This window comes from Escherichia sp. R1, assembly GCF_003000935.1.
Classification (GTDB): Bacteria; Pseudomonadota; Gammaproteobacteria; order Enterobacterales; family Enterobacteriaceae; genus Escherichia; species Escherichia coli.
Genome location: NZ_PSRU01000007.1, coordinates 1 through 115343 on the forward strand (window position 1 = coordinate 1; position 115343 = coordinate 115343).

107 protein-coding genes and 11 pseudogenes (1 of these 118 running past the window's edge) are annotated in these 115343 nt (G+C 49.5%); 86 read left to right on the plus strand and 32 right to left on the minus strand.

Annotated features, from left to right (window positions below; genetic code table 11):
• Window positions 1-209: 209 nt before the first annotated feature.
• From C4F37_RS10100 to C4F37_RS10110, 3 genes are all read right to left on the minus strand, one after another.
• Window positions 210-1709, minus strand: coding sequence for a basic amino acid/polyamine antiporter (locus tag C4F37_RS10100; RefSeq protein ID WP_001331567.1), 1500 nt, complete (start codon window positions 1707-1709; stop codon window positions 210-212).
• A gap of 74 nt (window positions 1710-1783) precedes the next feature.
• Window positions 1784-4153, minus strand: a complete 2370-nt coding sequence (locus tag C4F37_RS10105; RefSeq protein WP_000671169.1) for an Orn/Lys/Arg decarboxylase N-terminal domain-containing protein — start codon at window positions 4151-4153, stop codon at window positions 1784-1786.
• Window positions 4154-4257: 104 nt separating this feature from the next.
• On the minus strand, window positions 4258-5727 hold the full coding sequence (locus C4F37_RS10110; RefSeq protein ID WP_001331566.1) for a basic amino acid/polyamine antiporter: 1470 nt from the start codon (window positions 5725-5727) through the stop codon (window positions 4258-4260).
• Window positions 5728-5979: 252 nt separating this feature from the next.
• Between C4F37_RS10110 and C4F37_RS10115 the strand changes: the two are divergent.
• The 6 genes and pseudogenes from C4F37_RS10115 (at window position 5980) to C4F37_RS10145 (ending at window position 11105) form a co-directional block, all read left to right on the plus strand.
• A pseudogene (locus tag C4F37_RS10115) lies at window positions 5980-6673 on the plus strand (IS1 family transposase).
• Window positions 6674-7290: 617 nt separating this feature from the next.
• Window positions 7291-7635, plus strand: a pseudogene (locus tag C4F37_RS10125) (alcohol dehydrogenase catalytic domain-containing protein); the annotation flags it as partial.
• A gap of 72 nt (window positions 7636-7707) precedes the next feature.
• A pseudogene (locus tag C4F37_RS10130) lies at window positions 7708-8853 on the plus strand (IS3 family transposase).
• A 20-nt stretch (window positions 8854-8873) separates the two neighbouring features.
• A pseudogene (locus C4F37_RS10135) lies at window positions 8874-9059 on the plus strand (transposase domain-containing protein); the annotation flags it as partial.
• Window positions 9060-9193: 134 nt separating this feature from the next.
• On the plus strand, window positions 9194-10522 hold the full coding sequence (locus C4F37_RS10140; RefSeq protein ID WP_000019624.1) for a nucleotide-binding domain-containing protein: 1329 nt from the start codon (window positions 9194-9196) through the stop codon (window positions 10520-10522).
• 7 nt (window positions 10523-10529) lie between these two features.
• Window positions 10530-11105, plus strand: a complete 576-nt coding sequence (locus C4F37_RS10145; protein ID WP_001774140.1) for an SLATT domain-containing protein — start codon at window positions 10530-10532, stop codon at window positions 11103-11105.
• A 552-nt stretch (window positions 11106-11657) separates the two neighbouring features.
• On the opposite strand, the gene qatD is transcribed toward C4F37_RS10145, so the two are convergent.
• From qatD to C4F37_RS10190, 7 genes and pseudogenes are all read right to left on the minus strand, one after another.
• Entirely contained in the window at window positions 11658-12383 is a 726-nt protein-coding gene (gene qatD / locus C4F37_RS10155) for a Qat anti-phage system TatD family nuclease QatD (RefSeq protein ID WP_000020778.1), read from the minus strand.
• The gene (qatC, locus tag C4F37_RS10160) at window positions 12380-13699 is read right to left on the minus strand and encodes a Qat anti-phage system QueC-like protein QatC (protein WP_000508958.1); all 1320 of its coding nucleotides are present in this window, start codon (window positions 13697-13699) and stop codon (window positions 12380-12382) included. The genes qatD and qatC overlap by 4 nt, the downstream gene beginning before the upstream one ends.
• Entirely contained in the window at window positions 13681-14433 is a 753-nt protein-coding gene (locus C4F37_RS10165; protein ID WP_000537317.1) for a hypothetical protein, read from the minus strand. The genes qatC and C4F37_RS10165 overlap by 19 nt, the downstream gene beginning before the upstream one ends.
• On the minus strand, window positions 14433-16217 hold the full coding sequence (locus C4F37_RS10170) for a KAP family P-loop NTPase fold protein (protein ID WP_000269403.1): 1785 nt from the start codon (window positions 16215-16217) through the stop codon (window positions 14433-14435). The genes C4F37_RS10165 and C4F37_RS10170 overlap by 1 nt, the downstream gene beginning before the upstream one ends.
• Window positions 16218-16348: 131 nt before the next feature.
• Window positions 16349-17587: a hypothetical protein gene (locus C4F37_RS10180; RefSeq protein ID WP_175282970.1), complete on the minus strand. Its 1239-nt coding sequence runs from the start codon at window positions 17585-17587 to the stop codon at window positions 16349-16351.
• 238 nt (window positions 17588-17825) lie between these two features.
• Window positions 17826-18302, minus strand: a pseudogene (locus C4F37_RS10185) (VasL domain-containing protein); the annotation flags it as partial.
• Window positions 18299-18646, minus strand: a pseudogene (locus C4F37_RS10190) (POTRA domain-containing protein); the annotation flags it as partial. The pseudogenes C4F37_RS10190 and C4F37_RS10185, both read right to left, overlap by 4 nt.
• 679 nt (window positions 18647-19325) lie before the next feature.
• On the opposite strand from C4F37_RS10190, the gene C4F37_RS10195 reads away from it, so the two are divergent.
• Window positions 19326-19517: a DUF4222 domain-containing protein gene (locus tag C4F37_RS10195; protein ID WP_001287878.1), complete on the plus strand. Its 192-nt coding sequence runs from the start codon at window positions 19326-19328 to the stop codon at window positions 19515-19517.
• Between the two features lie 52 nt (window positions 19518-19569).
• Here the strand turns inward: C4F37_RS10195 and C4F37_RS10200 are convergent, their stop codons facing one another.
• Together C4F37_RS10200 and C4F37_RS10205 are read right to left on the minus strand one after the other, a co-directional pair.
• A complete protein-coding gene (locus C4F37_RS10200; protein WP_000124176.1) occupies window positions 19570-19803 on the minus strand; it encodes a hypothetical protein in 234 nt (77 codons plus the stop codon).
• A gap of 95 nt (window positions 19804-19898) precedes the next feature.
• Window positions 19899-20398 (minus strand): annotated as a pseudogene (locus C4F37_RS10205) (DNA-binding protein); the annotation flags it as partial.
• Window positions 20399-20748: 350 nt separating this feature from the next.
• Here C4F37_RS10205 and grpA point away from each other — a divergent pair.
• From grpA to grpS, 21 genes are all read left to right on the plus strand, one after another.
• Window positions 20749-21867 carry a propanediol utilization system alcohol dehydrogenase GrpA gene (gene grpA / locus C4F37_RS10210; RefSeq protein WP_000135343.1) on the plus strand — a complete coding sequence of 373 codons (1119 nt, stop codon included), beginning with the start codon at window positions 20749-20751 and terminating at the stop codon, window positions 21865-21867.
• Window positions 21868-22006: 139 nt separating this feature from the next.
• The gene (grpB, locus tag C4F37_RS10215) at window positions 22007-22693 is read left to right on the plus strand and encodes a propanediol utilization system phosphotransacylase GrpB (RefSeq protein ID WP_001109982.1); all 687 of its coding nucleotides are present in this window, start codon (window positions 22007-22009) and stop codon (window positions 22691-22693) included.
• Between the two features lie 54 nt (window positions 22694-22747).
• Complete coding sequence (grpC, locus tag C4F37_RS10220) at window positions 22748-23506, plus strand: propanediol utilization system chaperone GrpC (RefSeq protein WP_001332070.1); 759 nt, start codon at window positions 22748-22750, stop codon at window positions 23504-23506.
• A complete protein-coding gene (gene grpD, locus C4F37_RS10225) occupies window positions 23490-24215 on the plus strand; it encodes a propanediol utilization system flavoprotein GrpD (protein ID WP_001329683.1) in 726 nt (241 codons plus the stop codon). The genes grpC and grpD overlap by 17 nt, the downstream gene beginning before the upstream one ends.
• Window positions 24216-24226: 11 nt before the next feature.
• Window positions 24227-24496: a propanediol utilization microcompartment vertex protein GrpE gene (gene grpE, locus C4F37_RS10230; RefSeq protein WP_000280292.1), complete on the plus strand. Its 270-nt coding sequence runs from the start codon at window positions 24227-24229 to the stop codon at window positions 24494-24496.
• 27 nt (window positions 24497-24523) lie between these two features.
• Window positions 24524-25021, plus strand: a complete 498-nt coding sequence (gene grpF / locus C4F37_RS10235; protein WP_001332069.1) for a propanediol utilization system heme-binding protein GrpF — start codon at window positions 24524-24526, stop codon at window positions 25019-25021.
• A 28-nt stretch (window positions 25022-25049) separates the two neighbouring features.
• A complete protein-coding gene (gene grpG / locus C4F37_RS10240; RefSeq protein WP_001362987.1) occupies window positions 25050-26246 on the plus strand; it encodes a propanediol utilization system propionate kinase GrpG in 1197 nt (398 codons plus the stop codon).
• 284 nt (window positions 26247-26530) lie between these two features.
• Entirely contained in the window at window positions 26531-26812 is a 282-nt protein-coding gene (gene grpH, locus C4F37_RS10245) for a propanediol utilization system shell hexameric protein GrpH (protein WP_001301171.1), read from the plus strand.
• Window positions 26813-26833: 21 nt separating this feature from the next.
• Window positions 26834-27619, plus strand: a complete 786-nt coding sequence (gene grpI / locus C4F37_RS10250) for a propanediol utilization microcompartment protein GrpI (RefSeq protein WP_001205499.1) — start codon at window positions 26834-26836, stop codon at window positions 27617-27619.
• 60 nt (window positions 27620-27679) lie between these two features.
• A complete protein-coding gene (gene grpJ / locus C4F37_RS10255; RefSeq protein WP_001773853.1) occupies window positions 27680-29197 on the plus strand; it encodes a propanediol utilization system aldehyde dehydrogenase GrpJ in 1518 nt (505 codons plus the stop codon).
• Between the two features lie 23 nt (window positions 29198-29220).
• The gene (gene grpK / locus C4F37_RS10260) at window positions 29221-29520 is read left to right on the plus strand and encodes a propanediol utilization system shell hexameric protein GrpK (protein ID WP_000746009.1); all 300 of its coding nucleotides are present in this window, start codon (window positions 29221-29223) and stop codon (window positions 29518-29520) included.
• Between the two features lie 10 nt (window positions 29521-29530).
• Window positions 29531-30106 (plus strand): propanediol utilization system protease GrpL, encoded by a 576-nt coding sequence (gene grpL, locus C4F37_RS10265; protein ID WP_000722279.1) that lies wholly within the window; start codon window positions 29531-29533, stop codon window positions 30104-30106.
• Window positions 30107-30154: 48 nt separating this feature from the next.
• Window positions 30155-32707, plus strand: coding sequence for a glycyl radical diol dehydratase GrpM (gene grpM, locus C4F37_RS10270; protein WP_000890295.1), 2553 nt, complete (start codon window positions 30155-30157; stop codon window positions 32705-32707).
• A 108-nt stretch (window positions 32708-32815) separates the two neighbouring features.
• The gene (gene grpN, locus C4F37_RS10275; protein WP_001044977.1) at window positions 32816-33733 is read left to right on the plus strand and encodes a glycyl radical diol dehydratase-activating enzyme GrpN; all 918 of its coding nucleotides are present in this window, start codon (window positions 32816-32818) and stop codon (window positions 33731-33733) included.
• 136 nt (window positions 33734-33869) lie between these two features.
• Complete coding sequence (gene grpO, locus C4F37_RS10280; RefSeq protein ID WP_001086421.1) at window positions 33870-34775, plus strand: propanediol utilization system permease GrpO; 906 nt, start codon at window positions 33870-33872, stop codon at window positions 34773-34775.
• A gap of 485 nt (window positions 34776-35260) precedes the next feature.
• Window positions 35261-35800, plus strand: coding sequence for a maturase (locus C4F37_RS10290; protein WP_001332064.1), 540 nt, complete (start codon window positions 35261-35263; stop codon window positions 35798-35800).
• A gap of 27 nt (window positions 35801-35827) precedes the next feature.
• Complete coding sequence (locus C4F37_RS10295) at window positions 35828-36349, plus strand: reverse transcriptase domain-containing protein (RefSeq protein ID WP_000237741.1); 522 nt, start codon at window positions 35828-35830, stop codon at window positions 36347-36349.
• A gap of 549 nt (window positions 36350-36898) precedes the next feature.
• Window positions 36899-38161, plus strand: coding sequence for a propanediol utilization sensor histidine kinase GrpP (gene grpP, locus C4F37_RS10305; RefSeq protein ID WP_001329690.1), 1263 nt, complete (start codon window positions 36899-36901; stop codon window positions 38159-38161).
• Window positions 38162-38177: 16 nt separating this feature from the next.
• Window positions 38178-39233: a propanediol utilization response regulator transcription factor GrpQ gene (gene grpQ / locus C4F37_RS10310; RefSeq protein WP_000494233.1), complete on the plus strand. Its 1056-nt coding sequence runs from the start codon at window positions 38178-38180 to the stop codon at window positions 39231-39233.
• Window positions 39234-39361: 128 nt separating this feature from the next.
• Window positions 39362-40513: a propanediol utilization system methionine adenosyltransferase GrpR gene (gene grpR / locus C4F37_RS10315; protein ID WP_001001003.1), complete on the plus strand. Its 1152-nt coding sequence runs from the start codon at window positions 39362-39364 to the stop codon at window positions 40511-40513.
• A gap of 44 nt (window positions 40514-40557) precedes the next feature.
• Complete coding sequence (gene grpS, locus C4F37_RS10320) at window positions 40558-41103, plus strand: propanediol utilization system shell hexameric protein GrpS (protein WP_000015571.1); 546 nt, start codon at window positions 40558-40560, stop codon at window positions 41101-41103.
• A 356-nt stretch (window positions 41104-41459) separates the two neighbouring features.
• On the opposite strand, the gene C4F37_RS27325 is transcribed toward grpS, so the two are convergent.
• The 3 genes and pseudogenes from C4F37_RS27325 to C4F37_RS10340 form a co-directional block, all read right to left on the minus strand.
• Window positions 41460-41804: a helix-turn-helix domain-containing protein gene (locus C4F37_RS27325; protein ID WP_001773854.1), complete on the minus strand. Its 345-nt coding sequence runs from the start codon at window positions 41802-41804 to the stop codon at window positions 41460-41462.
• A 250-nt stretch (window positions 41805-42054) separates the two neighbouring features.
• The gene (locus C4F37_RS27800; RefSeq protein ID WP_224156610.1) at window positions 42055-42447 is read right to left on the minus strand and encodes a TetR family transcriptional regulator; all 393 of its coding nucleotides are present in this window, start codon (window positions 42445-42447) and stop codon (window positions 42055-42057) included.
• Window positions 42448-42546: 99 nt separating this feature from the next.
• Window positions 42547-43692, minus strand: a pseudogene (locus C4F37_RS10340) (efflux RND transporter permease subunit); the annotation flags it as partial.
• A 102-nt stretch (window positions 43693-43794) separates the two neighbouring features.
• Here C4F37_RS10340 and C4F37_RS10345 point away from each other — a divergent pair.
• Window positions 43795-44061 (plus strand): annotated as a pseudogene (locus tag C4F37_RS10345) (transposase); the annotation flags it as partial.
• Here the strand turns inward: C4F37_RS10345 and C4F37_RS27805 are convergent.
• The 6 genes and pseudogenes from C4F37_RS27805 to C4F37_RS10370 all read right to left on the minus strand — a co-directional run.
• Window positions 44026-44109, minus strand: a pseudogene (locus C4F37_RS27805) (hypothetical protein); the annotation flags it as partial. The pseudogenes C4F37_RS10345 and C4F37_RS27805 overlap by 36 nt on opposite strands.
• Window positions 44110-44237: 128 nt before the next feature.
• A complete protein-coding gene (locus tag C4F37_RS28160) occupies window positions 44238-44363 on the minus strand; it encodes a hypothetical protein (protein ID WP_000831909.1) in 126 nt (41 codons plus the stop codon).
• Window positions 44360-44593 (minus strand): helix-turn-helix transcriptional regulator, encoded by a 234-nt coding sequence (locus tag C4F37_RS10355; protein WP_000958492.1) that lies wholly within the window; start codon window positions 44591-44593, stop codon window positions 44360-44362. Before C4F37_RS10355 ends, C4F37_RS28160 begins: the two co-directional genes overlap by 4 nt.
• A 68-nt stretch (window positions 44594-44661) precedes the next feature.
• The gene (locus C4F37_RS10360) at window positions 44662-45237 is read right to left on the minus strand and encodes a hypothetical protein (protein WP_000991593.1); all 576 of its coding nucleotides are present in this window, start codon (window positions 45235-45237) and stop codon (window positions 44662-44664) included.
• A 346-nt stretch (window positions 45238-45583) separates the two neighbouring features.
• Window positions 45584-46315 (minus strand): inovirus Gp2 family protein, encoded by a 732-nt coding sequence (locus C4F37_RS10365; RefSeq protein ID WP_001075472.1) that lies wholly within the window; start codon window positions 46313-46315, stop codon window positions 45584-45586.
• A gap of 1452 nt (window positions 46316-47767) precedes the next feature.
• Window positions 47768-48991 (minus strand): hypothetical protein, encoded by a 1224-nt coding sequence (locus C4F37_RS10370; protein ID WP_001773856.1) that lies wholly within the window; start codon window positions 48989-48991, stop codon window positions 47768-47770.
• 100 nt (window positions 48992-49091) lie between these two features.
• Here C4F37_RS10370 and C4F37_RS10380 point away from each other — a divergent pair, with 100 nt between their 5' ends.
• The 19 genes and pseudogenes from C4F37_RS10380 (at window position 49092) to lysS (ending at window position 66022) form a co-directional block, all read left to right on the plus strand.
• Entirely contained in the window at window positions 49092-49976 is an 885-nt protein-coding gene (locus tag C4F37_RS10380; RefSeq protein WP_001116801.1) for a GTPase family protein, read from the plus strand.
• A 202-nt stretch (window positions 49977-50178) separates the two neighbouring features.
• Complete coding sequence (locus C4F37_RS10385) at window positions 50179-50859, plus strand: helix-turn-helix transcriptional regulator (RefSeq protein WP_001282919.1); 681 nt, start codon at window positions 50179-50181, stop codon at window positions 50857-50859.
• A gap of 147 nt (window positions 50860-51006) precedes the next feature.
• On the plus strand, window positions 51007-51684 hold the full coding sequence (locus C4F37_RS10390) for a hypothetical protein (protein ID WP_001097301.1): 678 nt from the start codon (window positions 51007-51009) through the stop codon (window positions 51682-51684).
• A gap of 5 nt (window positions 51685-51689) precedes the next feature.
• Window positions 51690-51923, plus strand: coding sequence for a DUF905 family protein (locus C4F37_RS10395; RefSeq protein WP_001278283.1), 234 nt, complete (start codon window positions 51690-51692; stop codon window positions 51921-51923).
• An 89-nt stretch (window positions 51924-52012) separates the two neighbouring features.
• Window positions 52013-52831: a DUF932 domain-containing protein gene (locus tag C4F37_RS10400; protein WP_001773857.1), complete on the plus strand. Its 819-nt coding sequence runs from the start codon at window positions 52013-52015 to the stop codon at window positions 52829-52831.
• Between the two features lie 90 nt (window positions 52832-52921).
• Window positions 52922-53407 (plus strand): antirestriction protein, encoded by a 486-nt coding sequence (locus tag C4F37_RS10405; protein ID WP_000214398.1) that lies wholly within the window; start codon window positions 52922-52924, stop codon window positions 53405-53407.
• Between the two features lie 15 nt (window positions 53408-53422).
• A complete protein-coding gene (locus tag C4F37_RS10410) occupies window positions 53423-53899 on the plus strand; it encodes a JAB domain-containing protein (RefSeq protein ID WP_001186786.1) in 477 nt (158 codons plus the stop codon).
• A gap of 62 nt (window positions 53900-53961) precedes the next feature.
• Window positions 53962-54183 (plus strand): DUF987 domain-containing protein, encoded by a 222-nt coding sequence (locus C4F37_RS10415; RefSeq protein WP_000692311.1) that lies wholly within the window; start codon window positions 53962-53964, stop codon window positions 54181-54183.
• 162 nt (window positions 54184-54345) lie between these two features.
• Window positions 54346-54714: a type IV toxin-antitoxin system YeeU family antitoxin gene (locus C4F37_RS10420; RefSeq protein WP_001540478.1), complete on the plus strand. Its 369-nt coding sequence runs from the start codon at window positions 54346-54348 to the stop codon at window positions 54712-54714.
• 89 nt (window positions 54715-54803) lie between these two features.
• Window positions 54804-55178, plus strand: a complete 375-nt coding sequence (locus C4F37_RS10425; RefSeq protein WP_000854753.1) for a TA system toxin CbtA family protein — start codon at window positions 54804-54806, stop codon at window positions 55176-55178.
• Window positions 55175-55663: a DUF5983 family protein gene (locus tag C4F37_RS10430; RefSeq protein WP_000777545.1), complete on the plus strand. Its 489-nt coding sequence runs from the start codon at window positions 55175-55177 to the stop codon at window positions 55661-55663. The genes C4F37_RS10425 and C4F37_RS10430 overlap by 4 nt, the downstream gene beginning before the upstream one ends.
• 11 nt (window positions 55664-55674) lie before the next feature.
• A complete protein-coding gene (locus tag C4F37_RS10435; RefSeq protein ID WP_000839281.1) occupies window positions 55675-55872 on the plus strand; it encodes a DUF957 domain-containing protein in 198 nt (65 codons plus the stop codon).
• Window positions 55873-55968: 96 nt separating this feature from the next.
• Window positions 55969-56538, plus strand: a complete 570-nt coding sequence (locus C4F37_RS10440; protein WP_001560692.1) for a DUF4942 domain-containing protein — start codon at window positions 55969-55971, stop codon at window positions 56536-56538.
• Between the two features lie 329 nt (window positions 56539-56867).
• Window positions 56868-57027: pseudogene (locus C4F37_RS28255) on the plus strand (tyrosine-type recombinase/integrase); the annotation flags it as partial.
• A gap of 259 nt (window positions 57028-57286) precedes the next feature.
• Window positions 57287-58825 (plus strand): lysine decarboxylation/transport transcriptional activator CadC, encoded by a 1539-nt coding sequence (cadC, locus tag C4F37_RS10450; RefSeq protein WP_001187191.1) that lies wholly within the window; start codon window positions 57287-57289, stop codon window positions 58823-58825.
• 365 nt (window positions 58826-59190) lie between these two features.
• A complete protein-coding gene (gene cadB / locus C4F37_RS10460; RefSeq protein ID WP_000092909.1) occupies window positions 59191-60525 on the plus strand; it encodes a cadaverine/lysine antiporter in 1335 nt (444 codons plus the stop codon).
• Window positions 60526-60604: 79 nt separating this feature from the next.
• Window positions 60605-62752, plus strand: a complete 2148-nt coding sequence (cadA, locus tag C4F37_RS10465) for a lysine decarboxylase CadA (protein WP_001296667.1) — start codon at window positions 60605-60607, stop codon at window positions 62750-62752.
• 58 nt (window positions 62753-62810) lie between these two features.
• The gene (gene dtpC / locus C4F37_RS10470) at window positions 62811-64268 is read left to right on the plus strand and encodes a dipeptide/tripeptide permease DtpC (RefSeq protein WP_000856826.1); all 1458 of its coding nucleotides are present in this window, start codon (window positions 62811-62813) and stop codon (window positions 64266-64268) included.
• Window positions 64269-64504: 236 nt separating this feature from the next.
• Complete coding sequence (gene lysS, locus C4F37_RS10475; protein WP_000003806.1) at window positions 64505-66022, plus strand: lysine--tRNA ligase; 1518 nt, start codon at window positions 64505-64507, stop codon at window positions 66020-66022.
• Window positions 66023-66140: 118 nt separating this feature from the next.
• Here lysS and ghoT read toward each other — a convergent pair whose 3' ends face one another.
• From ghoT to yjdI, 4 genes are all read right to left on the minus strand, one after another.
• Entirely contained in the window at window positions 66141-66314 is a 174-nt protein-coding gene (gene ghoT / locus C4F37_RS10480; RefSeq protein ID WP_001173343.1) for a type V toxin-antitoxin system toxin GhoT, read from the minus strand.
• A gap of 27 nt (window positions 66315-66341) precedes the next feature.
• Complete coding sequence (ghoS, locus tag C4F37_RS10485) at window positions 66342-66638, minus strand: type V toxin-antitoxin system endoribonuclease antitoxin GhoS (protein WP_001312331.1); 297 nt, start codon at window positions 66636-66638, stop codon at window positions 66342-66344.
• A gap of 228 nt (window positions 66639-66866) precedes the next feature.
• Window positions 66867-67139: a GNAT family N-acetyltransferase gene (locus tag C4F37_RS10490; protein ID WP_000405647.1), complete on the minus strand. Its 273-nt coding sequence runs from the start codon at window positions 67137-67139 to the stop codon at window positions 66867-66869.
• Window positions 67140-67150: 11 nt separating this feature from the next.
• Window positions 67151-67381: a 4Fe-4S mono-cluster protein YjdI gene (gene yjdI / locus C4F37_RS10495; RefSeq protein ID WP_000373293.1), complete on the minus strand. Its 231-nt coding sequence runs from the start codon at window positions 67379-67381 to the stop codon at window positions 67151-67153.
• Window positions 67382-67561: 180 nt separating this feature from the next.
• Between yjdI and C4F37_RS10500 the strand changes: the two genes are divergently transcribed.
• The 5 genes from C4F37_RS10500 to C4F37_RS10525 all read left to right on the plus strand — a co-directional run bounded on the left by C4F37_RS10500 (window position 67562) and on the right by C4F37_RS10525 (window position 74317).
• Window positions 67562-69193, plus strand: coding sequence for a sensor histidine kinase (locus tag C4F37_RS10500; protein ID WP_001216482.1), 1632 nt, complete (start codon window positions 67562-67564; stop codon window positions 69191-69193).
• A complete protein-coding gene (gene dcuR, locus C4F37_RS10505) occupies window positions 69190-69909 on the plus strand; it encodes a two-component system response regulator DcuR (protein WP_001540474.1) in 720 nt (239 codons plus the stop codon). The genes C4F37_RS10500 and dcuR overlap by 4 nt, the downstream gene beginning before the upstream one ends.
• Window positions 69910-70479: 570 nt before the next feature.
• Entirely contained in the window at window positions 70480-71820 is a 1341-nt protein-coding gene (gene dcuB, locus C4F37_RS10515) for an anaerobic C4-dicarboxylate transporter DcuB (RefSeq protein ID WP_000899522.1), read from the plus strand.
• A gap of 77 nt (window positions 71821-71897) precedes the next feature.
• Window positions 71898-73544 (plus strand): class I fumarate hydratase, encoded by a 1647-nt coding sequence (gene fumB / locus C4F37_RS10520; RefSeq protein ID WP_000066699.1) that lies wholly within the window; start codon window positions 71898-71900, stop codon window positions 73542-73544.
• Between the two features lie 122 nt (window positions 73545-73666).
• Window positions 73667-74317 carry a DUF2238 domain-containing protein gene (locus C4F37_RS10525; protein WP_001774125.1) on the plus strand — a complete coding sequence of 217 codons (651 nt, stop codon included), beginning with the start codon at window positions 73667-73669 and terminating at the stop codon, window positions 74315-74317.
• Here the strand turns inward: C4F37_RS10525 and melA are convergent.
• Window positions 74314-75669, minus strand: coding sequence for an alpha-galactosidase (gene melA, locus C4F37_RS10530; RefSeq protein ID WP_000986620.1), 1356 nt, complete (start codon window positions 75667-75669; stop codon window positions 74314-74316). The genes C4F37_RS10525 and melA overlap by 4 nt on opposite strands.
• A gap of 258 nt (window positions 75670-75927) precedes the next feature.
• Here melA and melR point away from each other — a divergent pair, with 258 nt between their 5' ends.
• The 7 genes from melR (at window position 75928) to pmrB (ending at window position 85410) form a co-directional block, all read left to right on the plus strand.
• On the plus strand, window positions 75928-76860 hold the full coding sequence (gene melR, locus C4F37_RS10540) for a transcriptional regulator MelR (protein ID WP_255123145.1): 933 nt from the start codon (window positions 75928-75930) through the stop codon (window positions 76858-76860).
• Between the two features lie 198 nt (window positions 76861-77058).
• The gene (gene adiA, locus C4F37_RS10545) at window positions 77059-79326 is read left to right on the plus strand and encodes an arginine decarboxylase (RefSeq protein ID WP_021517732.1); all 2268 of its coding nucleotides are present in this window, start codon (window positions 77059-77061) and stop codon (window positions 79324-79326) included.
• Between the two features lie 335 nt (window positions 79327-79661).
• Window positions 79662-80423, plus strand: coding sequence for a DNA-binding transcriptional activator AdiY (gene adiY / locus C4F37_RS10550; RefSeq protein WP_001217059.1), 762 nt, complete (start codon window positions 79662-79664; stop codon window positions 80421-80423).
• 136 nt (window positions 80424-80559) lie between these two features.
• Entirely contained in the window at window positions 80560-81897 is a 1338-nt protein-coding gene (gene adiC / locus C4F37_RS10555; protein ID WP_000093154.1) for an arginine/agmatine antiporter, read from the plus strand.
• Window positions 81898-82000: 103 nt separating this feature from the next.
• Window positions 82001-83644: a phosphoethanolamine transferase EptA gene (gene eptA, locus C4F37_RS10560; protein WP_001296660.1), complete on the plus strand. Its 1644-nt coding sequence runs from the start codon at window positions 82001-82003 to the stop codon at window positions 83642-83644.
• Window positions 83641-84309, plus strand: coding sequence for a two-component system response regulator BasR (gene basR, locus C4F37_RS10565; protein ID WP_000697907.1), 669 nt, complete (start codon window positions 83641-83643; stop codon window positions 84307-84309). The genes eptA and basR overlap by 4 nt, the downstream gene beginning before the upstream one ends.
• A complete protein-coding gene (gene pmrB, locus C4F37_RS10570; protein ID WP_001052123.1) occupies window positions 84310-85410 on the plus strand; it encodes a two-component system sensor histidine kinase PmrB in 1101 nt (366 codons plus the stop codon).
• Here the strand turns inward: pmrB and pmrR are convergent.
• From pmrR to crfC, 4 genes are all read right to left on the minus strand, one after another.
• The gene (gene pmrR / locus C4F37_RS10575) at window positions 85386-85475 is read right to left on the minus strand and encodes an LpxT activity modulator PmrR (protein WP_000797657.1); all 90 of its coding nucleotides are present in this window, start codon (window positions 85473-85475) and stop codon (window positions 85386-85388) included. The two genes, pmrB and pmrR, sit on opposite strands and share 25 nt — an antisense overlap.
• A gap of 111 nt (window positions 85476-85586) precedes the next feature.
• The gene (proP, locus tag C4F37_RS10580) at window positions 85587-87089 is read right to left on the minus strand and encodes a glycine betaine/L-proline transporter ProP (protein ID WP_001296659.1); all 1503 of its coding nucleotides are present in this window, start codon (window positions 87087-87089) and stop codon (window positions 85587-85589) included.
• A gap of 263 nt (window positions 87090-87352) precedes the next feature.
• Window positions 87353-88231, minus strand: coding sequence for a YjcZ-like family protein (locus tag C4F37_RS10585; protein WP_000169155.1), 879 nt, complete (start codon window positions 88229-88231; stop codon window positions 87353-87355).
• Window positions 88228-90456, minus strand: coding sequence for a clamp-binding protein CrfC (gene crfC / locus C4F37_RS10590; protein WP_001540467.1), 2229 nt, complete (start codon window positions 90454-90456; stop codon window positions 88228-88230). The genes C4F37_RS10585 and crfC overlap by 4 nt, the downstream gene beginning before the upstream one ends.
• 401 nt (window positions 90457-90857) lie before the next feature.
• On the opposite strand from crfC, the gene C4F37_RS10600 reads away from it, so the two are divergent.
• The 16 genes from C4F37_RS10600 (at window position 90858) to phnP (ending at window position 102748) form a co-directional block, all read left to right on the plus strand.
• Window positions 90858-91193 (plus strand): zinc ribbon domain-containing protein YjdM, encoded by a 336-nt coding sequence (locus tag C4F37_RS10600; protein ID WP_001300891.1) that lies wholly within the window; start codon window positions 90858-90860, stop codon window positions 91191-91193.
• Between the two features lie 159 nt (window positions 91194-91352).
• The gene (yjdN, locus tag C4F37_RS10605) at window positions 91353-91796 is read left to right on the plus strand and encodes a VOC family metalloprotein YjdN (RefSeq protein WP_001774123.1); all 444 of its coding nucleotides are present in this window, start codon (window positions 91353-91355) and stop codon (window positions 91794-91796) included.
• Between the two features lie 132 nt (window positions 91797-91928).
• A complete protein-coding gene (gene phnC, locus C4F37_RS10610) occupies window positions 91929-92717 on the plus strand; it encodes a phosphonate ABC transporter ATP-binding protein (RefSeq protein ID WP_001193413.1) in 789 nt (262 codons plus the stop codon).
• 24 nt (window positions 92718-92741) lie between these two features.
• Window positions 92742-93758, plus strand: coding sequence for a phosphonate ABC transporter substrate-binding protein (gene phnD / locus C4F37_RS10615; protein WP_001774122.1), 1017 nt, complete (start codon window positions 92742-92744; stop codon window positions 93756-93758).
• A 105-nt stretch (window positions 93759-93863) separates the two neighbouring features.
• Complete coding sequence (phnE, locus tag C4F37_RS10620; protein WP_001296658.1) at window positions 93864-94643, plus strand: phosphonate ABC transporter, permease protein PhnE; 780 nt, start codon at window positions 93864-93866, stop codon at window positions 94641-94643.
• 20 nt (window positions 94644-94663) lie between these two features.
• A complete protein-coding gene (gene phnF, locus C4F37_RS10625) occupies window positions 94664-95389 on the plus strand; it encodes a phosphonate metabolism transcriptional regulator PhnF (RefSeq protein WP_024186866.1) in 726 nt (241 codons plus the stop codon).
• Complete coding sequence (gene phnG, locus C4F37_RS10630; protein ID WP_000542778.1) at window positions 95390-95842, plus strand: phosphonate C-P lyase system protein PhnG; 453 nt, start codon at window positions 95390-95392, stop codon at window positions 95840-95842. It abuts the gene before it with no gap.
• Window positions 95839-96423 (plus strand): phosphonate C-P lyase system protein PhnH, encoded by a 585-nt coding sequence (gene phnH / locus C4F37_RS10635; RefSeq protein ID WP_000171599.1) that lies wholly within the window; start codon window positions 95839-95841, stop codon window positions 96421-96423. Before phnG ends, phnH begins: the two co-directional genes overlap by 4 nt.
• A complete protein-coding gene (gene phnI, locus C4F37_RS10640; protein ID WP_001774121.1) occupies window positions 96423-97493 on the plus strand; it encodes an alpha-D-ribose 1-methylphosphonate 5-triphosphate synthase subunit PhnI in 1071 nt (356 codons plus the stop codon). The genes phnH and phnI overlap by 1 nt, the downstream gene beginning before the upstream one ends.
• Complete coding sequence (gene phnJ, locus C4F37_RS10645; protein ID WP_001540458.1) at window positions 97486-98331, plus strand: alpha-D-ribose 1-methylphosphonate 5-phosphate C-P-lyase PhnJ; 846 nt, start codon at window positions 97486-97488, stop codon at window positions 98329-98331. The genes phnI and phnJ overlap by 8 nt, the downstream gene beginning before the upstream one ends.
• Window positions 98328-99086 carry a phosphonate C-P lyase system protein PhnK gene (phnK, locus tag C4F37_RS10650; protein ID WP_001075532.1) on the plus strand — a complete coding sequence of 253 codons (759 nt, stop codon included), beginning with the start codon at window positions 98328-98330 and terminating at the stop codon, window positions 99084-99086. Before phnJ ends, phnK begins: the two co-directional genes overlap by 4 nt.
• A gap of 110 nt (window positions 99087-99196) precedes the next feature.
• A complete protein-coding gene (gene phnL / locus C4F37_RS10655; protein ID WP_000611411.1) occupies window positions 99197-99877 on the plus strand; it encodes a phosphonate C-P lyase system protein PhnL in 681 nt (226 codons plus the stop codon).
• On the plus strand, window positions 99874-101010 hold the full coding sequence (gene phnM, locus C4F37_RS10660; RefSeq protein WP_001540454.1) for an alpha-D-ribose 1-methylphosphonate 5-triphosphate diphosphatase: 1137 nt from the start codon (window positions 99874-99876) through the stop codon (window positions 101008-101010). The genes phnL and phnM overlap by 4 nt, the downstream gene beginning before the upstream one ends.
• Window positions 101010-101567: a ribose 1,5-bisphosphokinase gene (gene phnN, locus C4F37_RS10665; RefSeq protein WP_001540453.1), complete on the plus strand. Its 558-nt coding sequence runs from the start codon at window positions 101010-101012 to the stop codon at window positions 101565-101567. The genes phnM and phnN overlap by 1 nt, the downstream gene beginning before the upstream one ends.
• Entirely contained in the window at window positions 101554-101988 is a 435-nt protein-coding gene (gene phnO / locus C4F37_RS10670) for an aminoalkylphosphonate N-acetyltransferase (protein ID WP_001110511.1), read from the plus strand. Before phnN ends, phnO begins: the two co-directional genes overlap by 14 nt.
• 1 nt (window position 101989) lies before the next feature.
• Window positions 101990-102748, plus strand: coding sequence for a phosphonate metabolism protein PhnP (gene phnP / locus C4F37_RS10675; RefSeq protein WP_000059909.1), 759 nt, complete (start codon window positions 101990-101992; stop codon window positions 102746-102748).
• A gap of 34 nt (window positions 102749-102782) precedes the next feature.
• Here phnP and yjdP read toward each other — a convergent pair whose 3' ends face one another.
• Together yjdP and rpiB are read right to left on the minus strand one after the other, a co-directional pair.
• Entirely contained in the window at window positions 102783-103112 is a 330-nt protein-coding gene (yjdP, locus tag C4F37_RS10680; protein ID WP_000819731.1) for a DDRRRQL repeat protein YjdP, read from the minus strand.
• A 68-nt stretch (window positions 103113-103180) separates the two neighbouring features.
• Window positions 103181-103630, minus strand: a complete 450-nt coding sequence (gene rpiB / locus C4F37_RS10685; protein WP_000716792.1) for a bifunctional allose-6-phosphate isomerase/ribose-5-phosphate isomerase RpiB — start codon at window positions 103628-103630, stop codon at window positions 103181-103183.
• 358 nt (window positions 103631-103988) lie between these two features.
• Here rpiB and C4F37_RS10695 point away from each other — a divergent pair, with 358 nt between their 5' ends.
• The 10 genes from C4F37_RS10695 to mdtO all read left to right on the plus strand — a co-directional run.
• Window positions 103989-104879, plus strand: a complete 891-nt coding sequence (locus C4F37_RS10695) for a MurR/RpiR family transcriptional regulator (RefSeq protein WP_000083216.1) — start codon at window positions 103989-103991, stop codon at window positions 104877-104879.
• Between the two features lie 58 nt (window positions 104880-104937).
• Entirely contained in the window at window positions 104938-105873 is a 936-nt protein-coding gene (gene alsB, locus C4F37_RS10700; protein WP_001361478.1) for a D-allose transporter substrate-binding protein, read from the plus strand.
• A gap of 126 nt (window positions 105874-105999) precedes the next feature.
• Complete coding sequence (alsA, locus tag C4F37_RS10705; RefSeq protein ID WP_000235240.1) at window positions 106000-107532, plus strand: D-allose ABC transporter ATP-binding protein AlsA; 1533 nt, start codon at window positions 106000-106002, stop codon at window positions 107530-107532.
• Window positions 107511-108491 carry a D-allose ABC transporter permease gene (gene alsC / locus C4F37_RS10710; RefSeq protein ID WP_000507111.1) on the plus strand — a complete coding sequence of 327 codons (981 nt, stop codon included), beginning with the start codon at window positions 107511-107513 and terminating at the stop codon, window positions 108489-108491. Before alsA ends, alsC begins: the two co-directional genes overlap by 22 nt.
• Window positions 108492-108501: 10 nt before the next feature.
• The gene (alsE, locus tag C4F37_RS10715) at window positions 108502-109197 is read left to right on the plus strand and encodes a D-allulose-6-phosphate 3-epimerase (protein WP_001314355.1); all 696 of its coding nucleotides are present in this window, start codon (window positions 108502-108504) and stop codon (window positions 109195-109197) included.
• Entirely contained in the window at window positions 109181-110110 is a 930-nt protein-coding gene (alsK, locus tag C4F37_RS10720) for an allose kinase (protein WP_001171678.1), read from the plus strand. The genes alsE and alsK overlap by 17 nt, the downstream gene beginning before the upstream one ends.
• 272 nt (window positions 110111-110382) lie before the next feature.
• Window positions 110383-112368, plus strand: a complete 1986-nt coding sequence (yjcS, locus tag C4F37_RS10725; RefSeq protein ID WP_001540450.1) for an alkyl sulfatase YjcS — start codon at window positions 110383-110385, stop codon at window positions 112366-112368.
• A 208-nt stretch (window positions 112369-112576) separates the two neighbouring features.
• Window positions 112577-112852, plus strand: a complete 276-nt coding sequence (locus tag C4F37_RS10730) for a YtcA family lipoprotein (RefSeq protein WP_001317551.1) — start codon at window positions 112577-112579, stop codon at window positions 112850-112852.
• A gap of 18 nt (window positions 112853-112870) precedes the next feature.
• Window positions 112871-113902 carry a multidrug efflux transporter periplasmic adaptor subunit MdtN gene (gene mdtN, locus C4F37_RS10735; protein ID WP_000446369.1) on the plus strand — a complete coding sequence of 344 codons (1032 nt, stop codon included), beginning with the start codon at window positions 112871-112873 and terminating at the stop codon, window positions 113900-113902.
• On the plus strand, window positions 113902-115343 hold the 5' portion of the coding sequence (mdtO, locus tag C4F37_RS10740) for a multidrug efflux transporter permease subunit MdtO (RefSeq protein WP_001556737.1). 610 nt of this gene lie beyond the right edge of the window; only the first 1442 of its 2052 coding nucleotides appear in the window; the start codon lies at window positions 113902-113904; its stop codon lies off the right edge, out of view. The genes mdtN and mdtO overlap by 1 nt, the downstream gene beginning before the upstream one ends.

Here is a 115343-nt window from a genome sequence, read left to right on the forward strand (position 1 = left end):
ACCGGAAGAATCAGAGGCTGTGGTTTCAGACTGTCTGCCAGTACATTCCTCTCTCCGTTAAAAACCATAACGGGTTCATTATCTTCGTCTGTCAGCAGATTGGGTGATGCTGCCAACTTACTGATTTGCAGCATACTAATTTCAGTAAGATTGCCGCCCTTCTTGTTTAAAAGGCGGCATTACTAGCCCAGTAAAGATTTAACTCGGACTTATACCTTTAAATATCCACCAATAAACAGGGCAACGACGATAATATCGCACAGCAACAGCATAATCAGATAAATCAGCTCTTTTTTGGTAAATATCGGCTGACCATCATTTTTTTCTTTTCTTGACCAGATAAAGACCGGCAGACCACAGGTCAACAGGATAGGAATTAATGCAACATACTCAATCTGGCTGGCGTAAAGAATAAACAGACAGAATAGCGAGCCTAAAACACCGCTGGACAAAGCCAGCCTGCGGCCTTTTTTTGCATACTGATCATATTTTCCGTTTCTGCAAATACTGGTCAGATACAGCGTGGTGGTAATATAGGCCGGAACAACCATCAGCGCACTGATATTATACATGGTGGTCCAAGCATTATTTGAAAAATAAACAAGTAACATGGCCGCCTGCATCACAAAGCTACTAACCCACAGTGACACATTGGCCGCCTGTTTACTGTTCGTTCGGGCAAACGCGCGCGGGAAAGCGCCTTTCTGTCCTGCTACCATCGGTATTTCAGCGCATAGCATGGTCCAGGCAAGCCAGCCGGCCAGAACAGAAATAATCAGCCCCGCGCTCATCAGCCAGTCGCCCCACTGACCGACAACGTGGGCGAGCACGCCTGCGGTAGAGGGGTTACTGACCTGCGCTAGTTCTGCCTGAGGCATTACACCGAACGGCAGAATGGACATTAACATATAAATAATTAGCGCCAGCAGAAAGCCGATCAGTGTGGCTTTCCCTACGTCCTGTTTATTTTTGGCACGTCCGGATAGAACAACCGCTCCCTCGACGCCAATAAAGGCCCAGAGCGTTACGGTCATCGGTGCCAGAATCTGAGACAGCAGCGATACTGGTGCGGCGTCATTTCCGTTGCCACTGAGGATCGCGGGTGATTCTCCCCAAAAGTTTTTAAACAGGTCCGAATAATCGATCAGCACACCCAGCAGTAATACGAATAGGATCAGAGGGACGAGCTTGGCGATGGTTCCCAAGGTGTTAACAAATCCGGCCACTTTCGTCCCGGACAGAACAAGAAAATTATAGCCCCAGATCAGCACTGAGCCGCAGATAATGGAGTTCAGATTATTACCATCCGTAAAAACCCCCGGCATAAACTGATTAAAAGCATCCATTAAAATTACCGCAAAGGCAACGTTGCCAAATGCGGTCATCAGCCAGTAGCCCCAGGCGACGTTAAAGCCAATAAAGGAACCAAAACCTTCCTGGGCATACATATACACTCCAGCCTGAAGGTCCGGGCGCAGATCTGATAGTACGCGAAAGGAGTTTGCGATAAAATAAATACCGATCCCGGCAATAATCCATGCAATGATTACTGGCCCTAGTGCAGAAGAGGCCGCCGTGTTTTGCGGCAGACTGAAAACGCCGCCTCCCAGCATGGAGCTAACGACAATAGCGATGAGGGATATAAGCCCCAGCTTATGTCCTCCGGCGCTATTGTCACTATTTTTTACATCTGAAGATTGCTCTGCCATAACGTTTCCCTCAGCTATTCTATAATATTGCCGTCGGATTGCAGGCGATCCGACGGTATTGTTCTTTCCCCCGCCTACTGGCGGCCCTTTTTAATACCAGAGACCTGGCGTTTAAAGGTTATGTGGCCGGGTAGCGACTGCCCATCGCGTTCTTCTTCCACAATCGCTCTGACCCAGAAGTCCCCGTCTTCATCGACGTTAACGCCCTGGATCTCATGTTCAAAACCTGGGAATTGCTTATCGAATTCCTGCAGGGCGCGCAGATAGCCAATAATGCCCTTGTTACCTTGCGGCATCCGTTCGCCCGGCATCAGTACAGGAATGCCTGGGGGATATGGGACGAGCATGCTGGCGGCAATTCTGCCGCTAAAATCATCCAGCCGGATATGCTCGGTTTTGTAGCGTACGACTTTCTGATAGGCTTCTGCCGGGGTCATAACTGGTTCCGGATCGGTGTTTACCGCGTCGTTGATATGCGACATCAGCTCCAGCTCATCCATTTTTTCATGCATTATCTGACATAGCTCCTTGAGGGTTAGCGTGTCGTAGTGTGGAGAATGCGCTTTCAGCGACGGGATAGCATCTGTGGCCAGATCGTCATTGTCGTAATGCTTTTTAAAGGCCAGCAGGCTTTCAATCAGAGTTCCCCATTTGCCTTTGGTGATGCCGACGGAGAACAGGATCAGCACGGTGTAGTCACCAGTACGGGCAATTTCAATGCGACGGTCATCGAGAAAACGGGTCAGCAAATATCCCGGAATACCGTTTTTCTGGTATTCTCCCTTCGGGCCGATCCCTGGACAAGTCAGGGTCACTTTTACTGGATCGAGCATACTGTTGGTTTCGACCAGATCATCATCGGCAAAACCGTGCCAGCGCTCACCGGAGCGCAGCGACCAGCAGTCGGCGCTGTGGCTCAGCAGCGATACGGGTGCCTCTTCAAAACTGTATCGCTGCCCAGAATCGCTGTCCTGCACTTCGGTTGGCTGAAGCACATCGAAGAACCAGGCGTCACCACCTTCCTGCTCCTGGAGCTGGCGCTTGACGCTGACCACGGCTTTACGGAAGGCAATCGCTTCTTCAATTGACTCCTGCACAAGCGAATAACCGGATTCACCCTCCATCATGCTTACTGCCACATCAATTGATGCAATGATCGGGTAGTAGGGTGAGGTCGTGCCGTGCATCATAAAGGCATCGTTAAAGTCATCGAAATTAAGCGGCGCGCGATCGCTTTTCTTCACATGAATCATTGAGGCCATGGAGAGTGAGGGCAGCATTTTATGGGTGGACTGTACGGCGAATAGGGTTGGACGATTTGGCGTTTCCTCCGCGTCCATTGCATAGCGACTCTGGTATAGCGGATGGAAACGCGCATAGGCATACCATGCTTCATCAAAATGGATGCGCGGTGCGCTTTCACCCAGGTGTCTGACTACATCGTTCACGTTATAACAGAAGCCATCATAGGTGCAGTTGGTTACCACGGCGTAGGACGGGGACTGGCTGACCGCACCAGATGCCAGTCGGCTGTTTGCCACCAGCGCATCAATACTGGCCTTCTTCAGGCGCCCGGTCGGGATAGGCCCAATCAGCCCCCACGCGTTGCGGGTAGGTTTCAGGTAAACCGGCCTTGCCTGAGACAAGGTCAGGCCATGATTAAGTGACTTGTGGCAATTTCGGTCAATAATGGCAATTTCATCTGCGCCAACCGCAGCCTGGGCCACAATACGGTTCGACCCCGATGAGCCGGAAACACCGTAGAAGGTCCAATCAGAGCCAAACAGTCGGGCCGCAATTTCTTCCGATTTTTTAGGCGGTCCGGCGTGGATCAGATAATCCCCCATCTCCGCGGTAGCCACGCCAATATCAGCGCGCATCATGTTTTCGCCAAAGAAGTTAATGAACTCAATGCCAACAGGATGTTTCAGATAGGCCATTCCCCCCATATGCCCCGGGCAGTCCCAGTAATAGTCACCGTCCTCGGTAAAGTCCTTAAGGGTTTTAAAGTAGGGAGGAAGAAGCTTATCCGCATAGCGGTGGACTAAGGAGTACAGTCGATTGGCAGTGAAGGCTGCGGATTCAGAGAACAGATAAACATATTCGCTGACCTCTTTTAAGACGTCGAGTGGGATACGATCGGTAATATTCTGTTCTGAGAAAATTATCAGCGGCGTCGTGGCATTTCTTTTGCGGAATATGCTGATAAAGTGCTGTAGCTCTTCTGCAAAGGTCGGATTGTCTGGCTCCCAGTAAAAACCAATCCCGCTGTATTGGGGGCTTTTTTCGATGATTTTTAATCCATCAGAGATCTGGTGCGTGATATGAATTTTAAAACCGCGTTCCGCGAGTTCGGTTTGAAGCTCTTCCAGTACCTGCTGCGAAGGGTTGTCGCCATCAAGATATTGTGAGGAAATAAATAAAAGATTGTGGTTAAATTTCATTAGGTGTCTCCACTGTTACTGTTCAGATAGTATTTAACTGTGAGGATGTCATGCCCAAGAAACAGACATTATCGTCACCTTAACTTGCTGTGAATTAATCTGGACTAAAAATGTATCGTTTTATAATGCAGTAGAATAAAAACAATGATGTCGAGGACCAGCAGTAAAATAAAAAATGCCAGTTCGCGTAGCGTAAATATTTTATCTGCGCGATCGTCTTTTTTTCTTGCCCAGATAAACAGGGGCACGCCCAGCGTAAGCAGCACCGGAACCATCGCCAGATATTTGATTTCACTGGCGTAGAACATAAACAGGCAGAATACAAAGCCGATAATACTGCTGACCAGCGCGGCGCTGCGGCTGTGATTCGTGGTATAGCTGGCATACTCGCCGCTAATACATAGTTTAAACAGGTATGCCGTGGTCATTAAATACGCAGGTAAAACGGTCAGGGTAGAGATAGCCAGCATTGCAAGCCAGGCATCGTTAGAAAAGTAGACCAGAAGTACGACGATTTGCATAAACGCACTGCTTATATAAAGCGAAACCGAGGCCGAACCCTTCACATTTTTTTTGCTGAACGGTTTCGGGAATGTGCCGTTCTGCGCGGCCACCATAGGCAGTTCGGCGCAGATGATGGTCCACGCCAGCCAGCTGGTAAGCACCGAAATCAGCACCCCCAAGATAATCATAATCTTCCCCCATTCACCGACAACAATCTTCAGAATACCGGCGGTGGATGGGGTTGGAATTGCGCTGAGCTCATGTTGAGTCAGCACGCCAAACGGCAGGATGGAGACCAGCAGACAGATAATCAGTGATACAACGAAGCCAATGAATGTGGCTTTACCCACGTCGCGTTTATTTTTGGCCCGACCGGAAAGAGCGACAGCCCCCTCAACGCCGATGAAGCTCCAGAGTGCCACGCTAAGCGGTGAAGTTACCTGTGAGAAAATAGAGCCTAGGTCCTGACTGGCCTTACTCGCGCTGTGCCCCCAGACGTTATCTGCGAACGTGGTGTACTTCATAAACAGCATGAGAATAATAATAAAGGCCACCAGCGGGATCAGTTTGGCCAGCGTGCCGACGATGTTAATCGACCCGGCAATGCGGGTACCGGAGAGGACTAAAAAGTTGAATCCCCATATCAGCAAAGAGGCACCGATAACGGAAGGAATATTATTCCCTCCCTTGAAATCACCTGGTAAGAAATAATTCAGCGTATCCATCACCATAATGGCAAAGGCGACGTTGCTGAATATAGTCATCAGCCAGTAGCCCCAGGCGACGTTAAATGCCGTAAATCGGCCGAACCCTTCCCGGGCATACATATAAACTCCTGACTGGAGATCAGGTCTAATGTTTGACAGCACGATAAAAGTTCTGGAGATGAAAAACATGCCGATACCACAGACTATCCATGCTATCGCCACCGGGCCCACGGCAGAATTCTCCGCCATATTCTGGGGGAGTCCGTCAACGCCGCTGCCGATCATCGAGCTCACGACAATGGATGTTAGCGCAAGCAAGCCCAACTTTTGTTTATTATTTTTTTCAGTCGAATCGATATGCATAAGCTGGCTCTTATTTTTTTTAAATCATAGAATCTCTTTGTAAGGCTTCATGTTGTGGACACTAATTTCTCTGACGATATAAATTAATTATAAATAAGGTCGTCACGATAAAATTCATTATATTCCTAATTTATTCTATGTATATAAGAATTAACCCTTGCTATATGTAATCAAAGTCCTACGAATGTAGGAAAGGGTGATGCCTCTAATTGCTTGAATCTGATGTATAATACGGGCTTTTGAGGTTATCTCATGGCCAGCGTTAATATTCATTGTCCCCGTTGTCAGTCAGCTCAGGTTTACCGCCATGGTCAGAACCCTAAAGGCCGTGACAGATTTCGCTGCCGTGACTGCCACCGTGTGTTTCAGCTCACTTATACTTATCAAGCACGTAAGCCGGGTATGAAAGAGATGATCACTGAAATGGCCTTTAATGGTGCCGGGGTTCGCGATACCGCCAGGACACTGAAAATTGGTATTAACACCATCATCCGGACTTTAAAAAACTCGCACCAACGCAAATAACTTCTTCGCCTGTTGCCCATGCTGATGTGGCGCTTATCTGCGAGCTTGATGAGCAATGGAGCTACGTTGGCAGTAAAGCCCGGCTACACTGGCTCTGGTACGCGTACAACACCAAAACAGGCGGTGTACTGGCCTACACTTTTGGTCCCCGAACCGATCAAACGTGCCGGGAGCTACTGGCACTGCTTACACCCTTCAACATCGGCATACTCACCAGCGATGACTGGGACAGCTATGGCCGGGTGGTGCCGAAGAATAAGCATCTGACCGGCAAAATATTCACCCAACGCATTGAGCGTAATAATCTGACGCTACGCACCCACATTAAGCGGTTGGCTCGTAAACAATCTGCTTCTCACGCTCAGTTGAGATCCACGAAAAAGTGATCGGAGCATTTATCGAAAAACACATATTCTACTAATTGGATGCACTACCGAGATTTGAATCAAAGCGTTGGTATGCAAGGGATGTGTCGAACTCTCTAGTGGGAAAACTGCGGAAGAATTGCGGGGAAGTGGCGGGGAAAAACTTCACTGTTGATGCTGAACAGTCTTTCTGGTTGGCTCTTGTTCGCACTATGTACAGTGTTAGTTTGATTAAACTCGGTGAGTGTGACAAAGACGGTAATTTTTGCAGTTTTAGGTGAAGTCTAATGGGTTAAGTGATTTCGGCTATGCTCCCGACAGATTAACACGCTACATCGGTAACTATGTCAGCGCTTGGCTAACGAAGCTGAAGGTCCGCTGTGAGCGATGAGCAGACCAACTAATCTCAGCCTACTTGTTTTATTTCATCAGTACGCCCTGAAGCATCGACTGCGTATCTTGTAGGACCGCTAACATTGATGCCTATATAATTGAAGACCGAATCTGGTTTGATATAAATCAAAAAAGATAGATTTAACCTGATGAAAAGAAAAGCAATTCGTGTTTTCTGACAAACACTGGGATATCAGCGTTGATTATTAGACGATCGGTCAATATTGTTTATTGACTACTTTATAGCTCAATGACATCAAACCAGAAAGACGAGAAAAAAATGTTTAAATCCTTATTAATCAGTAAGATGTATGGTCGCCACAGTGCCCAAATTGCTGAAATCGCTGAAAGCGAGCTGCCACAGGGGGATGTGGAGGTCAATGTCGACTGTTCATCTATCAACTACAAAGACGCACTGGCTATTACGGGCCGCGGGCCTATCGTCCGGCACTTTCCAATGGTGCCAGGCATTGATTTTGCCGGTACAGTGTCCGCCAGCTCACATCCTGAATATCAGACCGGGGATAAGGTCCTGCTGACCGGCTGGGGTGTAGGAGAAAAACATTGGGGTGGGCTTTCCGAAAAAGCGCGGGTAAAGGGAGACTGGCTGACGCCGCTCCCGGCTTGAAGTGGCACACTGAATTTGGCCACCTGAACAGAGGTGATATGCTCACCTCAGAACAACACAGGTGCTCCAATGAAAAAAAGAAATTTTAGCGCAGAGTTTAAACGCGAATCCGCTCAACTGGTTGTTGACCAGAAATACACGGTGGCAGATGCCGCCAAAGCTATGGATGTTGGCCTTTCCACAATGACAAGATGGGTCAAACAACTGCGTGATGAGCGTCAGGGCAAAACACCAAAAGCCTCTCCGATAACACCAGAACAAATCGAAATACGTAAGCTGAGGAAAAAGCTACAACGCATTGAAATGGAGAATGAAATATTAAAAAAGGCGGCGTACTTCGCAAAGCTGTCCGACTGAGGTACGCCTTTATCCGTGACAACACCTGTTGCTGGCCTGTTCGCCTGCTCTGCCGGGTGCTGGATGTTCATCCCAGTGGTTTTTACGCCTGGCTTCAGCAGCCGCATTCACAACGCCATCAGGCAGACCTGAGACTGACAGGACAGATTAAACAGTTCTGGCTGGAATCGGGATGCGTCTATGGTTAATCTGGATCTGCGTGACAGCGGGCAACAGTGCGGAGTAAACAGAGTCTGGAGACTGATGAAACGTGTCGGAATAAAGGCTCAGGTCGGATACCGAAGCCCGCGGGCACGTAAAGGCGAGGCCAGTATCATGTCACCCAACAGGCTCCAGCGACAGTTCAATCCGGATGCTCCTGATGAGCGTTGGGTAACGGACATAACCTACATCAGGACCCACGAAGGCTGGCTGTATCTTGCCGTTGTTGTTGATCTGTTCTCACGCAAAATTATCGGCTGGTCCATGCAATCCCGGATGACAAAGGACATTGTCCTGAACGCACTGCTGATGGCTGTATGGCGGCGTAATCCCGAAAAACAGGTGCTGGTTCATTCGGATCAGGGCAGTCAGTACACAAGCCATGAGTGGCAGTCGTTCCTGAAATCACACGGCCTGGAGGGTAGCATGAGCCGTCGCGGTAACTGCCATGATAATGCGGTTGCAGAAAGTTTTTTCCAGTTGTTGAAACGTGAACGGATAAAGAAAAAGATCTACGGAACGCGGGAAGAAGCCCGCAGTGATATTTTTGATTACATCGAAATGTTTTATAACAGTAAGCGTCGGCATGGTTCTAGCGAACAGATGTCACCGACAGAATATGAAAACCAGTATTATCAACGGCTCGGAAGTGTCTAGATTATCCGTGGCGATTCATTATGTTCTTCGGCAGCGATCACGGCGGCGAGCGAGGAGCACTGTTGTACGGGCTGATCGGCACCTGCCGACTGAACGATATCGATCCGGAAGCGTATCTGCGCCATATCCTGAGCGTACTGCCGGAATGGCCTTCCAACCGAGTTGACGAACTCCTGCCATGGAACGTAGTACTCACCAATAAATAAGCGTCAATACGGCACTCCGTTAACGCTTACGTTTAAGTCATAAAGCCATGCAGAACGCTCACCTCCCAAGATCTTGGTTTTTATAAGGTGTAATGATAATGTAAGCTAATGTTTCACATGCCAAAGGAAACACCATGAGCCACAGGGAATTGTTCAGCGAATTTCTTGAAAATTTGAATCTTGACCTCAAACAGGCAAAAAAGATCAGCTATCACTATCGAAAAATAACCAAGTCATTAAATCTTGCGTTCAGAGGAACGAGTTCCCGGGTAGCAAACCGCTTGAAAGTGGGGTCAGTAGGCAGACATACCGCAATAAAAGGCATATCCGATCTGGATATGCTTTATATTATGCCCCCCAATCAGTATGAATATTATAACCGTAAGGATAATGGTCAGTCTGCATTGCTTACAGATGTCAGAAACATTCTGGCGGAAGAATATCCTGACCAGACTGTGAAAAAGGACAGACTGGTTGTTCAGATCATCTTTAAAAACTTTTATGTCGAGGTTCAACCTGTATTCAGACAGGATGATGACAGCTTTAAATTCCCTGAAAGCTATAATGGAGGAGCATGGCGCATTACAAAACCTCTTCACGAAAAGGCGGCCATGACCGCATTTTCGCGAGATAAATCCAATAATCTGCGCAAGCTGTGTAAAATGATCAGAGCCTGGAAGAACCTGCATGGCGTCAATATGGGTGGCTTACTGATAGACACACTAGCGTATCGCTTTCTTTCATCAACATCAGATTATGACAATACCGGAAATGGCAGCCTGGGAGCCCTCGCCAGAGACTTTTTTGAATATCTGTCAAATGAGGAGAGAAAGGAAAGGTATCTCGCGTTAGGCAGTAATCAGCATGTACGTGTTAAATCTCCCTGGTTTGGCCGGGCAGCGAAACACGCGTATGAATTATGTTGTGATGCCTTAGACGCTGAGGGGGCTGCCAGTGAAAATGACCGCTGGCGCAAAGTGTTCGGACGAGCCTTCCCCAGACGTAAAGTGGGTATTATGGAAGCCCGTCTTGGTCTGGAATCGCATGCGGCAGATGCTGTTCCCTGGACCGATACCGAAGAGTTTATAGAGGATAAATATCCGGTGGATATCAGGTACTCACTCAACCTTGACTGTACCGTAACCCAGGATGGTTTCCCTCCCAGAAGCCTGAGGGAGATGCTTATCAGAAGATTCCGCCTCTCCGCTCGAAAATCTCTCCTTTTCCGGGCAGACTTGACAGAAATGGAGGCAGAGGAACCCTACACCGTTATGTGGAAGGTACTGAACGTGGGTGACGAAGCACGCAGAAGAAATATGATCCGGGGACAAATCGTTTCGGACGGCGGCTACTGTACGAAGAAAGAAACTACCGACTTCCGCGGAGATCACATGGTAGAATGCTATGTGATAAAAAATGAGGTTGTGGTTGCCCGGGCCCAGATTGAAGTTCCCATAAGCTGAGGTTTTTATGACGCAATCAGAGATGCTGAAATTAATCGCCCGACATGGTTATAACGTTGGATTTGGCGCTAAGAAAAACTTTGCCACCTATGATCTGATTTGTAAGGCATCCGGTTGGATTAGCTTTATTTCTCTTGCTGTCGGTGTGTTCGCCCTTTTTATTCCTGAGCTGGCCACAAACGTCATTTCCGCGATATTAATTATATTTGGTGTTGCTACAATGTACATTCAGTTTTATGACTCGGAAAAGCAGAGTTATGAAAGTGCGGGGATTGAGCAGACCAAAATTTTTAATGAACTTGAAGTCATCTACCGCAACGTAAAAAGCGATGCAAACTTTGACTATCAGCGTACACAACAATCCATCGACGCTATCATGTCCCGGTTTTACGGCACGGTCATCAGCAAACAGATCTTCGGAAGTAACTGGTACGCACATTATAAATTTTACTGTGAATTTGAAAAAACATGGGTTGAAGAAGAGCTGAACCTGACACTGAAGGACAAAATCCCGCTTTCGCTCTGCTTTCTCGCCAGTCTGGCGATCATTTTTACTATAGCTGTCATCTGGAAAACGCCCTGATGCTGCAGCCAATGAAAAATTCAGCAAGCTGACTGTCAAATATGCGATGTATAGCCGGTATCACCATCCAGTGTACGTTCTATAAGGGGGGGCGCTTGGAAAACGGGTAGAGTCAAGATGTGGCGCGGTAATTTTACAGGTCAGGCATATCTGTTGCCGCCTCTTTCGATTGGCGGTGCCTTACTGTCCTGACCATAAATCCTGTTTCCACACCCCGCTCATCGAAGCGGACATGCGCTTCTAACACATCCGGCTCTCGGACAGAATCATGCCTTCGCCCACGGAAACCTCTGCGGGAGCTTCGGTGCATATTTTCATGGAAGGGGATCACCCAATAACTTCCATCGAGATCGGGTCATAACGGCCAATCCGTGATCGAATAGAGCGGAATACGCACTCTGACGAACTGCTTACATTTAAACTAATTACAAACTATATAAATCCGCCTTACTCATTCACAGGGTAGATATATTCTTACTTTTAATTTTATGTGTAATTAACTGATGACGAAAAATGAATTGAACTGTAAATGCATATCTAAGTTTTTCATTCTTATGATGTACATAATACCTTAAAATTATCAACTAGCTGAGCATTAACCTCCATCTGACTAATCCCCCATAATGCGGCTAACTGTTTCTCTGCAATCCCACTATCCCATGGCATTAGTGGGTCATTACGAAACTTAGCAAATGGCCCATCTGTTTCTGTAAGAATGCGTGATTTGGGTATTTTCAAAACTAAGGCCTTACCCTTTATTGTATCGAGCATAGCAGGCCCCACTGAGAACCAGCATCCTAAATCAATTGCCCTTTCAAGCTGCTTAGGTGTTCCAGTGAACCAATGCAATATTGCCACCCCATCGATATTTTCAATCTCATCAAGCACCGCTGATGCACTTCCCCGACTATGGATAGTCATAATCTTGCCACCAGCCCGATTTACACTGTTGAGAATGTGTCGGAACACTTTCAATTGAATATCCCAATGTTCTTTAAATCCCTGTCCACCATCAAGCCCTATTTCCCCTACATACTTAGTTTCCGAAAGCAATGAATCAAACAGGTCTAACTCATGCGATCTTTGATGCGCGATTTGAGGATGTAGCCCAAGAGCAGTTCGGATTCGTTGACTTTCTTTAGCCAATAAAGAAGTACCATGCCATGCTTTAGGTGTTGTTGTCACCGACAGAATATAAGTCCCTCGACGCTTACTTTCTTCAGCCACGAGGTCTGGCCGAGGATATAAGTCTAGATGACAGTGCATATCGATGCTCATACTATGTTCTCACTCAGTAAATAGCTTTCAACCTCATCTAGGCCATCCTTAAATACTTGCTTGAAATTATCAAATTCTGCCGTAGGCAAAGGGCCACTTTTGGCAATCCATGTACCTATTTTCAAAGTCGATTTCTGCGTGATCGCAATCCTAAGGGCGATCAGGTCGTCCCTGCGATCTATTTCATTCATTACTTTAGCTAAGGACTGGAAAATATATTCAACATCTCTACTAATTCCCCCTGCATGAAGTGATGCTCGTCGAATGATACACGGTATACATACCCCACATTGCTGCCCCATTCGTTTCCAATGACTGCAGGATACTGTACTTTCCACAATTTTAGATAAGAGCTGCTTATTTGAACATTCGGAGATCATTTTTCCTTTTGTCTTAAACTGATATGGATTGATTATTTGACAAGAAATACCGAGCGCATCAAAGATCTTTTGTATGCTCGTAATAAAATGTGGATGTGTTGTTCGTGTGCTCAGCGAACCTATCCGCCGTGGAGTAAGTGGTGCATTTAATGAGATAAATCCATTTTCAGGTACGAACAAATCAATCTTTTCTTGTTGAGATATCTCTTGTACGGCACAAGCACCTACGGCCGCAAAGGCAAGAAAATTGAGGCTACGAGTTCGCATCGTAATATCAGTCACGCCTTGATAAATGTGTGGGTCAGCATTAATCTCAAAGCGCGAAAATTGGCCACTTAATTTTTCAGCGATCTGATCTTGACGAGACTTGTCCCCCTTATAAGCATGACTAACCAAAAGTGGAGCGCGCCCTGCAGCCAGAAGATCTATTGCACCAATAGCTGAATCCAGACCTCCTGAAAATAAGCTGACACAGTCAAGCCCTTTTAGCTTAATCAGACGATGCCTTGAATGCTGGCTATAAGGCTCTGGCGGTGCATAACCATCGTCACAAAATTCGAAATCCCAGATGTCTCCACTAAGAAAATGCAAAGCACTCTCAAGTTCTTTCTTTAGACTAATCCATCTGGATGGTTCATGAAGGGGGAGTCGTAACGACAATTGGCGGGTCCAACCATCCTCGGAACTTTCACGCTGAACGAAAGTATCTGCTGCAGTTACTGCTAATGCAACACTCAGAAAATCCATGACCTTAGCTGGAAGCTGTACTCCCAAACGTCTGATCCGATCAATCGCAGGATTCCCGATAACAGATATATCTCCGCGCCTCTGACCACTTAATCCATATAGCTGAACAGGTAACACTTTCTCACTTGCTGGCGGCAAATGGTGATGTTTATGATGGAAAACTAATTGTGTCACTGGTATGCCTCCCATTCTTGCCAGGCCTCAATAATGGCCTGACGTTCAATTTTTACCATTTGGTTTCGTGTGAACGATCTTATGTTACCGGCAAGTTTTGGTGCCATATGTTTATCAACAACAACTTTAATCAATTCCCGGAGTTCAATTTCTGCATGAATTGCCTTTGAAGGTGTATCTGCTTTGTTCCATGCCCTATTAGAATCCATTACCATCTGAAGGAAAATACTTTCCGCTAGATAACCAATCATTGTGTCAACAATCACACCATCAGTTATTTTTTGAGGATCGAAAATTTCTACGCCATCAAGAGCCTCCACTAAAGCATGGTTCATGGCCGCACAGATCTTTTCTGAGTCACCATCCTGTGATGTTAAAGCTTGAGCAATAGTTGATATTGCTATTTCGCATGGAAGGCCTGCCAAACTGCCCAAATCGATGCTTGGTTCTCCGGGAGCCGAAGGCATTCCCACTAAAGCCCCAAATAATTCGGCCCCAGCTTGCGTGACACTCCCTAATCGCCGAGCAGCGTTACTGCTCCCTCCGGAGGCTTTTCGCGCGTAGTGCCCTATGGCTTTTCTGAAATCTGCTCGATTTCCATTTGATACCGCATTTCCCAACGATTCTCGAAATGGCGCAAACCTCCTTTCTTGCGGCGAGGGTAACGGTTGCTGTGGCTGATCATCAGCCCATGGTGGAACCAGCGGAGAGCCACCTCCTGGACCTTTACTTGATTGTGATGTTCCCATTAAGCGTCCTTATTCCATTGTTCATCTTTTAATGCTGCAGTCATCCACGCTGGTCGTTTCATCCCCAACTGTAATTCCTGTAGATAACGAATTAATATGCTGGCTGCATCTGTTGAGTAGCGGGCCAACAGACATGCACCGGAAAAGCCTCTGGGCTTACGATCCCAATCTGATACCTGCCGTAACTGGTTAATTAAACCTTCCATTACAGGTATTTGCTCCTCACGAGGAAGTGCTTTCAAAAGGTTTTCTGCTGTAGGAGAACTAGTGTTTTTCAATTCAATTAGTGCATTTAGTACTTCCCGTCCAGATGGCGATAAACCAACCACATATGCACCTATTGGCATAGTTTCTCGGGACAGATATATGGCGGCCCTTAAGTCAATCCCACCAAGACGAGGTTCAAGTTGGGCCCATTGACTGATGAAAGATTTAGTCGTTGGACTATCAGTCCATGTCTTTGGTGCATCAGTAGGTATTTGACCGCCATTATCGTCAAGCTGTTTAAGTATCTGGGGAACACCTTGTTCAATATCCACGAGATGATATAAATCAGCGGTGCCATCCACTCCAACACAGCGTTCAAAAATTACTAGCTTAGTAATAATTGCTTCATCCAAAGGCATTGCTCGTCGCTTCGCAATTTGAGATCGCATTTTCACAACATTCAACAAGCGTTTAACGATCCTGGGATTACCATGAATAATTGGAGAGTTGGCTAAAATGGGAGCAATACGGTCAGCACGCGCAAACGCCAGCGCGAGGTTGCTATCATCCGCTTCACCAGTCATTTTTAAGGCCTCCTGACGTGAGATTGGTTCATCTTTCCAGGATTGCTGTAACGCCTTCTCTAAGCCCTCACGGAGCATAGTTATTTTTTCGCCTTCTAAGCCATGTTCAATGGCATAAAGCATGAACAGATACGAACGGATCTCACGGACCCCAGCCTTAGGCACCCGAATAGGAACCTGGATTAGCTTATCCAGATAATCTATTTGATGGCGCTGTGATGCCCCTTTGAAGTAATCAGCCACAGAAGAGCGAATCATGTCCTCATCTGCTGCAATAATAAAGGCTGTATTAGTCAAGAAAAGGAATAGCCTGATAGCTTCAAGTGTATGGATAGCATTGGCAGGGAGACAGCGGTCTAGGTTATCTATTACCACAATGAGTGGCTTTCCAAGTTCTTCTAGAATTTCCCCATATTCCTTACGAAAGGCATCAATCTGCTGAGGGGGGCTTTTTTTTGTTTGTGGTTTAATCAAACCACAAGCAGTTTCTTTACCTTCTTTAGCTATATTGCCTAAAGCCTCATACTCTTCCTGGCTCTGGATGCCATCGGTGATATTTCTTAATGCACCAATCCCCCTAGAAAGCAAACCGCCAGTAGGTAATCCTGCCATTAAAGCTGTACCCTCAGCTAGTAATCCCATAGCTCTAAAACCATCAACTCGACTAAGGAGTCTCTTAGTTTTTGATATAAGGGCTGAATTACCTTCAGCAGCTTTTGTCAATTCTGTAGCGATGACTTCAAGAAGTGCGGCACGGGTGTCGTCGTACCCCTGATAGAGCCAAGAGTCAAAATTGATAACAATCCAATCTTTGTCGTCTTGCTCAAGTTTTTGCTCTATCAGTTTTAACAGAGAGGATTTACCTGCCCCCCAGTTTCCAAAAATTCCGATAGATACTGGTAACATATCTTTCGTGGTAAGTACATCCACGGCTAACTGAGATACTTCACCAAAATTTAGGTAGTCTTCTGATGACTCTTTGTCTGACCACATTTTTATATCCTTTACATCACCAATTTTTACGTCATTGAGTAAACTACAAGTTTGATAAAACCAACTCTGTTCAGGTGGGCAAATTCAGTGTACCACTTCACCAATAATCCAATATGATGACTGCTATAGATCTATTTTTTAAAGAATGAAATAAGCTTTCTTATCCCAGTCCATATTTTCCTATCAGAATCCGAAGGGTTAAATTCGCTCTTGTCAAAATCAGCAACCTCAGCAACCTCAGCAACCTCAGCAACCTCAGCAACCTCAGCAACCTCAGCAACCTCAGCAACCTCAGCAACCTCAGCAACCTCAGCAACCTCAGCAACCTCAGCAACCTCAGCAACCTCAGCAACCTCAGCAACCTCAGCAACCTCAGCAACCTCAGCAAGGTTTATTCTATTTTGATGATCTGTCAAATGTTCTTTGTTAATTTCATCTCTAATTAGCTGTTCTTTTTCTATGCTGTAGTTTTTGTCATTATAAGTCACATCAAAATCATCTAAGAAAACGATATAAATCAATTTAAAACAACTAGTCTTAAATAAAAAACTATCGCACTCATCAGGAAAACCAAAAAAGAAAACATTAAGATATTTGGTTGCTTTGCGCTTGTCTTTTAGTCCATTATAATACTTATTTGCTTCTGCTCTTTGTTTTTCATACTCACTACAGAAAAAACTCTTTTTACTTTCATCCCATTCTGAAGCATCAATTTCAAGTTTATATGCTTGTTTGGTACCTTTCTTTCTGGCTAAAAAAGTAAGGTAATATCTATTCGAATTTATCTCCAGCCGTATATTAGATTGAATTTTACCAAAATAAATTGCTGGCTTATTATATCTAATTCCTTCTTTATAGATGATTAGTTGAAAAGTATCTTTATAAGTTCTAACTCCATAAGGGGGAATTGATAATGGTTCATAGAGATTATCTCCATTAATGTAGTAGTCTACTACCGGTTTGATGCTTGAAGATGACACAGGGTGTACTTTACCTCCCAAATCTTTTTCATCATTTCGCGTCTGTTTGATAATTCTTCTGCCAGAAGAGTCGTAATTTCTTTCAGACACATCAAGTTTCAGAAGAGATATAGCTAATGCCGGTGGTGAATTATGCTTTTTATTATTCTTTGAGTTACACTTATTTTTACTCTTAGGATCATGAATCTTACATCCCGGCCTATGAGTCTCTTTATATCGAAAGTATGATTGATTTAAATTTATTTCTTTGAAGCTACATGGAGTAGCGGGTATCCTACATTTGTCATACGGGCATTCAAAAGTGGTTGTTCGTATATAAAGATCATCCATTTCCCGAAGATCATGACCATGAACAATTTCACCACTAACAGAATCTCTTGCTATTGTCACACAATCTCCTTTGATAAAAATTAATAGATTCTAATTTCATACCAAGGCTAATTTAAATAAAGGCTATTTAAGAGAAAAACAAGTCAGCCTGACAGACATATCCCCTCCCATGGCAATATGCCGCTATTTCGCGTTTTTTTTCACGCCATAATGCGTTTCAAGGTAGCGAATATCTTCGATTGCCCATGGTGTGCGCATTCTTTTGGGTTTATTTTCCATTACCATGTTTTATCAGCCATCATGGCTGCCTCTCCGGTTTGCCAGCGTGTTCCACCTGATAACGATTAATCAGCTGATTCAGTGCCATTTCAGCCTGTTTTTGCTGCTGTTCACTGCCATTCTGGTTACGGGCTTCATCATAGCGACGTAACTGCTCTTCCGCCGGGATATGCCGGTTAAAAGCCTGCATGATGCCAAACACCTCCGTTCTCAGTTCACTGACCGTCATGTATTTTCCCCGCTGTTCATCCAGACGGTTCAGGCGTTCAGCCAGCTGCTGTAAGCGGGTCATGCCTTCATTCCAGCCCGTCATCGCCTCTTCCGGGAGCGCACGACTCCTTACGCTCTTCTGCCAGTTATCCACCATTTCCTGAACATGGGGATTGTCGGGGAAAAGTACCATCAGTTGCTGCAGCAACTGCGCACTGCGCTGCAGGTTATATGCCGGGGGTAATTCTGTCAGTCGCGTTATCTGCTGACCGGAAAGGGTTAACCATGATCGACCAGACGGTTCTGCAATGTACTCATCAGCAGATTAATTCCTTTCGCCCCCAGACAGTGCCCGACCGCCCCGTTGGCGATTTTTTGTAAAGGCAGCCAGTGTGGTAACGCATCAGCCCCCTCCAGTTCCGTCTGTTTAATCTGAAAACAGGGCGTTTCAACAGGAAAATTAATCTTACGTGCAAAAGAGCCAGGTGCAGAAAGGCGAACATCAGGGGCTGAAGGCATCAGTTGTTGCTCAAGGGCTTCCTGACGCTGCTGCTGAATGATAAATGCTTCATCTCCGCTACGCCGGACATCCGCTGCCTGAAGAGATAAAGGCGATAATAAAGCAGACATCAGTGTCAGTGACAGCAAGGACGGACAGCGCCGGAATACGCTTTGTTCCTCAGCCCTCACGTTCCTGCAACATAATTTTCCAGTCAAACGAAAAACCTTTTATTCATGCCATACCAACAATTACCAGCCTCCTGACGATACCTCCCACCATTTTTTGCAATGGCACGCTACCGCCTTTCCGGTATTTACCCACATCAACCGGTACCAGAATGCTGAGTAATAAATCTGCCAATTTTTAGCTGACTTAATTTTGATCATTATAGAATAATGATCTGAACTACAGCAATATGGCAGATTTATCGATCAAAATAATACAAATGAACAGTTCTTTATTCTGACTAATATCGCAAAAACAGCACATTACAAAATTTATAACCATAATTAATGGAAAAGTGCAGAAAATTATTCCACTGAATGCTTTTAATACAGTTGGTTAGCTTAAAAAATAGCAATTTTTGATTTCAGTCATTGAAAATTGCAATGCGTGACGATTCAACAGCATTTAAGTGAGTTTCAGGATATGGGAAGGACATGAAAAGAGGAGCGCAATAAAATACACAGGAAGAAGGGGAAAATGTTTCGTAAAAACAGAAAATTAACAGCGCACATCAGGAAACGCAGTCTCCTGATTCAGTGCTACCACATGAAAATTTAGTTAACTGTTACCGTACTAAAATTTATGTCAGAAGATGTTCCATTACCGAAAGTCAATCAGCGATACAAAGACGATCATGGAGCACTGGCCACCGTAACCAGCGTCGAAGAAACCCGAGTGGTTTTTATGCGGGAGGGTTATCCGCATCCCTGTATGCGACCGATGTACAACTTTCTGGGAAAATTCAAACCCGACCCCCGGGAAGAAACAGAATAAAACGAAATCCCTGCCGGCAATCACACTGCCTGATGGCAGCATAATCCACTTATTAATTCTCATCCCCGGAGACAAGCCCTGAAAACCACTCCGGGTGTTCATTGTATGCCGTGTTCAGCGCATCCCAGGAAACGTTGATATAAAAGCTGTCCTGCAATTTGCGGGTAACCACCTCTACCACCCGGTTCCGGTTATACGCCAGTCCGGCATAACCTCTCTCTGCCAGCCACTCATTCAGTTCATGTTCCAGAGACAGATTGATAATATCGTAATCGGACCTTGCCATTCCCGTTTCCTTAGCACATGTTTTCAGGCACGGGGATAAAGTATAAAGAATGTCGTACTGCTGCTGCCAGAGCAATATTCCCCCTGATGGTTGTATCAGAGATGGTATGCCGGTATTTTGCGGGTTGTTCCCGTCAGGTTATCGTGCACCTCCACGGTCGTTGTCACCACCGGCATTCCGCTCTGTCTTAGTCTCAGGACATCAGCCGCAATACGCTGACTGCCAGACCAGAACAGGCCGTCCAGTGCGGTCACCAGTAACCCCGCCTCCAGCGCATACTTCAGCCGTTCACGGGGCGCTTTCACTTCCCGGGCAACCTGCTGATATGGCAATGATGTGTTTTCATTCCCAACCACGCGACGAATACGGTGAGACAGATGATACCGGTATGTATCCGGCACACTGGAAAGACTGGCCTTCAGGCTGTACACGCAGCCAAAGCGTTTATCGTTGAACACCACATTTTTCTGGCTGATGTCCCATTCTTCACGCAGCACAGCAATCAGTTGTGGTGTCCAGGTAAGCAGAAAGGCAATTCAAAACAGGTGACGTAATCCACATTCAGCAGGGCAATACGCGGCCATTTTTCTGATCCATTTACAATCGGATGTGGGCGAACATTATTATCATTATCTGAAAATCTCCCCCTATGGCATGTTTGCCATGGCGGAGAGTCATTGAAGCCTTTATGAGGGGTGAATACATTCCTGAAGCAGTGCAGTGGCAAAAAAACACCCCGCTTTTATTCATTCTCTGACAATAAATATTGAGTTTGACTGTATCAGATTTTAGGTATTTCCTAGAAAAGGACTTTTTTGCTCAAGGCAAAACAATACCGCAAAATAATCCTTCACCTGCACAAACATCCTCAGTCCATTAAAAAAATCGCCATGTTAGGTTAACGACATCAAATTTGGTCGTTTACCATGATTAAGGTAGTTACACATGGCCCGCTATTATTTTTCGTGCCCCAAAATTTATTTTGGTGAAGAGGCAATAACCTCTCTATGCCAATTTAATAATAAACGAGTCGGTATTGTCACCGATGATTTTATGATGTCATCAGGTAAAACTCGTTATTTAATAAGCCATATGCCTGAGGCATCGGTATGCATTTTCGGTGAGGTTACTCCGGATCCAGATATTGATATTCTGACTTCCGGCGCGGCGCGTTTTAAAGCCTTTAAGCCCGACGTTATTATCGCCCTCGGCGGCGGCTCGTCGCTGGACGCTGCGAAAGGAATTAAAGTCACATTGGAAGAGTATTTTGGAGATCATCAAATCGATCTCATTGCTATTCCCACAACCAGCGGATCCGGCTCTGAAGTGACGTCCTACGCGATCATCTCTGATCCGCAAAATGGCCGCAAATATCCGTTGATCTCCGGGCAACTGGTGCCGGAAATCGCCATTCTCGATCCTAACCTAGTGTTAACCGCGCCGCGTCATGTCGCGGTAGATACCGGCATGGACGTGCTGACCCATGCCATTGAAGCCTTTGTCTCTACTGGCTCAAATGACTTTAGCGATGCGCTGGCGGAAAAAGCCATCGCGTTGACCTGGCGCTATCTGCCGCAGGTGTTTAACGACGAAAAAGACATTGCGGCGCGCACCCACATGCACAATGCCTCCTGTATGGCAGGCATGGCATTTAACTCCGCCGGGCTGGGGTTGGTACACGGCATGGCACACGCCATCGGCGGGATGCTGCATATTCCTCATGGCAAAATTAACGCCATGCTGCTGCCGATTGTCATCGACTTCAACAGCAAACGGGCCAGCACTGAAACCCGCGATCGCTATCACCGTTGCGCGCAAATCATAGGCATTGACCATGCGGTACCGGAGCAGGCCATCGCGCTGATGACTCAGGAGATCCGCCAGATCAATCGCCATTTCTGCATCCCCGTCACTCTCAGCGAACTGGGCATCGACCGTGCAAAAATCATCGAGTTGCGCAGCGCACTGGTGAATTCGACGCTGGCCGACGGTTGTACCGCGTCGAACCCGCGGCAGGTGACGACGCATGATGTCGAAGGGTTGATCGACCTGATTACCGGCTAGCTGGATAACTTTGTTCAGCCTCCGTGAAGCAGTCAAAAAAGTCCTGCTGATAAACAAAAACCGGGCGTCGTTACTCCCTATCCTGATCGTTAGACGCCCATTACCCATAAGATAACCCAATAATCAGGTCGTACCCATTATGAATTACACCGAACAACAAGCCGAGTGGATTACCCAACAAATTTTGCAGGAACTTGCCACCAGTAAAAAAACGGCAGCGCCTGCTGCCGCGCCTGTCGCGCTGAATATTCCGGTGGGCGTGTCCAACCGCCATGTTCATCTGTGCCGTGAAGATATGGACATTCTGTTTGGCTACGGCTCTACGCTAACCCGTTCTAAAGCGTTGAAACAGCCCGGTCAGTATGCCGCCGAAGAGATGGTGACGCTGCGCGGGCCAAAAGGCGAGCTCAACAAAGTGCGCGTGTTAGGGCCACTGCGTAATGCCACGCAGGTGGAAATCTCTGTGGCCGACGGCTTTGCGCTGGGCACTAAAGCTCCGGTGCGCATGTCGGGGGATCTGCTGGATTCGCCGGGCATTGAAATCATCGGTCCGAAAGGGCGGGTGGTGAAACACAACGGCATGATTGTCGCCTGGCGCCATATCCATATCTCGCCCGAAGAAGCCGAACTGCACGGCCTGCATGACGGAATGGAAATCGATGTGCAAACAAACGGTCCGCGCGGTGGTGTGCTCAGCCATGTAGTGGTACGCGTCACGGCGGATGCAGTGCTGGAACTGCATATTGATATGGAAGAAGCTAACGGCGTCGGTCTGCGTAATGGCGATACCGTTCGCGGCATAAAACAGGCTGCGCGCCATGGCTAACAGCCCCGAAAACTGCCGATTTCACGAATTGGCCGCGCTGATTGACAGCGGCGAATGTCGGCCCTACTCCGGCGCGTTGAAGGTGGGGGGGATCTCGGTACCGCCAATATCGCAATCGTGGTGCTGGATGAAGATAACCAGCCGGTGGCAGGGGTAATGTATCCCTCCAATGTGGTGAAAGACGGCGTGGTGGTGGATTACCTGACCGCCAGCCGGGTAGTAGCACGTCTCAAACAAATTCTTGAACAGAAACAGGGCTGCACGCTGGAGCGCGCGGCGATCGCAGTCCCACCGGGGATCTCTGAAGGCAACACAAAAGTGATCGTCAACGTAGTGGAGTTGGCGGGTTTTATCGTGACCCAGGTACTAGATGAACCGGTAGCCGCTGCCAGCGCGCTGAATATTAAAAACGGGGCGGTGGTGGATGTCGGAGGAGGCACCACCGGCATGAGCATTTTGAAAAGCGGTAAAGTGACGTTCAGTGCCGATGAGCCCACCGGTGGAAGCCATATGAAGTTGGTGATCGCTGGCGCGCTGGGCTTGCCTTATGCCGAGGCGGAAGAAATGAAAAAAAACGGGCAGGAAGCGCAGGTCTTTACCCTGGTGCTACCGGTGGCCCAGAAAATGGCCAGCTTGGTGTCGGGATGGTTCGCTACCCAGCAGGTAAAAAATATTTATTTGGTAGGTGGCGCGAGCAGCTTCAGCCAGTTTGCCAACGTGTTCAGTAAACAAACCGGTAAAAATGTGATTCCTTCGGCAGAGCCACTATTGGTCACACCATTAGGCATCGCCATGAATGCGGACCAGGGGTAAATCAATGGACAATCAAACCTTATCGCAACTGCTGGACCGGGTCATCGCTGAAGTGTTGGCACAATCCGTCGCGCAGAAAAATGTCTGCGTAGTGGTGACTGGTGAGGATATCTCCTCGCTGCCGGAAACGCTGAACTGCCTTGAGGCGCTTGAGCTGGCGGGTTATCAGTTGTGGGTAAATTTTTCTCACAGCGCCAGCCAGTCGGCGCTGAAATCTGTCTGCATGGATGCGCTAATTCAGCGTGGTTCTCGTGCTGGATTTGACAGATCGCCGCCTCACTATGAGGTGCTCTATCTGCCTGCGCTCTCTGTCAACAGCATGAGCAAAATTGCGCTGGGCATTCGCGATAATCTGGCCTGTGAAACTGTATTTCAGGCGTTACAGCACCGTAAACAGATTATCGCCACGCTGCATCAACAATGCGTCGATAGCGAATTACCGATGCCACTGCTGTCTTGTCTGGAAGGTTACGCTCAGGTCCTAGAGAGCTATGGCATTACGCTTTTCGGTAAACGTGCAGCCCATGTCAAGTCGGTGCAAGGAAGCCAATCCACCCTGACAGTAGCCGGTAAAAAACGTTTAATCACCCAGAGCGATATCCGCCTACTGACCATTGGCACAGTGCTGCGCATTGAGAGCGACACGCTGATTACCCCTGCTGCCAGAGATGAAATCCAGCGGCGTAATCTCACTGTTATCCATGGTTAACCGGAGGAAATATGTACCTCGCTAAAGTTACTGGCGCATTGGTTTCCACCACCAAACACGCCTCGCTGAATGGCTCAAAACTGCTGATAGTGGCGCGGCTCGATGAAAACTATCAGCCGACTGTCCATGCCCAGGTGGCAGTTGATACTGTCGGCGCGGGCAATGGAGAGATTGTGATCATCACCACCGGCAGTTCGGCGCGTATGAGCAACAACAAAGATCACTCGGTGATTGACGCTGCCGTGGTGGGTATCGTCGACTCGCTCGAACTTAACGGTTAATAGCGGCGCGTACGCTGAGGAATACTTATGTCTGCGAATGAGGCTTCACTCGACAACTGGATTAACGAGGCTATTGCCACGCAGTTACCGGAACTCCGGATGTCGCTGAGCCTGGAGGACAGTGAACTGCTGGCAAAGTTGGTCCGGGAAATAGCACAGTCCAGCAATGTATCGATCGTTTTTAGCCTAGTGGATGCCTGCGGTCAGCAGCGTTTTTTCTTCAGCATGGATAACGCCCTGCTGGTCAGCCATACCTTGGCACCACAAAAGGCCTGGACCGCGGTAGCTCTCAAAATGCCAACTCACGAACTGGCAACGCTGGTACAGCCGGGTGGTGATTTGTACGGCCTTGAGAAAGAAAAAGATATCTGCTGCTTCGGCGGTGGTTTTCCCTGCTGGTCGGGCAGGCGCTTACTAGGCGGCATCGGCATCAGCGGCGGCAGTGTTGAGGAAGATATGCTCATCGCCCGCCAGGCGATGGCGCAGTTTAGCGTTCTGCGTTATCCCCTCACAACAACCCGTTAATTTTTTGCAGTCCATTTCAGGGGGCATCATGTCTTTAGCTTGTGTATTAGTGATTAATTGTGGTTCCTCATCAATGAAATTCTCCGTCATTCCTCAGGATGCAGATCAGCCGTTGCTGTCGGGCCTAGCGGAACGACTGGGTATTGATCATGCTGTCATAACGTTTAAAGACCGAGACGGCCATAAATCCACTGTCGCGCTGGATGACGCCAGCCATCAGCATGCGCTCAAAGTGCTCTTCGCGAAGCTCGACGAACAGCAACTGTTGGAAGCCATCAACGCCGTTGGGCACCGCGTGGCTCATGGCGGCAGCGACTTCAAAAGATCAGTACTGGTTACCGATGATGTGATCGAAAAAGTCCGCGCGCTGTCGGTGCTGGCCCCTTTGCATAACCCTGCCAACCTGATTGGTATTGAAGCGGCTCGGGCTCTGTTGCCCGCGTTGCCGCATATTGCGGTGTTCGATACTGCGTTCCACCAGACCTTGTCTCCGGCTGCTTACACCTATGCGATCCCGCTGGAGTTCCAGCAAGATTATATGGTGCGACGTTACGGCTTTCACGGAACATCTCACCGCTATATTGCCGCCGAGGCGCTTGCATCACTAGATCTCGACCCGGCGGATCATGGCATCGTGATTGCCCACTTGGGCAACGGTTCATCGCTATGTGCGGTGCAAAACGGCACGAGCATTGACACCTCAATGGGTATGACCCCGCTGGAAGGGCTGGTAATGGGCACGCGCTGCGGGGATCTTGATTTTGGTGTCGTCGCATATCTGGCGAAACGCACAGGTCAAACGTTCGACACGCTGTACAAAATGCTCAATAACCAGTCCGGCCTAATGGGGATTTCCGGCTTATCCAGCGATTGCCGCACCCTTCAGCAGGCGCGTGATGAGGGCCACGAACGGGCAGCGTTAGCCATCGACGTGTTAGTACATCGTCTCGCACGACATATCGGCGGCCACGTGACCTCGCTTAAACGCTTCGATGCGCTGATTTTCACCGGTGGAATTGGCGAAAACTCGGCGTTAATTCGAGAACTTACCGTGCAACGCCTTCAGGCGCTGGGATTGGAACTGGATAAAGAACGTAACCAGCAGCTGTTCGGCGGACGTAGCGGACTGATTTCTAAAACCGACACCACGAAGATTGCGGTCATCCCAACCAATGAAGAAAAAATGATTGCTATAGATGCAGCGGAGATTGCCCGCACGGCATAACTAATTGGCAAAAATACGACAGTTTTAACAGTAATTATGATTGCTATTCAGAGCGGGGCTATTTTGCAAGGAAGTTTAAACGCAGATCTTTTATTACAAACCTCGGGTGGATTTTATTGTCAATTGCGGGAATGCAAAAGCAAGATAGTCCCACTGACGCGCAAAACATTTTGTCTGAATAACCTTAGCATTATGATAATTAAATAATTAATGCACATGGGTGAATCCGTAGATTGCTATTCCTCTGTGCACGTTTTCTTTCTATCGGAAATATTGAGGTCGTTATGCAACAAGAAGCATTAGGAATGGTTGAAACGAAAGGTCTGGTTTCTGCAATTGAAGCTGCAGATACCATGGTGAAATCTGCCAACGTGACCCTAGTGGGTTATGAAAAAATCGGCTCCGGCTTGGTGACTGTGATGGTTCGCGGCGACGTTGGCGCAGTGAAAGCCGCGACAGATGCGGGCTCCGCTGCTGCGAGTAAAGTGGGAGAACTGGTCTCCGTACATGTTATTCCACGCCCACACATTGAGGTGGAAAAAATTCTACCGAAGGCTATCGGTTAATAACAATAAAGGATACTGATCATGAGAGATAATCTTGTTGAGCAGATTATATCTGACGTAATGAATAAACAAACCGATATCTCACCGGAAGCTAAAACAGCAGCAAATTTCGCTGGTTGCGGTATTACGGAATTTGTCGGCACTGCGTTGGGCCACACTATCGGCCTAGTGATTGCCAATGTTGATAATCAATTGCATGAAGTCATGAATATCGACAAGAAATATCGCTCTATCGGTATTCTTGGCGCACGTACTGGCGCAGGCCCGCAAATTTTTGCGGCTGACGAAGCGATTAAAGCAACCAACAGCGAAATTATTTCTATTGAGCTGGCCCGCGATACCGAAGGAGGTGGCGGACACGGTTGCTTAATTATTTTTGGTGCGTCTGATGTTTCCGACGTCAGGCGTGCGGTTGAAGTGGCGCTGTCTGAAATTGAACGCACCATGGGTGACGTTTATGGCTCGTCAGCCGGACATCTTGAATTCCAGTACACCGCTCGTGCCAGCTACGCGCTGAATAAAGCGCTGGGTGCGCCGATTGGTAAATCCTTCGGGATGACCTGTGCCTCGCCTGCGGCGATTGGCCTAGTGATTGCCGACGCTGCGGCGAAATCCGCCGTGATTGACCCGGTGGGTTATGCCAGCCCGTCGCAAGGCACCAGCTTTAGTAACGAAGTGATCTTCACCTTCTCCGGTGATTCCGGTGCAGTACGTCAGGCGGTGATTGCCGCGCGTGAAGTCGGTCTACAACTGCTCTCCACGTTAGATCCGGTGGAAATTAAATCCACCACGACGCCATATATCTAAGCATCTGATGACGATGCACGCGGCGCGGTCGGTAGATGAAGAGTAGTAAGGAATTTAAAGATGAATGATATTGAAATCGCTCAGGCTGTCTCGACCATCCTGAGCAAATTCACCAAAGCAACACCGGATGAAGCTCCCGCCACGTCAGAAGCAGCGCGGGTCGACGGGTTGGATGAAATTGTCGCTAAGGCGTTGGCGCAGCACTCTTCCGTGCGCGACGCCAGTGCGATCTCTCAGGTAGCGAAGGTATCGAATGCTAGCACTGGAGCATTCGATACCATGGATGAGGCGATTTCCGCCGCCGTCTTGGCACAGGTACAGTATCGCCACTGTTCTATGCAAGACCGCGCCTCGTTTATCAATGGCATTCGCGATGTCTTCCTGCAGGAAGATGTGCTGTGTGCCCTTTCCCGTATGGCGGTGGAAGAGACCGGCATGGGGAATTACGAGGACAAACTGATCAAAAACCGCGTCGCAGCGCTGAAAACGCCAGGTATCGAAGATCTGACCACCAGCGCGGTTTCCGGAGACGGGGGGTTAACGTTGATCGAATACTCTGCGTTCGGAGTGATTGGTTCGATTACACCAACGACTAACCCGACCGAAACCATTATCAACAACAGCATAGGCATGCTGGCGGCAGGCAACACTGTGGTGTTCAGTCCACATCCGCGCTCGCGCAAAGTGTCGCTGTACGCGGTTGAGCTGATCAACAACAAGCTTGCCCAGTTGGGCGCACCGGCGAACATGGTGGTAACGGTGACCAAACCGTCCATCGACAATACCAACGTCCTGATCAACGACCCACGTATCAACATGCTGGTAGCGACTGGCGGTCCAGCCATCGTGAAAACCGTGATGTCATCAGGTAAAAAAGCGATTGGTGCAGGCGCAGGTAACCCGCCAGCTGTGGTAGATGAAACGGCGGATATCGAAAAAGCAGCCCGCGACATCATTAAGGGCTGTAGCTTCGACAACAACCTGCCGTGCGTGGCGGAAAAAGAGGTGATTGTTGTGAACCAGGTAGCGGACTATCTGATTCACTGCATGAAGAAAAGCGGTGCCTATCTGTTGTGCGATAAGAAGTTAAGTCAACAACTGCAATCGTTGGTGCTTAATGAAAAAGGCACTGGGCCGAATACCGCCTTTGTCGGCAAAGATGCGCGCTATATCCTGCAACAACTGGGAATCCAGGTTGGCGACGATATCAAAGTCATCTTAATTGAGGCTGAGAAAACACATCCGTTTGTGGTGCATGAGCTGATGATGCCGGTCCTGCCGGTGGTGCGCGTAGACAATGTTGATGAAGCCATTGAGCTGGCGGTGAAAGTGGAGCACGGCAATCGTCATACCGCGGTTATGCACTCCACCAACGTCGAAAAGCTGACCAAAATGGCGCGCCTGATCCAGACCACCATCTTTGTTAAAAATGGTCCCTCTTATGCAGGGCTGGGGGTGGGCGGTGAAGGGCATGCCACCTTTACGATTGCCGGACCGACCGGCGAGGGACTTACGTCAGCGCGTTCGTTTGCACGCCGTCGTCGCTGTGTAATGGTTGAAGCGCTGAATATTCGCTAACTATCGCGAAGGGTGACTTAAAGATGAAAAAACGAATCATAAACGCACCGACCCCGGATATTTTGGCTATGTTGAAACGGCGTATGCCCGGGGAGTTTCGTTCGCGTTTGGATTTGATTCGCATCGACGCCATTGGTTTGTTAATACTGCCGGTTCCGGATCTCTATTTTTATGCCGACGTAGCCAGTAAAAGCGCCAATGTGGTGGTATCAGAAATCTTTGGCAGTTGCCCTCAGCATATCACCACATTGGCCATTTTTGGCGAAGTCGCGGCGGTGCATGAAGCCATGCGAATCATTGAGGAAGACGATAACCAGTTTTGAGAGTCCGCTTATGAAGAAGATATTACTTATCACAGGCGATTTCTCTGAAGACTATGAAGTCATGGTGCCATGGCAGGCATTAAACATGTTAGGTTTCAGAGTGGATGTAGTGTGTCCGGGAAAACGTACCGGCGAGTTTATTAAAACCGCGATTCATGATTTTGAAGGTGATCAGACCTACACCGAAAAACCCGGACATCTTTTTAGATTAACTGCATCATTTGATGACATAAGGTTACAGGAATATAGTGGTGTTTATATTTCTGGTGGGCGTTCATCGGAATACTTGCGATTAAATAAGTCAGTATTGGATATCGTGCATTACGCGATGAATTTAACATTACCTGTTGCTGCAATTTGTCATGGCCCACAAATTCTGGCCGCTGCTGGGGTATTAAAAGGCCGGAAACTGACGGGATATTTTACGGTAAAACCGGAAGTGGAAATGGCGGGTGGCCAGTGGGTCACTGCCGCAGATGATGAAGCCATTGTGGATGGTAATTTAATAACCGCGACTACCTGGATGGGGCATCCAGCAATATTACGTCACTTTATTACTCAAATGGGCACTAGCATTATTCATTAATACCCTGGCATCTCCGCAAGGTTAACAAAATATATTCGGGAGTTTTATATGTTAGAGAAAGGCTTTTCTAATCCGACAGACCGTGTTGTAAGACTGAGAAATATGATCCTGACGGCGAAGCCGTATGTGGAATCAGAACGCGCGGTGTTAGCAACCGAAGCATATAAAGAAACAGAACAACTGCCCGCGATTATGCGTCGTGCTAAAGTGGTGGAAAAAATCTTTAACCAATTACCGGTAACAATTCGCCCAGACGAATTAATCGTTGGAGCGGTAACTATTAATCCTCGCTCAACTGAAATCTGCCCTGAGTTCTCCTACGACTGGGTGGAAAAAGAGTTTGAGACTATGGAACACCGTATTGCCGACCCGTTTGTTATCCCGAAAAAGACTGCTCAGGAGCTTCATGAAGCATTTAAATACTGGCCGGGTAAAACTACCAGTGCTCTGGCGGCATCTTACATGTCAGAAGGCACTAAAGAGAGTATGGCGAGCGGTGTATTCACTGTTGGTAACTACTTCTTCGGGGGCGTCGGTCATGTCAGTGTTGACTACGGTAAAGTGCTGAAAATTGGTTTCCGTGGTATCATTAATGAAGTTAGCCGTGCCTTGGAATCATTAGATCGCACTGAACCAGGATATATAAAGAAAGAACAGTTCTATAATGCGGTGCTGATCAGTTATAACGCAGCGATCCGTTTCGCCCATCGTTACGCTGAAGAAGCATCCCGTCTGGCGCAGCAGGAGAGCAATCCGACCCGTAAACGCGAACTGGAGCAGATTGCTCAAAACTGTACTCGCGTGCCGGAATACGGTGCTACCACATTCTGGGAAGCATGCCAGACATTCTGGTTTATTCAGAGCATGTTACAGATTGAATCCAGCGGTCATTCTATCTCCCCGGGGCGTTTCGACCAGTATATGTACCCGTATCTGGAGTCGGACAAATCTATCTCGCGTGAATTCGCGCAGGAACTGGTGGATTGCTGCTGGATCAAGCTTAACGACATTAACAAAACGCGTGACGAAGTCTCTGCCCAGGCGTTTGCCGGTTACGCAGTGTTCCAGAACCTGTGCTGTGGCGGCCAGACAGAAGACGGTCGCGACGCAACTAACGATCTGAGCTACATGTGTATGGAAGCGACTGCCCATGTGCGTCTGCCGCAGCCATCCTTCTCAATCCGCGTATGGCAGGGTACTCCGGATGAGTTTCTGTATCGCGCTTGCGAGCTGGTGCGTATGGGCCTGGGCGTTCCGGCAATGTACAACGATGAAGTAATCATCCCGGCGCTGCAGAACCGTGGCATTTCGCTGCGTGATGCGCGTGATTACTGTATCATCGGCTGCGTAGAGCCGCAGGCACCGCATCGCACCGAGGGCTGGCATGACGCCGCGTTCTTTAACGTTGCAAAAGTGCTGGAAATCACCCTGAACAACGGTCGCGTTGGCAATAAACAGCTAGGCCCAGTGACTGGCGAACTGACTCAGTTCACCAGCATGGAGGACTTCTACACCGCGTTCCAGAAACAGATGGCGCACTTCGTTCATCAACTGGTTGAAGCCTGTAACAGCGTGGATATTGCCCACGGCGAACGCTGCCCGCTGCCGTTCCTATCAGCACTGGTCGACGACTGTATCGGCCGTGGTAAATCTCTCCAGGAAGGCGGGGCGATTTACAACTTTACTGGGCCGCAAGCATTCGGCGTAGCCGATACCGGCGACTCCGTCTATGCCATCCAGAAACAGGTATTCGAAGATCGTAAACTGTCTTTGAGCGAACTGAAAAGCGCACTGGACGCCAACTTCGGTTATCCGGTGGGTGCGAACCCGCACACTCCAGCGGCGAAATCCTCGCTCAACGAGCAGGATATCTACGATGTGGTGAAACGCATCATTGAACAGCATGGCGCGCTGGATCCGGCAGCGATTAAAAACGAAGTTTATCGCCAGCTGACTTCCGGCAGTGCAGCACCGGTGCAATCCGGCACTATGTCCCGTCACGAGGAGATCCGTCGTATTCTGGAAAACACACCGTGCTTCGGTAACGACATCGATGACGTGGATTTAGTAGCGCGTAAATGTGCGCTGATCTACTGCCAGGAAGTTGAGAAATATACCAACCCGCGCGGTGGCCAGTTCCAGGCTGGTATCTATCCGGTGTCTGCGAACGTGCTGTTTGGTAAAGACGTTGCCGCACTGCCGGATGGCCGTCTGGCGAAAGAGCCGTTGGCGGATGGCGTATCTCCACGTCAGGGTAAAGACACCCTTGGCCCAACCGCCGCAGCCAACTCAGTTGCCAAACTGGATCACTTTATCGCCTCCAACGGTACGCTCTATAATCAGAAATTCCTGCCGTCTTCTTTGGCTGGCGAGAACGGTCTGCGCAACTTCAGCGGCCTGATACGTCACTACTTCGATAAGAAAGGGATGCACGTTCAATTTAACGTTATCGACCGCAACACTTTGATCGAAGCCCAGAAAAATCCTGAGCAACATCAGGATCTGGTGGTACGCGTTGCGGGCTATAGCGCCCAGTGGGTAGTTTTAGCGAAAGAAGTTCAGGACGACATAATCAGCCGTACTGAGCAACAACTGTCGTAAATACCAGACGGGCTATGTATCAATATATAGCCCGTTACTTTCTCCACGACTTCTGGTTGTTACTTTTATCTGAAAAGGTAATTCATCTGGTAAATATAGAGTGATGTTATGAATAAAGTTGAGTACGAAACCGAAGGCGTCATATTTAATATTCAACGCTATTCTTTGCATGATGGTCCAGGCATTCGAACCATTCCTTTTTTTAAAGGCTGCCCGCTGTCCTGCAAATGGTGTAGTAATCCTGAATCACAACGTCACAGCCCAGAGTTATTATTTAAAAAGAATGATTGCATCCGCTGTGGAAAATGTATTGATGCTTGCCCACAACAGGCTCTTTCCACTACTAATGCCTGGTTTATCAATCGCGACCGCTGTATTCAGTGTGGGAAATGTACTGAGATTTGCCCTACCCGTGCGCTGGAAATGAAGGGCAAGCGTATGTCGGTAACGGCAGTGATGCGCGAACTGGAAAAAGAAGAGAATTTATACCGGCGTTCAGGCGGCGGGATTACCCTGTCCGGTGGTGAACCGCTGGCGCAGCCGGAATTTGCCCGCGAGCTGCTTAAAGCCTGTAAAGCCAAAGGCTGGCACACCGCTATTGAAACAAGCGGCTTCACCACCAAAGCGGTGATTGATGAGGTATTTCCCTATGTCGATCTTGCTCTGACCGATATTAAAGCCATCGATCCGGAAATCCATGAGCGCAACACCGGCGTGAATAACAGAGTGATTCTGGAGAATCTGCTGCGCATCTCCTTTTTAACCAAAGTGGTTGTGCGTATTCCTGTGATCCCAGGAGTGAATGACAATTCGCAGGAAATCCATAATATTGCGGAGTTCGCCCGCCTGATGCAGAACGTCGATACCATTCACTTATTGCCTTATCACAGCTTCGGTGAAAATAAATATAATCTGCTTGGTCGCCAGTATCCGATGGGCGATACAAAAAGTATCGAAGAAGCCCAAATGGCAGAGTTAAAAGCAATGGTTGAATCCTTAGGTTTTAACTGCCATATCGGCGGTTAATAAAAGATGTAATAAGAGTGCGAAAAAATGCTGCGCTTGTTTATTTGTTACGCATGAATACTATTTCAATTTTAAAAATATAGAGCAATCTGCATTACTTATATTGTCATTTGATTTAATTACAGAGGTAAGCTAGATGAATAGCTTAGATATTGTAGTTGCCTTCGGCGGCGGCATATTTGGTGCGGCTGTTGGCGCGCTGGCGGCGTTTGAATTCGTTGGGCTTCTGGTTATCGCCATGACGGTAGTGCAAATTATTACCGGAGCATCATCGGACTTTATTACTTTTCCGTTTGGACTGTTTGGCCCGCACACCGGCGGCTTTGCCGCTGGGGTTGCGGCGACGGCGTATGCAGCGAAGAAAGGCAAGCTGGGTTCCGGGCGTGATATCACTGCCGGGTTGAGCGGTCTGGCGGCTTACGATGTGCTGCTGGTAGGCGGGGTTTTTGGGGCGGTTGGTTACATCATCGCCTGGGGGTTGAACCAGATTCCGGCCTTCCCGTCCGGCAATGCTTGGACCGATACCGTGGCACTAACCGTGGTGATTTCTGGCGTGGTCTCGCGTCTGGTTTTCGGTAAAACTGGCCTGTTTGGAAAACCGGAGCAGGGAATTCGTCACTGCTATCCGCCGCAGGATAAGTGCTGGATACCTTACCATAGCCGCATTCCGCAGCTTTCCGTGCTGGGCTTGGGTATTGGCTTGATGGCAGGCTTTTTAGGCCTGAAGTTTGGCGGCAACGGCGCGCTGCTGGCGTTTGGTATTTCCGCGTTCTCACTGATTTTCCTGCATTTCAATACTCAGGTACCGGTGTCACATCATATTTCGCTGCCTGCCGCGTTGGTAGCGGTGCCATCAGGTAGCCTGATTTGGGCTGCTATCGTTGGCATAATTTGCGCGATATTGGGTGAACTGATGTCGCGTATCTTCCTGATCCACGGCGATACACATATTGACCCGCCGGCGATGGTCATCACCATTATGACCACGATGATTAATCTGTTGGCGACCATTGGATTATTTACCTTGGTTCCCCTGTTTTAATCCCGCCATAACAAAAAGCCAGCAGTGTCTGCCTGCTGGCTTTTTGTTATGTGCGCCGTGACTGGCGCTGTTCTTCAACTGTGGTGGCAGAAGAACGACTAAGAGGTGAAAGTCCTCCACACACCCGGTGAGGGGAAGTGTTAGCGGAAGGCAAGGGTGTTCATCGCGAGGTGAAATCTGAAGGAAGCTGGATGCAAAATGCTGGCCTGACGAACAGGAAGCGGTTAAGGCGGCGCAGCAGGGTAAGGTGGCACTAATCACCAAAGCCCGATACTCACACGGAACGCTGTGACGTAAAGCCGACAGGCATAAGCAGGAAAGTCGCGTGAATTACCCCGGGAGATCTGTCGCCCTGCCAGTGTGCTACCGGCGCCGTGAGGCGCCGGGATGGGGCGGCAGAAGTCAGCCGACGCCGTAGTAGTGCTGCAAAACCGGCAGCATGAAGGGCCGAACATGATTAACTGTGATTAGGACATCCGAACCCGATGATGATTAATGAAGCACAAGCGCAGGCCACTGCGACCAGCGGCAGAGGAGACGGACAGTATCCGTCAGGGCTGCATGATGGCGCTGAAATCAGCACGGCGGCGGGTGGGCAAACGAAAGCGGAAGTGCCGCTGACGATGGAAGCGGTGATAACGAGAGAAAACCTGATGCTGGCTTATCAGCGCGTGGTGGAAAACAAAGGCACGGCGGGGGTGGATAACCTCAGCGTGGCGGAGTTGAAACCGTGGCTGAAGAAGAACTGGCGCAGCGTCAGGCAGGCATTGATTGACGGAAACTACCAGCCGCGGACAATACGCCGGATGGATATCCCGAAGCCGGATGGCGGCGTGAGAACCTCAGGCATCCCGACGGTGGTGGACAGGCTTATCCAGCAGGCGGTGCAACAGGCACAGCGTTACATACGGGGTGGCAAACGGTGGGTGGTGGATATGGATCTGGAGAAGTTCTTCGACCGGGTGGATCACAGACTCCTGATGACGCGTCTGGCCAGAACGATAAAGGACAGGCGGGTGCTGTGACTGATACGCCGCTACCTGAAAGCGGAAATGGTTAAAGACGGGCAAAGGGAGAAACGGCAGGCGGGCATGCTGCAGGGCGGCCCACTGTCGCCGTTACTGTCGAACATCCTGCTGGATGAACTGGATAAAGAACTGGAGCGTCGTGGACACAGCTTCTGCCGCTACGCAGACGACTGCAACATCTACGTAAGCAGCCGGAAAGCGGGCGACCATCTGCTGAAGAACATCAGGGCGTTCGTGGAGAACAAACTGAAGGTGAATGAGAAGAAGAGCGCGGTGGCGCGCCCGTGGGATCGGAAGTTCCTCGGGTACAGTGTGACATGGCACAAACAGGCGAAGCTGAAGATAGCCCTGACGAGCGTGAACAGGCTGAAGGAGAAAGTCCACAGTCTGACGACGGGAAACCGGAGCAAATCAGTGAAAGCGACAATCAATGCTCTGACACCAGTGCTGTGTGGATGGATAAGCTACTTCAGGCTGACGGAAGTCAGAGGAGTGCTGGAGGAGCTGGATGGCTGGATCAAACGGAAACTGCGTTGCTTGTTGTAGCGGCAGTGGAAGAGACCGCTAACCCGGGCAAAGAACCTGCAAAGAGCAGGACTGAGTAAGGACAGGGCAATGATCTCTGCGTACAACAACCACGGGCCATGGTGGAACTCAGGGTCAAGCCATATGAATCAGGCGATAAAGAATACATGGTTCAGGAGGCAGGGTCTGATATCACTGCTGGAACAGTAGAGGCAGTTCCAGAGTTAACATGAACCGCCGTATGCGGAACCGCACGTACGGTGGTGTGAGAGGACGGCGGGAGTGATCCCGCCTCCTACTCGATCAATTTTAAAACACCTCCTATGTAGGTGGTGATCGTTCATGTGGGGCTTTCTGACAGACTGCCTCGTCATTCCATTCGTATCGCCAGTAACTGGCGTTTGTATTGTGGCAGTTCTGGTATACGTTTCCCTGTGTATCTGCACTGGTTCAGCAAGGTTTGAAAAGGAGTATCCCTTGCAAATAACCGAAGCATTACTTTCAGAGCCGGAGCTGTTTTTGTTGCTGTGATCCATTTCAATTTTTTCGCGACAAATTATTTATAAATATATGATTATGTTTTTAAAAATGCAGGCTGAAAGTATGAAGAATAAATACAAATTAAATGAGTTTTTGGATGTAAAACGCCTTCAGACCCTGCAGGACAACTTTTCAAAATCAATGATGATCGCGCTCGTGGTTGTGGATGAGAATGGTATCCCGGTCACTAAGCCCAGCGGTTTTTCAGACTTCTGCATGCGTTCGCGTCTCAACCCGACACTGGCGCACCACTGTTATGAAAGCGACAACGCTGGTGGCCGTGCCGCGATGCACGCTCGCAAACCGGTGGTTTATCGCTGCCACTGCGGTTTTGTCGAATTCGCTGTCCCAATCATGATTAACGATCATTATCTCGGTGCTTTTATTTCCGGTCAGGTAAAAGTCGAAGAAGAGAAAGAACAGAGCATTTCCTATATTCTGAATAATAATGACGTCTGGAAAGATAATCCTTGGTTAATTAATTTGCACCAGAATACACGTCGCATGCCGTATGAGCGTTTTGAGTCTACTGCCTCGACGTTACTACACGTATCGTCTTATCTGGTCGAACAAGCGCACACCAATAATATCCAACGCGAACTTCGTAAAAAGGATCTTGCACTGGCTAATGAGTTAAGAAAACGTGTAGAGATAGAACGCTCACTACATGAAGCTGAATTTAAAGCGCTCTCTTATCAGATAAATCCACACTTTTTATTTAACGTATTAAATACCATTGGCCGGTTAGCTTTTCTTGAAGATGCGCAGCGTACCGAAACAATGGTGCACGATTTCTCTGACATGATGCGCTATTTGTTACGTAAAAATAGTCACGGCCTGATTACTCTGCGTAATGAAATAAATTACGTCAACAACTATATGTCGATCCAAAAAGTGCGTATGAGAGACCGTTTCGATTACCTGTGCGATATCCCGGAAAAATATCTGGATGTAGTCTGCCCGTTTTTGATCCTGCAACCGCTGGTGGAAAACTTCTTTAACTACGTAGTGGAGCCAAGGGATAGCAATAGTCATCTGCTGATCCGTGCCACGGACGATGGCCTGAACGTGATTATTGAAGTCACTGACAATGGCGACGGCATCGCACCAGATACCATTAATCGCATTTTATCAGGCGACCAAAAATTGCAAAAAGGCAGTATTGGCATTAACAACATAAAAAATAGATTGAAGTTGTTATTTGGCGAGAGCTATGGCTTGGAAATAATGAGCCCTAACAAACCCAGGATGGGTACAACCATTAAACTTCGGTTCCCAATGCAGGAAGCCTGATACAGGAAAAGGACATATGTTTACCATTGTTATCGTTGAAGATGAGCCCATCGAATTAGAATCCCTGCGGCAGATTATCTCCCAGTGTGTGGAAAACGCTGCGATCCATGAAGCCTCAACCGGTAAAAAAGCGATTCACTTAATTGACCAACTGAGTCAAATCGATATGATCTTAGTGGACATTAATATTCCGTTGCCGAACGGTAAACAGGTGATTGAATATCTGAAGAAAAAAAACAGCGATACTAAAATCATCGTAATCACGGCCAATGATGACTTTGATATAGTACGCAGCATGTACAACCTTAAAGTGGATGATTATCTGCTCAAACCAGTGAAAAAATGTATCTTGACCGACACCATCAAAAAAACCCTAGCATTCGACGAAGGAGAAAATGAAAAATCCCGCGCCCTAAAACAGAAAGTGTTCGCCATGATAGACGATTGCGATTACACCCAGTGGCACAACTTTATTTTTGACACGCTCAACGGTGCCTGTCCGGTGGATATGATAGAAGAGGATAAGCGCAAAGACGTGATCGATTTTCTGGAAATAGTTAGCCAGTATATGACCGCCAAAGGGGAAAAGTTAATGCCGACTAACCGTAAAGTCGCCGCGCTGATCAAAGACATCAACCAGTATGGCATGATGGAAAGCCGCTATTTCCGCATCATGATCAGCCTGCTGACCATTAGCGAAGAGCTGTTTGATTACGCATTAAAAGGCTATACAGGCAATATCGATTTTATCGAACGAGCGAAATTCCATATTGAGAAAAATATTCTCAGAAACTTGACGCTCGATGACGTGGCAGCAAAATCGTTTGTCAGTGCCTGCTATTTGAGCCGTACCTTTAAGAAAATTACCGGGTTCGGGTTTTCGAACTATATTGCCACGCGTAAAATTACTATCGCCAAATCGTTATTGCGGTTCAGTGACTTACAAGTAAATACCATTGCGCTGGAACTGGCATACCAGGATTCAAACTATTTTTGCCGCATCTTCAAAAAAGATACTGGCATGACCCCCTCTGATTATCGAAAAGTCGTGTCCCCGGGAATTACACGGTGATGGCGTGATTTTGCATTGGCCCGATAATGAAAGCAAAATAGTCCAACACGCCCGCAAGATAGTTTACGCCCACTTGTCAGGTTCCTATCCTAAGATAGGAATAAACTTCCCAAACAAGTGGGCTCGCTTTGAACGATTACCTGTTTACCTCCGAATCCGTTGCCGAAGGGCATCCCGATAAAATGGCGGACCAAATTTCTGATGCCATTTTGGATGCGATACTCCTACAGGACCCGTGGGGTAAGGTTGCCTGTGAATGCTTGGTGAAAACTGGTGCCACTATTGTTGCCGGAGAAATATCTACCCATGCCGCCGTGGATATTGAGAAGATTGTCCGCAACACCATAAAAGAGATTGGTTACGACCATTCGCGATTGGGGTTTGATGGCAATACCTGCTGTGTATTAAATATCCTTGGCAAACAGTCCGCCAATATTGCTGACGGCATTCGCGGCCACTCGATGGAAGAACTGGGGGCGGGCGATCAGGGCATCACCTTCGGTTACGCCTGTGATGAAACGTCGGAACTGATGCCCGCCACGCTGGTATACGCCCATCGTCTGATGGAGCGCCAGGCGCAGTTGCGTAAATCCCAACGGTTACCATTTTTACTCCCTGATGCCAAAAGCCAGGTTACCCTGCGCTATCAGGATAATCGTGTTCATTCAGTAGATACCGTTGTGGTGTCTACCCAACACAGCCCTGACGTTTCTCTGGACGCGCTACGGGAAGCGGTCATCGAAGAAATTGTTAAACCTGTGATGCCTTCGCACTGGCTCACACCACAAACCCGCTTTCTGGTGAACCCTGCAGGCAGTTTTGTGATTGGCGGGCCGGTGGGTGACTGCGGGCTAACGGGGCGTAAAATTATTGTTGATACCTATGGCGGCGCGGCTTGCCATGGCGGCGGCGCGTTTTCAGGCAAAGATCCGTCGAAAGTCGATCGTTCCGCCGCCTACGCTGCTCGCTATGTGGCGAAAAACATCGTCGCCGCTGGGCTTGCCTCACGCTGTGAAGTCCAGTTGGGATGGGCCATCGGCCTGCCCCGCCCTGTTTCCGTCAGGATTAACACCTTCGGTACACAAACAGTGTCATCTGAAGCGTTGCTGAGAGGCGTTAACAGCCATTTCGATCTTAGCGTGTTCGGCATCATTACTACGCTTGATCTGCTGGTCCCCCGCTATCGTAAAACAGCCTGCTATGGTCACTTTGGTCGCGACAGCTTTCCGTGGGAAGTTACGGACAAAGCGGCGCTATTATACGAAGACGTTGGACGTTAAGCCGACGACGCGCAGCACAGTTGAATTTATTATAGGAGAAATTTATGTCTGGGAAAAGTTTAGGCTTAATCGAAACCGTCGGGATGTCTGCGGCGGTAGAAGCCGCCGATGCCGCAATGAAATCCGCTAACGTTAGTCTGGTAGGCTATGAATTGACGAAAGGCGGCGGGATGGTGACCGTGAAGCTGGAAGGGGAAGTGGGCGCAATTAACGCGGCGGTAGCGGCAGCCATCAGCGCGGCAAGCCGGGTTGGCGAGGTGTATGCCCATAAGGTGATCGCCCGCACCGCGCAGCATATCGAGCAGATTATTCACTCTAAAGTGACCGCCGGCGTCGCAGAACCTCAACCTGAAGTGCCTGCTGCACAACCGACACTGCAGGCTGAAAACGCGCCTTCACAGACATTCCCGGTGGTTAACCTTGATACGTCAATCAGCGCATCCTGTATGGATGTCACTGATGAAACGCTGAAGTCCGTGGAGCAGCATCAACCAGTTAAACCCTCAATAGAAAACACTAAACCTACAAAATCTGATGTACCGCAGGAGGCAGCAAAGAAAGGTCCTCGTTCCAGCGGCAAGAAAAAATAAATAAATTGCTATGACGCTGCCGCGGTAACAATTTCTTTATCGCGGCATTTTTTTGCTTAACAGATAAAGTAAAAAACCATCTGCATAGCGGGCGGCTTTGACACGGCCCCCTGAAAGGGGGCTTAAACACTACCCTTTCAGGCCCAGTTGTATTTGTCTTTCTTCTTCCTCTTTTGCTACCTTGTTCGAAAAGGGACGCTCGTCCTCGCCCACTGTTCTGTATGCATACCTGCTCCCACTGCAAATTATATTGCTGGGCTATGTTAACAAGCCTATATGCTATTAAAAACTCATGAGCAACATATTGATAATATCATTCTTATATATCCACGCTTAAGTAAATAACGCTTACATAACTAACTATTCCATCTCACTTCTTCCTTAGCGAGTTTTCGGTATGCAATAGGAGCTATACCAAAGCGGCGAGTAAATGCCCTTGTAAATGTCTGCTGAAAATCAAACTGATATTTAAAAGTGATAGTCGTGACCGATTCAGTAGTAGAACGTAGTTCTTCTGCTGCATTTATTAATATACCTACCAATAGAAATACCAATGATATGTTTAAACAATCTCTGTAAATACCATTTTGAATATCCAGCTTTTTTTCCTCAATATTTATTGAGAGTTCTACCTCAAGATTTTCATCAATCCATTTAGCAAACTCATTGATATCAGAGCTGTTTTTTATAGTAGCGTTCATTTTTATCGATGCCTGTGAAGGTTGATTGGGTCAACTCCAGTACTATGCAACCCTCTCTGAAAAGGGATTTATTATCAGGTTGCAGAATGCAACTTCGCCCCCCCCGTAAACAAAGAAAAAAGCAGGAACGCCAGAGTCTCACTACGAATTTCCAAACATATTTCTCTATATAACTTACCTTTTTCGAAAATATAACATAGTAATTTCACAAAATTATTGACATCCACCATTTTTTGTAAGAAATTTATTCTTATATCATCCGGACATTCTTCACAAAAAAAACACAATATAAATTACATTCCGTAATGTGTACATTATATTGTAATTTAATCAGGCTACGTGATAAGCAACGATACATCGCTTTAACCGGTTCAGAAACTCTCCCATTTTTGATGGCTGTAAGCTCATCAAATAATGATAGTGGTACCCGCTCGATGACTTGTCGCAGAAGATCTTTTTTTTCGTTGAAATACCAGTATATGGCCCCCCGAGTACAACCTGCGCGCGCCGCAATCATCTCCAGTGTCGTCTTCGAAAAGCCCGTCTCACAAAAGCAGAACTCTGCCACATCCAGGATTTGTTTGCGGGTTTCTTCCGCTGCAAATTTTGTGTGCCGCACCACTGTTGAAATCTCCATTGACATCTTATTTCAGGAAATATCTCTGGGGCATTTAGTACCAACCCAACAGCCATTTACTCAGGCGCAGTATGTTGTTTACTGCACCTGAATATTTACTCATGCTTATGATTGCTCAGCTTCAGTCTTATCCGATGATTTCTTATTTCTGCGGCTGAAGAACCCGGCAATTAACATATAGAAGAGAGGAATATAAAAGATTGCCAGTATCGTAGCAGTGATCATCCCTCCAACCACACCAGTACCGATGGCATGTTTACTTCCGGAACTTGCTCCAGTCGAGACAGCCAGTGGGATAACCCCCATTACAAATGCCAGCGAAGTCATAATTATCGGTCTTAACCTCACTCTCGCCGCTTCAACAGCAGCCTCTTTAATGCTTAGTCCTTCTTTCTCATGCAATTCACGAGCAAACTCCACGATAAGTATGGCATTTTTCGCAGACAGCCCTATTGTTGTTAATAAACCGACCTGGAAAAAGACATCGTTACCAAGGCCGCGCAACAAAGTAGCACAGACAGCCCCCAGGACACCAAGCGGAACAACCAGCATGACCGAGAAAGGAATGCTCCAGCTTTCATACAGTGCAGCCAGACACAGAAAGACGATCAACAGTGAAAGTGCATATAGTGCAGGAGCCTGAGAACCTGAAAGTCGTTCCTCAAAAGACAAACCTGTCCAGGAAATATGGAAACCTTCGGGAAGTCTTGCCGCAATATCCTCAATTGCTTTCATTGCATCCCCGGAACTGTATCCTGGTGCCGGTTCCCCCAGGATTTCGACAGCAGAGATACCATTATATTGCTCCAGTTTTGGTGAGCCATAAATCCATTTGCCTGTTGCAAAAGAGGCAAAGGAAACCATGTCGCCATCACTGTTACGGACATACCATTTATCAAAATCCTGCGGTGATATACGTGAGCCGGGTTCGCCCTGAATATAGACTTTTTTCACCCGTCCACGATCGTTAAAATCATTTACATACATCGAACCCCAGGCTGCTGACATTATGTTGTCGACGTCGCTCATGCTCAGTTTAAACGCCTGAACTTTCTCGTCATCAATCAGAATCTGGAACTGAGGCTCATCGTTCATGCCGTTAGGACGAACCATGTTTAACGCTGGACTTTTCGCCGCTTCAGCAAGAAGCTGATTTCGGGCCTGGATCATTTTTTCATGGCTAGCTCCGCTACGATCCTCGAGGAACAGGTCAAACCCTGTAGCATTCCCCAGTTCTGATACGGCAGGGGGCGCTTTAAAACTAGACTAGCCCCCAGAATCTCCAGACAACCAATATCACTTATTTAAGTGATAGTCTTAATACTAGTTTTTAGACCAGTCATTGGAGAACAGATGATTGATGTCTTAGGACCGGAGAAACGCAGACGGCGTACTACACAGGAAAAGATCGCTATTGTTCAGCAGAGCTTTGAACCGGGAATGACGGTCTCCCTTGTTGCCCGGCAACACGGTGTGGCAGCCAGCCAGTTATTTCTCTGGCGCAAGCAATACCAGGAGGGAAGTCTTACTGCTGTGGCCGCAGGAGAACAGGTCGTTCCTGCCTCTGAACTTGCTGCTGCCATGAAGCAGATTAAAGAACTCCAGCGCCTGCTGAACAAAACGCCGGATGTCTCCCGGCTCTGAAATTAAGGCTTCGGTTATTTGCACGAAATGTTCCTTTTCAAACCCTGTTGAATTTTGTTAAGCCGGTGCAGACATACGGAAAACGCACATCAACACCGGACGGTACGATACAAACACCAGTGACTGGCGGGACGAAGGGAATGACGAATCAGTCAGGAAATGATGACAAACAGTTGGCAGACCAGAGGAGTCAGCAGAAAGATGAGCGGGAGTGTCGCCAGCATCGGGGACAGGGCTGATTTCCGCAATGCCGGCGCTGGTATTGCAACACGTTTCATGCTGCTGCTCCTCGTGATTCCTCAATTCGCTGCTGCATCCACTGCTCCACTTCACTTTTGTACCAGCGGCTGCTGCGCCCCAGTTTGATGGGTTTAGGGAAATGACCTTCACTGATCAGCTTGTAAAACCATTTATCGGTCATACCGGTGAAACTGGTGATGTAGTTCATGTCGATCAGGGGATCGTCGGCACGCAGTAACACGCTGTCGTGGCTTGTTGTGGTCAACATGGTCAGAATGTCCTTTGTGAGATTTATGAAGTTTGTGCGAATGCAGGGAAAGATGCTGAACCGAGCTTTCAGAACGGTCCTGCAGATCCGGGATAGCCGGGATTACCGGCGAGGCAACGGGCTTCCGGATCGCACACACCACGACGATCGCGGGCGAAATCACTGAACGCCCATATCAACTCTTTGAGGATGTTTTCACAGTCCGGTGAACGACTGTCCAGCACCACATCCCGGGTGATCTGCTTCTGATACTGCTTTGCTTCACCCGGTGACGCGAAGCCCAGTACGTTACTCCAGGCATCCAGTATCAACCGGTCCAATTCAGGGCCATCGAAATACTCCTGTCTGACGCACAGCACCACGTGGTATTCCGGTTTTTCAGGATGACGGGTCAGGAGCCAGCAGAGATCACGTCCGGGGGTTGCATTCATCAGCGCACTGACGGTTTCGATAAAATCCATACCAAACCAGGTCGTTCTGCTGTTGAAGGTATTGTCATATTCACACGGCAGACGAAGCAGGATCCGCCGTATCCGTGAGCCGGACTGCTCACGCAGCGCACGCTCAAGGACGCCGACGACTTTGTTCTGATAAGATGGCCAGAAGGGGGCCAGGCTATAGTCGAAATAAGGGATAGCATTCATAAGATATGCTCCGTTATGCGCAGCCCACAATGCGTCCTGCCCGTGAATAAGCTGACGTGTTATGGTTTGCGGATGGGGTTGATGGAATAAGTGAAGAACCGAAGCAGAACGGGAAGATAAGGGAAAGAACACTGGATGCAGGTTCAGGGGGAATGATCTCCGTTGACTTCGGTTCACATCATTAATCATCCCGGTAAGTTTTTACCGACGGAGTGTTTCCAGGAGCGGAAGCAGATAAAAATACCGTTTCATGACTTCAGGGCTATTAGCAGAAAACGATCTAAGGGCGTTGGCTGACGCCCTTACCGTGACATACACTCTGGTACCGGATGCCGTTTTACAGGGCTCACCTGCCATCCAGTAGACGCCCTACCCCACGACTGCAACCATAATTACGTTGCCCGGAACCGTCATGCTGCTTCGTCTCATATTTCACGAGATAACTGGCTCTGTTCCGGGCTTTCTGCATCGCTTCCACATCACCACGCTTGACCCAGAGCACAGCGGATCCACCAGACTTTTTGTCTGAAGCCTTCCTGGTTTCAGAACATCCACCCGACAAAGGCGTATCATCGGAAGAAGGGCGAGCATCAGATGATGTCGGTTTACGGAAAGGCGTCCGCCTGGAAAAATGAACCAGTCCATTACCCTGCCAGGGCTCGAGATGCAGAGCACTGCACCATGCCAGTTGGATCAGCGTCGCCAGCGAAGAAGGAACGGTGAAATCCCCTGGCGAGCACCAGGTATCTTTGTTGAGCAGTAATATCACGTGATAATGTTTCCTGCCTTTTTCCTTGCCAAACTCCCGACACCAGAAATAACGCAGAGTGGTTGCACGCACACGCTTGTTGGCACGTCGTTTATGTCGCTGGTAAGCCTGAATTTTTGCTTTCAGGGATGCAAAAAAACGAGAAATCACCGCTGAATCTAAATCGGTATCCATGATGGTGGCAGGCATATACTCAGGGAAACGTAAATCCACCCGGATTAACGAGACGGCACGGTGTTGCGCCAGGGCACTGTTGAGAATACTTTCAAAACGGGATAACCAGTAAGCATTGTGTATTGGTTGATTCATGATGAGAGATCTCCGTTGATTTGGATTGACTTCACATCATTAATCACTGCGGTAAAACTTTACGGCATCCCGCCATTGAGCAACGCCAATGGCTCCTGATTAAAACAGAATGAATCCCCCACGAAGAAAAAATAAACCTACACGCAGAGTAAAACACACAACAACGGCATAAATGTTTTTTAAAAACTACAAAGCCTGAAGGGAAACGGATCAACAGAACGCGCAAACAAAACGTCAGAAACGCAATCAGAACGCTTTCTGGCGCTGTAAATCAACAGCAACACCACACCTACAGCTTAACCACACAACTCAATCACAGAGCCGAACAGCGCGATTAAAACCTGTTTACAGACACCCCCGCCCCAAGAACAAAAACCACCAACATCAGAATCGATTTTCTTATACTGAAAACGTTACTTTTAACTACGCTCCATAAAAACGGTTAACCATCGATAACGTAAACCTCATCTGAATCAAAACACCAGAACCAATCATCACGCTTTTCCTGAAAAGAGTCTTGCGCTGAGAAAAAACACCAGGGCCAGTTAATCATCTCATCAATCTCATCGTTACAAAATCATCCATAAAACCATTTAACAAAATCATCGTAAGCACACAGTAAATCACGCCAGGTTATCTCAGCCGGATTTGCGTTTTTACATAAAGACACTTGTCTCAGGTTAACGACTAAAAACACAAAAACTAAGAAAAGGTTAAACGTAACTTCAGAAAAATAGAATATCATCCTGATTACTTAAACAAGAAAAATTGTTTTGTAGCAGCTTTAAACTGATTTTAGCTAACGTAAAGATTTACTAAACTGGATGTGTATCAGATCAAACAATGTGTACAGCAATGCTTAATGAAAACACTTGTAGAATTGTTTATGAAAATGCGTGTATAACACTTAGTGAAGATATGTCTGTATAATACGTATATAGTACCATTCCCGACATTCTCAATATCTTCAGACATCCATGCAGACTGAGTGTTGATTTCAGTTTTTCACGGCCAGCATGGATCTTTACTGGTCAAAAAACAGACATGTTTACTCTGGAATTATTTTCCTGATTCCGTCTTCAGAACAACAAAAACTCGTGATAACTCTACAACAAACTATCGTAATTGGATTCTGTAACCCCGTCACTTTTCCTAAGAAACGTGCCCCCATATGATGCGGGAGAGATAAGTCATCGTATACAGGAAACACTGCCAATCATAATATGGCGTCATTCAGTAATTTTTATCCATAATCAGATTAGCATATCATGATTATTGAATATTATGATATATAGCTCATATGAATGTGTTATTATCTGTAAGCGTTAAGCATCACATTGCATAACCATACTAAGCTGGATAATCATCAATGTTTTTATATGTAACTCATTGAAATTAATTATATGTTTTTTGTGGATAATTAATATGTAATGTGAAATTAATATTTTCACATCATGAGCGCCATTTAAAATTACCATCCTGAATATCATATGACAATATATTTTCACTAAAGCATGAATTGTATATGTCTATTAACTCTGGAAAATTATCAGGATTCACCTTCAAATTCAATTGAATGTTACGTTTAATTTCACCCAGCAGTTCTTCATGTGTGGATTTTATTATCCCTTTCTCATAATCGATAAATACACACATGTTCTTTATGAATTCAAAACCTTTTCCTGTATACAGTTTAATGAATGCCACCAGAGCAAACATTTCAAGATGTAGCCATAATGCTACGTTAGTTTTTTGCAAAGTATAAAAAATTGAATTCGCCACTTTTTTACTTATTGCTCTTTTATACTGTGATCGAGCAAGATTCAGTAGCGGAAGCTCTCGTTCAATAAATGAATGTGAAAAGACTGGATAAATTGATGTCGGAAACCTTTCAAGCCTTATGATATTTTCTATTTCCACCATAAATCTATCCATAGAAAGAAAGTCACTTTCTTTTTTTATTCTGGTATAGAGACCGCCTTTATTCCTTTCTGAGGTTTGTTTTCGTGCTATCCCCCCTAACAATTTCTCTAATTGTTTATTTATCTTCGTATAATTAAATACAACCATTCTTCTTATCATCCTCGGAAGGATAATAATATCAGTGCTTGAATCACTTGAACGGCAATTATTATTTATCCATGCAACTTCAAGTTGCAGTATCGGAACATTAACTTTTCTGGGGTGAATATCACTCTGATATCGTTTTTTGTATGCGTTTTCATTAAGATATTCTCTGCTGTAGAGAAACTTATAGCAATATAATCTGATAATATCTTTTATGTAAAATTTAAATAGTTCACCTGTAACAGATATATGTTTTCTGCTCAGTAACTCCTGTGTATTAAGCCATTCCCGTGACCGAAGCACACCCTTGTGAAAACTTTTTCTTACTTGCTTTGAGGCACGGCATTGATGTAATATTTTTGCGTCCTCAATAATTCTCTTTCCCGTTTTATTTTTTGCAGCATCTCTTACTCCATAAAATATCTCCCGGTCCAGACTTTTGTCATATTTACTGATTATACGACAAATATTCCTGACCCGACGATTCTCTTTATTTCGCTTCCATAGCTTATAATGATCATCGCATAACCTTAAGGCATTTGCCTCATCAAATTCTGAAACAGGATTACTGCATTTTTTATTCCGACAAATACCTTTGTTTTTAGCCATACTCTTCTTCCCGTCAATGGAAAAATTTTCACACCCATATTACCTGAATGATAAACCGGATTAGTGTGATCCGGTTCAGTGAAATCAACAGGATACCGGTATGCCATTCAGCAATTCTTCCCTCTCCGCGCAAGTGAAATCATATCTGACGTTTCTTCCTGAAGAAATACGCCAGAAAATCCTTGAACATCTCCACGGTGTTATTCATTACGAGCCCGTGATTGGCATTATGGGTAAATCCGGCACCGGCAAGAGCAGCCTGTGTAATGCCATTTTTCAGTCCCGTATCTGCGCCACGCATCCCCTGAACGGCTGCACCCGCCAGGCTCATCGTCTTACCCTGCAGCTCGGTGAACGCAGAATGACGCTGGTCGATCTGCCCGGCATTGGTGAAACACCGCAGCATGATCAGGAATACCGAGCGCTTTATCGTCAGTTACTGCCGGAACTGGATCTGATTATCTGGATCCTGCGGAGTGATGAACGTGCGTATGCTGCCGATATTGCCATGCATCAGTTTTTACTGAATGAGGGCGCAGATCCCTCGCGCTTTCTGTTTGTTCTCAGCCATGCCGATCGCATGTTTCCTGCTGAAGAATGGAATGCCACAGAAAAATGCCCGTCCCGTCACCAGGAACTCTCACTGGCGACAGTAATAGCCCGGGTGGCCACCCTGTTCCCTTCATCATTTCCGGTACTCCCTGTAGCCGCACCTGCAGGCTGGAACCTTCCAGCGCTGGTGTCACTGATGATCCACGCGCTGCCACCACAGGCAACCAGCGCAGTTTATTCACATATCAGGGGGGAAAACCGCTCTGAACAGGCCCGAAAACACGCACAACAGACTTTTGGTGATGCCATCGGGAAAAGTTTTGACGACGCCGTTGCCCGGTTCAGTTTTCCGGCCTGGATGTTACAGCTTCTGCGTAAAGCCCGGGACCGCATTATCCACCTGCTGATCACACTGTGGGAGCGTCTGTTCTGACACACTCACGCCGACAGGATGTGTCGCTGGATTAACGAGCATTCTTCTTTTTATGAAATCATGCTTAAAAATCAGATAATTAAAAGAATATTTTTTCTGCTGCATTTTATTCCTGATTATCCGGATGCGACACATCCTTTCAACATCATGATGCATAATAACATCATGAAATAAAAGATGTTTTCTTACGGAGTGCACATCTATGTCTGATAATCGTTCCCGGCATGATCGCCTGGCGGTTCGCTTATCACTCATTATCAGCCGACTGATGGCCGGAGAATCTCTGTCACTAAAAACACTGTCAGATGAATTTGGCGTTACAGAACGTACTTTACAGCGCGATTTTCATCAGCGTCTGGTTCACCTGGATTTAGAGTACAGAAATGGCAGGTACAGCCTCAGACGACAGAGCAGCCCAGGTGCGATCCCTGAAATGCTTTCTTTTATACAGAATACCGGGATCGCACGGATACTTCCGCTCCGGAACGGACGACTGATAACCTGTCTTACCGACAACCAGGAGCCCTCTCCCTGCCTTATCTGGCTACCGGCGCCGGATATCACTGCAACGTTCCCCGAGTGTTTCTCGCAACTCATCCTGGCAATAAGACAGTGTATCCACATCTCTCTGATGACTGAGCGATGGTATCCGTCACTGGAGCCCTGCCGGCTCATTTATTACAGCGGTAGCTGGTATCTGATCGCGTTACAGAAGGGAAAACTGCAGGTCTTTCCTCTGGCAGATATCAAATCAGTCAGCCTGACATCAGAACGGTTTGAACGGAGAGGCCACATCCACAGTCTGGTCGCTGAAGAGCGTTTTATCTCCGCCCTGCCACATTTCTCTTTCATCCATAAACTTATCAACACCTTTAACCTGTGATCGCCGGCCTGCCAAAGCCGTCCCGACAGGTATGGAGACAATATGTTGAACAGAAAACTAAATATACGGCTACGTCATTCCCTGAACAGTCACTGCATACCTTCCATCATTATCAATAACACCGTACGTTCATTTCAGAGGTCAGTCATGAATACCAGAGCTCTTTTTCCCCTGCTGTTCACTGTGGCATCATTCTCCGCCTCCGCCGGCAACTGGGCTGTCAAAAACGGCTGGTGTCAGACCATGACGGAAGATGGTCAGGCGCTGGTAATGCTGAAAAATGGCACGATTGGTATTACCGGCCTGATGCAGGGATGCCCGAATGGTGTACAGACGCTCCTGGGCAGCCGTATCAGTATTAACGGTAACCTGATCCCCACATCACAAATGTGTAATCAGCAGACGGGATTCAGGGCTGTTGAGGTGGAAATCGGACAGGCGCCGGAAATGGTCAAAAAAGCCGTTCACTCCATAGCAGAGCGTGATGTGTCCGTTTTACAGGCATTTGGTGTACGAATGGAATTCACCCGCGGTGATATGCTGAAGGTCTGTCCGAAATTTGTCACATCACTTGCCGGTTTTTCCCCGAAACAGACGACCACTATTAATAAAGATTCCGTCCTGCAGGCTGCCCGGCAGGCATACGCCCGGGAATATGACGAGGAAACAACAGAAACCGCTGATTTTGGCTCTTACGAAGTAAAAGGCAATAAGGTTGAGTTTGAAGTATTCAATCCTGAAGACCGTGCGTACGACAAAGTGACCGTCACGGTTGGTGCTGACGGTAATGCCACCGGCGCCAGCGTTGAATTTATCGGAAAATAGCCGGTATGTCGGACTGCCACCCTGTTTTATTGCCCGAAGGCCCTTTCTCACGCGAACAGGCGATGGCTGTCACAACAGCTTACCGCAATGTGCTTATTGAAGATGACCAGGGAACGCATTTCCGGCTGGTTATCCGCAATGCCGAAGGGCAGCTACGCTGGCGGTGCTGGAATTTTGAACCTGATGCCGGAAAACAGCTAAATTCGTATCTCGCCAGTGAGGGAATTCTCAGGCAATAAACGTCTTCATTTCATCCATCAGGCCGCGTCTTCTCCGGGAGACGCGGCCTTTTCGTTTATACCGCTAACTCATTCATAAGGAGCAAATAATGCGATTAGCCAGTCGTTTTGGTCATGTAAACCAGATACGCCGTGACCGTCCGCTGACACATGAAGAACTGATGCACTATGTACCCAGTATTTTTGGGGAAGATCGGCATACCTCCCGCAGTGAACGCTATGCGTACATTCCCACCATCACCGTACTGGAAAGCCTGCAGCGGGAAGGTTTTCAGCCATTCTTCGCCTGCCAGACCCGCGTGCGCGACCCGGGCCGCCGGGGATACACCAAACACATGCTGCGTCTGCGCCGTGACGGGGAGATAAACGGACAACATGTCCCTGAAATTATTCTGCTCAACTCTCATGACGGTACCTCCAGCTACCAGATGTTACCCGGATATTTTCGTGCCATCTGCACCAATGGCCTGGTCTGCGGTCAGTCGCTGGGAGAAGTGCGTGTTCCGCACCGGGGAAATGTGGTGGACAGAGTCATTGAAGGGGCTTACGAGGTGGTGGGGGTTTTTGACCGGATTGAGGAAAAGCGTGATGCCATGCAGTCGCTGATTCTGCCGCCACCGGCACGCCAGGCGCTGGCACAGGCGGCGCTGACTTACCGTTATGGTGACGAACATCAGCCCGTCACCACCGCCGACATTCTGACACCACGACGCCGGGAGGATTACGGTAAGGACCTGTGGAGTGCTTATCAGACCATCCAGGAGAATATGCTGAAAGGCGGGATTTCCGGTCGCAGTGCAAAAGGAAAACGTATCCATACCCGGGCCATTCACAGCATTGATACCGACATTAAGCTCAATCGCGCATTGTGGGTGATGGCAGAAACGCTGCTGGAGAGCATGCGCTGATGCCGTTTCACTGAAAGTGCAGTCCTGACTCACATCTGTTCCTGCCCCGGGGCTTCTTCCATTCATTTACTTTTTATAAGGAATAACCTCATGACAACCGTTTCGCATAATTCCACCACACCTTCTGTTTCCGTAACCACTGCATCAGGGAATAACCCACCTCAGCTGGTTGCCACTCCCGTCCCTGATGAACAGCGCATCAGCTTCTGGCCGCAGCATTTTGGCCTCATTCCACAGTGGGTGACCCTGGAGCCCCGTGTCTTCGGCTGGATGGACCGTCTTTGCGAAGACTACTGCGGTGGTATCTGGAATCTGTACACCCTGAACAACGGCGGGGCATTTATGGCACCCGAACCGGATGACGATGATGACGAAACATGGGTACTGTTCAATGCCATGAACGGCAACCGCGCTGAAATGAGCCCGGAAGCCGCCGGTATTGCTGCCTGTCTGATGACGTACAGTCATCATGCCTGTCGTACGGAGTGTTATGCCATGACGGTCCACTATTACCGGCTGCGGGATTACGCCCTGCAGCATCCGGAATGCAGCGCCATTATGCGCATCATTGACTGAATGGAGGCAGGGACAATGCAGCAGCTTTCCTTTCTGCCCGGAGAAATGACAACCAGAGAGCGCAGTCTCATTCTGCGGGCCCTGAAAACCCTGGACCGCCATCTTCATGAACCCGGCGTGGCCTTCACCTCCACCCGTGCGGCACGAGAATGGCTGATTCTGAACATGGCGGGACTGGAGCGTGAAGAGTTCCGGGTGCTGTATCTGAACAACCAGAATCAGCTGATTGCCGGTGAAACCCTCTTCACCGGCACCATCAACCGCACGGAAGTCCATCCCCGTGAAGTGATTAAACGCGCCCTGTATCACAATGCCGCTGCTGTGGTGCTGGCACACAATCACCCGTCCGGTGAAGTCACACCCAGCAAGGCAGACCGCCTTATCACGGAACGTCTGGTACAGGCACTGGGCCTGGTGGATATCCGGGTGCCGGACCATCTGATAGTCGGTGGCAACCAGGTTTTCTCCTTTGCCGAACATGGTCTGCTTTAACCCGTCACAACCACATCACGCTTGTTTTCACTTTTATCTTCTGTCTTCAGAGGTATCACACTATGAAAATCATCACCCGTGGTGAAGCCATGCGTATTCACCAACAACATCCGGCATCCCGTCTTTTTCCTTTCTGTACCGGCAAATACCGCTGGCACGGCAGCACTGAAGCGTATACCGGTCGTGAAGTGCAGGATATTCCCGGTGTGCTGGCCGTGTTTGCTGAACGCCATAAGGACAGTTTTGGCCCGTATGTCCGGCTGATGAGCGTCACCCTGAACTGATGTTCCGTCACCCGGAAAACGAGTACGACCAGATGGACTCAGACGCCGCTGTGGATGAGGCCATTCTCGTCAATGCATACATCTTCACCGAAACCGGTCAGCGCGCCGGCTGACCTGTCATCGTTAAACCATTCTTAACCACTTTTCAGAGAGGATTTTATCGTGTCAGACAAACTCTCCGGGATAACTCATCCCGACGACAATCACGACCGCCCCTGGTGGGGGCTTCCCTGCACAGTGAGGCCCTGTTTTGGTGCCCGTCTGGTGCAGGAGGGTAACCGCCTGCATTACCTTGCCGACCGCGCCGGTATCAGAGGCCGCTTCAGCGACGCAGATGCATACCATCTGGACCAGGCCTTTCCGCTGCTGATGAAACAACTGGAGCTCATGCTCACCAGCGGTGAACTGAATCCCCGCCATCAGCATACCGTCACGCTGTATGCGAAAGGTCTGACCTGCAAAGCTGACACCCTCGGTAGCGGTGGTTACGTTTATCTGGCTGTTTATCCGACGCCCGAAACGAAAAAGTAAACCACCGGAATAACCTTCTGCTCCGGCCTGGTGCTTTCACCACGCCACTTTTCCATTTTTCATCTCTGCATATCAGGAAAACCTTCAGTATGAAAACATTACCCGATACACACGTACGGGAGGCATCGAGCTGCCCGTCTCCCGTCACCATCTGGCAGACTCTGCTCTCCCGACTACTGGGCCAGCATTACGGCCTTACACTGAATGACACACCGTTCGCCGATGAACGTGTGATTGAGCAGCATATTGAAGCTGGCATTTCACTGTGTGATGCGGTGAATTTTCTCGTGGAAAAATACGCGCTGGTGCGTACCGACCAGCCGGGATTCAGCACTTGTCCCCGCTCTCAGTTAATAAACAGTATTGATATCCTCCGGGCTCGCCGGGCGACCGGCCTGATGACCCGCGACAATTACAGAACGGTAAATAACATTACCCTGGGTAAGCATCCGGAGAAACGATGAAACTTTCCCTGATGCTGGAAGCCGACAGAATTAATGTGCAGGCACTGAACATGGGGCGAATTGTCGTTGACGTCGATGGTGTTAATCTCACTGAACTGATTAACAAGGTCGCTGAAAACGGTTATTCACTCCGCGTGGTGGAGGAATCCGACCAACAGTCAACCTGCACACTACCACCGTTTGCAACCCTTGCCGGCATACGCTGCAGTACCGCACATATCACGGAAAAGGATAACGCCTGGCTGTACTCGCTGTCACACCAGACCAGTGACTTCGGTGAATCAGAATGGATTCATTTCACAGGTAGCGGATATCTGTTACGTACCGATGCGTGGTCATATCCGGTTCTGCGGCTTAAACGCCTGGGGCTGTCAAAAACGTTCCGTCGTCTGGTTATCACACTTACCCGACGTTATGGCGTCAGTCTCATTCATCTGGATGCCAGCGCTGAATGCCTGCCGGGTTTACCCACTTTCAACTGGTAACCAGGAACAACATGAAATCATTAACCACGGAAACCGCACTGGATATTCTGATTGCGTGGCTGCAGGACAATATCGACTGCGAATCGGGAATTATCTTTGACAACAATGAGGATAAAACGGATTCAGCAGCACTGTTGCCCTGTATCGAACAGGCCAGAGAGGATATCCGTACCCTGCGCCAACTGCAGCTTCAGCACCAGAACCGGTGAGTCTCACTCATCATCTCACTCACCAGACTTCATTCCACTGACGCCAGCCTGAACACGGCTGGCGTTTTCATTTATCTGCAAAAAGGAATATCGATTATGTCTGAAATCACAGTCTCCCGTCCGGAAGTGGTCAACGAGAATACGGACGTTATCTGCTCCACCTCAGTCAGGTACAGGTCACTGGAATATGATAATTTTCCGGAAATCAGCGAAGCGAACATTCTGAGCACATTTGAACAACTGCACCAGAACAAAGATGAAGTGTTTGAACGGGGAGTGATCAACGTCTTCAAAGGGCTGAGCAGGGATTACAAAACCAACTCACCCTGTAAATTTGGCAGTAAAATTATCGTCAACAATCTGGTGAGATGGGACCAGTGGGGATTTCATCTTATCAGTGGAATGCAGGCAGATCGCCTGGCTGACCTGGAAAGAATGTTGCATCTGCTCAGCGGTAAACCGATCCCCGACAACCGAGGGAATATCACCATTAATCTGGATGACCACATACAGTCCGTTCAGGGTAAAGGACGCTATGAAGATGAGATGTTCATCATTAAATACTTTAAGAAGGGATCTGCACACATCACTTTCAAAAGGCTGGAGCTGATTGACAGAATTAACGATATAATAGCCAGGCACTTTCCTTCTGTGCTCTCAGCCTGACCCCGAGTTTGATTCCCTTTCGATATCAAAAGGGACTGCGGGTACAAAAGAGGGTACATCTTTCACCAAACCAAACAAAATAAACTAATATCAACATGATAGAAGCATTCTTCGATTCCGAGTCCGGCACCAAATTCATATAAACGGACCTCCACGGAGGTCCGTTTTTCGTTTCAGGACGCCACGATTTAAGCGTCCTGCCGCCAAATCAATTCTACCGAACTCAACCAGATTCTCCCCACATCACCAGCAATTTGCGGGCATATCCCAATTCGGGAAAATTTGTTTCTGAGCTATAGCGCTGACTGACGTGAAATGTCGTGCGGCCCCGTGATGCTGTTGAACGTCAAATGACGTCATCAGGAGCGTAACGCACCCATAAAGCACAACATCGGGCAGAACGCCAACTGATGAGATTTTCTGAATGAGAACAAAGAGAAATGTATCAGTCCGTTTGCTCATGCAAAGACTAACAATCCATTAAAATAGTAAGCGCTCCGGACAATTTTTCATGGATTATTTTCTGAACATTTTTCTTTGGCAAAGATGATGAATTTTGATGGTAAGGAAAATTACTTCTGGTTCTCAGTAAAATCCTTTCGTAATACTATGTAATCAAGAAGTTTATGGCGGGTAAAAATAACGTCCTACATTCACCAATAATATGTAAATAAACCCATCTATAGATGGAAAAAATAGGTTATGGCAATTATCATTGCATCATTCCCTTTTCGAATGAGTTTCTATTATGCAACAACCTGTAGTTCGCGTTGGCGAATGGCTTGTTACTCCGTCCATAAACCAAATTAGCCGCAATGGGCGTCAACTTACCCTTGAGCCGAGATTAATCGATCTTCTGGTTTTCTTTGCTCAACACAGTGGCGAAGTACTTAGCAGGGATGAACTTATCGATAATGTCTGGAAGAGAAGTATTGTCACCAATCACGTTGTGACGCAGAGTATCTCAGAACTACGTAAGTCATTAAAAGATAATGATGAAGATAGTCCTGTCTATATCGCTACTGTACCAAAGCGCGGCTATAAATTAATGGTGCCGGTTATCTGGTACAGCGAAGAAGAGGGAGAGGAAATAATGCTATCTTCGCCTCCCCCTATACCAGAGGCGGTTCCTGCCACAGATTCTCCCTCCCACAGTCTTAACATTCAAAACACCACAACGCCACCTGAACAATCCCCAGTTAAAAGCAAACGATTCACTACCTTTTGGGTATGGTTTTTTTTCCTGTTGTCGTTAGGTATCTGTGTCGCACTGGTAGCGTTTTCAAGTCTTGAAACACGTCTTCCTATGAGTAAATCGCGCATTTTGCTCAATCCACGCGATATTGACATTAATATGGTTAATAAGAGTTGTAACAGCTGGAGTTCTCCGTATCAGCTCTCTTACGCGATAGGCGTGGGTGATTTGGTGGCGACATCACTTAACACCTTCTCCACCTTTATGGTGCATGACAAAATCAACTACAACATTGATGAACCGAGCAGTTCCGGTAAAACATTATCTATTGCGTTTGTTAATCAGCGCCAATACCGTGCTCAACAATGCTTTATGTCGGTAAAATTGGTAGACAATGCAGATGGTTCAACCATGCTGGATAAACGTTATGTCATCACTAACGGTAATCAGCTGGCGATTCAAAATGATTTGCTCCAGAGTTTATCAAAAGCGTTAAACCAACCGTGGCCACAACGAATGCAGGAGATGCTCCAGCAAATTTTGCCGCATCGTGGTGCGTTATTAACTAATTTTTATCAGGCACATGATTATTTACTGCATGGTGATGATAAATCATTGGATCGTGCCAGTGAATTATTAGGTGAGATTGTTCAATCATCCCCAGAATTTACCTACGCGAGAGCAGAAAAAGCATTAGTTGATATCGTGCGCCATTCTCAACATCCTTTAGACGAAAAACAATTAGCAGCACTGAACACAGAAATAGATAACATTGTTACACTGCCGGAATTGAACAACCTGTCCATTATATATCAAATAAAAGCGGTCAGTGCCCTGGTAAAAGGTAAAACAGATGAGTCTTATCAGGCGATAAATACCGGCATTGATCTTGAAATGTCCTGGCTAAATTATGTGTTGCTTGGCAAGGTTTATGAAATGAAGGGGATGAACCGGGAAGCAGCTGATGCATATCTCACCGCCTTTAATTTACGCCCAGGGGCAAACACCCTTTACTGGATTGAAAATGGTATATTCCAGACTTCTGTTCCTTATGTTGTACCTTATCTCGACAAATTTCTCGCTTCAGAATAAGTAACTCCCGGGTTGATTCATGCTCGGGAATATTTGTTGTTGAGTTTTTGTATGTTCCCGTTGGTATAATATGTTGCGGCAATTTATTTGCCGCATAATTTTTATTACATAAATTTAACCAGAGAATGTAACGCAATGCATTGTAAACATTGAATGTTTATCTTTTCATGATATCAACTTGCGATCCTGATGTGTTAATAAAAAACCTCAAGTTCTCACTTACAGAAACTTTTGTGTTATTTCACCTAATCTTTAGGATTAATCCTTTTTTCGTGAGTAATCTTAGCGCCAGTTTGGTCTGGTCAGGAAATAGTTATACATCATGACCCGGACTCCAAATTCAAAAATGAAATTAGGAGAAGAGCATGAGTTCTGCCAAGAAGATCGGGCTATTTGCCTGTACCGGTGTTGTTGCCGGTAATATGATGGGGAGCGGTATTGCATTATTACCTGCGAACCTAGCAAGTATCGGTGGTATTGCTATCTGGGGTTGGATTATCTCTATTATTGGTGCAATGTCGCTGGCATATGTATATGCCCGACTGGCAACAAAAAACCCGCAACAAGGTGGCCCAATTGCGTATGCCGGAGAAATTTCCCCTGCATTTGGTTTTCAGACAGGTGTTCTTTATTACCATGCTAACTGGATTGGTAACCTGGCAATTGGTATTACCGCTGTATCTTATCTTTCCACCTTCTTCCCAGTATTAAATGATCCTGTTCCGGCGGGTATCGCCTGTATTGCTATCGTCTGGGTATTTACCTTTGTGAATATGCTCGGCGGTACCTGGGTAAGCCGTTTAACCACGATTGGTCTGGTGCTGGTTCTTATTCCTGTGGTGATGACTGCTATTGTTGGCTGGCATTGGTTTGATGCAGCAACTTATGCAGCTAACTGGAATACTGCGGATACCACTGATGGTCATGCGATCATTAAAAGTATTCTGCTCTGCCTGTGGGCCTTCGTGGGTGTTGAATCCGCAGCAGTAAGTACTGGTATGGTTAAAAACCCGAAACGTACCGTTCCGCTGGCAACCATGCTGGGTACTGGTTTAGCAGGTATTGTTTACATCGCTGCGACTCAGGTGCTTTCCGGTATGTATCCGTCTTCTGTAATGGCGGCTTCCGGTGCTCCGTTTGCAATCAGTGCTTCAACTATCCTCGGTAACTGGGCTGCACCACTGGTTTCTGCATTCACCGCCTTTGCGTGCCTGACTTCTCTGGGCTCCTGGATGATGTTGGTAGGCCAGGCAGGTGTACGTGCCGCTAACGACGGTAACTTCCCGAAAGTTTATGGTGAAGTCGACAGCAACGGTATTCCGAAAAAAGGTCTGCTGCTGGCTGCAGTGAAAATGACTGCCCTGATGATCCTCATCACTCTGATGAACTCTGCCGGTGGTAAAGCCTCTGACCTGTTCGGTGAACTGACCGGTATCGCAGTACTGCTGACTATGCTGCCGTACTTCTACTCTTGCGTTGACCTGATTCGTTTTGAAGGCGTTAACATCCGCAACTTTGTCAGCCTGATCTGCTCTGTACTGGGTTGCGTGTTCTGCTTCATCGCGCTGATGGGCGCAAGCTCCTTCGAGCTGGCAGGTACCTTCATCGTCAGCCTGATTATCCTGATGTTCTACGCTCGCAAAATGCACGAGCGCCAGAGCCACTCAATGGATAACCACACAGCGTCTAACGCACATTAATTAAAAGTATTTTCCGAGGCTCCTCCTTTCATTTTGTCCCATGTGTTGGGAGGGGCCTTTTTTACCTGGAGATATGACTATGAACGTTATTGCAATATTGAATCACATGGGGGTTTATTTTAAAGAAGAACCCATCCGTGAACTTCATCGCGCGCTTGAACGTCTGAACTTCCAGATTGTTTACCCGAACGACCGTGACGACTTATTAAAACTGATCGAAAACAATGCGCGTCTGTGCGGCGTTATTTTTGACTGGGATAAATATAATCTCGAGCTGTGCGAAGAAATTAGCAAAATGAACGAGAACCTGCCGTTGTACGCGTTCGCTAATACGTATTCCACTCTCGATGTAAGCCTGAATGACCTGCGTTTACAGATTAGCTTCTTTGAATATGCGCTGGGTGCTGCTGATGATATTGCTAACAAGATCAAGCAGACCACTGACGAATATATCAACACTATTCTGCCTCCGCTGACCAAAGCACTGTTTAAATATGTTCGTGAAGGTAAATATACTTTCTGTACTCCTGGTCACATGGGTGGTACTGCATTCCAGAAAAGCCCGGTAGGTAGCCTGTTCTATGATTTCTTTGGTCCGAACACCATGAAATCTGATATTTCCATTTCAGTATCTGAATTGGGTTCTCTGCTGGATCACAGTGGTCCACACAAAGAAGCAGAACAGTATATCGCTCGCGTCTTTAACGCAGACCGCAGCTACATGGTGACCAACGGTACTTCCACTGCGAACAAAATTGTTGGTATGTACTCTGCTCCGGCAGGCAGCACCATTCTGATTGACCGTAACTGCCACAAATCGCTGACCCACCTGATGATGATGAGCGATGTTACGCCAATCTATTTCCGCCCGACCCGTAACGCTTACGGTATTCTTGGTGGTATCCCACAGAGTGAATTCCAGCACGCTACCATTGCTAAGCGCGTGAAAGAAACACCAAACGCAACCTGGCCGGTACATGCTGTAATTACCAACTCTACCTATGATGGTCTGCTGTACAACACCGACTTCATCAAGAAAACACTGGATGTGAAATCCATCCACTTTGACTCCGCGTGGGTGCCTTACACCAACTTCTCACCGATTTACGAAGGTAAATGCGGTATGAGCGGTGGCCGTGTAGAAGGGAAAGTGATTTACGAAACCCAGTCTACTCACAAACTGCTGGCGGCGTTCTCTCAGGCTTCCATGATCCACGTTAAAGGTGACGTAAACGAAGAAACCTTTAACGAAGCCTACATGATGCACACCACCACCTCTCCGCACTACGGTATCGTGGCGTCCACTGAAACCGCTGCGGCGATGATGAAAGGCAATGCAGGTAAACGTCTGATCAATGGTTCCATTGAACGTGCGATCAAATTCCGTAAAGAGATCAAACGTCTGAGAACGGAATCTGATGGCTGGTTCTTTGATGTATGGCAGCCGGATCATATCGATACGACTGAATGCTGGCCGCTGCGTTCTGACAGCACCTGGCACGGCTTCAAAAACATCGATAACGAGCACATGTATCTTGACCCGATCAAAGTCACCCTGCTGACTCCGGGGATGGAAAAAGACGGCACCATGAGCGACTTTGGTATTCCGGCCAGCATCGTGGCGAAATACCTCGACGAACATGGCATCGTTGTTGAGAAAACCGGTCCGTATAACCTGCTGTTCCTGTTCAGCATCGGTATCGATAAGACCAAAGCACTGAGCCTGCTGCGTGCTCTGACTGACTTCAAACGTGCGTTCGATCTGAACCTGCGTGTGAAAAACATGCTGCCGTCTCTGTATCGTGAAGATCCTGAATTCTATGAAAACATGCGTATTCAGGAACTGGCTCAGAATATCCACAAACTGATTGTTCACCACAATCTGCCGGATCTGATGTATCGCGCATTTGAAGTTCTGCCGACTATGGTAATGACTCCGTATGCTGCGTTCCAGAAAGAGCTGCACGGTATGACCGAAGAAGTTTACCTCGACGAAATGGTAGGTCGTATTAACGCCAATATGATCCTTCCGTATCCGCCGGGAGTTCCTCTGGTAATGCCGGGTGAAATGATCACCGAAGAAAGCCGTCCGGTTCTGGAGTTCCTGCAGATGCTGTGTGAAATCGGCGCTCACTATCCGGGCTTTGAAACCGATATTCACGGTGCATACCGTCAGGCTGATGGCCGCTATACCGTTAAGGTATTGAAAGAAGAAAGCAAAAAATAATTAGCTCGTACAAGGGAAGTGGCTTGCCACTTCCCTTTTTTGCTCATAAGGAGAACACATGAAAACACCCTCACAGCCGCGCGCGATATACTATATCGTGGCGATCCAAATCTGGGAGTACTTCAGTTTTTACGGCATGCGTGCCTTACTCATTCTCTATCTCACCCATCAGCTTGGTTTTGATGATAACCATGCCATCAGCCTGTTCAGCGCATATGCTTCTCTGGTTTACGTTACCCCTATTCTCGGCGGCTGGCTTGCCGACCGCCTGCTCGGCAACCGCACTGCAGTGATTGCCGGCGCGCTGTTAATGACCCTTGGCCATGTGGTGCTGGGCATTGATACAAATTCAACCTTTAGCCTGTATCTGGCGCTGGCAATCATTATTTGTGGCTACGGTTTATTCAAATCAAACATCAGCTGTTTGCTTGGCGAGCTCTACGACGAGAACGATCATCGACGTGATGGCGGTTTTTCGCTGCTGTATGCTGCGGGCAATATCGGTTCTATCGCCGCGCCCATCGCCTGCGGCCTGGCTGCTCAGTGGTATGGATGGCATGTTGGCTTTGCCCTTGCGGGTGGCGGCATGTTTATCGGTTTGTTGATTTTCTTAAGTGGTCATCGTCATTTCCAGTCCACGCGTAGTATGGATAAGAAAGCGCTCACTAGCGTGAAATTTGCCTTACCAGTATGGAGCTGGTTAGTGGTGATGCTCTGTTTAGCCCCAGTATTTTTTACCCTGCTGCTGGAGAACGACTGGTCCGGATATTTGCTGGCGATCGTTTGCCTCATTGCCGCACAAATCATTGCCCGCATGATGATCAAATTCCCCGAACACCGCCGTGCTCTTTGGCAAATTGTATTGTTGATGTTTGTCGGGACGTTGTTCTGGGTACTGGCACAACAGGGCGGCAGTACCATCAGCTTGTTTATCGATCGCTTTGTGAATCGTCAGGCATTCAATATTGAAGTACCTACAGCACTATTCCAGTCGGTGAATGCTATTGCGGTGATGCTCGCTGGGGTTGTTCTGGCCTGGCTGGCGTCGCCAGAAAGCCGCGGCAATTCAGCATTGCGCGTCTGGCTGAAGTTTGCCTTTGGCTTACTGCTGATGGCTTGTGGCTTTATGTTGCTGGCATTTGATGCCCGACATGCAGCGGCTGGCGGTCAAGCGTCAATGGGCGTGATGATATCCGGGCTGGCGCTAATGGGCTTTGCTGAACTCTTTATTGACCCGGTGGCGATTGCGCAAATCACGCGTCTGAAAATGTCTGGCGTATTAACTGGTATTTATATGCTGGCAACAGGCGCAGTCGCCAACTGGCTGGCAGGCGTCGTGGCACAGCAGACGACAGAGTCGCAAATTAGCGGTATGGCAATTGCCGCTTACCAGCGATTCTTTTCTCAGATGGGAGAGTGGACGTTGGCTTGTGTCGCGATCATCGTGGTATTGGCCTTTGCTACCCGTTTTCTGTTTAGCACGCCGACGAATATGATACAGGAGAGCAACGATTAACTGTCGTAAAAACAATTGGTTATGAATAAATTAACTTTCAGTTTATCACACTAGTAAATCGAGATTAATAAGTCATTTAAACCATTTTGATGGTTATTTATTAGTGATATCAACTTGAGGTAAGCGTTAGTTTCGATAAGATAAACTGAGTTATTAATAGTCGAGGCAGATAATACAGTGTACCGATCTGTCTCTTTATCTACGCTAAATTGAAAGCTGGATTTAGAGGAACCAAAATGTCTGAACGAGAAACACGGGGAGCCAATGAGGCTATTGATTTTAACGATGAACTGAGAAATCGCCGCGAAAAACTGGCGGCACTACGTCAGCAAGGTGTGGCGTTTCCCAATGATTTTCGCCGCGACCATACCTCTGACCAGTTGCACGAAGAGTTTGATGCGAAGGATAACCAGGAACTGGAATCCTTAAACATTGAAGTCTCGGTTGCTGGCCGAATGATGACCCGTCGTATTATGGGGAAAGCCTCCTTTGTAACGTTGCAGGATGTCGGTGGCCGTATTCAACTGTACGTTGCAAGAGATAGCCTGCCAGAAGGTGTTTATAACGATCAGTTTAAAAAATGGGATCTGGGTGACATTATCGGTGCCCGCGGTACGCTGTTTAAGACGCAAACGGGTGAGCTTTCCATTCACTGTACTGAGCTGCGCCTGCTGACTAAAGCACTACGTCCTTTACCAGATAAATTCCATGGTCTGCAGGATCAGGAAGTCCGTTATCGTCAACGTTATCTGGACCTCATCGCTAACGATAAATCCCGTCAAACGTTTGTTGTCCGTTCAAAAATTCTGGCCGCTATCCGTCAGTTCATGGTCGCGCGCGGCTTTATGGAAGTAGAAACCCCGATGATGCAGGTAATTCCAGGTGGGGCATCTGCTCGCCCGTTTATTACCCATCATAACGCTCTGGATTTAGATATGTACCTGCGTATCGCGCCGGAGCTGTATCTGAAACGTCTGGTTGTAGGCGGTTTTGAACGGGTATTCGAAATCAACCGTAACTTCCGTAATGAAGGTATTTCTGTTCGCCATAATCCTGAGTTCACAATGATGGAACTCTACATGGCATATGCGGATTACCACGATTTGATTGAACTGACGGAGTCACTGTTCCGCACCCTGGCACAAGAGGTACTGGGTACCACTAAAGTCACTTATGGCGAGCATGTGTTTGATTTCGGCAAACCGTTTGAAAAACTCACCATGCGCGAAGCAATCAAAAAATATCGTCCAGAAACCGATATGGCGGATCTGGATAATTTTGATGCTGCTAAAGCATTAGCTGAATCTATCGGTATTACGGTAGAGAAAAGCTGGGGGCTGGGACGTATTGTTACGGAGATCTTTGATGAAGTGGCAGAAGCACATCTGATTCAGCCAACCTTTATTACGGAATATCCGGCAGAAGTGTCCCCGCTGGCGCGCCGTAATGATGTTAACCCGGAAATCACCGACCGTTTTGAATTCTTCATCGGTGGTCGTGAAATTGGTAATGGTTTTAGCGAATTAAACGACGCAGAAGATCAGGCTGAACGTTTCCAGGAACAGGTTAACGCTAAAGCTGCAGGTGACGACGAAGCCATGTTCTATGACGAAGATTACGTGACTGCGCTGGAATATGGTCTGCCGCCAACCGCTGGTCTGGGTATTGGTATCGACCGAATGATTATGCTGTTTACAAACAGTCATACTATTCGCGACGTTATTCTCTTCCCGGCGATGCGCCCACAGAAATAAATTTCACTTTAATGAACGAAGCAGTCAGGCGACTGCTTCGTTCGTCATTCCGCAAATCCAGTTTTGAGGAGAGACGCTTCGTTTCAAGATAACCAGCGGGTCCACTCAACTACAGCTCCTAAAAGAGAGAAAAAAGTAATGCCACAGGAAGACTCATTGGCCAGGTTATTCCGACCAGAAATGCACTAAGTAAACGAATATGTGTTTTCTCATGTGAGATAAACCAGATAATGACAAAGGATATGTTCACACCAATCACATAAAAAATTAATATTTTAGAGAATAGTGCCATTTTTTATGTTCTTCTTATCCTTCCTGGCTACTTGTAAAACTGACGGAAATAGTCATCAACTGTCATAATGCTGAGGTCAAAATCAATATCCGGTAAGTCTAAGCATTTGAGCCTGATTAAATCTTCGATTTCACTTGCGGCTAACGATGTCGTTATTGCGAAGGAGTTTTCATTCAGTTGTCGTGGTATCCCATATTCATCAGCCACGATAGAGGAGAAATTCATATCATACATCAATGATCTTAACCTTAAGAACACTGAGGAATAAGATGATGGATAATCAAAAGAAACAACATAAGTATTGAACTTGTTTTTACCTTCCATAATATGACTCCTATCAATATTGAACGCTCTGGGGACGCAAAACTTATTAACCCCGAATGATGATTCTCATATAGGAGATATTCTTTTTTTTTTGCTCAGTAAAGGGGATGACTTGGGACAAAAAAACGCTCTCTCTGACCATTCTTTGTGCATCCCCCTACCCTTCAGATGCTCTCCTGCATCACACCGCGGAGAGCATGAAAAATATCGTGACTCTGTACTCTCCCATCAACTGCGAATATCATCATACTCCCGTGTTTTATCAAATTCGTGTTTCGCAAATGGGCATAGTGGGATAATTTTTCGTTTTTCCCGACGCATTTTTTCCACGACTTTCGCAACCAGCTGTTTACCAATCCCTTGCCCTTTCAGGCTTTCATCGACATCGGTATGTTCGATAATCGCTAAATTCTCTCCGGTCGGCACAAAGACAATTTCAGCGATTTGCTTGCCTTGTTCGTCATTAATGTAAAATTTATTGTGGCCTTCGCGTATTTCCATTTTACCCTCGCTTATTTATGACGGTATTTCAGCGCGCCACTCGGGCACGTATCAATCACTTTAACCACAGTGGCAACGTCGACTTCATCCGGCATGATCCACGGCTTTCGTTTGAGATTAAATAACTTGCCGTTGCCACGTACGCAATTGCCAGAATGCTGACATATCGCAGTGTTAAAATAGACATCGATATTTTCGCCGGTATAACAGCGATAACCCCCGTCCAGTAGCGCCCGATCCATGACCTTCCCTCTCTCATCAGTATGATTATCGCTATAAGCATAGCCCCGGAATCTTCATACAGCACTGGCAGTTTCCGTTGCCAGAGTCTCTTCCCCTATATAGCCAATCATTCTTACTCCCTTTGAATTACCCGCCTCATCAGAGATAATGCTTAAGAAATTTGTCACACAAGGAAGCTGATGAGACATTCATTGCCCTACCGTATGTTACGCAAACGTCCGATGAAATTGAGTACCACTGTGATCTTAATGGTCAGCGCGGTACTGTTCTCGGTGCTATTGGTGGTGCATCTGATTTACTTCTCGCAAATCAGTGATATGACGCGAGACGGGCTAGCTAACAAGGCACTGGCAGTAGCGCGTACCCTCGCCGACTCGCCGGAAATCCGTCAGGGCTTGCAGAAAAAACCGCAGGAGAGTGGAATCCAGGCCATCGCGGAAGCCGTGCGCAAACGCAACGATCTGCTGTTTATTGTCGTTACCGATATGCAAAGCCTTCGCTACTCGCATCCTGAAGCCCAGCGTATTGGTCAGCCATTTAAAGGTGATGACATCCTTAAAGCGCTGAATGGCGAAGAAAATGTCGCTATCAATCGCGGTTTTCTGGCGCAGGCTTTACGCGTATTTACCCCCATCTACGATGAAAATCATAAACAAATTGGCGTGGTGGCGATCGGCCTTGAGTTAAGCCGCGTGACCCAACAGATCAATGACAGTCGCTGGAGCATTATCTGGTCGGTACTATTTGGCATGCTGGTCGGACTGATCGGCACATGCATTCTGGTTAACGTACTGAAAAAAATCCTTTTCGGCCTGGAACCCTACGAAATCTCCACACTGTTTGAGCAACGCCAGGCCATGTTGCAGTCCATCAAAGAAGGCGTCGTTGCCGTGGACGATCGCGGCGAGGTCACGCTGATCAACGATGCCGCACAAGAATTGCTGAATTACCGTAAGTCGCAGGACGATGAGAAACTGTCGACGCTAAGCCACTCGTGGTCACAGGTGGTAGATGTCTCGGAAGTGTTACGCGACGGAACCCCACGCCGCGACGAAGAGATTACGATTAAGGACCGACTATTACTGATCAACACCGTTCCGGTGCGCAGTAATGGCGTTATCATCGGTGCCATTTCAACCTTCAGGGACAAAACTGAAGTACGTAAACTGATGCAGCGACTCGACGGTCTGGTCAACTATGCTGACGCACTTCGTGAACGATCCCACGAATTTATGAATAAATTGCATGTGATTCTCGGATTATTGCATCTGAAGAGTTATAAGCAGTTGGAAGATTACATTCTCAAAACAGCCAATAACTATCAGGAAGAGATTGGCTCTCTGCTGGGTAAGATCAAATCTCCGGTTATCGCTGGTTTTTTAATCAGCAAGATTAACCGCGCGACCGATTTAGGCCATACGCTGATTTTAAACAGTGAAAGCCAGCTGCCAGACAGCGGTAGTGAGGATCAGGTCGCGACGCTGATTACCACGTTGGGAAATCTGATAGAAAACGCGCTGGAGGCATTAGGGCCGGAACCCGGTGGCGAAATTAGCGTAACATTGCACTACCGTCACGGCTGGCTGCACTGCGAAGTTAACGATGATGGACCGGGGATCGCACCCGACAAAATCGATCACATTTTTGACAAAGGTGTCTCGACAAAAGGAAGCGAGCGAGGCGTCGGTTTAGCACTTGTCAAACAACAGGTAGAAAATCTCGGCGGCAGCATCGCCGTGGAATCGGAACCCGGGATTTTCACACAATTTTTTGTCCAGATACCCTGGGACGGGGAGAGGTCGAACAGATGATCAATGTATTAATTATCGATGATGACGCAATGGTCGCGGAGCTGAATCGCCGATACGTGGCACAAATCCCGGGCTTTCAATGCCGTGGAACGGCTTCGACGCTGGAGAAAGCCAAAGAGATTATCTTCAATAGCGATACGCCTATCGACCTGATATTGCTAGATATCTATATGCAAAAAGAGAACGGGCTCGATTTACTGCCTGTCCTGCATAACGCGCGTTGCAAAAGTGATGTGATTGTCATCTCCTCCGCTGCCGATGCAGTAACCATTAAAGATTCGCTGCATTACGGTGTTGTGGATTACCTGATCAAACCCTTCCAGGCTTCCCGCTTTGAAGAGGCGCTCACCGGCTGGCGGCAAAAGAAAATGGCGCTGGAAAAACATCAGTATTATGACCAGGCCGAGCTTGATCAGCTAATCCACGGCAGCAGCTCCAACGAGCAGGATCCTCGTCGCTTGCCAAAAGGCTTAACGCCGCAGACGTTACGCACGCTGTGCCAGTGGATTGACGCGCATCAGGACTATGAGTTTTCAACCGACGAGCTGGCTAACGAGGTTAACATCTCGCGTGTTTCCTGCCGTAAATACCTTATCTGGCTGGTCAACTGCCACATATTGTTCACCAGTATCCATTATGGCGTCACGGGGCGTCCGGTTTACCGTTACCGTATTCAGGCAGAACACTACTCACTACTGAAACAATATTGCCAATAACGGATCGCTGGTTATCTGTAAGTAATAATTATTACCGTAATGCAAAATCCCCCTGGCACAAGTTACATCGTTCATCAGTAAAACTTGTGCCAGATCAAATATAATTATCCCTCCATCATCGCTAAAAATTAATATCTCTTCAGATGAACGGTGTTTTTAATTTCAAAACGCTAACAAAAGTTAATTAACTATTATGTCACCCACATTATGTGTATTTTTACCCACAAATGGGTAGATCAGATTAATCTATAAACCTAATGATACCTGCCCTGAGAACAAAAAACAGACCGATAAATATCAATAAGATAACAGCAAACAAAACATTAACATCTGCGCTGTACAAACTATAAACCCATCGCCAGAGAGTCTTTCTCTCTGAAAAAGCCGCTTATCACAGTGCATAAATTTGCCGCTGCTTTAATCAGCCAATATTCACTGTGAGGTATTTGCTCAAGCCGGTAACGACCAAACGGATATTTAGTCAGGCTCTGAAAACAGTTCATACAAAACAGAACGTGACTGTGATCTATTCAGCAAAAATTTAAATAGGATTATCGCGAGGGTTCACACATGTTATTTACTATCCAACTTATCATAATACTGATATGTCTGTTTTATGGTGCCAGAAAGGGGGGTATCGCGCTGGGTTTATTAGGCGGTATCGGTCTGGTCATTCTGGTCTTCGTCTTCCACCTTCAGCCAGGTAAACCACCGGTTGATGTCATGCTGGTTATCATTGCGGTGGTGGCGGCATCGGCGACCTTGCAAGCTTCGGGCGGTCTTGATGTCATGCTGCAAATTGCCGAGAAGCTGCTGCGTCGCAACCCGAAATATGTCTCAATTGTCGCGCCGTTTGTGACCTGTACGCTGACCATTCTTTGCGGTACGGGTCATGTGGTTTACACCATTCTGCCGATCATCTACGACGTTGCTATTAAGAACAACATCCGTCCGGAACGTCCGATGGCGGCAAGTTCTATCGGTGCACAGATGGGGATTATCGCCAGTCCGGTGTCGGTTGCGGTCGTATCTTTGGTTGCGATGCTGGGTAATGTCACCTTTGATGGTCGCCATCTTGAGTTCCTCGACCTGCTGGCAATCACCATTCCATCGACGTTAATCGGTATCCTGGCGATCGGTATCTTCAGCTGGTTCCGCGGTAAAGATCTGGATAAAGACGAAGAGTTCCAAAAATTCATCTCCGTACCGGAAAACCGTGAGTATGTTTACGGTGATACCGCGACGCTGCTGGATAAAAAACTGCCGAAAAGCAACTGGCTGGCAATGTGGATCTTCCTCGGGGCAATCGCTGTAGTCGCCCTTCTTGGTGCTGATTCGGACCTGCGTCCATCCTTCGGCGGCAAACCGCTGTCGATGGTACTGGTTATTCAGATGTTTATGCTGCTGACCGGGGCGCTGATTATTATCCTGACCAAAACCAATCCCGCGTCTATCTCAAAAAACGAAGTCTTCCGTTCCGGTATGATCGCCATCGTGGCGGTGTACGGTATCGCATGGATGGCTGAAACCATGTTCGGTGCGCATATGTCTGAAATTCAGGGCGTACTGGGTGAAATGGTGAAAGAGTATCCGTGGGCCTATGCCATTGTTCTGCTGCTGGTTTCCAAGTTTGTAAACTCTCAGGCTGCGGCGCTGGCGGCGATTGTTCCGGTCGCGCTGGCGATCGGCGTTGATCCGGCATACATCGTGGCTTCAGCACCGGCTTGCTACGGTTATTACATCCTGCCGACTTATCCGAGCGATCTGGCAGCGATTCAGTTTGACCGTTCCGGCACCACCCACATCGGTCGCTTCGTCATCAACCACAGCTTTATTCTGCCGGGGTTGATTGGTGTGAGCGTATCGTGCGTCTTCGGCTGGATCTTCGCCGCGATGTACGGGTTCTTATAAATGCACTTTGCGTGCCGCCCGTGACTACGCGGCACGCCATTTTCGAATAACAAATACAGAGTTACAGGCTGGAAGCTATGTCAAACAAACCCTTTATCTACCAGGCACCTTTCCCGATGGGGAAAGACAATACCGAATACTATCTACTCACTTCTGATTACGTTAGCGTTGCCGACTTCGACGGCGAAACCATCCTGAAAGTGGAACCAGAAGCCCTGACCCTGCTGGCGCAGCAAGCCTTTCACGACGCTTCTTTCATGCTCCGCCCGGCACACCAGAAACAGGTTGCGGCTATTCTTCACGATCCAGAAGCCAGCGAAAACGACAAGTACGTGGCGCTGCAATTCTTAAGAAACTCCGAAATCGCCGCTAAAGGCGTGCTGCCGACCTGCCAGGATACCGGCACCGCGATCATCGTCGGTAAAAAAGGTCAGCGCGTGTGGACCGGTGGCGGTGATGAAGAAGCGCTGTCGAAAGGCGTCTATAACACCTATATCGAAGATAACCTGCGCTATTCACAGAACGCGCCGCTGGACATGTATAAAGAGGTCAACACCGGCACGAACCTGCCTGCGCAAATCGACCTGTACGCGGTAGATGGCGATGAGTACAAATTCCTCTGTGTCGCTAAAGGCGGCGGCTCTGCCAACAAAACGTATCTCTACCAGGAAACCAAAGCCCTGCTGACGCCCGGCAAACTGAAAAACTTCCTCGTCGAGAAAATGCGTACCCTCGGTACTGCAGCCTGCCCGCCGTACCATATCGCGTTTGTGATTGGCGGTACGTCTGCGGAAACCAACCTGAAAACCGTCAAGTTAGCAAGCGCTCACTATTACGATGAACTGCCGACGGAAGGGAACGAACATGGTCAGGCGTTCCGCGATATCCAGCTGGAACAGGAACTGCTGGAAGAGGCCCAGAAACTCGGTCTTGGCGCGCAGTTTGGCGGTAAATACTTCGCGCACGACATCCGCGTTATCCGTCTGCCACGTCACGGCGCATCCTGCCCGGTAGGCATGGGCGTCTCCTGCTCCGCTGACCGTAACATTAAAGCGAAAATCAACCGCGAAGGTATCTGGATCGAAAAACTGGAACACAATCCAGGCCAGTACATTCCAGAAGAACTGCGTCAGGCAGGTGAAGGCGAAGCAGTGAAAGTCGACCTTAACCGCCCGATGAAAGAGATCCTTGCCCAGCTTTCGCAATACCCGGTATCCACCCGCTTGTCGCTCACCGGCACCATTATCGTGGGTCGCGATATTGCACACGCCAAGCTGAAAGAGCTGATTGACGCCGGTAAAGAACTGCCGCAGTACATCAAAGATCACCCGATCTACTACGCGGGTCCGGCGAAAACGCCTGCCGGTTATCCATCAGGTTCACTTGGCCCAACCACCGCAGGTCGTATGGACTCCTACGTGGATCTGCTGCAATCCCACGGCGGCAGCATGATCATGCTGGCGAAAGGTAACCGCAGCCAGCAGGTTACCGACGCGTGCCATAAACACGGCGGCTTCTACCTCGGTAGCATCGGCGGTCCGGCGGCGGTACTGGCGCAGCAGAGCATCAAGCATCTGGAATGCGTCGCTTATCCGGAGCTGGGTATGGAAGCTATCTGGAAAATCGAAGTAGAAGATTTCCCGGCGTTTATCCTGGTCGATGACAAAGGTAACGACTTCTTCCAGCAGATCGTCAACAAACAGTGCGCGAACTGCACTAAGTAACCTCTTCGGCCCAGCGCCTGGCAGCATGCTGCCAGGTGATCCCCCTGGGCCACCTCTTTTGCGATTGTAATTTCACGCTTACTGGTCAATAGTCAGTATTTTCCCTGACTTGCGAACTCACCATGACCCGCGCACTCAAGCCGTTAATTCTTAACACCGGCGCACTGGCGCTAACGTTAATCCTGATTTATACCGGCATTTCGGCCCATGACAAACTCACCTGGCTGATGGAAGTGACACCGGTGATTATTGTCGTGCCGCTACTGCTTGCCACCGCTAAACGTTACCCGTTAACGCCGCTGCTCTATACGCTCATTTTCTTTCACGCCATCATCCTGATGGTCGGCGGGCAATACACCTACGCGAAAGTCCCCGTTGGTTTTGAGGTGCAGGAATGGCTGGGGTTGAGCCGTAATCCGTATGATAAACTGGGGCATTTTTTCCAGGGGCTGGTGCCTGCACTGGTGGCACGAGAGATCCTCGTGCGCGGGATGTACGTTCGCGGGCGTAAAATGGTGGCGTTTCTGGTCTGTTGTGTCGCGCTGGCGATAAGCGCGATGTATGAGTTAATCGAGTGGTGGGCAGCGCTGGCAATGGGCCAGGGCGCAGATGATTTTCTCGGTACTCAAGGCGACCCGTGGGATACGCAATCCGATATGTTCTGCGCACTACTGGGCGCATTAACGACGGTGATATTCCTCGCCCGCTTTCATTGCCGCCAGCTACGGCGCTTTGGCTTAATCACCAGAGCGCCGGAAGCGATTACCCCTTAACGGTGCAACCAGCCTGGCAGCCAGTCGCCGTGGGCGGCAATCAGGTCGTCAACAAGAGCATATATTTCGTCAATGCCCAGCACGGCGGCAGTATGCGGGTCCATCATCGCGGCGTGGTAAACACGGTCGCGATTTTCCGTAAGAATAGCTTCTGTCAGCAGCGTCTGTACGTTGATGTTGGTTTGCATCAGGGCGGCCAGATGCGAAGGTAGCGTACCGGCTTTGGTCGGCTGAATGCCATTAGCATCAACCAGACAGGCCACTTCCACGCAACATCCTTGTGGCAGGTTATCAATCAAGCCATCGTTACGGACATTGCCATAAATCACACTCGGCTCGCCAGTCCAGATAGCGTTCATGATTGTGCTGGCATATTCCCGTGACGGTTTAATATCAATCCGGGAGGCGTTTTTATACTCCTCCAGCTCTTTATGCCAGTTCGCCAGCTGCTCGACGCAGCGTTTCGGGTACTCATCCAGCGGTACTTTATAACGCTCAATCAAATCCTCACGACCTGGCTTAATAAACCACGGTGTGTACTCAGCAAAATGTTCTGACGATTCTGTGACGAAGTAGCCCAGCTTTTTGAACATTTCGTAACGCACAATATTCTGGCAGCGAGTATTACCATGAATATTTGGCTTCGGTGCCTGCCCTGCTTCATAAGCCGCCAGCAGTTCCGGGTAGAGATTCACGTAACTGCCGTCGGCGGTTTTGCGCTCCAGTTCCAGGTAAAACGCCATATGGTTGATACCTGCGCAACGGTAACGCAGCGTAGCCGGGTCGATATTGAGGTCACGCGCCAGCTCTTCCGCCGTTCCCTGCACCGAATGGCACAGCCCTACCTGCTTGATATGCGGATAGCGGGCATACATCGCCCAGGTATTCATCGCCATTGGATTAACGTAGTTGAGCATGGTGGCATCGGGGCAGACTTCCGTCATGTCCTCGCAAATCTGCCACAGGTGCGGAATGGTACGTAGCGCACGCATAATGCCGCCCGGCCCCAGCGTATCGGCAATGGTTTGTTCCAGACCATGCCGCTTACAGACCTCGAAATCAGTCACCGTGCAAGGTTCATAACCGCCAATCTGAAATGCCACCACCACAAAATCAGCATCCTGTAAGGCTTCTTTCTGTTGGGTGTGGCAGGTGATTTTGCCGCTGGCCCCTGCTGAATCCATCAGCTTACGCACCACAATGTGCGACTCTTCCAGGCGGGTGGGATCGATATCCATCAGGGCAATATGCGCCGTTTTCAGCGCCTCACGATGGAACACATCACCAAGAATATTTTTAACGAAAATCGTCGAACCAGCGCCGATAAATGTAATTTTAGGTGCAGACATCATGCAGATCTCCTGGCTTGCTTGAATGACTTCATCATGGCAGGCGATATCGCAGAAAACCTCCGGTTTCCCGGTTGAGTATTCCCAAAAACTCAGATCCTAAGTGGCACATCAATAGATCTGATTTTATGGGAATAAATTACCTGAAAAGCTGAATAATCGACCCAAATCTTCTCATCCGCTCTCCTCGCACCTCCAGGGAGAGGAATAAAACCGTGCGCCTGTTCGCAGTCATCCTCCCTCACTCCTGCCATAATTCTGATATTCCAGGAAAGAGAGTCATCCATGAATACAGATACGTTTATGTGCAGCAGCGACGAAAAGCAGACCCGTAGCCCACTGTCGCTGTATTCAGAATACCAGCGGATGGAAATTGAGTTTCGCGCACCGCATATCATGCCCACCAGCCACTGGCATGGTCAGGTCGAAGTGAATGTGCCTTTCGATGGCGATGTGGAATACCTGATCAACAATGAAAAAGTGAATATCAATCAGGGTCATATCACGCTGTTCTGGGCCTGTACACCGCACCAACTAACAGATACCGGAACCTGTCAGAGCATGGCGATTTTTAATCTGCCGATGCATCTGTTTCTCTCCTGGCCGCTGGATAAAGACCTGATTAACCACGTCACTCACGGCATGGTGATCAAATCACTGGCGACACAGCAACTTAGCCCGTTTGAAGTGCGCCGCTGGCAGCAGGAATTAAACAGTCCGAACGAGCAAATTCGCCAGCTCGCCATTGATGAAATTGGCCTGATGCTCAAGCGATTTAGCCTCTCTGGCTGGGAACCGATTCTGGTCAATAAAACCTCGCGCACACACAAAAACAGCGTCTCGCGCCATGCGCAATTTTATGTCAGCCAGATGCTGGGCTTTATTGCCGAAAACTATGATCAGGCGCTGACCATCAACGATGTGGCTGAGCACGTCAAACTTAACGCCAACTATGCAATGGGGATATTCCAGCGGGTCATGCAATTGACGATGAAACAGTACATTACCGCGATGCGCATCAACCACGTTCGCGCGTTACTGAGCGATACCGATAAAAGTATTCTCGATATTGCCCTGACGGCAGGCTTTCGTTCGAGTAGCCGTTTTTACAGCACGTTCGGCAAATATGTCGGCATGTCACCGCAACAATACCGCAAACTTAGCCAACAGCGCCGCCAGACGTTTCCCGGCTAAAGACGATATCAGTATCAGCCAAAAAAATAGTTTAGCCGTCGATAATAAGCAGTGAAAATAATTTAAAATAATCACGTAACATATTGTTTATAAAAACAAATATTTCAAAAATGTTTGTTTTTCACGCGCTTTACAGCCCGAAAAGGCCGGAAGATACTTGCCCGCAACGAAGATTCCTTCATAACCGGGTAAGCAATGATGAAAGTATTAATTGTTGAAAGCGAGTTTCTCCATCAAGACACCTGGGTCGGTAACGCCGTTGAGCGTCTGGCTGATGCTTTAAGCCAGCAAAATGTTACCGTGATTAAATCCACCTCCTTTGATGATGGTTTTGCCATTCTCTCTTCAAACGAAGCCATTGACTGCCTGATGTTCAGCTATCAAATGGAACATCCGGACGAACATCAAAACGTCAGACAATTGATCGGTAAGCTTCATGAGCGCCAACAAAACGTGCCGGTCTTCCTGTTGGGCGATCGGGAAAAAGCCCTCGCCGCAATGGACCGGGATCTGCTGGAGCTTGTCGATGAATTCGCCTGGATTCTGGAAGATACCGCCGACTTTATCGCCGGACGCGCCGTTGCCGCGATGACCCGCTACCGCCAGCAGCTATTGCCGCCACTGTTCAGCGCGCTGATGAAATATAGCGACATCCATGAATATTCCTGGGCAGCGCCAGGCCACCAGGGCGGCGTTGGTTTTACCAAAACACCCGCCGGACGTTTCTACCATGACTATTATGGTGAAAATCTGTTCCGCACCGACATGGGCATCGAACGCACTTCCCTCGGTTCTTTGCTTGACCATACTGGCGCATTTGGCGAAAGCGAAAGATATGCCGCACGCGTATTTGGTGCCGATCGCTCCTGGTCGGTAGTCGTCGGTACTTCCGGCTCTAACCGCACCATCATGCAGGCTTGCATGACCGATAACGATGTCGTGGTCGTTGACCGTAACTGCCATAAATCCATCGAACAAGGCTTGATGCTGACAGGCGCGAAACCGGTCTACATGGTGCCAAGCCGCAACCGCTACGGCATTATCGGGCCAATCTATCCGCAGGAAATGCAACCTGAAACCTTGCAGAAGAAAATCAGTGAAAGCCCGCTGACCAAAGACAAAGTCGGGCAAAAACCGTCTTACTGCGTGGTGACCAACTGTACCTATGACGGCGTGTGTTATAACGCTAAAGAAGCGCAGGATCTGCTGGAAAAAACCTCCGATCGTCTGCACTTTGACGAAGCCTGGTACGGCTATGCACGTTTCAACCCGATCTATGCCGATCACTATGCCATGCGCGGCGAACCTGGCGATCACAACGGTCCTACCGTTTTCGCCACCCACTCCACCCACAAACTGCTGAATGCGCTGTCCCAGGCCTCTTATATTCATGTACGTGAAGGTCGTGGGGCGATTAACTTCTCCCGCTTCAACCAGGCCTACATGATGCATGCCACCACCTCCCCGCTGTATGCCATCTGCGCATCCAACGACGTGGCAGTGTCGATGATGGACGGCAACAGCGGCCTGTCACTGACCCAGGAAGTGATCGACGAAGCGGTTGATTTCCGTCAGGCGATGGCGCGGCTATATAAAGAGTTCACCGCTGACGGTAGCTGGTTCTTCAAACCATGGAACAAAGAAGTCGTCACCGACCCACAAACCGGCAAAACCTATGACTTTGCTGACGCACCAACCAAACTGCTGACCACCGTTCAGGACTGCTGGGTCATGCATCCGGGCGAAAGCTGGCACGGCTTCAAAGATATTCCGGATAACTGGAGTATGCTCGACCCGATTAAAGTCAGCATCCTTGCTCCGGGAATGGGTGAAGATGGTGAACTGGAAGAAACCGGTGTTCCGGCGGCGCTGGTCACAGCCTGGCTTGGTCGCCACGGCATTGTGCCTACCCGTACCACTGACTTCCAGATTATGTTCCTGTTCTCTATGGGCGTGACCCGTGGGAAATGGGGGACTCTGGTTAACACCCTTTGCTCCTTCAAACGCCACTATGATGCCAACACACCGCTGGCGCAGGTGATGCCGGAACTTGTTGAACAATATCCTGACACTTACGCGAACATGGGGATTCACGATCTGGGTGACACCATGTTTGCCTGGCTGAAAGAAAACAACCCTGGCGCACGGTTGAATGAAGCCTATTCTGGCCTACCGGTGGCGGAAATCACCCCGCGTGAAGCGTACAACGCGATTGTCGACAACAATGTCGAACTGGTATCCATTGAAAATCTGCCAGGACGTATCGCGGCAAACTCAGTTATCCCGTATCCGCCAGGAATCCCGATGCTGCTGTCTGGTGAAAACTTCGGCGATAAAAACAGTCCGCAAGTAAGTTATTTACGCTCACTGCAATCCTGGGACCATCATTTCCCTGGATTTGAACACGAAACAGAAGGGACAGAAATTATTGACGGTATTTACCACGTTATGTGTGTGAAAGCGTAACCACTATTCCGCTGAAGGCGTAATTGTTAAATAACATTACGCCGCCTGGCTTGAGGCCTTTTAAGTATGGCAACGTTTTCATAAAAATTGCTGCAAACAAAAAATGTCATGCTTTTTGCGCGGTCCCACCCCGCGCTTTTTTTTGCCTGTTATTTATCCTTTTTTTAGCCTGTAAAAAAATATGTACATGAGAAATTACTATAAAAATTTGTAATATTAGTAAAACTCGTTATTTTTATGCATGTTTATATTCATCATACAATTATATAACCATTTCCCGGTATCGCTTCGCTTTAGCGAGAACTGGTCTTTTATTCGCACTCAGGAGTACATGTATGAGGATTTGCAGCGACCAACCTTGTATTGTTTTATTGACTGAAAAAGATGTCTGGATAAGGGTGAATGGGAAAGAACCTATTAGCCTTAAAGCTAACCACATGGCGTTATTAAATTGTGAAAATAATATTATCGACGTCTCCTCTCTTAATAACACTTTGGTTGCTCATATTAGTCACGACATCATCAAAGATTACCTCCGGTTTCTGAATAAAGATCTCTCGCAAATACCAGTATGGCAACGTAGCGCTACGCCCATCCTCACCCTGCCATGCCTGACGCCAGACGTCTTTCGCGTTGCCGCGCAGCATAGCATGATGCCCGCTGAAACTGAGTCAGAAAAGGAACGAACACGTGCATTATTATTCACTGTGCTATCCCGTTTTCTCGACAGTAAAAAATTCCTTTCACTAATGATGTATATGTTACGTAATTGTGTAAGTGACAGCGTTTATCAAATTATTGAAAGCGATATCCACAAAGACTGGAATCTTAGTATGGTAGCCAGTTGTTTATGTCTTAGCCCAAGTCTGTTAAAGAAAAAGCTGAAAAGCGAAAACACCAGTTATAGCCAAATAATCACCACCTGCCGCATGCGCTATGCCGTAAATGAATTAATGATGGACGGTAAAAATATCTCTCAGGTATCACAGTCCTGCGGCTACAACAGTACGTCGTACTTTATTTCTGTCTTTAAAGACTTCTACGGTATGACGCCGCTGCATTATGTTAGTCAGCACAGAGAACGCACTGTCGCCTGATTTTTAACCTTAACGAAGAGCTATATTAATAACGGCATCAGCGATAACCCGGCCGATAATAATTCAACTATCGAATGCAGGCGTATGATACGACGTAATTTATTGTCACGAAGCTCGCCTTCGCAGGAGTTTAATTATGTCTTCGGATGCTGATGCTCACAAAGTGGGCTTAATCCCCGTCACCCTGATGGTGTCGGGGAATATTATGGGGTCAGGTGTTTTTCTGTTACCTGCAAACCTGGCCTCCACTGGCGGGATTGCCATTTATGGATGGTTGGTGACGATTATCGGTGCGCTGGGGCTCTCGATGGTATACGCCAAAATGTCGTTCCTCGACCCAAGTCCTGGTGGTTCTTACGCTTACGCCCGCCGCTGCTTTGGCCCGTTTCTCGGTTATCAAACCAACGTCCTCTACTGGCTGGCCTGCTGGATCGGCAATATCGCCATGGTGGTCATTGGCGTAGGATATTTAAGTTACTTCTTCCCGATTCTGAAAGACCCATTGGTATTAACCATCACCTGCGTCGTGGTGCTGTGGATCTTCGTCCTGCTGAACATTGTCGGTCCGAAAATGATCACCCGCGTACAGGCCGTTGCTACCGTGCTGGCGCTGATCCCCATCGTCGGGATTGCCGTATTTGGCTGGTTCTGGTTCCGTGGTGAAACCTATATGGCGGCATGGAACGTCAGCGGTCTGGGCACCTTCGGTGCGATTCAAAGTACCCTTAACGTTACGCTGTGGTCGTTCATCGGTGTGGAAAGTGCCTCCGTTGCCGCAGGTGTGGTGAAAAACCCGAAACGCAACGTCCCTATCGCCACCATTGGCGGGGTATTGATTGCTGCCGTTTGCTATGTACTTTCTACCACCGCGATTATGGGGATGATCCCTAATGCCGCACTGCGCGTTTCTGCTTCGCCATTCGGTGATGCCGCACGGATGGCGTTGGGTGACACCGCCGGGGCCATTGTTTCCTTCTGCGCAGCTGCGGGTTGCTTAGGTTCACTGGGCGGCTGGACGTTGCTGGCGGGTCAAACGGCGAAAGCCGCTGCCGATGACGGACTGTTCCCACCGATTTTTGCCCGTGTAAATAAAGCGGGCACGCCAGTGGCGGGGCTGATTATCGTCGGTATTTTGATGACCATCTTCCAGCTCAGTAGCATTTCGCCAAACGCGACTAAAGAATTCGGTCTGGTTTCTTCCGTGTCGGTCATCTTTACACTGGTGCCATATCTTTACACCTGTGCGGCGTTACTACTGCTCGGCCACGGTCACTTTGGTAAAGCACGCCCGGCATACCTGGCAGTTACTACCATTGCCTTCCTCTACTGCATCTGGGCCGTAGTAGGGTCCGGCGCGAAAGAGGTTATGTGGTCATTTGTCACTCTGATGGTAATCACCGCCATGTATGCGCTGAATTACAACCGGCTGCATAAAAACCCGTATCCCTTAGATGCACCAATAAGCAAAGATTAATTCCCCTTAATCAAGCAAACATAAAAGCCAACCTTAAGAACTTAAGGTTGGCTTAATTTTGCTTTGCGAGCATATGCGCACTTTGTTCGATGGAAACACCGTGATGTTGAAGCGCCTACTAAAAAGACCCTCTTTAAATTTATTCTCCTGGTTATTACTTGCTACTTTTTATATCTCAGTCTGCCTGAATATCGCCTTTTTTAAACAGGTGCTACAGGTGTTACCGCTGGATTCACTACATAACGTGCTGGTTTTCTTGTCGATGCCGGTCGTCGCATTCAGCGTGATTAATATTGTCCTGACACTAGGCTCTTTCTTATGGCTTAATCGTCCACTCGCCTGCCTGTTTATTCTGGTCGGTGCGGCTGCACAATATTTCATCATGACCTATGGCATCGTCATCGACCGTTCAATGATCACCAATATCATTGATACTACACCGGCGGAAAGTTATGCGTTGATGACGCCACGAATGTTATTAACGCTGGGGTTAAGTGGCGTGTTAGCCGCGATTATTGCCTGCTGGATCAAAATCAAACCCACCACCTCACGCCTGCGCAGCGTTCTTTTCCGCGGGGCCAACATCCTGATTTCTGTGCTGCTGATTCTGCTGGTTGCCGCACTGTTCTACAAAGACTATGCCTCGCTGTTTCGCAACAACAAAGAGCTGGTGAAATCCTTAAGCCCGTCCAACAGCATTGTTGCTAGCTGGTCGTGGTACTCTCACCAGCGGTCAGCCAACCTGCCACTGATACGCATTGGTGAAGATGCTCACCGCAACCCATTAATGCAAAATGGGAAACGCAAAAACCTGACCATTTTGATCGTCGGAGAAACGTCGCGCGCAGAGAATTTCTCGCTGAATGGTTATCCACGCGAAACCAATCCTCGCCTGGCAAAAGATAACGTGGTCTATTTCCCTAATACCGCATCTTGTGGCACAGCAACAGCCGTCTCAGTGCCGTGCATGTTCTCGGATATGCCGCGTGAGCACTACAAAGAAGAGCTGGCACAGCACCAGGAAGGCGTGCTGGATATCATTCAGCGAGCGGGCATCAACGTGCTGTGGAATGACAACGATGGCGGCTGTAAAGGCGTTTGCGATCGCGTACCTCACCAGAACGTCACCGCGCTGAACCTGCCTGGTCAGTGCATCAACGGCGAATGCTATGATGAAGTGCTGTTCCACGGGCTGGAAGATTACATCAATAACCTGCAGGGTGATGGCGTGATTGTCTTACACACCATCGGCAGCCACGGCCCGACCTATTACAACCGCTATCCGCCGCAGTTCAGGAAATTTACCCCAACCTGCGACACTAACGAGATCCAGACCTGTACCCAAGAGCAACTGGTGAACACTTACGACAACACGCTGGTTTACGTCGACTATATTGTTGATAAAGCGATTAATCTGCTGAAAGAACATCAGGATAAATTTACCACCAGCCTGGTTTATCTTTCTGACCACGGTGAATCGTTAGGTGAAAATGGCATCTATCTGCACGGTCTGCCTTATGCCATCGCCCCGGATAGCCAAAAACAGGTGCCGATGCTGCTGTGGCTATCGGAGGATTATCAAAAACGGTATCAGGTTGACCAGAACTGCCTGCAAAAACAGGCGCAAACGCAACACTATTCACAAGACAATTTATTCTCAACCTTATTGGGCCTGACTGGCGTTGAGACGAAGTATTACCAGGCTGCGGATGATATTCTGCAAACTTGCAGGAGAGTGAGTGAATGAAAATTCTGATTGTTGAAGACGATACGCTGTTATTGCAGGGATTGATTCTGGCGGCGCAAACCGAAGGCTACGCGTGCGATGGCGTGAGCACCGCGCGGATGGCGGAACAAAGCCTTGAGGCCGGTCATTACAGCCTGGTGGTACTGGATTTAGGCTTACCCGATGAAGATGGGCTGCATTTTCTTGCCCGTATCCGGCAGAAAAAATACACTCTGCCGGTGTTAATTCTCACCGCCCGCGATACCCTTACCGACAAAATCGCCGGGCTGGATGTCGGGGCCGACGATTATCTGGTGAAGCCTTTTGCGCTGGAAGAGTTGCACGCCCGTATCCGCGCCCTGCTACGACGCCATAATAATCAGGGCGAAAGTGAGCTGAACGTTGGCAACCTGACGCTGAATATGGGTCGCCGCCAGGTATGGATGAGCGGAGAAGAACTGATTCTGACGCCCAAAGAATATGCTCTGCTGTCGCGCCTGATGCTTAAAGCAGGCAGCCCGGTGCATCGGGAAATTCTCTACAACGATATCTACAACTGGGACAACGAGCCCTCGACCAACACCCTGGAAGTGCATATCCATAACCTGCGCGACAAAGTGGGCAAAGCCCGTATCCGCACCGTGCGCGGATTTGGCTATATGCTGGTCGCAAATGAGGAAAACTAATTGAATCTGATGCGTTTTCTGCGCCGACCAATATCGCTGCGCCAACGGCTGATATTGACCATCGGGGCCATTTTGTTGGTGTTTGAGCTGATCAGCGTCTTCTGGCTATGGCATGAAAGTACCGAGCAGATTCAGCTGTTTGAGCAGGCGCTACGCGACAATCGCAACAACGATCGCCACATCATGCGTGAGATCCGCGAGGCGGTCGCCAGCCTGATTGTCCCCGGCGTCTTTATGGTTAGCCTGACGCTATTTATCTGCTATCAGGCGGTACGCCGCATCACCCGACCGCTGGCGGAGCTGCAAAAAGAGCTGGAAGCGCGCACCGCCGACAACTTAACGCCCATTGCCATTCATAGCGCCACCCTCGAAATCGATGCGGTGGTTTCGGCATTAAACGATCTGGTCAGTCGCCTGACCAGCACGCTGGATAACGAAAGGTTGTTTACCGCTGACGTCGCGCACGAACTGCGAACGCCACTGGCGGGGGTGCGTTTGCATCTGGAACTGCTGGCGAAAACGCATCACATTGATGTAGCACCGTTAGTGGCACGACTTGATCAGATGATGGAGAGCGTCTCCCAGCTGCTGCAACTGGCGCGTGCCGGACAGTCATTTTCTTCCGGTAATTATCAACATGTAAAACTGCTGGAAGATGTCATTCTCCCCTCGTATGACGAACTTAGTACCATGCTCGACCAGCGCCAGCAAACCCTGCTATTGCCAGAGAGCGCCGCCGACATCACCGTTCAGGGTGATGCAACCCTGCTGCGGATGTTATTGCGAAACCTGGTAGAAAACGCCCATCGTTATAGCCCACAAGGCAGCAACATTATGATTAAGCTGCAAGAAGATGGCGGAGCGGTCATGGCCGTTGAAGATGAAGGACCGGGTATTGATGAGAGTAAATGCGGGGAGTTGAGTAAAGCGTTTGTACGAATGGACAGCCGTTATGGCGGGATTGGTCTGGGGTTAAGTATTGTCAGCCGCATTACACAGTTGCATCACGGGCAGTTTTTCCTGCAAAACCGGCAAGAGACTTCCGGCACGCGGGCCTGGATACGGCTGAAAAAAGATCAGTACGTGGCAAACCAGATATAAAGAAAGCTGCTGACCACCAGCACGCTGAACACGGTAGTTAAACTTTCATAAACACGGTTTTTCATTGCACTCTCCTCCGTTAACCTGGAGGAGAGTATGCGCGTCAGAGATTAAGTGAACCTTAAGAGTTCAATTGACCTGATTAGACAGCGTCACATCAGGCCATCCGTTTCAGCTTATTCATCAATTCGCGGATGTTGCTGCACCAGGCGGGTACGTTTCGCCTGCAAATCGGCAATCTCGTGGTCAATATCATCGATTTTCTGCTCGATATTATCGTAATGCTCGACGAGAATTTCCTTCGCTTCCTGTATATCTGACGCCGCTGGTGTCGCACCTTTCAACGGTCGATTCGCCGTCTCTTTCATGGTTACGCCGGTGATTAAACCAACCACCGCCACTACCATCAGGTAATAGGCAGGCATCATCAGATTCTGCGAGCTTTCGACCAGCCAGGCCGCCAGCGTTGGCGTCAGACCGGCAACCAGCACCGAAATATTAAATGCCGCCGCCAGCGCGCTGTAACGGATATGCGTCGGGAACATCGCAGGCAAGGTAGAAGCCATAACGCCCGTAAAGCAGTTAAGGATCACCGCCAGCATCAATAAGCCGGCAAAAATCAGGCCGATGACGTTACTGTTAATCAGAATAAACGCCGGGATCGCCAACACAAACAGTGCAACACTACCAAGAAGCACAAACGGACGACGGCCAAAACGGTCACTCAGCAAGCCCATCACCGGTTGAACAAACAGCATACCGATCATAATGGCGATAATAATCAGCACCCCGTGGTCTTCGGAGTAATGCAGGTTATGCGACAAATAACTCGGCATATAGGTCAGCAACATGTAGTAAGTCACGTTGGTGGCAATTACCAGACCAATACATGTCAACAGGCTGCGCCAGTGTTTGGTGGCAATCTCTTTAAACGAGACTTTCGGGCCATCCTGCAAACCTTCGCGGTCGCCCTGTTCCAGTTTATCGACATGCTGCTGGAACGCCGGAGTCTCTTCCAGCGCATGGCGCAGGTAAAGCCCGATAATCCCTAACGGCAGAGCGATAAAGAACGGAATACGCCAGCCCCAATCGAGGAAGTTCTCTTCGCCGACAATGGTCGAAATTAACACCACTACGCCAGCACCCAGCACAAACCCGGCAATAGAACCAAAGTCCAGCCAGCTGCCCATAAAGCCACGTTTACGGTCAGGGGAGTATTCCGCAACAAATATTGACGCCCCGGTATATTCACCGCCGACCGAGAAACCTTGTGCCATCTTACAGATCAACAGCAGAATCGGTGCCCAAATACCAATCGTGTCGTAGGACGGTATTAAGCCAATACAGAACGTACTGATCGACATAATCACAATAGTGATAGCGAGGATCTTCTGGCGACCATATTTATCGCCCAACATACCAAAGAAGAGCCCGCCAAGCGGTCGAATCAGAAAGGGAACGGAGAAAGTGGCGAGTGCAGCAACCATCTGCACGCTGGGGTCAGCCCCCGGGAAAAAAACTTTACCTAATGCGTAAGCAACAAAACCATAAACACCAAAATCGAACCATTCCATTGCATTACCCAGTGATGCTGCGGTAATGGCTTTACGCAGTTTACCATCATCAATAATGGTGACATCACGAAGGGTAATCGGTTTTACTTTTTTCCTTTTCAGCATAGCTTTCCTCGCAGAGTTGGCCCATTTCCGCAAACGCCAGAAAAATCAGCGCGACGGCCGCAAAAGGGGAGCGGGAATTGCAGGATGCAATCTCTGTAACAAGCGTAGCGGGTTTGCTTACACTCTCCGGTTAAGGAATGTACAATCAAACCAGTTGACGCCTGAATTGGGCAGTTAATGACCTTTTTACCCTACCAGTGTTTAAATTTGTGATCAACTTCACACATGTATTTCGTTTAGGACTCATTGGTGTAACTGATTATTTACACCAAATTTACAGAGAAGATTTCCTCGACCATTGCCCCCGCCAGACGCTGCGCTGAACAGAGTCGTGGCATCCCCAGTGCGACAGTTCGCCAGCGTTGGGTCACTGACCAGCAAACGGGTTGTTTATCTGCCGTAGACCACTTTCCCAGCCAACTTAAAAAATCAGCATGATCCCCGCCCGTCGAAACGGTCGAAGAGGCAAACCACTGATGGTAATAGTGACGCGTGGTCGGGGCCGCATTGATACTCTCTGCCAAATGTTGTGTCGCTTTCACGCGCAAATCACCCAGCAACAACGCCACCGCTTGCGGGCTTCCCAGACGGCAGGCATCGCCAAATGCACCCCAGCGCAACTCCTCCAGAACGATAAAACAGCGCCCAGGCAACGACCAGGCGTTATACGCCCCAGCACGCCAGCGGGTAAAAATTTGCTCGCTCTGTTCACCCGCCTGCACCAATAGGCCTCGTTGCGTTAACGCCTTTTCCTTCCAGCGACAACGGGCTGAAAACCACTCATACAAGGCGACAATTTGCTGGGGGAGCTCCGGGAAAGCAGAGTGCTGGCGGTGATCCATTTTTTGCAGCAGCGCCAGATGCTGCGCGATCTGCGTCAGCGCCAGATGACCGGGATCCAGCATCGACGCCAGTTTCTCCACCAATGTCAGACGCAGACTAAGCGGCGCATTTAACATGCCGCCGTTCGTCCATGTCTGAAGCTGCACGCGCGCAAGAAGTTCCTGCATCAGTCGTTCACGAAACTGCTGCTGATGGGCTTGTGGAAGGCGGGCATCATCGCCCTGCGCCAGATCTACTAAAAAGCGCGGATGAACCGACTCCAGCACGCGACCGGGGCCGTCCAGTAACGTCTTGGTCAATATCGTTCTGCCGTGAAAAGTGTTTGAATATCATCGCGTAACAGCTGAGCGTCGGTGTAAATCCAGCCGTGAGTCATCACAGTCTGCTGCAATTGCTGTTGCATCAGCCTGACCACCGATTCATTTTGTTGACGCAGAGCCATACTTTCGCGTAAACGCGTCTGTAATTCCGTCAAACATGAAGCGAACTCAGCGAAAAAAGTATTCATGCCTGCCGTAACAGATTCATCGACCTGCTCTGCCAGAACTTTAGCCATTTGTTGGCAATAAAGATCGACTTCTGCGCTTAATGCTCGTTGCAACACACTGTAATCAACCGTCTCTGTCGGAGATTTCTCATTTCCCCGTCCCCAGTCGGGCTGATTCAACCAGCGCGAAAAAGTCTCACGCACAACGCCTAAACGCGTGCTCTGCTCGTCCGTTGCTTCCTGGCGCGAAATGACTTCACTGAACAGCTGGCGGGTGTTGAAGTGGGGAACTACGCCGTGAAAAACAGGAAAATGAAACCCAGGACGAAACCCAGACTCACTCAATTCCATTTTGACTTGTTGCGCAATGGGGCGAATAACATCGGTTAACACCCGGCAAAGGGTGGACTCAAGCTCGGCAAAGCGCAGCGTAAAGTCGCGACTGATGGTGTTCTGCGCCGTCTGTAACAGTGTCTCACAGCGGGTACGCATCTCACTTAACGACTCCGAATTATCCTGAAACAACGCGGCTAACTGCGCATTCACCGCATCTTGCTGTTGACGCAGAAAGTGGTTGGCGGAGGTCAGGGCCAACTCGATTTCATGTTTAATCTCGCCGCTCACCTGCGCCTGATTGAGTTGCAATAGCTGCAAACTTTCTTCGACCTGATGGATATTTTGCCGCAATTGTTCACAAGCGACGTTTAACCCGTGCGCACGAAAATCCAGGTATTCCCGCGCCTGCTGCGCGTAATTCAACAGTTTATGCGCGGCAGATCGCAGAGCATACAACGAGGCGTTAGCGTAAGCGGCATGAAGCAACGCCTGAATTGGCTGGGCGAACAGCGAATCTTCCCACAACTGATCGGCAGCATGGCGAATATGTTCGAGGTCCGCCAGATCGGCATGACGCCAGCGCCTGCCGAGCGCGGCATGGGCAAAATCTTCCACCCAGCGTTGTTGCTCTGGCGCGGGTAACTTACCGTTGTTGGCTAACTCATGGCGCGCCCGATTCGCCAGGTAGCCCCACATCGACGACACCGGAAATATCTGCTGTGGCGTAATACAGCCTTTCATCAGCGTTCCGGAAATCAGTGCCCGCACCTGGTCAGCGTCGTCACTGTTACGATCCTGTTGATCGAACTTATTGACCAGCACATACAACGGCACCGATTGCCCCACCGCCAAAATTGCCTCACGGACCTCTTCATCGGAGATCGATTTCAGTTGCGTATAATCCAGCACCGCCAGTACCGCCGAGGCGCGTGCCAGCTGCTGGTTAAGCATTTTTTGCAGATGCGGTTGCCCGGCTTCATTTGGCCCGGGGGTATCCAGTAACGTCAACTGACCGGGATAACTCTCCAGCCCCGCCAGATGGACAAACTCCACTTCAATCACGGGAATATGCTCAATGGCGGCGTAAGCAGAAAAAGGAAAATCGACGTCCAGCGCCTTCGCCAGTCGCACCAAATCATTCAAACTTTTCAGACAATGAAAAATAGGTTGAGCACCCAGATAATATTTTTCGAAAGCGATGCCATTTTCGATCCGCTGCATAAGCGCACGCATATCTTTATCTATTTCCAGCACATCGGTCAGATGCTTAATATCGCAATCACGCAGGCGCTGTTGTAATTGTTGAATTAAATGGTCGATTGGCGCGACATGTGAAAAATGCAGTACCGGTTCTTTTTGCCCGGGCGTATGGCGAATAAGCGTCGGCAGCTCAGTCATTGGGCGATTGCGATTAGGCAGAACCTCCGTACCAACAATGGCATTAATGGTGGTTGATTTCCCTGCTTTCATAGTACCGACAATCGCCAGCACCATTTCCAGTCGGGAAATTTTACGCAACTCATTATTCAGCATCGCGTGACGTTCGGCGATATTAGGCTGACTCCAGGGTAAAGCCAGTTGTGGCGCATCGTCTCCGGGTACAGAGAGAGGCATTTTTTCCAGTAACTGCAACTGTTGGCGAGAAAGCTGTAACAGGCGTTCAGCCTCCTGACTTAACTCATACAGGGTCTGTGTGTACATAGAAAATTTTTCCTTAAAGCAAATTTTATTACTTTTATTTAGCCAGATTGTTTTTGAGTTCTGTTTTCGGCTTTTATAATTACTGCAAGAAATAATTTTATATTTAGCGTGTTGTTTTTTATTAGAATAAATAACATCTTCCAATACGTTTAAAACGTCAGAAAGATAAAAACATCATGTGAATTAAAAAAAGAACGAGTAGAGCATTAACCTTATCTTAAATAATAAATGGAGGCAAAACGATTATTTTCTTTTTGCGTTTCCTTTCAAATGAAAACGATCGTCATCTAAAATCAGCAGTACCCCCGACAAACTCAGGGATTTTGTGTATAATTGCGGCCTTTTTCGGCAATCTGCCGTTTTTTGGCGCTTTTGCCCTGCTGACTTTTGAGGAAATCCACATGTCATTACCACACTGCCCAAAATGCAACTCCGAATACACCTACGAAGATAACGGCATGTACATCTGCCCGGAATGTGCCTACGAATGGAACGACGCAGAACCTGCACAGGAAAGCGACGAGCTGATCGTTAAAGATGCTAACGGCAATCTGCTGGCTGACGGCGACAGCGTTACCATCATTAAAGATCTGAAAGTGAAAGGTAGCTCTTCGATGCTGAAAATTGGCACCAAAGTAAAAAACATCCGCCTGGTTGAAGGCGACCATAACATCGATTGCAAAATCGACGGTTTTGGTCCGATGAAACTGAAGTCTGAGTTTGTGAAAAAGAACTGATTGTATTGTGATCGGTAGGCCGGATAAGGCGCTCGCGCCGCATCCGGCAACGGTGGCGACTGCCTGATGCGACGCTGACCGCGTCTTATCAGGCTTCCCTCTCATCTGTATAAATTTCGAACTACACTTAACGGGCTTCTCTTAACTGAGGTCACCATCATGCCGTTAAGTCCCTACCTCTCTTTTGCCGGTAACTGTTCCGACGCGATTGCCTATTATCAACGTACGTTGGGCGCGGAACTGCTCTATAAAATCAGCTTCGGCGAAATGCCAAAATCAACGCAGGACAGCGCCGAGAACAGCCCTTCCGGAATGCAATTTCCCGATACCGCCATCGCCCACGCCAATGTGCGCATTGCAGGAAGCGACATCATGATGAGCGATGCTATACCGTCAGGAAAAGCCAGCTACTCCGGCTTTACGCTGGTGCTCGATTCTCAACAGGTGGAAGAAGGAAAACGCTGGTTTGATAACCTTGCCGCCAACGGAAAAATCGAAATGGCCTGGCAGGAAACGTTCTGGGCGCATGGCTTTGGCAAAGTCACCGATAAATTTGGCGTACCGTGGATGATTAATGTCATCAAACAACAGCCAACGCAATAACCCGCCGGGAGGCCCGCCCTCCCGCACTGTCATCGAATTCCCGTTAACTCTTCATCTGTTAGTCACTTTTAATTAACCAAATCGTCACAATAATCCGCCACGATGGAGCCACTTTTTTAGGGAGGCTGCATCATGCAAACGATTATCCGTGTCGAGAAGCTCGCCAAAACCTTCAATCAGCATCAGGCGCTGCACGCGGTTGATCTGAACATTCATCATGGTGAAATGGTGGCTCTGCTTGGGCCGTCGGGTTCCGGAAAATCCACTCTTTTACGTCACTTAAGCGGTTTGATTACCGGCGATAAATCTGTCGGTAGCCATATCGAGCTGCTGGGCCGCACTGTCCAGCGCGAAGGCCGTCTGGCCCGCGATATCCGCAAAAGCCGCGCCCATACCGGCTACATCTTTCAACAATTCAACCTGGTGAATCGCCTGAGCGTACTGGAGAACGTGCTGATTGGCGCGCTCGGCAGCACGCCATTCTGGCGAACCTGTTTTAGCTACTTCACCCGCGAGCAGAAACAGCGCGCGTTACAGGCGCTGACCCGCGTTGGCATGGTGCACTTTGCCCATCAACGCGTTTCCACACTCTCCGGCGGCCAGCAACAGCGTGTGGCGATTGCCCGCGCGCTGATGCAGCAGGCGAAGGTCATTCTCGCTGACGAACCCATCGCCTCGCTGGACCCGGAATCGGCACGCATCGTGATGGACACCCTGCGCGACATCAACCAGAACGACGGCATTACCGTGGTCGTCACGCTGCATCAGGTGGATTACGCCCTGCGCTACTGCGAACGCATCGTCGCCCTGCGCCAGGGGCACGTCTTCTACGACGGCTGCAGCCAACAGTTTGATAACGAACGTTTTGACCATCTCTACCGCAGCATTAACCGCGTCGAAGAGAACGCGAAAGCTGCCTGACATCCCCATCATTGAGGAAAACGAATGAACGCTAAGATAATTGCCTCGCTGGCCTTCACCAGCATGTTCAGCCTCAGCACCCTGTTAAATCCGGCATACGCCGAAGAGCAGGAAAAGGCGCTGAATTTCGGCATTATTTCAACGGAATCACAGCAAAACCTGAAACCGCAATGGACGCCGTTCTTACAGGATATGGAGAAGAAGCTGGGCGTAAAGGTCAACGCCTTCTTTGCCCCGGACTACGCGGGCATTATCCAGGGGATGCGCTTCAATAAAGTGGATATCGCCTGGTACGGCAACCTGTCGGCGATGGAAGCGGTGGATCGCGCCAACGGTCAGGTCTTCGCCCAGACGGTCGCGGCGGATGGATCGCCGGGTTACTGGAGCGTGTTGATCGTCAACAAAGATAGCCCGATCAACAACCTGAACGATCTGCTGGCGAAGCGGAAATATCTCACCTTCGGCAATGGCGATCCTAACTCTACCTCCGGCTTCCTCGTCCCCGGTTACTACGTCTTCGCTAAAAACAATATCTCCGCCAGCGACTTTAAGCGCACCGTCAACACCGGGCATGAAACCAACGCCCTCGCCGTCGCTAACAAGCAAGTGGATGTCGCCACCAACAACACCGAAAACCTCGACAAGCTGAAAACCTCCGCGCCGGAGAAGCTGAAAGAACTGAAGGTGATCTGGAAATCACCGCTGATCCCTGGCGATCCGATCGTCTGGCGCAAAAATCTTTCCGAAACCACTAAAGACAAGATCTACGACTTCTTTATGAATTACGGCAAAACGCCGGAAGAGAAAGCGGTGCTGGAGCGCCTGGGCTGGGCGCCGTTCCGCGCCTCCAGCGACTTGCAACTGGTGCCGATTCGCCAGCTCGCACTGTTTAAAGAGATGCAAAGCGTGAAGGACAACAAAGGGCTGAACGAACAGGACAAGCTGGCAAAAACCACCGCCATTCAGGCGCAACTGGATGATTTGGACCGCCTGAACAACGCGTTAAGCGCAATGAGTTCGGTGAGTAAAGCGGTGCAGTAAATCGTAGGTCGGATAAGACGCCCCGGCGTCGCATCCGACAATGTGCAGACGTTGATGCCGGATGCGGTGCAAGCACCTTATCCGGCCTACAGACCGGAGCCAAACATGCAAACCATCACCATCGCCCCACCCAAGCGCAGCTGGTTCTCGCTTCTGAGCTGGGCCGTTGTTATCGCCGTGCTGGTCGTCTCGTGGCAGGGCGCGGAAATGGCCCCGCTTACGCTGATTAAAGATGGCGGCAACATGGCGACGTTCGCCGCCGACTTCTTCCCGCCCGATTTCAGCCAGTGGCAGGATTACCTCACCGAAATGGCCGTCACGCTGCAAATCGCCGTCTGGGGCACCGCGCTGGCGGTGGTTCTCTCCATCCCCTTCGGCCTGATGAGCGCTGAAAACCTGGTACCGTGGTGGGTCTACCAACCTGTACGCCGCCTGATGGACGCCTGCCGCGCCATTAACGAAATGGTCTTCGCCATGCTGTTCGTGGTCGCCGTCGGCCTCGGCCCGTTCGCTGGCGTGCTGGCGCTGTTTATCCACACCACCGGCGTACTTTCCAAACTGCTTTCCGAAGCGGTAGAAGCGATTGAACCCGGCCCGGTGGAGGGCATTCGCGCTACCGGAGCCAACAAGCTGGAAGAGATCCTCTACGGCGTACTACCGCAGGTCATGCCGCTGCTGATTTCCTACTCCCTCTATCGCTTCGAATCCAACGTCCGCTCGGCGACCGTCGTCGGTATGGTTGGCGCGGGCGGGATCGGCGTCACGCTGTGGGAAGCGATTCGCGGTTTCCAGTTCCAGCAAACCTGCGCCCTGATGGTGCTGATTATCGTCACGGTCAGCCTGCTGGATTTCCTCTCTCAACGGTTGCGTAAGCACTTTATCTGATTAGCGAGGCATTGATGGCTATGCACTTGTCTACACATCCGACCAGCTACCCAACACGCTATCAGGAGATAGCCGCAAAACTTGAGCAGGAGCTTCGTCAGCATTACCGCTGTGGCGATTATCTTCCCGCCGAACACCAACTGGCGGTGCGCTTTGAGGTGAACCGCCACACCCTGCGCCGCGCCATCGACCAACTGGTGGAAAAAGGCTGGGTACAGCGCCGTCAGGGCGTCGGCGTGCTGGTGCTGATGCGCCCGTTCGATTACCCGCTCAACGCCCAGGCGCGTTTTAGCCAGAACCTGCTGGACCAGGGCAGCCATCCCACCAGCGAAAAACTGCTGTCGGTACTGCGCCCCGCCTCCGGTCACGTCGCTGACGCGCTGGGGATCGCCGAGGGCGAGAACGTTATCCACCTGCGCACCCTGCGCCGGGTCAACGGCGTTGCGCTCTGTTTAATCGACCACTACTTCGCAGATCTCACGCTCTGGCCAACGCTTCAATGCTTTGACAGCGGTTCGCTGCACGATTTTCTGCGCGAGCAAACGGGGATTACGCTACGCCGCAGCCAGACGCGGATCAGCGCCCGCCGCGCCCAGGCCAAAGAGTGCCAGCGTCTTGAAATCCCGAATATGTCGCCGCTGCTGTGCGTGCGCACCCTTAACCACCGTGACGGTGAAAACAGTCCGGCGGAGTACTCCGTCAGCCTGACGCGCGCCGACATGATTGAACTCACTATGGAGCACTGAATGCACGCAGATACCGCGACCCGCCAGCACTGGATGTCCGTGCTGGCGCACAGCCAACCGGCTGAACTGGCAGCCCGCCTGAACGCGCTGAACATCAACGCCGATTATGAGGTGATCCGCGCCGCTGAAACTGGCCTGGTGCAGATTCAGGCGCGAATGGGCGGCACCGGCGAACGCTTTTTTGCTGGCGACGCCACGCTCACCCGCGCCGCCGTGCGTCTGACTGACGGCACGCTCGGCTATAGCTGGGTGCTGGGGCGCGACAAACAGCACGCCGAACGTTGTGCGCTGATTGATGCGCTGATGCAGCAAAACCGCCACTTTCAAAACTTATCAGAAACCCTTATCGCCCCGCTGGACGCTGACCGTATGGCACGCATTGCCGCGCGTCAGGCCGAAGTGAACGCCAGCCGGGTCGACTTCTTTACGATGGTTCGCGGAGACAACGCATGACCCTGGAAACCGCTTTTATGCTTCCCGTGCAGGATGCCCAGCACAGTTTTCGTCGCCTGTTAAAGGCCATGAGCGAGCCGGGCGTGATTGTCGCCCTGCATCAGCTCAAGCGCGGCTGGCAGCCGCTGAATATCGCCACCACCAGCGTGCTGCTGACGCTGGCCGATAACGACACGCCGGTGTGGCTTGCCGCGCCATTGAGCAACGATATCGTCAATCAGAGCCTGCGTTTTCATACCAACGCGTCGCTGGTTAATCAGCCGGAACAGGCGACCTTCGCGGTAACAGATGAGGCGATCTCCAGCGAGCAGCTCAACGCCCTTTCCACCGGCACTGCCGTTGCACCAGAAGCGGGCGCAACGCTGATTTTACAGGTCACCAGCCTGAGCGGCGGGCGTATGTTGCGCCTCACCGGCGCAGGTATTGCCGAAGAACGGATGATCGCCCCGCAACTGCCAAAGTGCATTCTTCATGAACTTACCGAGCGCCCGCACCCGTTCCCGCTCGGCATCGACCTGATCCTGACCTGCGGCGAGCGCCTGCTGGCTATTCCGCGAACCACTCATGTGGAGGTGTGCTGATGTACGTTGCCGTGAAAGGGGGCGAAAAGGCGATCGACGCCGCCCACGCCCTGCAAGAGAGCCGACGCCGGGGCGATACTGATTTGCCTGAACTGAGCGTCGCCCAGATTGAACAGCAGCTTAACCTCGCGGTAGATCGCGTGATGACCGAAGGCGGTATTGCCGACCGCGAGCTGGCCGCGCTGGCGCTGAAACAGGCCAGCGGCGATAACGTCGAAGCGATTTTCCTGTTGCGCGCCTACCGCACCACGCTGGCGAAGCTGGCGGTCAGTGAGCCGCTCGACACCACCGGGATGCGTCTCGAACGGCGTATTTCAGCAATTTATAAAGACATTCCCGGCGACCAACTGCTTGGCCCCACCTACGACTACACCCATCGCCTGCTCGATTTCACCCTGCTGGCAAACGGCGAAACGCCGACGCTGACCACAGCCGACAGCGAACAACTGCCGTCGCCGCACGTTTTCAGCCTGCTGGCGCGTCAGGGGCTGGCGAAGTTTGAAGAAGATAGCGGCGCACAGCCGGACGACATCACCCGCACGCCGCCGGTTTACCCCTGCTCACGCTCCTCCCGCCTGCAACAATTAATGCGCGGCGACGAAGGCTATTTGCTGGCGCTGGCCTACTCCACCCAGCGTGGTTACGGACGCAATCATCCGTTCGCAGGCGAAATCCGCAGCGGCTATATCGACGTGTCGATTGTGCCGGAAGAGCTGGGATTTGCGGTGAACGTCGGCGAACTGCTGATGACCGAATGTGAAATGGTCAACGGTTTTATCGACCCGCCGGATGAGCCGCCGCACTTCACGCGCGGCTACGGGCTGGTGTTCGGCATGAGCGAGCGCAAAGCGATGGCGATGGCGATGGCGCTGGTTGACCGCGCTCTACAAGCCCCGGAGTACGGCGAGCACGCGACAGGCCCGGCGCAGGATGAAGAGTTCGTGCTGGCGCATGCCGACAACGTCGAAGCCGCAGGCTTTGTCTCGCACCTCAAACTCCCGCACTACGTCGATTTCCAGGCCGAACTGGAGCTACTCAAACGTCTGCAACAGGAGCAGAACCATGGCTAATCTGAGCGGCTACAACTTTGCCTACCTCGACGAGCAGACCAAACGCATGATCCGCCGCGCCATCTTAAAAGCGGTGGCAATCCCCGGTTATCAGGTGCCGTTTGGCGGACGCGAGATGCCGATGCCCTACGGCTGGGGAACCGGCGGCATTCAGCTCACCGCCAGCGTGATTGGCGAAAGCGACGTGTTGAAGGTGATTGACCAGGGCGCAGACGACACCACCAACGCCGTGTCGATTCGTCACTTCTTTAAGCGCGTGACCGGGGTGAACACCACCGAGCGCACGGACGATGCGACACTTATCCAGACGCGTCACCGCATACCCGAAACGCCGCTGACCGAAGATCAGATAGTTATCTTCCAGGTGCCGATCCCCGAACCGCTGCGCTTTATTGAGCCGCGTGAGACGGAAACGCGCACCATGCACGCGCTGGAGGAGTACGGCGTGATGCAGGTGAAACTGTATGAAGATATCGCCCGCTTCGGTCATATCGCCACCACCTACGCCTATCCGGTGAAGGTGAACGGGCGCTACGTAATGGACCCGTCGCCGATCCCGAAATTCGATAACCCGAAAATGGACATGATGCCCGCCCTGCAACTGTTTGGCGCGGGGCGCGAGAAGCGCATCTATGCCGTGCCACCGTTTACCCGCGTGGAAAGCCTCGATTTCGATGATCATCCGTTCACCGTCCAGCAGTGGGATGAACCATGCGCCATCTGCGGATCGACCCACAGCTATCTTGATGAAGTGGTGCTGGATGACGCCGGAAAACGCATGTTTGTCTGCTCCGATACCGATTATTGCCGCCAACAGAACGAGGCCAAAAGCCAATGAATCAACCGTTACTTTCGGTCAATAACCTGACCCACCTTTATGCCCCGGGCAAAGGCTTCAGCGATGTCTCTTTTGATTTATGGCCAGGAGAAGTTCTGGGCATTGTTGGGGAGTCCGGTTCCGGGAAGACCACGCTACTGAAATCAATTTCCGCCCGCCTGACACCACAGCAAGGGGAAATTCGCTACGAGAACCGTTCGCTGTACGCGATGAGCGAGGCCGACCGCCGTCGCCTGCTGCGCACCGAATGGGGTGTGGTGCATCAGCATCCGCTTGACGGCCTGCGCCGCCAGGTGTCGGCAGGCGGCAATATCGGCGAACGGTTGATGGCAACCGGGGCGCGTCATTACGGCGATATTCGTGCCACCGCGCAGAAGTGGCTGGAAGAGGTGGAGATTCCCGCCAACCGGATCGACGACCTGCCGACCACCTTTTCCGGCGGTATGCAGCAGCGTTTGCAGATTGCCCGCAACCTGGTGACGCATCCGAAGCTGGTGTTTATGGACGAGCCAACCGGCGGGCTGGATGTATCGGTACAGGCGCGCCTGCTCGATCTGCTGCGCGGTCTGGTGGTGGAGCTGAACCTGGCGGTAGTGATTGTTACCCACGATCTGGGCGTCGCCCGCCTGCTGGCGGACCGTTTGCTGGTGATGAAACAGGGGCAAGTGGTGGAGAGTGGGTTAACCGACCGCGTGCTCGACGACCCTCACCATCCATATACCCAGTTGCTGGTGTCATCGGTTTTGCAGAATTGAGCTGATGCCGGATGCGGCGTAAACGCCTTATCCGGCCTACAAATGCGCTCCCCGTAGGTCGGATAAGACGCATCAGCGTCGCATCCGACACCCGAACCACGAGGCGAAAAATGATTAACGTACAAAACGTCAGTAAAACCTTCATCCTGCACCAGCAAAACGGCGTGCGCCTGCCTGTATTACAAGGCGCCTCACTCACCGTCAACGCCGGCGAATGCGTGGTACTCCACGGCCATTCCGGCAGTGGAAAATCAACTCTGCTACGCTCGCTGTATGCCAACTATCTACCCGACGAAGGGCAAATCCAGATCAAACACGGTGATGAATGGGTCGACCTGGTCACCGCGCCAGCGCGCAAAGTGGTGGAGATCCGCAAAACCACTGTCGGCTGGGTAAGCCAGTTTCTGCGCGTCATCCCACGTATTTCGGCACTGGAAGTGGTGATGCAGCCGCTGCTCGATACCGGCGTACCGCGTGAAGCCTGCGCCGCTAAAGCCGCGCGTCTCCTCACCCGCCTGAACGTGCCTGAACGCCTGTGGCACCTCGCGCCATCGACCTTCTCCGGTGGCGAACAGCAGCGTGTCAACATCGCCCGTGGCTTTATCGTCGACTACCCCATTCTGCTGCTCGACGAACCTACCGCCTCGCTGGACGCTAAAAACAGCGCCGCCGTAGTGGAACTGATCCGCGAAGCCAAAGCCCGCGGCGCGGCCATCGTCGGTATCTTCCATGACGAAACCGTGCGCGAGCAAGTCGCCGACCGCCTGCACCCAATGGGAGTCTCTTCATGATTATCAATAACGTCAAACTGGTGCTGGAAAACGAGGTGGTACACGGTTCTCTGGAGATGCAGGACGGCGAAATCCGCGCCTTTGCCGAAAGCCAGAGTCACCTGTCAGAAGCAATGGACGGCGAAGGCGGCTGGCTGCTACCGGGGCTGATTGAGCTGCATACCGATAATCTGGATAAATTCTTCACCCCGCGCCCGAAAGTTGACTGGCCTGCCCACTCGGCGATGAGCAGCCACGACGCGCTGATGGTGGCGAGCGGCATCACCACCGTGCTGGACGCCGTGGCGATTGGTGATGTACGCGACGGCGGCGATCGGCTGGAGAATCTGGAGAAGATGATCAACGCCATCGAAGAGACGCAGAAACGCGGCGTCAACCGTGCCGAGCACCGTCTGCACCTACGCTGCGAACTGCCGCATCACACCACGCTGCCGCTGTTTGAAAAACTGGTACAGCGCGAACCGGTAACGCTGGTGTCGCTGATGGATCACTCACCGGGCCAGCGCCAGTTCGCCAACCGCGAAAAATATCGTGAATATTATCAGGGCAAATACTCGCTCACCGATGCGCAGATGCAACAGTACGAAGAGGAGCAACTGGCGCTCGCCGCACGCTGGTCACAGCCGAATCGCGAAACTATCGCCGCAATGTGCCGCGCGCGACACATTGCGCTCGCCAGCCACGATGACGCCACGCACGCCCACGTAGCCCAATCCCATCAGCTTGGCAGCGTGATCGCCGAATTTCCCACCACGTTCGAAGCGGCAGAAGCCTCGCGCAAGCATGGCATGAACGTGCTGATGGGCGCGCCGAATATCGTGCGCGGCGGTTCGCACTCCGGCAACGTGGCGGCCAGTGAACTGGCGCAGCTTGGCCTGCTGGATATCCTCTCTTCCGACTACTACCCCGCCAGCCTGCTCGATGCGGCATTTCGCGTCGCCGATGACGAGAGCAACCGCTTTACGCTGCCGCAGGCGGTGAAGCTGGTGACTAAAAATCCGGCGCAGGCGCTTAATCTTCAGGATCGCGGGGTGATTGGCGAGGGCAAACGCGCCGACCTGGTGCTGGCGCATCGCAAGGGCAACCACATTCATATCGACCACGTCTGGCGTCAGGGTAAAAGGGTGTTCTGATGACGGGAAAACTGATTTGGTTAATGGGGGCCTCTGGCTCCGGAAAAGACAGTCTGTTGACGGAACTCCGCCAGCGGGAACAAACTCAGCTACTGGTAGCGCATCGCTACATCACGCGCGCCGCCAGCGCCGGAAGTGAAAACCATATCGCCCTGAGCGAGCAGGAGTTTTTTACCCGCGCGGGGCAGAACCTTCTGGCCTTAAGCTGGCACGCTAACGGTCTGTATTATGGCGTCGGCGTCGAGATCGACCTCTGGCTGCACGCTGGATTTGACGTGGTGGTCAACGGCTCACGCGCCCACCTGCCGCAGGCGCGGGCGCGTTATCAATCGGCGCTGCTGCCCATCTGTTTACAGGTTTCGCCGGAGATCCTGCGCCAGCGCCTGGAAAACCGTGGCCGCGAAAACGCCAGTGAAATTAATGCCCGGCTGGCGCGCGCCGCCCGCTATACTCCTCAGGATTGCCATACACTCAATAATGACGGCAGCCTGCGCCAGTCGGTCGACACGCTGCTGTCGCTGATTCATCAGAAGGAGAAACACCATGCCTGCTTGTGAACTTCGCCCGGCAACGCAGTACGACACCGACGCGGTTTACGCGCTGATTTGTGAGCTAAAACAAGCGGAGTTTGACCACCAGGCGTTTCGCGTGGGCTTTAACGCCAACCTGCGTGACCCGAATATGCGCTACCATCTGGCGCTGTTGGATGGCGAGGTTGTCGGCATGATCGGCCTGCATTTGCAGTTTCATCTGCATCATGTCAACTGGATCGGCGAAATTCAGGAACTGGTGGTGATGCCGCAGGCGCGCGGTCTGAACATCGGCAGTAAATTACTGGCATGGGCAGAAGAAGAAGCCCGCCAGGCCGGGGCAGAAATGACCGAGCTTTCCACCAACGTCAAGCGCCACGACGCGCACCGTTTCTATCTGCGCGAAGGCTACGAGCAGAGCCACTTCCGCTTCACCAAGGCGCTGTAACATGAGCCTGACCCTCACGCTCACCGGCACCGGCGGCGCACAGGGCGTTCCGGCATGGGGCTGCGAGTGCGCGGCCTGCGCCAGAGCACGACGCTCGCCGCAGTATCGCCGCCAGCCATGCAGCGGCGTAGTAAAGTTTAACGACGCAATCACCCTGATCGACGCCGGGCTGCACGATCTCGCCGATCGCTGGTCGCCAGGATCGTTCCAGCAGTTTTTGCTGACGCATTATCATATGGATCACGTCCAGGGGCTGTTTCCGCTGCGCTGGGGCGTGGGCGATCAGATCCCGGTCTACGGCCCGCCGGATGAACAGGGCTGCGACGATCTGTTTAAACATCCGGGCCTGCTTGATTTCAGCCACACGATGGAACCGTTTGTGGTGTTTGATTTACAGGGGTTACAGGTCACGCCCCTGCCGCTCAACCACTCAAAACTGACCTTCGGTTATCTGCTGGAAACGGCACACAGCCGGGTGGCGTGGCTGTCTGACACCGCTGGCTTGCCGGAAAAAACGCTGAAATTTTTACGCAATAATCAGCCGCAGGTAATGGTGATTGATTGCAGCCACCCGCCGCGCGAGGATGCACCGCGTAATCACTGTGATTTAAATACCGTGCTTGCGCTGAATCAGGTTATCCGCTCGCCACGGGTGATTCTGACCCATATCAACCACCAGTTTGATGCGTGGCTGATGGAAAACGCACTGCCGTCGGGGTTTGAGGCGGGGTTTGATGGGATGGAGATTGGGGTGGCGTGATGGGTGAGGGGCGATGCCTGCTCTAAACTCAACATCAACGCCCATACTCATCTTCCATTCTCCGCTCTTCATCTTCCAGTTGCCGACGCTCCTGATCCAGCTGGCGCTGGCGATCGTCCAGCTGCCTGCGGCGATCTTCAAACTGGCGGCGGCGGTCATCATATTGTCTGCGCCGATCGTCGTTCACTTCACGCTGCCAGCCGTCGTCGCGCGAATCTTCATAGTCTCGCCCACGGTCAGGGTTATAAGCGTCGTTAATCGCCTGCTGAATATTGCCAATGGTGTCATCGATAATATCGGCCTGGGCCGGAACGGTGGACAGCGTGAACAGGGTGAATAAAAGAAATAGCGGAAAGCGTTTCATTAGCCAACCTCAAAAAGAAACTCTATCCACATTAGTCATTACTCATCCATGCAAGTAGTGGATGAATCTCAATTTCTCCGCTGCTCTATTGCCGTAATCGCCTCCACGCGTTGTTGATGACGACCGCCTTCGTACTGTGCGCCCAGCCACGCATCGACAATCATTTTTGCCAGTTCGAGGCCAACTACTCGTGAACCAAAAGCCAGCACGTTGGTGTCGTTATGCTGCCGCGAAAGTTGCGCGGAATAAGGTTCGCTACAAACGACCGCGCGAATTCCGGCAAACTTGTTCGCCGCTATCGAAATACCGACGCCAGTGCCACAAATCAAAATCCCGCCATCAGCCTCTCCGCCAGCAACGGCCAGTGCGACTTGACTGGCGTAATGCGGATAATCAGTACGCTCTGACGACCAGGTTCCTTTATCAATCACTTCAACGCCACGCTCAACTAAATGTGCCACTATTTCATGTTTTAAAATGAAACCGACATGATCACAGCCAAATGCAATCTTTTTCATTCATCTTCCCCGCCCGTGCAAAACTTCACAATCAAAAAACATTTGTGATGTAAATGAATTAAAAACACCCAAAATCGATGAAATCCGCCTTCCCGATCTGTTTTACAGAGTTACATCTGGCAGCGCAATAGCGTTAAAGACACTCACTATCCAGCAACATCTATCATCCAATAAACCAGAAAAACAAATAACATCATGTTTTTAAAGTGATTAAATGAAATGAAATTTTAAGCCACTCTCCATTATTCACAACAAAACAAACTTTATAAATTTTATTTTTTTGTGAAGTTGCCAGCATCTTTTCTGTTCTTGCTGTGGTGATATAGTGGCGTCTTCAATTCAAGGACAAGAGAACGTGATGAGCCAGTCAGAGTTTGATTCAGCGCTTCCGAACGGTATCGGGTTAGCGCCTTACCTGCGAATGAAGCAGGAAGGAATGACAGAAAACGAAAGCCGCATCGTGGAGTGGTTACTCAAACCCGGTAACCTGAGTTGTGCACCCGCAATTAAAGATGTCGCAGAAGCTCTGGCGGTATCTGAAGCGATGATCGTTAAGGTATCAAAGCTGCTGGGGTTTAGCGGCTTTCGTAACTTACGCAGTGCGCTGGAAGATTATTTTTCTCAGTCAGAACAGGTATTGCCGTCCGAGTTGGCTTTTGATGAAGCGCCGCAGGATGTGGTGAATAAGGTATTTAACATCACTTTACGCACCATTATGGAAGGTCAGTCGATCGTCAACGTTGATGAGATCCACCGTGCCGCCCGCTTTTTCTATCAGGCCAGACAGCGGGATTTGTACGGTGCCGGAGGATCAAATGCTATCTGTGCTGATGTACAGCACAAGTTTTTACGCATTGGCGTACGCTGCCAGGCCTATCCGGACGCTCACATCATGATGATGTCTGCTTCGTTGTTACAGGAAGGAGATGTGGTGCTGGTGGTGACTCATTCCGGGCGAACCAGTGATGTAAAAGCGGCTGTAGAACTGGCAAAAAAGAACGGGGCAAAGATTATTTGTATAACGCATAGCTATCATTCACCAATAGCGAAGCTGGCCGATTATATTATTTGCTCACCGGCCCCGGAAACACCGTTATTAGGTCGTAATGCCTCGGCAAGAATATTACAACTGACTTTGCTGGACGCGTTTTTTGTCTCTGTCGCCCAGCTCAACATTGAACAAGCTAATATTAATATGCAAAAAACCGGCGCAATTGTTGATTTCTTCTCACCAGGCGCGCTGAAATAAGAAAAAGGTAATTCCGCCATCGCGGAGTTACCTCTCCCCTTACCGTGAGAACATGATTATGAATAAATATCTGAAATATTTCAGCGGCACACTCGTGGGCTTAATGTTGTCAACCAGCGCTTTTGCTGCCGCCGAATATGCTGTCGTATTGAAAACACTCTCCAACCCATTTTGGGTAGATATGAAAAAAGGCATTGAAGATGAAGCAAAAACGCTGGGCGTCAGCGTTGATATTTTTGCCTCTCCTTCAGAAGGCGATTTTCAATCTCAATTGCAGTTATTTGAAGATCTCAGTAATAAAAATTACAAAGGTATCGCCTTCGCGCCATTATCCTCAGTGAATCTGGTCATGCCTGTCGCCCGCGCATGGAAAAAAGGCATTTATCTGGTTAATCTCGATGAAAAAATCGACATGGATAATCTGAAAAAAGCTGGCGGCAATGTGGAAGGTTTTGTCACCACCGATAACGTTGCTGTCGGGGCGAAAGGCGCGTCGTTCATTATTGATAAATTGGGCGCTGAAGGTGGTGAAGTCGCAATCATTGAGGGTAAAGCCGGTAACGCCTCCGGTGAAGCGCGTCGTAATGGTGCCACCGAAGCCTTCAAAAAAGCAAGCCAGATCAAGCTTGTCGCCAGCCAGCCTGCCGACTGGGACCGCATTAAAGCACTGGATGTCGCCACTAACGTGTTGCAACGTAATCCGAATATTAAAGCGATCTATTGCGCGAATGACACGATGGCAATGGGTGTTGCTCAGGCAGTCGCAAACGCCGGAAAAACGGGCAAAGTGTTGGTCGTCGGTACAGATGGAATTCCGGAAGCCCGCAAAATGGTGGAAGCCGGACAAATGACCGCGACGGTTGCCCAGAACCCGGCGGATATCGGTGCAACGGGTCTGAAGCTGATGGTTGACGCTGAGAAATCCGGCAAGGTTATCCCGCTGGATAAAGCACCGGAATTTAAACTGGTCGATTCAATCCTGGTCACTCAATAAAACTGAATGATGCCGGATGATGATGCTAATGAAGTGTCTTATCCGGCCAACAAAATAACCTGAACGTAGACCTGATAAACGTAGCCATCAGGCAATAATACGATATTTCGTGCAGAGAGGTTATTTATGGCCACGCCATATATATCGATGGCGGGGATCGGCAAGTCCTTTGGTCCGGTTCACGCATTAAAGTCGGTTAATTTAACGGTTTATCCTGGTGAAATACATGCATTACTAGGAGAAAATGGTGCGGGTAAATCTACGCTAATGAAAGTGTTATCCGGGATACATGAGCCGACCAAAGGCACCATTACCATTAATAACATTAACTATAACAAACTGGATCATAAATTAGCGGCACAACTCGGTATCGGGATTATTTATCAGGAACTCAGCGTTATTGATGAATTAACCGTACTGGAAAATTTATATATTGGTCGTCATCTGACGAAAAAAATCTGTGGCGTCAATATTATCGACTGGCGAGAAATGCGTGTCCGCGCCGCCATGATGTTATTACGCGTGGGCTTGAAAGTTGATTTAGATGAGAAAGTGGCGAATTTATCTATCAGCCACAAGCAGATGCTGGAAATTGCCAAAACGCTGATGCTCGACGCCAAAGTCATCATCATGGATGAACCCACCTCCTCACTCACCAATAAAGAGGTGGACTATCTGTTTCTGATCATGAATCAGTTGCGTAAGGAGGGTACGGCCATCGTCTATATCTCGCATAAATTGGCGGAAATTCGCCGTATTTGCGACCGCTATACGGTGATGAAAGACGGCAGCAGCGTTTGCAGCGGCATGGTGAGCGATGTGTCAAATGACGATATCGTCCGTCTGATGGTAGGCCGCGAATTGCAAAACCGTTTTAACGCGATGAAGGAGAATGTCAGCAACCTTGCGCACGATACGGTTTTTGAGGTGCGCAACGTCACCAGCCGTGACAGAAAAAAGGTCCGGGATATCTCATTTAGCGTCTGCCGGGGAGAAATATTAGGCTTTGCCGGACTGGTCGGTTCCGGACGTACTGAACTGATGAACTGCCTGTTTGGCGTTGATAAACGCGCTGGCGGAGAAATCCGTCTTAATGGCAAAGATATCTCTCCACGTTCTCCCCTGGATGCCGTGAAAAAAGGGATGGCTTACATCACTGAAAGCCGCCGGGATAACGGCTTTTTCCCCAACTTTTCTATCGCTCAGAACATAGCTATCAGCCGCAGTCTGAAAGACGGCGGCTATAAAGGCGCGATGGGGTTGTTTCATGAAGTTGACGAGCAACGTACCGCTGAAGCCCAGCGCGAACTGCTGGCGCTGAAATGTCATTCGGTAAACCAGAACATCACTGAACTCTCCGGCGGTAACCAGCAGAAAGTCCTGATCTCCAAATGGCTGTGCTGTCACCCGGAAGTGATCATTTTCGATGAACCTACCCGTGGCATCGACGTTGGCGCGAAAGCCGAAATTTACAAAGTGATGCGCCAACTGGCGGACGACGGAAAAGTCATCCTGATGGTGTCATCTGAACTACCTGAAATTATCACCGTCTGCGACCGCATCGCCGTGTTCTGCGAAGGACGACTGACGCAAATCCTGACCAATCGCGATGACATGAGCGAAGAGGAGATTATGGCATGGGCTTTACCACACGAGTAAAAAGCGAAGCGAGCGAGAAGAAACCGTTCAACTTTGCGCTGTTCTGGGATAAATACGGCACCTTTTTTATCCTGGCGATCATCGTCGCCATTTTTGGTTCGCTGTCGTCAGAATATTTTCTGACCACCAATAATATTACCCAGATTTTTGTGCAAAGCTCCGTGACGGTACTGATCGGCATGGGGGAATTCTTCGCTATCCTGGTCGCCGGTATCGACCTTTCGGTTGGCGCGATTCTGGCGCTTTCCGGTATGGTGACCGCTAAACTGATGTTGGCAGGTATTGATCCGTTTCTCGCGGCGCTAATTGGCGGTGTACTGGTTGGCGGCGCACTGGGGGCGATCAACGGCTGCCTGGTCAACTGGACGGGACTACACCCGTTCATTATCACCCTTGGCACCAACGCTATTTTCCGTGGGATCACGCTGGTGATCTCCGATGCCAACTCGGTATACGGCTTCTCATTTGACTTCGTGAACTTCTTTGCCGCCAGCGTAATTGGGATACCTGTCCCCGTTATCTTCTCGCTAATTGTCGCGCTCATCCTTTGGTTTCTGACAACGCGTATGCGGCTCGGACGCAACATCTACGCACTGGGCGGCAACAAAAACTCGGCGTTCTATTCCGGGATTGACGTGAAATTCCACATCCTGGTGGTGTTTATCATCTCCGGTGTTTGTGCAGGTCTGGCAGGCGTCGTCTCAACTGCACGACTCGGTGCCGCAGAACCGCTTGCCGGTATGGGTTTTGAAACCTATGCCATTGCCAGCGCCATCATTGGCGGCACCAGTTTCTTCGGCGGCAAGGGGCGCATTTTCTCTGTGGTGATTGGCGGGTTGATCATCGGCACCATCAACAACGGTCTGAATATTTTGCAGGTACAAACCTATTACCAACTGGTGGTGATGGGCGGATTAATTATCGCGGCTGTCGCCCTTGACCGTCTTATCAGTAAGTAAGGAATTGAACATGAAAATCTCCCCCTCGTTAATGTGTATGGATCTGCTGAAATTTAAAGAACAGATCGAATTTATCGACAGCCATGCCGATTACTTTCATATCGATATCATGGACGGCCACTTTGTGCCGAATCTGACGCTCTCACCGTTCTTCGTAAGCCAGGTAAAAAAACTGGCGAGTAAACCGCTCGACTGCCATCTGATGGTAACGCGTCCGCAGGATTACATTGCTCAACTGGCACGTGCGGGAGCTGATTTCATCACTTTGCATCCGGAAACTATCAACGGTCAGGCATTCCGCCTGATTGATGAAATCCGCCGTCATGGCATGAAAGTGGGGCTGATTCTTAATCCGGAAACGCCGGTTGAGGCCATGAAATACTATATCCATAAGGCTGATAAAATTACGGTCATGACTGTCGATCCCGGTTTTGCCGGACAACCCTTCATTCCTGAAATGCTGGATAAAGTTGCCGAACTGAAGGCATGGCGTGAACGAGAAGGTCTGGAGTACGAAATTGAGGTGGACGGTTCCTGCAACCAGGCAACTTACGAAAAACTAATGGCGGCAGGGGCGGATGTCTTTATCGTCGGCACTTCCGGCCTGTTTAATCATGCGGAAAATATCGACGAAGCATGGAGAATTATGACCGCGCAGATTCTGGCTGCAAAAAGCGAGGTACAGCCTCATGCAAAAACAGCATAACGTCGTAGCGGGCGTGGATATGGGGGCAACGCATATCCGCTTTTGTCTGCGGACAGCAGAAGGTGAAACGCTACACTGCGAAAAAAAGCGGACCGCAGAAGTTATTGCTCCCGACCTGGTGTCGGGTATCGGCGAAATGATTGACGAGCAACTCAGGCGCTTTAACGCTCGCTGTCATGGTCTGGTGATGGGATTTCCGGCGCTGGTCAGTAAAGATAAACGCACCATTATTTCTACGCCTAACCTGCCGTTAACAGCGGCAGATTTATATGATCTCGCCGATAAGCTCGAAAATACGCTGAATTGTCCGGTTGAGTTTTCCCGCGACGTTAACCTGCAACTCTCCTGGGACGTAGTAGAAAACCGCCTTACGCAACAACTGGTTCTGGCAGCCTATCTCGGTACGGGGATGGGGTTCGCAGTGTGGATGAACGGTGCGCCGTGGACGGGTGCACACGGTGTGGCAGGCGAACTGGGCCATATCCCCCTGGGAGATATGACCCAACACTGCGCGTGTGGCAATTCTGGGTGCCTGGAAACCAATTGCTCTGGAATGGCGCTAAGACGCTGGTACGAACAACAGCCCCGAAATTACCCATTGAGCGATCTTTTCGTCCATGCGGAAAACGCCCCTTTCGTCCAGAGTCTGCTTGAAAACGCGGCACGAGCCATTGCCACCAGCATTAATCTGTTCGATCCCGATGCGGTGATTCTGGGCGGTGGCGTGATGGATATGCCCGCCTTCCCACGCGAGACTCTCATTGCCATGACCCAAAAGTACCTGCGCCGTCCACTGCCGTATCAGGTTGTGCGCTTTATTGCCGCCTCATCTTCTGACTTTAATGGCGCTCAGGGTGCAGCAATATTGGCGCATCAACGTTTTTTGCCACAGTCCTGTGCTAAAGTCCCATGAGTAAAGCGTTGGCACAGTAGCGCAATGTCCCGTTGTGCCAACGACAGGTACAATATATATAATAATTACATAAAACAGCCCATATTATTCCCAGCAATGATAGTTCTACTGTAATTTTCCCTCTTCAGCACAAATGCCTAATAAAATGGCTCGTTCCGCTCACACTTCCACTTATTAAAGTCGCAATTTCAGAATTATGATAACGCCAGCTTTAAATGACGTATTTTGCATGGATTACATATTTACGACATAAATGATAAATGGAGATTTATATGAATAACTCTCGGTTATTCCGTTTGAGCAGGATTGTTATTGCGTTCACTGCCGCCAGCGGCATGATGATAAATACCGCTTACGCAACAGATGAAGCGAAAGCCGCCACTCAATATACCCAACAGGTTAATCAGAATTACGCCAAATCATTACCGTTTAGCGATCGTCAGGATTTTGACGATGCCCAGCGTGGATTTATCGCTCCGCTGCTGGATGAAGGTATTCTGCGTGATGCGAACGGTAAAATTTACTACCGCGCGAATGATTACAAATTTGATATTAATGCCGCTGCGCCGGAAACCGTAAACCCCAGCCTGTGGCGTCAGTCGCAGATCAACGGCATTTCAGGCCTGTTCAAAGTCACCGATAAAATGTATCAGGTGCGCGGCCAGGATATCTCTAACATTACGTTCGTTGAGGGCGAGAAAGGCATTATTGTTATTGACCCACTGGTGACGCCACCTGCCGCAAAAGCCGCACTTGACCTTTACTTCCAGCATCGCCCGCAAAAACCCATTATTGCCGTTATCTATACCCACAGCCACGCCGACCACTATGGCGGCGTGAAAGGCATCATCTCTGAAGCCGATGTTAAATCCGGAAAAGTTCAGGTGATTGCTCCAGCTGGCTTTATGGACGAAGCCATCAGCGAAAACGTGCTGGCGGGTAACATCATGAGCCGCCGTGCGCTCTACTCTTACGGTCTGTTACTGCCGCACAACGCGCAAGGCAATGTGGGTAATGGCCTTGGCGTGACGCTGGCAACGGGCGACCCGAGCATTATTGCACCGACTAAAACTATCGTCAGAACTGGCGAGAAGATGATTATCGACGGCCTGGAGTTTGACTTCCTGATGACCCCAGGTAGCGAAGCGCCAGCCGAAATGCACTTCTATATTCCGGCCCTGAAAGCCCTGTGTACCGCCGAGAACGCCACGCATACCCTGCACAACTTCTACACTCTGCGCGGCGCGAAAACCCGCGACACCAGCAAGTGGACCGAGTATCTGAACGAAACGTTGGATATGTGGGGTAACGACGCGGAAGTACTGTTTATGCCGCACACCTGGCCGGTCTGGGGCAATAAACATATCAATGATTATATTGGTAAATATCGCGATACTATCAAGTACATTCACGACCAGACCCTGCACCTGGCGAACCAGGGCTACACCATGAATGAAATCGGCGACATGATTAAGCTGCCGCCTGCGCTTGCCAATAACTGGGCCAGCCGCGGCTATTACGGTTCTGTCAGCCACAACGCCCGCGCGGTATATAACTTCTATCTTGGCTATTACGACGGTAACCCGGCTAACCTGCATCCGTATGGTCAGGTGGAGATGGGTAAACGTTACGTGCAGGCGCTGGGCGGTTCTGCCCGCGTCATCAACCTGGCGCAAGAAGCGAACAAGCAAGGTGATTATCGCTGGTCGGCAGAACTGCTGAAACAGGTGATTGCCGCCAACCCGGGTGACCAGGTCGCGAAGAATCTGCAAGCGAATAACTTTGAACAGCTGGGCTATCAGGCCGAGTCCGCCACATGGCGCGGTTTCTACCTGACCGGCGCGAAAGAGCTGCGCGAAGGGGTGCATAAGTTCAGCCACGGCACCACCGGTTCCCCGGACACCATTCGCGGGATGTCGGTCGAAATGCTGTTCGACTTTATGGCCGTTCGCCTCGATAGCACGAAAGCCGCAGGTAAAAATATCAGCCTGAACTTCAATATGAGCAACGGCGATAACCTTAACCTGATGCTGAACGATAGCGTGCTTAACTACCGTAAAACGCTGCAATCGCAAGCCGACGCCTCTTTCTACATTAGCCGTGAAGATCTGCACACCGTGCTGACCGGACAGGCTAAAATGGCCGATCTGGTGAAAGCGAAGAAAGCCAAAATTATTGGCAATGGCGCGAAACTGGAAGAAATTATCGCCTGTCTGGATAATTTCGATTTGTGGGTGAATATCGTAACCCCAAATTAATGTCACTCGCTTTTGGGGGCGCTGAAGCCCCCAAAAGCATTTATTTTAAAAATATATACAGCAAATTAATACATAAAATATATAAGTTATGAATGCGGTGGCTGAATAAAGCTATTTTTATTCATCAAGAAAATAGCCATACTGACGCCTTCAATGGTTATTGATATTCACTACAGATATTGTTCGCAGCAGACAGGATGTATTTAATATGCCAACAGTTCTCTCTCGCATGGCGATGCAACTCAAAAAGACAGCCTGGATAATTCCCGTCTTCATGGTATCGGGATGCTCATTATCTCCGGCGATCCCGGTGATCGGCGCTTATTATCCCGGCTGGTTTTTCTGCGCTATTGCCAGCCTTATTTTGACGCTCATCACGAGGCGAATTATTCAGCGGACAAATATCAATCTGGCATTTGTCGGAATTATTTATACCGCCCTTTTTGCTCTCTACGCCATGCTGTTCTGGCTGGCATTTTTCTAATCTATTTGAGACGCGCTCATGGAAAGTACGCCGAAAAAAGCTCCTCGCAGTAAATTCCCTGCTCTGTTAGTGGTTGCGTTGGCGCTGGTTGCCCTTGTTTTCGTTATCTGGCGCGTAGACAGTGCGCCATCAACTAATGACGCTTACGCGTCAGCAGATACCATTGATGTGGTGCCGGAAGTCAGCGGTCGCATTGTAGAACTGGCAGTCACCGACAACCAGGCGGTGAAACAGGGCGATTTGCTGTTCCGCATTGATCCGCGCCCGTACGAAGCCAATCTGGCGAAAGCTGAAGCCTCCCTCGCGGCGCTGGATAAGCAAATTATGCTCACCCAGCGTAGCGTTGACGCACAACAGTTTGGTGCCGACTCGGTTAATGCCACGGTAGAAAAAGCCCGTGCCGCCGCGAAACAAGCCAGCGATACGTTACGCCGTACCGAACCGCTACTGCGAGAAGGTTTTGTTTCTGCGGAAGAGGTTGACCGTGCAAGAACCGCACAGCGTGCGGCAGAAGCGGACCTTAATGCCGTATTGTTGCAGGCGCAGTCAGCCGCCAGCTCCGTCAGCGGCGTGGATGCGCTGGTGGCGCAACGTGCGGCAGTCGAAGCGGATATTGCGTTGACGAAACTGCATCTGGAAATGGCGACCGTTCGCGCGCCGTTTGATGGCCGGGTCATTTCCCTCAAAACCTCCGTCGGGCAGTTTGCATCTGCGATGCGCCCTATTTTCACTCTAATCGACACTCGTCACTGGTACGTGATTGCCAACTTCCGCGAAACCGATCTGAAAAATATTCGCTCGGGTACACTCGCAACCATTCGCCTGATGAGCGACAGCGGCAAAACCTTCGAGGGTAAAGTGGATTCGATTGGCTACGGCGTGCTACCGGATGACGGCGGCCTGGTGCTGGGCGGCCTGCCGAAAGTGTCACGGTCTATTAACTGGGTCCGCGTTGCCCAGCGTTTTCCGGTCAAAATCATGGTTGATAAACCTGACCCGGAAATGTTCCGCATCGGCGCTTCGGCAGTCGCTAATCTTGAGCCACAATAATGAGCGCGCTCAACTCCCTGCCATTACCGGTGGTCAGGCTGCTGGCGTTCTTTCATGAAGAGTTAAGCGAGCGGCGACCAGGGCGCGTGCCACAGACTATGCAACTCTGGGTAGGCTGCCTGCTGGTGATTCTGATCTCGATGACTTTTGAGATCCCTTTTGTGGCGTTATCACTGGCAGTGCTGTTTTACGGTATTCAGTCGAACGCGTTTTACACCAAATTTGTCGCGATCTTGTTTGTGGTTGCCACGGTGCTGGAGATCGGCAGCCTGTTTTTGATCTACAAATGGTCATATGGCGAACCGTTGATCCGATTGATCATCGCCGGGCCGATCCTGATGGGCTGCATGTTTTTGATGCGCACCCATCGGCTGGGACTGGTCTTTTTCGCCGTCGCCATTGTCGCTATTTACGGGCAAACCTTCCCCGCCATGCTCGACTATCCGGAAGTGGTCGTGCGCTTAACGCTGTGGTGTATCGTTGTTGGCCTCTATCCAACCTTGCTGATGACGTTAATCGGCGTGCTGTGGTTTCCCAGTCGTGCCATTACGCAGATGCATCAGGCGCTTAATGATCGGCTTGATGATGCCATTAGCCACCTGACGGACAGCCTCGCACCGCTACCCGAAACGCGGATTGAAAGAGAGGCGCTGGCGCTGCAAAAACTCAATGTCTTTTGCCTCGCGGATGATGCCAACTGGCGAACCCAGAGCGCATGGTGGCAAAGCTGCGTGGCAACGGTAACCTACATTTACTCGACGCTGAATCGCTACGATCCCACCTCTTTTGCTGATTCTCAGGCAATTATTGAATTTCGGCAAAAATTAGTCTCAGAAATCAACAAGCTGCAACATACCATTGCCGAAGGTCAGTGCTGGCAAAGCGACTGGCGGCTTAGTGAAGATGAAGCGGTGGCGGCACGAGAATGTAACCTGGAGAATATCTGCCAGACGTTATTGCAACTGGGTCAGATGGACCCGAATACGCCGCCTACGCCTGCAGCCAAGCCGCCATCAATGGTCGCCGATGCCTTTACCAATCCAGACTATATGCGCTACGCGGTAAAAACGCTGCTCGCCTGTTTGATCTGTTACACCTTCTACAGCGGCGTGGACTGGGAAGGCATTCACACCTGTATGCTGACCTGCGTGATCGTCGCTAATCCCAATGTCGGTTCGTCGTACCAGAAGATGGTGCTGCGTTTTGGCGGGGCCTTTTGCGGCGCGATTCTGGCGCTGTTATTCACGTTATTGGTCATGCCCTGGCTGGACAATATTGTCGAATTGCTGTTTGTGCTGGCACCGATTTTCCTGTTGGGCGCATGGATTGCCACCAGCTCTGAACGCTCTTCTTATATCGGCACACAGATGGTGGTCACCTTCGCGCTCGCCACGCTCGAAAACGTTTTTGGCCCGGTGTACGACCTGGTGGAAATTCGCGA

Coding starts and splice junctions, on each gene's coding strand:
- C4F37_RS10100 (WP_001331567.1), bottom strand. CDS start 1,709: ATGGCAGAGCAATCTTCAGATGTAAAAAATAGTGACAATAGCGCCGGA.
- C4F37_RS10105 (WP_000671169.1), bottom strand. CDS start 4,153: ATGAAATTTAACCACAATCTTTTATTTATTTCCTCACAATATCTTGAT.
- C4F37_RS10110 (WP_001331566.1), bottom strand. CDS start 5,727: ATGCATATCGATTCGACTGAAAAAAATAATAAACAAAAGTTGGGCTTG.
- C4F37_RS10140 (WP_000019624.1), top strand. CDS start 9,194: ATGAGCCACAGGGAATTGTTCAGCGAATTTCTTGAAAATTTGAATCTT.
- C4F37_RS10145 (WP_001774140.1), top strand. CDS start 10,530: ATGACGCAATCAGAGATGCTGAAATTAATCGCCCGACATGGTTATAAC.
- qatD (WP_000020778.1), bottom strand. CDS start 12,383: ATGAGCATCGATATGCACTGTCATCTAGACTTATATCCTCGGCCAGAC.
- qatC (WP_000508958.1), bottom strand. CDS start 13,699: ATGGGAGGCATACCAGTGACACAATTAGTTTTCCATCATAAACATCAC.
- C4F37_RS10165 (WP_000537317.1), bottom strand. CDS start 14,433: ATGGGAACATCACAATCAAGTAAAGGTCCAGGAGGTGGCTCTCCGCTG.
- C4F37_RS10170 (WP_000269403.1), bottom strand. CDS start 16,217: ATGTGGTCAGACAAAGAGTCATCAGAAGACTACCTAAATTTTGGTGAA.
- C4F37_RS10195 (WP_001287878.1), top strand. CDS start 19,326: ATGTCAGAAGATGTTCCATTACCGAAAGTCAATCAGCGATACAAAGAC.
- C4F37_RS10200 (WP_000124176.1), bottom strand. CDS start 19,803: ATGGCAAGGTCCGATTACGATATTATCAATCTGTCTCTGGAACATGAA.
- grpA (WP_000135343.1), top strand. CDS start 20,749: ATGGCCCGCTATTATTTTTCGTGCCCCAAAATTTATTTTGGTGAAGAG.
- grpB (WP_001109982.1), top strand. CDS start 22,007: ATGAATTACACCGAACAACAAGCCGAGTGGATTACCCAACAAATTTTG.
- grpC (WP_001332070.1), top strand. CDS start 22,748: ATGTCGGCCCTACTCCGGCGCGTTGAAGGTGGGGGGGATCTCGGTACC.
- grpD (WP_001329683.1), top strand. CDS start 23,490: ATGCGGACCAGGGGTAAATCAATGGACAATCAAACCTTATCGCAACTG.
- grpE (WP_000280292.1), top strand. CDS start 24,227: ATGTACCTCGCTAAAGTTACTGGCGCATTGGTTTCCACCACCAAACAC.
- grpF (WP_001332069.1), top strand. CDS start 24,524: ATGTCTGCGAATGAGGCTTCACTCGACAACTGGATTAACGAGGCTATT.
- grpG (WP_001362987.1), top strand. CDS start 25,050: ATGTCTTTAGCTTGTGTATTAGTGATTAATTGTGGTTCCTCATCAATG.
- grpH (WP_001301171.1), top strand. CDS start 26,531: ATGCAACAAGAAGCATTAGGAATGGTTGAAACGAAAGGTCTGGTTTCT.
- grpI (WP_001205499.1), top strand. CDS start 26,834: ATGAGAGATAATCTTGTTGAGCAGATTATATCTGACGTAATGAATAAA.
- grpJ (WP_001773853.1), top strand. CDS start 27,680: ATGAATGATATTGAAATCGCTCAGGCTGTCTCGACCATCCTGAGCAAA.
- grpK (WP_000746009.1), top strand. CDS start 29,221: ATGAAAAAACGAATCATAAACGCACCGACCCCGGATATTTTGGCTATG.
- grpL (WP_000722279.1), top strand. CDS start 29,531: ATGAAGAAGATATTACTTATCACAGGCGATTTCTCTGAAGACTATGAA.
- grpM (WP_000890295.1), top strand. CDS start 30,155: ATGTTAGAGAAAGGCTTTTCTAATCCGACAGACCGTGTTGTAAGACTG.
- grpN (WP_001044977.1), top strand. CDS start 32,816: ATGAATAAAGTTGAGTACGAAACCGAAGGCGTCATATTTAATATTCAA.
- grpO (WP_001086421.1), top strand. CDS start 33,870: ATGAATAGCTTAGATATTGTAGTTGCCTTCGGCGGCGGCATATTTGGT.
- C4F37_RS10290 (WP_001332064.1), top strand. CDS start 35,261: ATGATGATTAATGAAGCACAAGCGCAGGCCACTGCGACCAGCGGCAGA.
- C4F37_RS10295 (WP_000237741.1), top strand. CDS start 35,828: ATGGTTAAAGACGGGCAAAGGGAGAAACGGCAGGCGGGCATGCTGCAG.
- grpP (WP_001329690.1), top strand. CDS start 36,899: ATGATTATGTTTTTAAAAATGCAGGCTGAAAGTATGAAGAATAAATAC.
- grpQ (WP_000494233.1), top strand. CDS start 38,178: ATGTTTACCATTGTTATCGTTGAAGATGAGCCCATCGAATTAGAATCC.
- grpS (WP_000015571.1), top strand. CDS start 40,558: ATGTCTGGGAAAAGTTTAGGCTTAATCGAAACCGTCGGGATGTCTGCG.
- C4F37_RS27325 (WP_001773854.1), bottom strand. CDS start 41,804: ATGAACGCTACTATAAAAAACAGCTCTGATATCAATGAGTTTGCTAAA.
- C4F37_RS27800 (WP_224156610.1), bottom strand. CDS start 42,447: ATGTCAATGGAGATTTCAACAGTGGTGCGGCACACAAAATTTGCAGCG.
- C4F37_RS28160 (WP_000831909.1), bottom strand. CDS start 44,363: ATGAAACGTGTTGCAATACCAGCGCCGGCATTGCGGAAATCAGCCCTG.
- C4F37_RS10355 (WP_000958492.1), bottom strand. CDS start 44,593: ATGTTGACCACAACAAGCCACGACAGCGTGTTACTGCGTGCCGACGAT.
- C4F37_RS10360 (WP_000991593.1), bottom strand. CDS start 45,237: ATGAATGCTATCCCTTATTTCGACTATAGCCTGGCCCCCTTCTGGCCA.
- C4F37_RS10365 (WP_001075472.1), bottom strand. CDS start 46,315: ATGAATCAACCAATACACAATGCTTACTGGTTATCCCGTTTTGAAAGT.
- C4F37_RS10370 (WP_001773856.1), bottom strand. CDS start 48,991: ATGGCTAAAAACAAAGGTATTTGTCGGAATAAAAAATGCAGTAATCCT.
- C4F37_RS10380 (WP_001116801.1), top strand. CDS start 49,092: ATGCCATTCAGCAATTCTTCCCTCTCCGCGCAAGTGAAATCATATCTG.
- C4F37_RS10385 (WP_001282919.1), top strand. CDS start 50,179: ATGTCTGATAATCGTTCCCGGCATGATCGCCTGGCGGTTCGCTTATCA.
- C4F37_RS10390 (WP_001097301.1), top strand. CDS start 51,007: ATGAATACCAGAGCTCTTTTTCCCCTGCTGTTCACTGTGGCATCATTC.
- C4F37_RS10395 (WP_001278283.1), top strand. CDS start 51,690: ATGTCGGACTGCCACCCTGTTTTATTGCCCGAAGGCCCTTTCTCACGC.
- C4F37_RS10400 (WP_001773857.1), top strand. CDS start 52,013: ATGCGATTAGCCAGTCGTTTTGGTCATGTAAACCAGATACGCCGTGAC.
- C4F37_RS10405 (WP_000214398.1), top strand. CDS start 52,922: ATGACAACCGTTTCGCATAATTCCACCACACCTTCTGTTTCCGTAACC.
- C4F37_RS10410 (WP_001186786.1), top strand. CDS start 53,423: ATGCAGCAGCTTTCCTTTCTGCCCGGAGAAATGACAACCAGAGAGCGC.
- C4F37_RS10415 (WP_000692311.1), top strand. CDS start 53,962: ATGAAAATCATCACCCGTGGTGAAGCCATGCGTATTCACCAACAACAT.
- C4F37_RS10425 (WP_000854753.1), top strand. CDS start 54,804: ATGAAAACATTACCCGATACACACGTACGGGAGGCATCGAGCTGCCCG.
- C4F37_RS10430 (WP_000777545.1), top strand. CDS start 55,175: ATGAAACTTTCCCTGATGCTGGAAGCCGACAGAATTAATGTGCAGGCA.
- C4F37_RS10435 (WP_000839281.1), top strand. CDS start 55,675: ATGAAATCATTAACCACGGAAACCGCACTGGATATTCTGATTGCGTGG.
- C4F37_RS10440 (WP_001560692.1), top strand. CDS start 55,969: ATGTCTGAAATCACAGTCTCCCGTCCGGAAGTGGTCAACGAGAATACG.
- cadC (WP_001187191.1), top strand. CDS start 57,287: ATGCAACAACCTGTAGTTCGCGTTGGCGAATGGCTTGTTACTCCGTCC.
- cadB (WP_000092909.1), top strand. CDS start 59,191: ATGAGTTCTGCCAAGAAGATCGGGCTATTTGCCTGTACCGGTGTTGTT.
- cadA (WP_001296667.1), top strand. CDS start 60,605: ATGAACGTTATTGCAATATTGAATCACATGGGGGTTTATTTTAAAGAA.
- dtpC (WP_000856826.1), top strand. CDS start 62,811: ATGAAAACACCCTCACAGCCGCGCGCGATATACTATATCGTGGCGATC.
- lysS (WP_000003806.1), top strand. CDS start 64,505: ATGTCTGAACGAGAAACACGGGGAGCCAATGAGGCTATTGATTTTAAC.
- ghoT (WP_001173343.1), bottom strand. CDS start 66,314: ATGGCACTATTCTCTAAAATATTAATTTTTTATGTGATTGGTGTGAAC.
- ghoS (WP_001312331.1), bottom strand. CDS start 66,638: ATGGAAGGTAAAAACAAGTTCAATACTTATGTTGTTTCTTTTGATTAT.
- C4F37_RS10490 (WP_000405647.1), bottom strand. CDS start 67,139: ATGGAAATACGCGAAGGCCACAATAAATTTTACATTAATGACGAACAA.
- yjdI (WP_000373293.1), bottom strand. CDS start 67,381: ATGGATCGGGCGCTACTGGACGGGGGTTATCGCTGTTATACCGGCGAA.
- C4F37_RS10500 (WP_001216482.1), top strand. CDS start 67,562: ATGAGACATTCATTGCCCTACCGTATGTTACGCAAACGTCCGATGAAA.
- dcuR (WP_001540474.1), top strand. CDS start 69,190: ATGATCAATGTATTAATTATCGATGATGACGCAATGGTCGCGGAGCTG.
- dcuB (WP_000899522.1), top strand. CDS start 70,480: ATGTTATTTACTATCCAACTTATCATAATACTGATATGTCTGTTTTAT.
- fumB (WP_000066699.1), top strand. CDS start 71,898: ATGTCAAACAAACCCTTTATCTACCAGGCACCTTTCCCGATGGGGAAA.
- C4F37_RS10525 (WP_001774125.1), top strand. CDS start 73,667: ATGACCCGCGCACTCAAGCCGTTAATTCTTAACACCGGCGCACTGGCG.
- melA (WP_000986620.1), bottom strand. CDS start 75,669: ATGATGTCTGCACCTAAAATTACATTTATCGGCGCTGGTTCGACGATT.
- adiA (WP_021517732.1), top strand. CDS start 77,059: ATGAAAGTATTAATTGTTGAAAGCGAGTTTCTCCATCAAGACACCTGG.
- adiY (WP_001217059.1), top strand. CDS start 79,662: ATGAGGATTTGCAGCGACCAACCTTGTATTGTTTTATTGACTGAAAAA.
- adiC (WP_000093154.1), top strand. CDS start 80,560: ATGTCTTCGGATGCTGATGCTCACAAAGTGGGCTTAATCCCCGTCACC.
- eptA (WP_001296660.1), top strand. CDS start 82,001: ATGTTGAAGCGCCTACTAAAAAGACCCTCTTTAAATTTATTCTCCTGG.
- basR (WP_000697907.1), top strand. CDS start 83,641: ATGAAAATTCTGATTGTTGAAGACGATACGCTGTTATTGCAGGGATTG.
- pmrR (WP_000797657.1), bottom strand. CDS start 85,475: ATGAAAAACCGTGTTTATGAAAGTTTAACTACCGTGTTCAGCGTGCTG.
- proP (WP_001296659.1), bottom strand. CDS start 87,089: ATGCTGAAAAGGAAAAAAGTAAAACCGATTACCCTTCGTGATGTCACC.
- crfC (WP_001540467.1), bottom strand. CDS start 90,456: ATGTACACACAGACCCTGTATGAGTTAAGTCAGGAGGCTGAACGCCTG.
- C4F37_RS10600 (WP_001300891.1), top strand. CDS start 90,858: ATGTCATTACCACACTGCCCAAAATGCAACTCCGAATACACCTACGAA.
- yjdN (WP_001774123.1), top strand. CDS start 91,353: ATGCCGTTAAGTCCCTACCTCTCTTTTGCCGGTAACTGTTCCGACGCG.
- phnC (WP_001193413.1), top strand. CDS start 91,929: ATGCAAACGATTATCCGTGTCGAGAAGCTCGCCAAAACCTTCAATCAG.
- phnD (WP_001774122.1), top strand. CDS start 92,742: ATGAACGCTAAGATAATTGCCTCGCTGGCCTTCACCAGCATGTTCAGC.
- phnE (WP_001296658.1), top strand. CDS start 93,864: ATGCAAACCATCACCATCGCCCCACCCAAGCGCAGCTGGTTCTCGCTT.
- phnF (WP_024186866.1), top strand. CDS start 94,664: ATGCACTTGTCTACACATCCGACCAGCTACCCAACACGCTATCAGGAG.
- phnG (WP_000542778.1), top strand. CDS start 95,390: ATGCACGCAGATACCGCGACCCGCCAGCACTGGATGTCCGTGCTGGCG.
- phnH (WP_000171599.1), top strand. CDS start 95,839: ATGACCCTGGAAACCGCTTTTATGCTTCCCGTGCAGGATGCCCAGCAC.
- phnI (WP_001774121.1), top strand. CDS start 96,423: ATGTACGTTGCCGTGAAAGGGGGCGAAAAGGCGATCGACGCCGCCCAC.
- phnJ (WP_001540458.1), top strand. CDS start 97,486: ATGGCTAATCTGAGCGGCTACAACTTTGCCTACCTCGACGAGCAGACC.
- phnK (WP_001075532.1), top strand. CDS start 98,328: ATGAATCAACCGTTACTTTCGGTCAATAACCTGACCCACCTTTATGCC.
- phnL (WP_000611411.1), top strand. CDS start 99,197: ATGATTAACGTACAAAACGTCAGTAAAACCTTCATCCTGCACCAGCAA.
- phnM (WP_001540454.1), top strand. CDS start 99,874: ATGATTATCAATAACGTCAAACTGGTGCTGGAAAACGAGGTGGTACAC.
- phnN (WP_001540453.1), top strand. CDS start 101,010: ATGACGGGAAAACTGATTTGGTTAATGGGGGCCTCTGGCTCCGGAAAA.
- phnO (WP_001110511.1), top strand. CDS start 101,554: ATGCCTGCTTGTGAACTTCGCCCGGCAACGCAGTACGACACCGACGCG.
- phnP (WP_000059909.1), top strand. CDS start 101,990: ATGAGCCTGACCCTCACGCTCACCGGCACCGGCGGCGCACAGGGCGTT.
- yjdP (WP_000819731.1), bottom strand. CDS start 103,112: ATGAAACGCTTTCCGCTATTTCTTTTATTCACCCTGTTCACGCTGTCC.
- rpiB (WP_000716792.1), bottom strand. CDS start 103,630: ATGAAAAAGATTGCATTTGGCTGTGATCATGTCGGTTTCATTTTAAAA.
- C4F37_RS10695 (WP_000083216.1), top strand. CDS start 103,989: ATGAGCCAGTCAGAGTTTGATTCAGCGCTTCCGAACGGTATCGGGTTA.
- alsB (WP_001361478.1), top strand. CDS start 104,938: ATGAATAAATATCTGAAATATTTCAGCGGCACACTCGTGGGCTTAATG.
- alsA (WP_000235240.1), top strand. CDS start 106,000: ATGGCCACGCCATATATATCGATGGCGGGGATCGGCAAGTCCTTTGGT.
- alsC (WP_000507111.1), top strand. CDS start 107,511: ATGGGCTTTACCACACGAGTAAAAAGCGAAGCGAGCGAGAAGAAACCG.
- alsE (WP_001314355.1), top strand. CDS start 108,502: ATGAAAATCTCCCCCTCGTTAATGTGTATGGATCTGCTGAAATTTAAA.
- alsK (WP_001171678.1), top strand. CDS start 109,181: ATGCAAAAACAGCATAACGTCGTAGCGGGCGTGGATATGGGGGCAACG.
- yjcS (WP_001540450.1), top strand. CDS start 110,383: ATGAATAACTCTCGGTTATTCCGTTTGAGCAGGATTGTTATTGCGTTC.
- C4F37_RS10730 (WP_001317551.1), top strand. CDS start 112,577: ATGCCAACAGTTCTCTCTCGCATGGCGATGCAACTCAAAAAGACAGCC.
- mdtN (WP_000446369.1), top strand. CDS start 112,871: ATGGAAAGTACGCCGAAAAAAGCTCCTCGCAGTAAATTCCCTGCTCTG.